Genomic DNA, 110712 nt, shown 5'->3' on the forward strand with positions numbered 1-110712 from the left:
CCCGGCGGCTTCGACCAGCTCGCCCCGGTGGAGCGCACGGACGACGACGGCCGCCCGGCGGCCCGTCTCGACTACGTGGCCGACAAGTTCAAGGGCGAACCGGACATCGGCACGTGGCACGTCATCGACCATCGCTTCGAGGCGGTGGACGGCGAGCTGTACGCCCTCGCGGTCTACGGCTCCGACGCGGACGGCAGGGACGACGAGGAGGAGTTCATGTCGACGGCCCTGTCGTGGTTCTGCCCGCCGGACGAGATCTGCCCCGAGCCCTGATCGCTGAGTCTGCCCCGAGCCTGGTCACCGCCCAACAGTCCTCTCTGTTGCCAACCTGCTGAGCAATGTAGTACTTCTTATACATGAGCGAGCAGGTGCACAACAGGCTGGCGATGGTGCGCGCGGAGCGAAAGGTGTCGCGCCAGAGCCTGGCCGAGGCAGTGGGGGTCCACTACCAGACCATCGGCTACATCGAGCGCGGGCAGTACAACCCGAGCCTCGACCTGGCGCTGAAGATCGCGGTGTTCTTCGGGCTGCCAGTGGAGGCGCTGTTCTCCCTGGAGCCGTTCAGCCCGCTCACGAACGAGGTCTACGGGAGGAGTCAGGGATGACGGGCCAGCAGGTGCAGGAGAGGTCGACGCAGCGGATGACCGGGTACGACCGGCGGATGTTCGCCCTCATGAACCGGCGCGAGGGGGCGCCGATGTACGCCACCGCCGTGCGCAGGCGGTTCGCGGTCGGCGCCCACATCACCCTGACCGTGGCGAGCGTCGCGGCCTGGCTCCTCACGGTCGTCGGCGATCAGCGCTGGGCGATGTGGACGATGCTCGGCCTCCTGCTGCCGTGGTGTGTCGCCACCGGCGTCATCAACGGCGCCACGCGCGGCCTGCTCGAACTGCGCGAACGCGCCCTCGACGAGCGGCAGCGCGCGGAGCGGGTCCGTGTCGCGGCGCGCGCCCGCCAGGTGATGCAGTGGCTGCTCCTCGCGGCCGCCGTCGGCGCGGGGATCGCTGCCTACCAGGGGTGGGGCGCCGAGGGGCTGCTCTTCCCCGTGCTCTTCACCGCGTTCGTCGTGCACTGGCTGATGCCGCTGTGGGTGGCCGGGCTCGCCGTGCAGGACGACCCCGCGGACCTCGACCCCGAGGGTCTGGACGAGATTCCGTAGGTGTCCGGCCTTCAGTAGGTGTTCGGCTTGTCCGTCACCTGGCCCTGCAGCTGGGACACGTCCACGGAGTCCTCCTCCGACGGAGTCTTCGACGGGACCGGCTTGTCGTAGTCGCCGAGCGTCAGCGTCGAGTCGGTCCCTCCGCCCTTCTCCGTGGCCCTGACCAGGTACGGAGTGCCTTCGGTCGCGACGTACAGCGTGGTGGTCTTGCCGTCCTCCCTGCCGGAGACGGGGATCGCGGGGGTGCCGTCGACCTTGGTCGGCTCGCCCTTCTTCAAGGCCGTGTTGTCGTCCGACTTGTCCTTGACCTCGTCCTGGATCGTGTTCAGGTCGCAGACCCCGGCCATGTCCTTGAGCAGGGCGTCGTCGGTCGTGCCGTAGAGATAGCGGTCCCCGACGACTTCGGCGGCGGCCTCGCCCTGGCCGCCGGGGAGCTGGGCCTTCCAGAAGGCGAGGTCGGGCTTCATCCACACCTTCTCGCCCTGTTTGATCAGCTCCAGGCTGCCGCCGTCGTCGGCCATGCGCAGCGAGCCGACGCAGTTGTCGTCCTGGTCCAGGGTGAGGTCCATGGAGACCGGCTCGGCGCTGTCGGTGTCCGAGCCCTTCTGCTCCAGCTTCAGGTGCACCGACTTGGCGTCCAGCAGTTCCTTCTCCGCCTTGTCGGAGATCTCCTGTGCGCTCAGATCCTCCGTGTCGGCGAGCGCGACAGACGGTGCGACCAGGAGCGCGGCCGCCGTACAGGCCGCCGTGCAGACCGCGGTGCCCCAGGCCTGCCTCTTGGATATTCCGCGCATAGCGCCACCTCCAGGGATAAACCCCTCTTCGAGCGTACGTTTCGTCCCAGGTGCCTGCACGCGCAGTGACACAGCGCACTTTCAGTTATGTAATGCGCATGGTTTCTTCACGTCAGGGCAGGTGGACCCGGCTACCGCGAGTGACAGGCGGGGCGTATGACAGGAACGGAAGGCAAACGGGACGTGTCCGCACAACAGACCATCCATGTGGGCGGAGAGTGGCGTAACGCCCTCTCCGGCGCCACGCGCGAGATCCTCGACCCGGCGGATGCCAAGCCGTTCGCACTGATCGCCGAGGGCGGCACCGAGGACACCGACGCGGCCATCGCCGCCGCACGCGAGGCCTTCGACCACGGACCGTGGCCGGCCACGCCCGTCGCCGAACGGGCCGCGCTGCTGCGCCGCGTCGCAGACCTCCTCGTACGCGACCGGGAGAAGATCGGGCTCCTGGAGAGCCGCGACGCGGGCAAGACCGTCGAGGAGGGCCGTGTCGACGTCGACTGCGTCGCCGACGCCTTCCGGTACTTCGCCGACCTGGTGATCGGCGAGGGCGCCGGGCGCGTGGTCGACGCGGGGTCCGACGACATCCACAGCGTCGTCGTGCACGAGCCGGTCGGCGTGTGCACGATGATCACGCCGTGGAACTACCCGCTCCTTCAGGCCAGCTGGAAGGTCGCCCCCGCGCTCGCCGCGGGCAACACCTTCGTCATCAAGCCGAGTGAGGTCACTCCGCTGACGACGGTCGCGCTGATCGAGCTGCTCGTCGAGGCGGGCCTCCCGGCCGGTGTCGCCAACATCGTGACCGGGCCCGGCCACACCGTCGGCGCGCGCCTGTCCGACCACCCCGACGTCGACCTGGTCTCCTTCACCGGCGGCCTCGTCTCCGGCACCAAGGTCGCCCAGGCCGCGGCGCTCGGCGTCAAGAAGGTCGCCCTCGAACTCGGCGGCAAGAACCCGAACGTCGTCTTCGCCGACGCCTGCGCCACCGAAGAGGGCTTCGACACCGCCGTCGACCAGGCGCTGAACGCCGCCTTCATCCACAGCGGTCAGGTCTGCTCCGCCGGTGGCCGCCTCATCATCGAGGAGTCGGTGCGCGAGCGCTTCGTCGCCGAACTCGCCCGCCGCGCAAGCCGCATCAGGCTCGGCCGCGGCACCGAGGACGGCGTCGAGTGCGGCCCGCTCGTCTCGCAGCAGCAGCGCGAGAAGACCGAGGCGTACGTCGCGTCCGCCCTGGAGGAGGGCGCGGTCCTGCGCACCGGCGGCAAGCGCCCCGAGCCGAGCGAGACGCGCCCCGCCACCGGCTACTTCTACGAGCCGACCGTCCTGGACCAGTGCCACCGCGAGATGCGCGTCGTGCGCGAAGAGGTCTTCGGCCCGGTCCTGACCGTCGAGACCTTCCGCACCGAGGACGAGGCCGTCGCGCTCGCCAACGACACCGAGTACGGTCTCGCGGGCGCCGTCTGGACCAACGACGCGGGCCTCGGCCGCCGCATGGCCCGGCGCCTGCGCCACGGCACGGTCTGGATCAACGATTTCCACCCCTACCTGCCGCAGGCGGAGTGGGGCGGCTTCGGCAAGAGCGGCGTCGGGCGCGAGCTCGGACCCGCCGGACTCGCCGAGTACCGCGAGTCGAAGCACATCTACCAGAACCTCGCACCGCAGCCGGTCCGCTGGTTCGCGGGCTGAGGCCCGACACGTAGAGGCGTGCGCGGGGGCGGCAGTCCCGCCCCCGCGCACGTATGTCCGAAGTTCCGAGCACCCCCCGCTCATTACGCGCGAGCACCTTGGCACCACACCTCGCAGGAAGAGGAGCAGCACGCATGGCTGAGACCACCGAGTACGACTACGTCATCGTCGGCGGCGGCACCGCAGGTTCGGTGATCGCATCCCGCCTCACCGAGGACCCGGACGTCACCGTCGCCGTCATCGAGGGCGGCCCCAGCGACATCGACCGCGACGACGTCCTCACGCTGCGCCGCTGGCTCGGCCTCCTGGGCGGCGACCTCGACTACGGCTACACGACCACCGAGCAGCCGCGCGGCAACTCGCACATCCTGCACAGCCGCGCCAAGGTCCTCGGCGGCTGCTCGTCGCACAACACGCTGATCTCGTTCAAGCCGCTGCCGTCCGACTGGGACGAGTGGGAAGAGGCGGGTGCCGCCGGCTGGGGCGCCGCGGCGATGGACCCCTTCTTCGGCAAGCTGCGCAACAACATCGTGCGCGTCGCCAAGAAGGACCAGAACCAGATCGCCACCGACTGGGTCGCCGCGGCGCAGGACGCGCTCGGCATCCCCGAGGTCATCGGCTTCAACGACAAGCCCTTCGACGAGGGCGTCGGCTTCTTCGACCTCTCGTACCACCCGGAGAACAACAAGCGTTCCTCCGCGTCCGTCGCCTACCTCCACCCCCACATGGAGGCCGGTGACCGCCCGAACCTCCACCTCTTCCTGGAGACCTGGGCCACCAAGCTTGAGCTGGACGGCAAGACCGCGCGCGGCGTCCACATCCGCACCAAGGAGGGTGTGGAGAAGCTGCTCACCGCCCGCAGCGAGGTGCTCGTCTGCGCCGGTGCCGTCGACACGCCGCGGCTGCTCATGCACTCCGGCATCGGCCCGAAGAAGGACCTCGAGGCCCTCGGCATCCCGGTCGTGCACGACCTGCCGGGCGTCGGCGAGAACCTCATCGACCACCCCGAGTCGGTCATCGTCTGGGAGACCAACGGGCCGATCCCCGGCAACTCCGCGATGGACTCCGACGCGGGCCTGTTCGTGAAGCGGGACCCGGACCACAAGGGCCCGGACCTGATGTTCCACTTCTACCAGATCCCGTTCACGGACAACCCGGAGCGACTGGGCTACGAACGCCCGGAGCACGGCGTCTCGATGACGCCGAACATCACCAAGTCCCGTGCGCGCGGCCGTATCTACCTCACGTCGGCCGACCCTGAGGTCAAGCCCGCCCTCGACTTCAAGTACTTCGAGGACGAAGAGGACTACGACGGGCAGACCCTGGTCGACGGCATCAAGCTGGCCCGCAAGGTCGCGCAGTCCGAGCCGTTCGCCAAGTGGCTCAAGCGCGAGGTCTTCCCCGGTCCCGAGGTGACCGAGGACGCCGAGATCAGCGAGCTCGTGCGCAAGGCCGCGCACACGGTGTACCACCCGGCGGGAACCTGCCGCATGGGTGCCATCACCGATGAACTCGCCGTGGTCGACCCGGAGTTGAAGATCCGGGGACTCGAAGGAATCCGTATCGCGGACGCATCCGTCTTCCCGACGATGCCCGCCGTGAACCCGATGATCGGAGTGCTCATGGTCGGGGAGAAATGTGCCGAGATGCTGGGTGGTGACGGCCGATGAGCGAGGCCTCAGTGAAGAACACGGAAGACACGACGCAGCAGCCGAAGGCGGACTCCGCCGACGGACCCGTCTTCGCCGTCGAGAACCTCTGGAAGGTCTTCGGCCCGAAGGCCGACCGAATACCGGGCGACACCTCGGTCCACGACCTCACCCCCGCCGAACTGCGTGAGCAGACCGGCTGCACCGCCGCCGTACGCGATGTGTCCTTCGAGGTGAAGAAGGGCGAGGTCTTCGTCGTCATGGGCCTCTCGGGCTCCGGCAAGTCGACGCTCGTACGCTGCCTCACCCGCCTCATCGAGCCGACCTCCGGGGCCGTCGCGATCGACGGCGAGGACGTCCTCGCCATGGACAAGGCGCGTCTGCGCGAACTGCGCAGGCACCGCGCCGCGATGGTCTTCCAGCACTTCGGCCTCCTCCCGCACCGCACCGTCCTCGACAACGTCGCGTACGGCCTGGAGATCCAGGGCGTCGGCAAGGCCGAGCGCCGCGCCAAGGCCCTCGAGGTCGTCGCCAAGGTCGGCCTCGAAGGACTCGAGCAGCGCAAGCCCGGACAGCTCTCCGGCGGTCAGCAGCAGCGCGTCGGCCTGGCCCGCGCCCTCGCCGTCGACCCCGAAGTCCTGCTCTTCGACGAGCCGTTCAGCGCGCTCGACCCGCTGATCCGCCGCGACATGCAGGAAGAAGTCATCCGCCTGCACCGTGAAGAGGGCCGCACCATGGTCTTCATCACCCACGACCTCAGCGAGGCCCTGCGCCTCGGCGACCGCATCGCGCTGATGCGCGACGGCCGCATCGTGCAGCTCGGCACGCCCGAGGAGATCGTCGGCTCCCCGGCCGACGACTACGTACGCGACTTCGTACGGGACGTGGCGCGCGCCGACGTGATGAGCGTGCGCACCGCCATGCGCCCCGCCGACGCCGACGAGCAAGGCCGTGGCCCCGCGCTCGCGCCGGACGCCAAGGTCGCCGACGCCATCGAGGCCGTCGCCAAGTCCGGCTTCCCGGTGCGTGTGATGGACGGACCGCGCTGTCTCGGCGTCGTCGACCATGAGGCGCTGCTCGGCGTCGTCGCGGGCGTGGCCCCGGCGCAGAAGCCCGACAAGGGGCGCTCCGACACCGGCGAGGTGGTCGCCTGATGGCCACTGCCACCGCATCGAGTCCCGTACGAGATACGGGCATCGGCGCGCTCCTGCGCCACCGCGCCGTCGGCAAGCTCCTGCTGCTCGCCGTCGCCGCGGCGATCCTCGTGCCGATCGTCAACGCCAAGTGGGCGTCGGGCGCCTGGCCCGACGCGCTCACCGTCGACCTGACCGAGCCGCTCGGCAAGACCACCGACTGGATCATCGACAACCGCGACAGCCACCCGCTGTTCGTCTATGTCCTCGGCAACATCTCCAACGGCATCGTGCTCTCCATCCGCAGTGTCTACCTCGTGCTTCTCGCGGCCGGCTGGGCCGGAGTGACCGTCGGCGCCGCGCTCATCGCGTGGCGCGTGGCGGGCGTGCGGCTCGCGGTCCTGGCCGGTGCCTCGTTCGGCCTGTGCGGGATGCTCGGCATGTGGGTGCCGACGATGCAGACGCTGGCCCTGATGATCGTGTCCGTGCTCGTCTCCGTCGTGCTCGGCATGCTGCTCGGGCTCGCCGGCGGTCTGAGCGACAGGATCCACCGCGTCCTGCGGCCGGTCCTCGACACCATGCAGGTGCTCCCCGCCTTCTCGTACCTGCTGCCCGTCGCCCTGGTCTTCGGCATCGGCGTGCCCGCCGCGGTCATCGCGACCGTCGTGTACGCGGCCCCGCCGATGGCCCGGCTCACCGCGCTCGGCTTGCGCGGCGCCGACGGCGGCGTGATGGAGGCGGTGACGTCGCTTGGCACCACCGCCCGCCAGCGCCTGCTCTCGGCGCGCCTCCCGCTGGCCCGCAAGGAACTGCTGCTCGGCCTCAACCAGACGATCATGATGGCGCTCGGCATGGCCGTCATCGCGTCGATGATCGGCGGCGCCGGTCTCGGTGACCGCGTCTACCAGGCCCTCGGCTCGGTGGACGTCGGCGCGGCGCTCGCGGCCGGAATCCCGATCGTGCTGCTCGCCGTGGTCCTTGACCGCGTGACGGGCGCGGCGGGGGAGCGGCTCGGCGACAACACCGAGGACAGCTCACCGCTGCGCGGCCGGCGCGGCTGGGCCGTGGCCGGAGCGGTCGCCGTCGTGGCGGCGCTCGCCGCGCGCTTCGCCGACCGCCTGGAGTGGCCGGAGAGCTGGATCGTCAACATCGTCGGGCCGGTCAACACCGCCAAGGACTGGATGGTCGACCACATCTACACCGACGTGCCCGTCGTCGGGGGCACCGCCGACTGGGCGGCGCACTTCACCACCTGGGTCCTCGACCCGATCCGCGACGGCCTGCAGGGGATGCCCTGGTGGTCGATCCTGCTCGTCATCGCCGCCCTCGCCTGGCTGATCGGCACCTGGCAGACCGCGCTCACCGCCGTCCTCGCGATGGCGGCGACCGGCGTGCTCGGCGTGTGGAAGCCGTCCCTTGACACGCTCGCGCAGGTCCTCGCGGCCGTCGTCGTCACGGTGATCCTCGGCTTCGCCATCGGCGTCGCGGCGGCGCGCAGCACGAGGCTGGAGCAAGTGCTGCGGCCCGTCCTCGACGTGTTCCAGACGATGCCGCAGTTCGTCTACCTGATCCCGGTCGTGGCCCTCTTCGGCATCGGCCGTGCCCCCGCGGTCGCCGCTGCCGTCGTGTACGCGCTGCCCGCCGTCATCCGCATCACCACGCAGGGCCTGCGCCAGGTCAACGGCGCCGCGATGGAGTCGTCCCAGTCTCTCGGCGCCACCAGCTGGCAGCAGTTGCGCCAGGTCCAGCTCCCGCTGGCCCGCCCGGCCCTGCTGCTCGCCGTGAACCAGGCGGTCGTCCTCATCCTCGCCGTCGTCGTCATCGGCGGTCTGGTGGGCGGTGGCGCGCTCGGCTACGAAGCGGTGTTCGGCCTCGCGCAGGGCGACCTCGCGACGGGTCTGGTGGCGGGTGTGGCGATCGTCTGCCTCGGCCTGATGCTCGACCGGGTCACGCAGCCGACGGAACGCCGCGCGAAGAAGGGTGCCTGACATGCGAGTACGTACGCGTGTGATGAGCGCTGTCACGGCGAGCTGCGCCCTGCTTGCGCTCTCCGGCTGTGCCTCGGACATGACCAAGCAGGCGTCTCCGTACGCCAATGCCGCGGGCGCCAAGACGGTGACGCTGTCCGTCCAGTCCTGGGTCGGCGCGCAGGCGGACGTGGCCGTCGCCGAGTACCTGCTCAAGAACGAGCTCGGCTACCGGGTCGACAGGGTCCAGATCGACGAGGTCCCCGCCTGGGACGCGCTCAGCCAGGGCCGTGTCGACGCGATCCTGGAGGACTGGGGCCACCCGGACCAGGAACAGCGCTACATCAAGGACAAGAAGACGATCGTCCCCGGCGGGGACGTCGGCGTGACGGGTCACATCGGGTGGTACGTCCCGACGTACTTCGCGAAGAAGCACCCGGACGTCACCAACTGGAAGAACCTCAACAAGTACGCGAAGGACTTCCGCACCTCCGAGAGCGGCAGCAAGGGCCAGCTCATGGACGGCTCCCCGTCGTACGTCACGAACGACAAGGCGCTGGTGAAGAACCTCGGCCTGGACTACGAGGTCGTCTTCGCGGGCTCCGAGGCGGCGCAGATCACGCAGATCGAGCAGTTCGCCAAGCACAAGAAGCCGTTCCTGACGTACTGGTACAAGCCGCAGTGGCTGTTCAAGAAGGTGCCGATGACGGAGGTGAAGCTGCCCGAGTACAAGGAGGGCTGCGACGCCGACCCCGTCAAGATCAAGTGCGCCTATCCGCACACGCCTCTGCAGAAGTACTTCAACGCCGACTTCGCCAAGAAGGGCGGCGACGCGGCGGAGTTCCTGAAGAACTTCAAGTGGTCGGAGGAGGACCAGAACGAGGTCTCGCTGATGATCGCCGACAAGAAGATGTCGCCGGAGGACGCGGCGAAGGCTTGGGTCGCCGACCATGAGCAGAAGTGGCGGGGCTGGCTTCCGAAGTAGCCCCGTGGCGGGGGCGGGTGCCCTTCTCCGCTTCGCAGCGGATCTTTCCCGCCCACCCACCCGATTGCCCCGCGGAGCGACGGGTGGGTGGGCGGGAGACTCCCGCCGCGAAGCGGCGGCCCAGGGCGTTGCCACGACGACGGCGCGCCCGGCACGGGGCGTTGCCACGACAGGCGTGCCCGGTCTGAGGGCGGCGCCGGGCAGCCGGCAGCGAGACGCAGCCGGCTACTCCAGCCCGGCGGCGATTTCCCGCAGCGCCTCCGTCGCACGGACCTGCAGCCCCGGGCCGAAAGTGATCCGCGTGGCTCCGAGCGAGCCAAGCTCCCGCAGGGAGGGGCCGGACCCCGGCCTGGCGCCCACGTTGATGGGAGCCTCGATGCCCGCCCGAAGCTCCGGAAGGACCTCCGGCGGCGCACCGATCGGGTAGACGCAGTCCGCGCCCGCCGCCACGTACAGCCGTGCCCGCTCGATCGCCTGCCCGGGATCCGCGACGCCCCGGATGAACGTGTCCACCCGCGCGTTGATGAGGATCCCCTCGCCCGTGACGGAACGCACCTCCGCCAGCCACTCCGCCTGCTCCCGCGGATCCTTGAGAGCCCCGTTCGCGTTCGAGGAGTCCTCCAGGTTGCAGCCCACCGCGCCCGTCTCCAGGAGCCGCTCCACCAGCTCCTTCGGCGGCAGGCCGTACCCGTCCTCGATGTCCGCACTCACCGGCACGGCCCCGGACACCGACCGCACGATGCGCGTCACCGCCGCGAACATCTCGTCCGGCGGCACCTCGCCGTCCGCGTACCCGAGCGACGCCGCGACCCCCGCGCTCGGCGTCGCGAGGGCCGGGAACCCGGCATCCACGAAGACGCGCGCGCTGGCCGCGTCCCAGGGGCCCGGCAGGACCAGCGGGTCACCCGGCGCGCGCCCACGGTGCAGCGCGCGGAAGTCGTCCACGAGGCTCATGGCGCGTACCCGCCCGGCTCCGTACGGCGGCTGACCATCACCCGGTTCCAGCTGTTGATGACGGTGATCACCCCGATGAGATGGGCGAGTTCGGACTCGCCGAAGTGCTTGGCCGCGGCCTCGTACGCCTCGTCCGGCACGAACCCGTCCGTCAGGACGGTGACCGCCTCCGTCAGCGCGAGCGCGGCCCGCTCCCGCTCGCTGAAGACCTCGCCCGCCTCCGCCCACGCGTTGAGCAGAGCGATCCGCTTCGCCGTCTCGCCGTTCTTCACGGCGATGTCCACATGCATGTCCAGGCAGAACGCGCACGCGTTGATCTGCGAGGCCCGCATCATCACGAGCTCGGCGAGCACGGGGTCGCCGAGCCCCTTCTTCGCCGCCGCGCTCAGCGCGGCCAGCGCGGTGCCGAAGCCCTTGTCGAGGTGGCTGGTCCGAGCGCTCACTTGTGGTCACCGGCCTTGTAGTGGCCCGGCACCTGACGCGTCGAGACGCCGAAGCGGTTCCACGCGTTGATCACCGTGATCGCGGCGATCAGCTGCGTCAGCTCCTGCTCCTCGAAGAGGGCCGCCGCCCGCTCGTACACCGCGTCCGGAACGAAGCCGTCCGTCAGGACGGTGATCGCCTCGGCCAGCTCGATGGCCGCGACCTCCTTCGCCGTGTAGAAGTGCTGCGACTCCTCCCACGCGCTGAGCTGGATGATCCGCTCGACGCTCTCGCCCGCGGCGAGGGCGTCCTTGCTGTGCATGTCGACGCAGAGCGCGCAGTGGTTGAGCTGCGAGGCGCGGATCTTGACGAGCTCCAGGATCACCGGGTCGACGCCCTTACGGGCCGCCGCGTCGAGCCGGACCATCGCCTTGAAGACCTCGGGGGCGTGCTGGTGCCAGTCGAGGCGGGGCGTGTGCTCGTGGACGTACTCCTTGGTCTGCGTCTGTACCGGGGCGGGTGTGCTGTCATTCGTCGTCATGCCATCGACCGTACGGCCGGAGTAGCCCACAGGTATGGTCCATTCCCATGGAAGATTCCTGGGCCACTTTGGGCGTCGACCTCCACCTGGAGACGGCCGGTGAGGCGGCGACGCACTCCGGCGTACGCAAGGGACTCACGGACGCCCTGCGCGAGGCGGTGCGCGGCGGCAGGCTCGCCCCCGGCATCCGGCTGCCCTCGTCCCGCTCCCTCGCCGTCGACCTGGGCATCGCCCGCAACACCGTCGCCGACGCGTACGCGGATCTCGTCGCCGAGGGCTGGCTCACCGCCCGCCAGGGCTCGGGCACCCGCGTGGCCGAACGCGCCGTGCCGCGCCCCGCGGCGCCCGCACCGCGCCGCAGGGCCGCCGGCGGTCCGACGTACGACCTGATGCCGGGCACCCCCGACCTCGGCTCCTTCCCGCGCGCCGCCTGGCTCAAGGCCGCGCGCCGGGCCATGGCCGCCGCCCCGAACGACGCGCTCGGCTACGGCGACCCGCGCGGCAGGATCGAGCTGCGCACCGCCCTCGCCGACTACCTCTCCCGTGCGCGCGGCGTGCACGCCGACCCGGACCGCATCGTCATCTGTGCCGGGTTCGCGCAGGGGCTCAGCGTGCTGGGCGGGGTGCTGCGGGCGCGTGGTCTGCGGGAGATGACGGTCGAGTCGTACGGCCTCGACGTGCACTGGAATCTCCTGAAGCGGGCGGGGCTGCGGACCAGACCCCTGCCCTTCGACGAACTGGGGACATCCACATCGGAGTTGGGATCCGGGTCGGCCGGGGCGGCGCTTCTGACGCCCGCGCATCAGTTCCCGATGGGGGATCCGCTGCACCCCGACCGGCGCGCGGCCGCCGTCGACTGGGCGCGGCGCGAGGGCGGGCTGATCCTGGAGGACGACTACGACGGGGAGTTCCGCTACGACCGCCAGCCGGTGGGCGCCCTCCAGGGCCTCGACCCCGACCGCGTGGTCTACCTCGGCACGGCGAGCAAGTCCCTCGCCCCCGGCCTGCGGCTCGGCTGGATGGTCCTTCCCGCGCCGATCGCCGCCGAGGTCGTCGAGGCGAAGAGTGGCGCGGAATGGGCCTGCGGAGCGCTCGACCAGCTGACGCTCGCGGAGTTCATCACCTCGGGCGCGTACGACCGCCATGTGCGGGGCGCGCGCCTGCGCTACCGGCGCCGCCGCGACCAGCTGGTCGCCGCACTGGCCGCGCGGGCGCCGGAGGTGCGGGCCACGGGGATCGCCGCGGGGCTGCACGCGGTGCTCGAACTGCCACCGGGCACCGAACGGTCGGTGGTCCAGGCGGCGAGCTGGCAGCGGCTCGCGGTCCAGGGCCTGTCCGCCTTCCGCCACCCGGCGGCGCGGGTCCCGGGCAGGGACGCGCTGGTGGTGGGGTACGGGACGCCGCCGGATCACGCGTGGGCGGGGGCGTTGGACGCGCTGTGCAGGGTCCTGCCGTGAGGCGCAGGGAATTCAGCCCCTCCGGCGTGTGAGGAGCGGGGCCCTGCCGTGAGGCTCGGCGGGCGGTGCGCACCGCGCGGTCCTGCCGTGAGGCTCGGCGGGCGGTGCGCACCGTCGATCACCGGCTCCGCCGAGTTCGTCCTCAAACGCCGGACGGGCTGGAATCCACCGCCTCCTCAAACGCCGGACGGGCTGGAATCCACCGCCTCCTCCGCAGGGGCCGGCGCCTCACCGAAGCGCGCCAACGCCAACGCCCCCACCACGGCAACCGCGAACCCGAGCACCGCGACCCACTCCATCCCGCCCCGGGTCCGGTCCCCCAGCCACACCACCCCCACCACCGCGGGCCCGATCGTCTCCCCGATCACCATCCCCGCGGTGGCTGTCGTCACCGACCCCCGCTGCAACGCGGACGTGAGCAGCAAAAACGCCGCGCCCCCACCCACCAGCAGGGCGTAAGAAGCCGGATTCGTCACCAGTGCCCCCGGCGAGACATCGTCGATCAGCCGTACGGCCACCTCCACCACCCCGAACCCGAACCCGGCCCCGAGCCCCAGGGCCAGCGCCCGCCCCCGGCCGGGCAACCGCCCCGCCACGGCCCCCAGGGCCAGCACCCCCACCGCCACGCCCAGCAGCACGTACCGCAGAGTCGTCGACCCGACGCCCTCCCCCTCGTCCCCCGAAGCGAGCCCCAGCATCGCGAGCCCCGCGCACACCACGCCCACGGCGGCCCACTCCACCCCGCTCAACCGCACCCGCAGCATCCGCGAGGCGACCACCGCCGTGACGGCGAGGCTCGCGGCGAGGGCCGCACCGACGGCGTAGATCGGGATGGAGCGCAACGCCACGATCTGCAGCAGGAACCCGAGCCCGTCGAGCCCGAGCCCCACGACGTACCGCCACTGCTTCACCGCGCGCAGCAGCAGCGCGGGGTCGACCCCGGACCCCGTACCCGGCGCCGTGGCGCGCGCGGCGATGGCCTGGAAGACGGAGGCCGTGCCGAAGCAGACCGCTGAACCGAGTGCGCAAATCATCCCAAGAGACACGAAGTGACTGTAGAGGAGAGGGATTCGGCTGAGCCGGTTGGCATGGCGCGCGGGCCCTTGCCTACGCTGACCGCCGATCAAGTTTTGACACATGTACGACAACGGGGAGCGGTAGACCTGATGGCAGCATCAGAGCAGGCGCAGAAGACGGAACAGGGGACGCGGCGTCGGAGGCTGCGGTCCAGCACGGTCGTACTCGGCGGCATGGGTGTCCTCGCGGCGGCCCTGACCTCGTGCGGCTCGGAGCCGGACAAGCGGTGCGTGGACCGCGACAGCTACGACTACCTCACCGGCTACAAAATCGTCGCCGACAAGAACTGCAAGAGCGGTACGTCCTCCTCCTCGTACGGTAAGGGCCGCCAGGCCGGCGGCAGTTCCTACGGAACGGGAACGGGCACGGGCACAGGCACCGGCAAGTCCGGCCGCATGGACGCCGACTGGTACTACGACGCCGACATCGACGGCCGCCGCGCCGACTACGGCACCTTCAGCCGCAGCGAGGCCGTCGACCGCGACGGCTTCGGCTGCTCGGGCAGCGGAAGCGGCGGCGGCTGAGCAAAACCGAGGACCAGGACCGAGAATTCAGGACCGAGGACATGGAACGCCGCACCCTCACCCCCCGCCCCGGCTGGCAGCAGACCGTCGAGGACCAGGGGCTCATCTACCCCCTCACCCGCTACCCCGACGACTCGCTGCGCCCCTACTGGGACGAGTCCGCCTGCTACGTCTTCTCCCTGCCCGAGGTGGAGGCCCTCGAAGAGGTCGTCGAGGAGCTGCACGCGATGTGCCTCGCGGCAGCCGAGCACATCGTCACGCACGACCGCCTCGCCGACCTCGGCATCACGGACCCCCGGGTGGCCGAAGCGGTCACCGAGGCCTGGCGCCGCCGCGCCGAACTGCCCTCCCTCTACGGGCGGTTCGACCTGCACTACGACGGCACGGGCAGCCCGGCCAAGATGCTGGAGTACAACGCCGACACCCCCACCTCGCTCGTAGAGGCCGCGAGCCCCCAGTGGTTCTGGATGGAGGAGCGCTTCCCGGGCGCCGACCAGTGGAACTCCCTCCACGAACGCCTCGTCGACGCCTGGAAGAAGCAGGCCGCGCTGCTCCCGCCCGGCGGCCCGCTGTACTTCGCGCACTCGGCGGGGGACGAGCTCGGCGAGGACCTGATGACGGTCGCGTATCTGCGCGAGACCGCGCAGCAGGCCGGTCTCGACACCGAGGCCATCTCCATGGAGGACATCGGCTGGGACCGGCTCTCGCGGCGCTTCGTCGACAAGAAGCTCGGCTTCATCCGCAGCTGCTTCAAGCTCTACCCCTGGGAGTGGCTGACCACCGACCGCTTCGCCCCGCACGTCCTGGAGACCCTCGACAACGGCGGCGGCACCGGATCCACCCTGTGGATCGAGCCCGCCTGGAAGATGCTCCTCTCCAACAAGGCGCTGCTGGCGGTCCTCTGGGAGCTGTACCCCGGCCACCCGAACCTCCTCCCCGCCTACCTGGACGGGCCCCGGGAGCTCGCGTCCGGGCGTGGCTACGTCACCAAGCCGCTCCTCGGCCGCGAGGGCGCCGGAGTCACGGTCCATCCACCGGGCGCCGAACCCCTCGCGAGCGACCGCGTGCGCGAAGAGGCCCGCTGCTACCAGGAGTTGGCGCCACTGCCCGACTTCGACGGCAACCGTGTGGTGCTCGGTGCGTGGGTCGTCGAGGACGAGGCGGCGGGGCTCGGCATCCGTGAGTCGGCCGGTCTGATCACGGACGAGTACGCGAGATTCCTGCCGCACGTGATTCTCTGAGGCCGGGATTCCCAAGGGGCTCGCTCGTGCCCGCTCGCGAAGTCCCTTGGGTACGCTGCCGGTTGATCGCGATGACGTACTCGGAGGCGAACCGGACATGGCCGACAGCAGGATCAACACCACGCAGCCTCACACGGCCCGGATCTGGAACTACTGGCTCGGCGGCAAGGACAACTACCCCGTCGACCAGGCCGCCGGGGACCAGATCCGCACGCTGCACCCCGGCATCGGCGCGTACGCGCTCGCCGACCGGCAGTTCCTCGGGCGCGCCGTGAGCCACCTCGTGACCGAGTGCGGCATCCGGCAGTTCCTCGACATCGGCACCGGACTGCCGACCGCCGACAACACCCACGAGGTCGCGCAGCGGATCGCCCCCGAGTCCCGTGTCGTCTACGTGGACAACGACCCGTTGGTCCTCACCCACGCCCGCGCCCTGCTCACCAGCGCCCCCGAGGGCAGGACCGACTACCTCGACGAGGATCTGCGCAACGTCGACGCGATCCTCGAACACGCGGCCAAGACGCTCGACTTCGACCGGCCGGTCGGGCTGATCCTGCTCGGAGTCGTCATCTTCATCGAGGACGACTCCGAGGCGTACGGCATCGTGCGCCGCCTGCTCGACGCGTTGCCGGCCGGCAGCCACCTGGTCCTCTCGCACACGATCACCAGCCCGGCGATGCCCGACGTGGACGATGCGGTGGCGTTCTGGAACGAGAACGGCACGCCCAGGCTCACGCAGCGCCCGCCCGAGCAAGTCGCCCGGTTCTTCGAGGGCTTGGAGCTCCTCGAACCCGGTGTGGTGTCGTGCAACCGCTGGCGCGCACAGACGGCGGCCGGGGTCGAGGACGTGGCCATGTTCGGGGGCGTGGGCCTCAAGCGCTGAGGTGGGGCTCAAGCGCAGAGGAGGGCCTCAACTGCTGAGGCCGGGGCTGCTCGGACGCGGTCGGCTGAGGTCCAGTCCGTCGAGCGCCGCGTCCGTCTCCTTGAACGCGGCCTCGCCCGCCTTCAAGGAGTCGTACACGAAGTGCACCGAGGTGTCGCCGGCCCCGATCCCGCAGAACTCCGAGACGCCGACCCGCAGCGTGCGCGTGACCGTCTCGTCCCAGCCGAGCTCGGCGAACTGCTCCCGCTCGTAGCTGACCAGGCTCAGCCACAGCATCCGCTTTCCGGCGAGGCGGGGGCGGGAGCGGCCGTAGGCGAACCCGTAGTTCCACACCCGGTCGATCCACCCCTTGACCAGGGCCGGTAGCCCGAACCACCACAGGGGGAAGACGACGATGACCGTGTCGGCGGCCTCCACCCGCCGCATGTGGGCGTGCACCTCGTCCGAGTACGTCTTGTCGCGGTCCGCCCAGTCCGGCTCGTCCGCCTCGGTCATCCGGGGGTCGAAACCCTCCGCGTGCAGGTCGAGGAGGTCGACGGTATGGCCTTCGCGCACGAGTCTGTCCCGGGCGTGGCGGGTGAGCTGACCGGTCAGGGAGTCGGTGCGGGGATGGCCGGTGACGAGAAGTACGTGCGACATCAGTTGGCCTCCAGAGCCGGTGCCGGGGCTGTGGCCGTGGCCGGTGCCAGGCGGACGAGCATCTTGCCGGTGTTGGCGCCGCGCAGCACACCGAGGAAGGCGTCGGGCGCCTGCTCGATGCCCTCGACGACGGTCTGTTCGGTGCGCAGGGTGCCGTCGGCGAGCAGGCCCGCGGCCTTGCCGATCCACTCGGGGAACAGGTCGAAGTGGCTGCTGACGAGCATGCCGCGCAGGGTCGCCTCGTGGGTCGCGGCGCGGAAGAGGTTGCTCGGTCCGGGCGCGGGTGTGGTGGTGTTGTACCCGCTGATGGCACCCACGAGGGCGATACGTCCGCCGGTGCGGATGGCTCCGATGGCGGCTTCGAGGTGATCGCCGCCGACCGAGTCGAGGTAGACGTCGATGCCGTCGGGGGCGGCCTGGGCGAGCTGTTCGGGGATACCGCCCTGGCGGTAGTCGATGGCCGCGTCGTAGCCGAACGTGTCGAGCAGCTTCTTGGTCTTCGCCGGTCCGCCCGCCGAGCCGATCACGCGGGAGGCGCCGAGCTCGCGGGCCAGCTGCCCCGCGACGCTGCCGACCGCGCCCGCCGCGGCGGAGATGAAGACGACGTCGCCCTCGCGGACGGGGGCGGTGCGGGTGAACACGGCGTACGCGGTCAGGCCCGTGGTGCCCAGAGGGCCGAGGTAGGCGGAGGCCGGGGCGAGCGTGGTGTCGATGACCGTGGCGGTGGCGGCGTCCAGGACGGCGTACTCGCGCCACCCGAGGAAGTGCGAGACGGTCGCGCCCACCGGCACGTGCTCGGCACGGGAGGCGACGACCTCGCCGACCGCGCCGCCTTCGAGGGCGGCGCCGATTGCGAAGGGCGGGATGTAGGAGGGGACGTCGTCCATGCGGCCCCTCATGTACGGGTCCACGGACATCCAGGTGTTGCGGACCAGGATCTGTCCCTCGGCGGGCTCCGGGATGTCGGTGGTGACCAGCTCGAAGTCGGCGGGGGTGGGTTCACCGGTGGGGCGGGCGGCGAGGCGGATCTCGCGGGAGGTGGTGGGGGTGGTGGTGAGGGCGGGGGAGCTGGACTGGGAGCTGGACATGGTGGTGGTCCTTCCGGGGCGTGGCTTGCGCTGCGTTCGGCTTCGGTCTGTGTGACCGGGCTGCTGTCCGGCCCTTCCTGGTCACGTGGACCACCGTGCCCGGGGCCGCGCACGAACCACTGACGGCTCGCGCACGGGCGCCGCGCTGCCACGCACGGGCGCCCGCGCACGGCCGCCGGTGCACGGCCGTGGGGGACCCCCGCTCCGACCCGCATTAACGTGGCGGCATGCGATTCGAGGTGCTCGGCCCGTTGACGGTGCGCACGGCGGACGGGGCGGTCGTCCCGGTTCCCGAGCCGAAGGTCCGTGCCCTGCTCGCGAATCTCCTGATCCACCAGGGGCGGCCGGTCCCCGCTGACGTCCTGATCGACGGTCTGTGGGGCGAACGGCTGCCGGGCAACCCCGCCAACAGCCTCCAGACCAAGATCTCCCAGCTGCGCAGAGCCCTGGAGAAGGCGGAACCGGGCGCGCGGGAGCTTGTGGCGTACGGCCCGGCCGGGTATCTGCTGCGGGCCCCGGAGGGAGTGGCGCCGGAGGAACTGACGGACGCGGCCAGGTTCGTGGCACTGACATCACGTGCGTACGACGCGAACGGCACGCACGACACCTTTGATGCGCGGACGAGGGTCTCGCTCCTCTCCGAGGCGCTGACGCTGTGGAGCGGACCGGCGTACGCGGATTTCCGCGACGCGGAGTTCGTGCGGGTGGCGGTGGCCCGCCTGGAGGAACAGCGGCTCACGGCTCAGGAGGTGCGGGCGGAGCTGCGCCTGGACCTGGCCGCCCCGGGTGAACACGCCGCGCTCGCGGACGAGTTGGCGGACCTCGTGGCCGAGCAGCCGCTGCGGGAGAGGCTGCGGGGCGCTTACATGAGGGCGCTGTACCTGGCGGGGCGCCCGACGGAGGCGCTGGACGCCTATCGGGACCTGCGCGAGCGCCTGGCGGACGACCTGGGCATGGACCCCGGCGCGGAACTCGCCGCACTCCAGGAGGCAATGCTCCGCCAGTCACCGGAGCTGGCCTCACCAGGGGCGGAAGGGCGACCGCCGCGCACCGAGCCCTCTGAGGTGGCGCAGAGTGGGCCCGAGACGGAGGAACCGCACCCCCGCACGAACCTGCCCGCCCCCGTCACCGCCCTCGTGGGCCGGGAGGACGCGGTGTCCCGGGTGCGGGACCTGGTAGGAGCGTCACGCCTCGTCACGCTGACGGGACCGGGCGGCGTCGGCAAGACCCGCCTGGCGGTGGAGGCGGCGGCGGGGCTCACGGACGACTTCGAGGAGGGCGTCTGGCTGGTGGAACTGGCCGGAACGAAGGGCGACGTCGCCGAAACGGTGGCGGCGACACTGGGCATCCGGGACGACCCGTCACTCATCCGCGAGGAGGCGAGTGAGGGGACGCGCGAGGGGACGCCTGAGCCAAACGGCAGCGCCGCCACAGCATCGGCCGAGCGGCGGCCGAGCACAACGAACTCGGCGTTCGGCGCAGGGCAGGCCCTCGGTTCCGGGCAGGCCCCCGGCCCCCGGTACGCCCCCGGCGCCGGGCCCGCCCCCGACCCCCGCCATACCCCCACCCTGGTGCGCCTCCTCGCCCGAGCCCTAGCCCCCCGCCGTCTCCTCCTCGTCCTCGACAACTGCGAGCACGTCCTGGAGCAGGTGGCCGCCCTGCTCTCCGAACTCCTCCGACACGCCCCTGAGTTGCGCGTCCTCGCCACCAGCCAGGAGCCCCTAGCCCTCGCGGGCGAGACCCTGGAGGCGGTCGCGCCGCTCGCGGAGGGCGAGGCCTTGGCGTTGTTCGCCGAGCGGGCCGCTGCCGCCGCCCCCGGCTTCGTGCTGGATGCGGAGAGCACCCCCGCCGCCGCCCTCATCTGCCGCCGCCTCGACGGCATTCCGCTGGCCATAGAACTGGCCGCCACCCGCGTACGCGCCCTCGGCGTGCACGCCCTCGCCGATCGGCTGCACGACCGGTTCCGGCTGCTCAACCAGGTACGCAGGGATGCCCCCGCCCGACAGCGCACCCTCCGCGCGATGATCGACTGGAGCTGGGAGCTGCTGACGGTGGAGGAACAGGGCGCCCTGCGCCAACTCGCCGTGTTCGGCGGCGGTTTCACCCTGGACTCCGCCGAAGCGGTGTACGGCATCGCTCCCGGCAGCTTCACTCCCGGCAGCTTCACCCCCTGTGGCACCGCTCCCGGCGGCTTCGCTCCCGCTGGCTCCGCTCCTGGCGGCTCCGCTCCCGGCAGCTTCACTCACGGCAGCTTCACCCCCTGTGGCACCGCTCCCGGCGGCTTCGCTCCCGCTGGCAGCGCTCCTGGCGGCTCCGCTCCCGGCAGCTCCGCTCACGGCGACGCAGCGGACGTGCTCGACCTCGTCACCCGCCTCGTCGACCGCTCCCTCCTCACCGCCACGACCCCCAAAGCAGCCGACCGCACCCACGGCATCCGCTACCGCATGCTCGAATCCGTCACCGCCTACAGCCTCGAACGGCTCGACGAGGCGGGGGAGACGAAGGACGTACGCCGCCGCCACGCCCACCACTACGCCGACCTCGCCGAACGCGCCGCCCCCCAACTCCTCGGCCCCGGCCAGCAACAGTGGCTGCACCGCCTCGACTCCGAAGCCGTCAACCTGCGCACCGCGCTGGAGTGGGCGCAGGCCGAAGGCGACGCCGCCCTCGCCCTGCGCCTGGCCAACTCCCTGACCTGGTACTGGTTCCTGCGCGGTCGCCTGGGCGAAGCGGAACGCTCCCTGACCCTCGCCCTGAGCCTGCCCCCGTCCGGGGAAACAGCCACCGTCACCGCCACGGCCCGGCCCCGCGCCTCCGCCCGCACGGCCCGCGCCGCCCTCGCCCTGCTCACCGGCGACGACGCCCCCTACACCGACATCGCCACCGATGCCGACGTGGAAGGCGCCGACCTCCGCTCCCGCTGGCTCCTCGCCTACGCCCGCTGCGGATTCGACCGTACGAGGAGCGAGGAGACCCAGGTCGACGCGCTCCTGGAGGAGTTCCGCGCGGCGGACGACCGCTGGGGCGTGGCCGCCGCGCTCAGTACCCGTGCCACCCGCGCCCTCTACCGCGGCGACCTCGCGACCCTGCGGCGCGACGCCGAGGCCAGCGCCGCCCTGTTCGCCGGACTCGGCGACCGCTGGGGCCAGTTGCAGGCCTCCGAGCAGCTGGGCGTGCTCGCCGAGATCGCCGCCGACTACGAGGGCGCCGCCCGGCTCCACCGCGACGGCATGCGCGGCGCGGAGGAGCTCCAGCTGTGGACCGACGTGTCCTTCCGTCTCGCCCGCCTCGGCCGCATCGCCCTGCTCACCGGTGACGACGCCGCGGCCACCGACTTCCACGAGCGCGCCGCCCGCCTCGCTGCGCAGCACTCGCACGGGCCCGCGCAGCAGTTCGCCGAGACGGGCCTGGCCATCGGCGCCCGCCGCCTCGGCGAGCTCGACGCCGCCGAGAAGTACCTCCAGCCCTGGCTCGCCTGGAACCGCCGCCTCGGTGTCCACTCCGGCACCGCCTTGATCCTGGCCCAGCTCGGCTACGTCGCCGAGCAGCGCGGTGACGCGGCGCGCGCGGAGGAACTCCACCGGGAGGGCCTCACCGTGGCCCGCGGCACGGGCGACGAGCGCGCGGTCGCCCAGGCCCTCGAAGGCCTGGCCGGAGCCCGCTCCCTCGCGCACGACCACACCCGCGCCGCCGAACTCCTCGGATCCGCTGCCGCCCTGCGCGAGGCGACCGGCAGCCCCCTGCCGCAGGCCGAACGCTTCGACGTCGACCGCGCCGCACGACGCTCCCGCACAGCCCTCGGCGAGGACGGCTACGCGGCCGCGTACACCCGCGGCCACGACGCCCCCGCCCCGGACCCGGCGGACGGCCCACTGACGAGCGGCCCGGCCACCGGCGACTGACCGGGCCCCCGACAAGCGGTACTAGGCCAGCACAGCCCGCAGTTGATCAAGCCCCCAGTCCAGGTCCTCCTTGCTGATCACCAGCGGCGGCGCGATCCGGATCGTCGACCCGTGGGTGTCCTTGACCAGCACACCCCGGTCCATCAGCTTCTCGGAGATCTCGCGGCCCGTGCCGTGCGACGGCTCGATGTCGACGCCCGCCCACAGCCCGCGGCCCCGCACCTGCGTCACCGCGCCCGTGCCCGCGAGCAGCCCCAGCTCAGCGTGCAGATGCTCGCCCAGCTCGGTGGCCCGCTGCTGGAACTCGCCCGAGCTCAGCATGGCGACGACCTCAAGCGCCACCGCGCACGCCAGCGGATTGCCGCCGAACGTCGACCCGTGCTCCCCGGGCTTGAACACCCCAAGGACATCCGCGTCCGCGACCACCGCGGACACCGGCACGACGCCCCCGCCGAGCGCCTTGCCCAGGATGTACACGTCCGGCACCACGCCCTCGTGCTCGCACGCGAACGTCCTGCCCGTCCTGCCGAGCCCCGACTGGATCTCGTCCGCCATGAAGAGGACGTTCCGCTCCTTGGTCAACTCCCTTACGCCCTGGAGATATCCGGCCGGCGGCACCAGAACCCCGGCCTCGCCCTGGATCGGCTCGAGGAGCACGGCCACGGTGTTCTCCGTGACCGCGGCCCGCAGCGCGGTCAGATCGCCGTACGGCACGATCTCGAAACCCGGCGTGTACGGGCCGTAGTCCGCACGCGCCTCGGGGTCCGTCGAGAAGCTGATGATGGTCGTGGTCCGCCCGTGGAAGTTGTCGCGCGCGACGACGATCTTCGCCCGCCCGTCGGGCACGCCCTTGACCTGATACCCCCACTTCCTGGCCGTCTTCACGGCCGTCTCCACCGCCTCCGCGCCGGTGTTCATCGGCAGCACCATCTCCTTGCCGCACAGCTCCGCGAGCCGCGTACAGAAGTCGGCGAACCGGTCGTGGTGGAACGCCCGCGAGGTGAGAGTCACCCGCTCCAGCTGCGCCTTGGCCGCGTCGATCAGGCGGCGGTTGCCGTGCCCGAAATTCAGCGCCGAGTACCCGGCGAGCATGTCGAGGTAGCGGCGCCCCTCGATGTCCGTCATCCAGGCACCCTCGGCCGACGCGACCACGATGGGCAGCGGGTGGTAGTTGTGCGCGCTGTGCGCTTCGGCCGACGTGATGAACTCTTCGGTAGTCGACACGGGGTCTCCGTTCGTCCTGCGGCATGGGGCGGGTGTGGCGCCCAAGTTCTATCGTCGCTCGGATCCCGGACGAGGAAACCTGCCGACCCGGCGTGCCCGATAGGCTGGTCTCTACAGCACGGCGACTGGCGCACGGGGAACGGACCCCGAGGAAGCCGTGCGAGGCAGAACCTTCGAGGTGCCGACCGCCTGGGCACCCCGGGACCACGACCGGACACGCACCGCTCGCCCCGGAGGACGCCATGACTCACTCCCCTTCGCCCAGTTCCTCGCATTCCGCGGTCTCCGCGGATGCCCCGAACACCCTCAGCCACCCCGCGCTCGCCGCACAGGACCCCGAGCTGTCCGCGCTCGTCGGCGCCGAGGAGCAGCTCCAGGCCGACACCCTGCGCCTGATCCCCAGCGAGAACTACGTCTCCACCGCCGTCCTCGAAGCCTCCGGCACGGTCCTGCAGAACAAGTACAGCGAGGGCTACCCGGGCCGCCGCTACTACGAGGGCCAGCAGAACATCGACCCCGTCGAACGCCTCGCCGTCGCCCGCGCCAAGTCCGTCTTCGGCGTCGAGCACGCCAACGTCCAGCCCTACTCCGGCTCCCCGGCCAACCTCGCCGTCTACCTCGCCTTCGCCGAACCCGGTGACACCGTGATGGGCATGGCCCTCCCGATGGGCGGCCACCTCACCCACGGCTGGGGTGTATCCGCCACGGGCAAGTGGTTCCGCGGAGTCCAGTACGGCGTCCGCCACGACACCGGCCGCATCGACTTCGACGAGGTGCGCGACCTCGCTCTCAAGGAACGCCCCAAGCTGATCTTCTGTGGTGGCACCGCCCTCCCTCGCACCATCGACTTCGCCGCCTTCGCCGAGATCGCCCACGAGGCGGGGGCCGTCCTCGTCGCCGACATCGCGCACATCGCCGGCCTGATCGCGGGCGGCGCGCACCCCTCACCGGTGCCGCACGCCGACGTGATCTCCACGACCACCCACAAGACCCTGCGCGGCCCGCGCGGCGCGATGCTGATGTCCCGCGAGGAGCACGCCAAGGCCATCGACAAGGCGGTCTTCCCCGGCCTGCAGGGCGGCCCGCACAACCAGACCACCGCCGCCATCGCCGTTGCCCTGCACGAGGCGTCGCAGCCCTCCTTCCGCGACTACGCCCACGCGGTCGTCGCCAACGCCCAGGCCCTCGCCGAAGCACTGCTCGCCCGAGGCTTCGACCTGGTCTCCGGCGGCACCGACAACCACCTGATCCTGATGGACCTCACCCCCAAGGACGTCCCGGGCAAGGTCGCCGCCAAGGCCCTCGACCGGGCCGGGATCGTCGTCAACTACAACACCGTGCCGTACGACCCGAGGAAGCCCTTCGACCCCTCCGGCGTCCGCATCGGCACCCCCTCGCTCACCTCCCGAGGCCTGGGAACGCAGCACATGCCGACCGTCGCCGACTGGATCGACCGAGGCGTCGCCGCGGCCCGTGCCGGTGACGAGGACGCCCTGACGAAGATCCGGTCCGAGGTCGCCGACCTGATGGCCGCCCATCCGGCCCCGGGCCTGCCGGCCCACTGACCGCCGGGCCGAACAGCCGCTCCGGCCGGCCAACTCACCGGCCGGGGGCGGCCGCAGCCCTCACACGTCCCTCAACTCCTGCCGCGGGCCGTCCTCATGAGGCCGCCGCCCACGCAGCGAGGCGAGGAAGGACCGCCGCCCGGTGAGCGGCCCCCGCAGCAGCAGCGCTCCCGCGGCCCCCGCCGCGACGCCCCCAGCCGCCCACCACCAGTCCGTGCCACCGTCTCCCGACGCGGCGTCGGCCCGTGCGGTGGCCGCCCGCTCCGGCCCGGCGGCTTCCGGGGCGGTCGCCGGCGGTGGGTCCGCATCCGCCCTCGGCGGTATCGCCTGGTTGCCCCCGTCCGCCGACGCGCCCATGACCCCGAGCTTCTTGAACAGTGCCGTCAACCGAGCCGGATCCTTCGCCTTGTGCCAGGTGCCGGTCATGGACTCGACGTCCGTCGTCGTGTGGATCCACACGGCCTTGGCGCCCTTGCCGTCCTTGGAGCCGCCCGCCACCGGATAGGCCCGGTCCACCCGCCACGGCTGCACGTCGTGGACCATCCACGTCACGTTGATCTGACGGCTGCCGTCGCCCATGTCGAGGCCCGGCGGCTGCTCGCGCCTGCCCTTGCCGATGTCGCCGATGTCGCCGATGGTGCCGAGACAGCGCTCCAGCTCGCCGTACTCCTTGTTGCTCACATAGAGCGCCGTGCTCTGTCCGCTCTCGGGCGAGACCACGAGGACGCTCGTCGGTCCGCCCGCCACCGCCTGCGGCGCTCCCATCACCACCAGCGCGGCCGCGAGCCCCGCCACCGACCCGCACATTCCCCTTGCCGTCCGCATCCGCATGTCCGATCCCCCAGCCGCTCTCCGGCACGACCCGTCCGCACCGCGTCACTTCTGGTACACCGCCCGAGCCGTTCAGGTTCCCGATTCGCCCGACCGCGCCGGAACGGATTTCCCGATCTCCAGCGCCCGCTCCTTCGACGCCACGCCTTCGAGCCGCAGGGTGAGCTCCGGCCCGTGCGTCCACAGGAGCGTCGGCCCCGCCGTGCGCTCGGAGCGCGTCCACCGGTCGCCGTCGCCCTCCACCATCCAGAACGTGAGCCGATGCGGGTGCGGGAACCACAGCCCCGTCTCCCGGCCGACCTGGACCCAGTCGGGACGCTCCGTCACCGTCTTGCTGAAGCCGAGGTCGAGGCGTGCCCCGAACTCGTCGAGCCGTATCGTCCGGCCGTCGTCGCGCCAGCACAGGGTGACCAGGGCGCGCGCGCCCGGCTCCCGGGCCACCGCCACGGCGTCCGGCGTGCCGAGCGCCTGGGGCACCGCGGGCACGAACCCGGCCCGCCGTTCGGCCTCGGACAGACTCACCCCGCCGTCGCACCCCGGCACGCCGGCCTTGGCCGGCGGGGTCGCCGACGGGTCGTACCGAACCTCGACCCCGCCGAAGTCGAACCACTCGAAGACGGCGGCCCGCACCGGCGGTGTGAGCACCGCCGCTGTCAGGAGTCCGCACAGCGCGGCCGTCAGGACACGCCACCGCGCCCGCAGCCATGACCGCAGCCGGGAGAGGCGACTGGGCGGCTCGGCCACCGGGACCGGCACCGACTCCGCGATGATCTGCGCCAGGACCCGCTCGGCCATCGACGCGCCGGAGGCCCCCGGCGGGTCCAGGGACCGGCCGAGCGCCCGCAGCTCCTCGGGAAGCCGACGGGCGCCGCTGCTTCCGGCCTGCCCTGTGCCGCCCTCGTCCTGACCGTCGCCCCGCTCACTCATGCCCGTCACCTCCTCGCGGCCCTTCCCGTCCTTCCGGCCCTTGTGGCCCGTCCGGACCCTGCGGCAGCAGCCGCCCCAGCTTCCGCAGCGCGCGGTTCAGCCGGGACTTCACCGTGCCCCGCGGCCAGCCCAGGGCCTGGGCCGTCTCCGTCTCGTCCATCTCCAGGAGATAGCGGTACGTGACGACCAGGCGGTGCTCCTCGCTCAGCCGGTCGAGCGCGGCGAGCAGGGCCGTCCGGCGCTCGCCCTCCAGCGCCGCCACGGCCGGGTCGGCCGATTCCGGTATCAGCGGCTCCGCCTCCGCGAGCGCTGCCTCGCGTCCGACGAGCGACCGCTGCCGCACCGCCGAACGCACTGTGTTCCTCGTCTCATTGGCGACGATCGACAGCAGCCACGGCTTGAACGCCGAGCCGTCCCTGAACCGCCCCAAGGAGCAGTACGCCTTGAAGAAGGCCTGCTGCACCACGTCTTCCGCGTCCGATCCCGCCCCGAGTGCCGCGGCCGCCCTGAGTGCGATCCCGGTGAAAGCGCGCACCAATTCCGCGTACGCCTCCGCCTCCCCGGCGCGCACACGCGCGATCACCGCACCCTCGTCGACGACGCGGACCCCCTCCAGGACCTCCCCCTGTGCCCTCACACTCTTGATACACCGGCCGGACGAGATCGGTTCCGCCTTCGTGTGACCCGATCGAGGCAGCGCTCCGAGCGGCGCTCGCAGTGACAGATCCAAGCCACGCATCACAAGATCGCGGCACACCCGTCACACGTCTGTTTCCGAGCAATGAGAGACACCTGAGAGAATGAGCCTCATGGCCTCTGATCGTCCTCGCGTGCTCTCCGGAATCCAGCCCACCGCGGGCTCGTTCCACCTCGGCAACTACCTCGGCGCGGTCCGCCAGTGGGTGGCGCTGCAGGAGTCCCACGACGCCTTCTACATGGTGGTGGACCTGCACGCGATCACGATCCCGCAGGACCCGGCCGAGCTGCGTGCCAACACCCGACTCGCCGCCGCCCAGCTCCTCGCCGCGGGACTCGACCCCGAGCGCTGCACGCTCTTCGTCCAGAGCCACGTCCCCGAGCACGCCCAGCTCGGCTGGGTCATGAACTGCCTCACAGGCTTCGGCGAGGCGTCGCGCATGACGCAGTTCAAGGACAAGGCGGCCAAGCAGGGCGCGGACCGCGCCTCCGTCGGCCTCTTCACGTACCCCGTCCTGCAGGTCGCGGACATCCTGCTCTACCAGGCCAACCAGGTCCCGGTCGGCGAGGACCAGCGCCAGCACATCGAGCTGACCCGCGACCTCGCGGAGCGCTTCAACGGCCGCTTCGGCGAGACGTTCACCGTCCCGGCGGCGTACATCCTCAAGGAGACGGCGAAGATCTTCGATCTTCAGGACCCGTCGATCAAGATGAGCAAGTCGGCGTCCACGCCGAAGGGCCTGATCAACCTCCTCGACGAGCCCAAGGCCACCGCCAAGAAGGTCAAGAGCGCGGTCACCGACACCGACACGGTCGTGCGCTACGACACCGCGGACAAGCCCGGTGTCAGCAACCTCCTCAGCATCTACTCGACGCTCACCGGCACGGGTATCCCGGAACTGGAGCAGAAGTACTCCGGCAAGGGCTACGGTGCGCTGAAGACTGACCTCGCCGAGGTCATGGTCGACTTCGTGACTCCCTTCCGGGACCGCACCCAGGCCTACCTGGACGACCCGGAGACGCTCGACTCGATCCTGGCCAAGGGCGCGGAGAAGGCGCGCGCCGTCGCCGCGGAGACCCTCGCCCAGGCGTACGACAAGGTGGGCCTGCTGCCCGCCAAGCACTGAGCCACACAGCCCCCTGCGCCAAGCCAGATACAACAGCGCCCTCTGCCCGCCATCCGACCGACAGGAGTACGACGTGGGGACCGTAACGATCGGTGTGTCGATCGCGGTCCCGGAGCCTCACGGCAGCCTGCTCCAGGAGCGGCGCGCGGGCTTCGGGGACCCCGCGGCGCACGGCATCCCCACCCACGTCACGCTGCTGCCGCCGACCGAGGTGGACTCCACGGCGCTGCCCGCGGTCGAGGCGCACCTGGGGGCCGTCGCGGCCGCCGGGCGCCCCTTCCCGATGCGGCTCTACGGAACGGGTACGTTCCGTCCGCTGTCGCCCGTGGTCTTCGTCCAGGTGATGGCGGGCGGCGCGGCCTGCGGCTGGCTGCAGGAGCGGGTGCGGGACGCGTCCGGGCCCATGGCGCGCGAGCTGCAGTTCCCGTACCACCCGCACGTCACGGTGGCGCACGGCATCTCCGAAGAGGCCATGGACCGGGCCTACGCGGAGCTGTCGGAGTACGAGGCCGAGTGGCCCTGCACCGGCTTCGCGCTCTATGAGCAGGGTGCCGACGGAGTGTGGCGCAAGCTGCGCGAGTTCGGCTTCGGCGGTGGCGGCCCGGTCGTGCCTCCGCAGGCGGCGGCCCCGGCCGCGCACGGCACGCTGCCGGCCCGCTGACCGCAGGCCCCGAAGGGCTGCCTCACACCGGGAGCCGCCGGAACACCGTCCGCGGCACGTGACGCAGTGCCGACATGACCACCCGCAGCGCGCCGGGCACCCACACCGTCTCCGAGCGGCGCCGAAGGCCCGTCTCGATGGCCAGCGCGACCGCCTCCGGAGTGGTCGCCATCGGGGCCTCCTCCAGGCCCGCCGTCATCTTGGAGCGCACGAAGCCGGGGCGTACGACCATCACGTGCACCCCCGTGCCGTGCAGCGCGTCGCCCAGGCCCTGGGCGAAGGCGTCGAGGCCCGCCTTGCTGGACCCGTAGATGAAGTTCGAGCGGCGGGCGCGCTCGCCCGCGACCGACGAGAGCACCACCAGGGAGCCGTGTCCCTGGGCCTGCAGCGAGCGGGCGCACACCAGGCCCGCGGAGACCGCGCCGGTGTAGTTCGTCTGTGCGACCCGCACCGCCGACAGCGGCTCGTCCTCGTCGCGTGCCTGGTCGCCGAGGATGCCGAAGGCCAGCAGGACCATGTCGATGTCGCCCTCGGCGAAGATCTTGCCGAGCGTGGCCTCGTGCGACTCGGAGTCGAGCGCGTCGAAGGCGACGGTGCGGACGTCCGCACCCATGTCGCGCAGGCCCGCGGCGGCCTTCTCCAGGCCCGGGGACGGCCGCCCTGCGAGCCACACCGTGCGGGTGCGCCGCGCGACCAGACGGCGGGCCGTGGCGAGGCCGATCTCGGAGGTGCCGCCGAGTACGAGCAGGGACTGGGGGGTGCCGAAGGCGTCCTTCATGGGACCAACTCCTGGAGGTGTTAGAGGGCGAGGCGGCGCGAGAGGTCCGAGCGGAACAGGCCGCGCGGGTCGAGGTCCGCCCGCAGCGCGCGGAAATCGTCGAGCCGCGGATACATCGCGGCGAGCATCTCGGGCCGCAGGCGGGAGTCCTTGGCCAGGTAGACGCGGCCGTCGGACGCGGCGACCTCCTCGTCGAGCTCGTCGAGGAAGGCGCCGAGGCCCGGCAGGTTCGCCGGAATGTCCAGGGCGAGGGTCCAGCCGGGCATCGGGAAGGAGAGCCAGCCCGGATCGCCCTCTCCGAAGCGCTTCAGTACGGCGAGGAAGGACGGGCAGCCGCGCTCCGAGATGCGCCGCACGATGCGCCGCAGGGACTCTTCCTGGCCGTACCCGACGACGAATTGGTACTGCACGAAACCGCCGCGGCCGTACACGCGGTTCCAGTGCGGGACGCCGTCCAGGGGGTGGAAGAACGTCGACATCTTCTGGAGCTCGCCCACCCGCAGGCGCGGCGCCTTGCGGTACCAGAGCTCATTGAAGAGGCCCACGGACTTCGGGCCGAGGAGCCCTTCGGGCAGGAAGCGCGGGGCGGGCGGCAGCTGGCCGGGGCGGAACGTCAACGGGGCTCTACGCGCGCGTGCCGGAAGGGCGTCCAGGGGAGCGTGGTCGCCGCGCGTGAGCACCGAGCGCCCCATCGACGCACCGCGCGCCAGGAGGTCGATCCAGGCGACCGAGTAGCGGTAGCGGTGGTCCGTGGCCGTGAGACGCGCCATCAGGTCGTCCAGGTCGGTGGCGCGCTCGGTGTCCACCGTCATCAACGACGTCTCGACCGGCTGCAGTTGCAGCGTCGCGGCGAGGATCACGCCGGTCAGGCCCATGCCGCCGGCCGTCGCGTCGAACAGGGGAGTGCCGCGCTCGACCGCGCGCACCTCGCCGTCGGCGGTGAGCAGTTCCACCGCCATCACATGGCGCGCGAACGACCCGGACCCGTGGTGGTTCTTGCCGTGGATGTCCGCGCCGATCGCGCCGCCGACAGTCACATAGCGGGTCCCCGGCGTGACCGGCACGAACCAGCCGAGCGGGAGCAGGACTTCCATCAAGCGGTGCAGGGAGACCCCGGCGTCGCACAGGACGGTGCCCGCGTCCGCGTCGATGGCGTGCACGCGGTCCATGCCGGTCATGTCGAGGACCGCGCCGCCCGCGTTCTGCGCCGCGTCCCCGTAGGCCCGTCCAAGGCCCCTGGCGATGCCGCCACGCTCCCCGCAGGCCTGGAGGGCGGCCACGGCCTCCTCGGGCGAACGGGGGCGGATCAGGCGGGCGGTGGAGGGTGCGGTGCGCCCCCAGCCCGACACGGACACGGACTCGGGCGTCGTCGCGGTCGCGGAGTCGGCGGGCGGAGCGGAGTCGGCAGGCATAGGCGTGACCGTATCGTCCGAGCAAGGGCAGTTTGTTCCTATTCGTCCTAGCCCTCACCGAAATGGGTGATTGATGGAGTGTCGTCCTATATTGCCGTAAATATTGAGAGGTTGCCTAGAAGAGTCGGGAGGTCAGGTCCTGAAGTCCCCGGAGAAGGAGGCCACATGCACGACATGGACCACCGGCTGCTTTCGGCCCTGCGCGACTGCGGCTCCGACGCGCGCGTGGCCGCCGCCGCACGGGCCCTGTCCCAGGCGGGCGAGCACGGCGCCCTCTGGCTCGTCGCGGGACTCGCGGGCGCCGCGGTCGACCGCGAGCGGCGCGGCGCGTGGCTGCGCGGCACGGCGCTGACCGCCGCGGCCCACCTGGCCAGCATGGGCGTCAAACGGGTCGTACGGCGCCCACGGCCCGGCGGCGACACGGGTGTGGAGCCCCTCGTCAGGACCGCGGGACGGCACTCCTTCCCCAGTTCGCACGCCACTTCGGCCGCCGCGGCCACCGTCGCGTACGGCGCGCTGAGCCCCGTCGGAGCGCGCGTCGTCCCGCCGCTCGCCGCCGCCATGTGTGTCTCGCGGATGGTCGTCGGCGTCCACTACCCGAGTGACGTGGCGGCCGGCGCGGCCCTCGGCGCCCTCACCGCGCGCGTGGGCTCCGCCTGGATGAACGGGGGCCGCAGGCATGGCTGACCGCACCGCCCTGCTCGAACGCCCCCAGCCGCCCGGACCGTCGGGCCCGAGCGCCCTCGCGCTGCCGCTCGGCCTCCTGAAGACCGCGCGCCCCCGCCAGTGGGTGAAGAACGTCCTGGTCGTCGCGGCCCCCGCCGCCGCGGGCGAGCTCTTCTCGCGGCACTCGCTGATCCAACTCGCCTTGGTGTTCGCCCTGTTCACGGCCGCCGCGTCCGCCGTCTACCTCATCAACGACGCGCGCGACGCCGATGCCGACCGCGCCCACCCCACCAAGTGCCGCAGACCGGTCGCCGCGGGCCAGGTGCCGGTGGCCGTCGCGTACGTGGTCGGCGGGCTGCTCGCCGTGCTCGCGCCCGTCGCCGCCGCCGCGCTCTGCACGCCCCTGACGGCAGCGCTGCTCGCCGCCTACGTAGTGATGCAACTGGCCTACTGCGTGAGCCTCAAGCACGTACTCGTCGTCGATCTGGCCGTCGTCACCACGGGTTTCCTGATGCGGGCGATGATCGGGGGAGTGGCCCTCGGCATTCCGCTCTCGCGCTGGTTCCTGATCACCACAGGCTTCGGCGCGCTCTTCATGGTCTCCGCCAAGCGCTACTCCGAAGCCGTCCAGATGTCCGGGAGCTCCGAGAAACTGGGCGCCACGCGCGCGTTGCTCACCGAATACACCACCGGCTACCTCCGTTTCGTCTGGCAGCTCGCCGCCGGGGTCGCCGTCCTCGCGTACTGCCTGTGGGCCATGGAGAGCGGCGGCACCGCCAACGGCAGCCTGCTGCCCTGGCGGCAGCTGTCGATGGCCGCCTTCGTCCTCGCGGTCCTGCGGTACGCCGTCTTCGCCGACCGCGGCACCGCGGGCGAGCCCGAGGACGTCGTCCTGCGCGACCGGGCGCTCGCCGTCATCGGCCTGGTGTGGATCGCGATGTACGGCCTCGCGGTGGCCGACTTGTGAGCCCCTTCAGGGAGCGGCTGCGGGCCATGGGCCCCGAACTGCTCGGTTTCGCCGCCGCCGGGATCTGTGCGTACGCCGTCGACCTCGGCCTCTTCATCTGGCTGCGCGGCCCCGTCGGTCTCGACCCGCTGACCGCCAAGGCACTGTCCTTCGTGGCCGGTTGCACGGTCGCGTACGCGGGCAACGCGCTCGGCACCTACCGGCGAAACGCGGCCGCCGAGGTCTCGCGCCTTCGTCAGTACGGGATCTTCTTCGCCGTCAACATCGCGGGAGCCCTGGTGCAGTTGCTCTGCATCGCGGTGTCCCACTACGGCCTCGGTCTCACCTCACAGCGCGCGGACACCGTCTCCGGTGCGGGAGTCGGTATGGCACTCGCCACTGTTCTGCGTTTCTGGGGTACTCGGACCTTGGTCTTCCGTACAGCGGGCAGGGAGGCATCATGGACTGGCTGAAAAAGCTCCCCGGCATCGGGCCCCTGGTGGAGCGTCTGATGCGCACGCACGCGTGGAGCGCGTACGAGCGGCTCGACAGTGTGAGCTGGAGCCGCCTCGCGGCGGCGATGACCTTCATCAGCTTCCTGGCGCTCTTCCCACTGATCACCGTCGCCGCCGCGGTCGCCGCCGCGACGCTCTCCAAGAGCCAGCAGGACAAGCTCGAGGACACCATCTCGAAGCAGGTCCCCGGCATCTCCGACCAGCTGAACCTGGACGCCCTGGTCGCCAACGCGGGCACCGTCGGCCTCATCGCGGGCGCCCTGCTGCTCTTCACCGGCATCGGCTGGGTCGGCTCGATGAGGGAGTGCCTGCGGGTCGTCTGGGAGCTGGAGGACACCGACGAGAACCCCGTCATGCGCAAGATCAAGGACGCCGGGGTGCTCGTCGGGCTCGGCGGCGCAGGCCTCGCGTCCGTCGTCGCGTCGACCCTCGCGTCGACCGCCGTCGGCTGGAGCGCCGACCTCCTCGGGGTCTCCAGGGACGGCTGGGGCGGGCTGCTGCTTCAGGCGATCGCGTTCGCCATCGCCGTCCTCGCGGACTTCCTGCTGCTGCTCTACGTCCTGACGCTGCTGCCCGGCGTGCAGCCGCCCCGCCGCCACCTGATCACCGCGGGCCTGATCGGCGCGGCCGGGTTCGAGCTCCTCAAGCTGCTGCTCGGCGGCTACATGAAGGGCGTCGCGGCGAAGAGCATGTACGGCGCCTTCGGAGTGCCCGTCGCGCTGCTCCTGTGGATCAACTTCACCGCGAAGCTGCTGCTGTTCTGCGCCGCCTGGACGGCGACGCGGAAGCGGACACGTACGGAACAGGAACAAGAAGAGCAACAAGAAGAGCGGCAGAAACAGCAGCAGGCGGAGCCCGACGACGTCAGCGGCGGGTCTTCCGCCGCACCAGGTCCGGCAGCGGCATCCGGCGGCTGATCACGAACCACCCGGCGGCGATGAGCGCCAGGACGCCGCCCGCGACCCCGAGCGCGACACCGACGCCGCTGCCCGAGTCCTTGTCGGAGGCGTGCGCCACGTTCTTGGCCGAGTCGGACTCGCTGCCCTTGCCTGCGCCGGGAGCGCCCTTGCCGCTGCCCGTACCGGCACCCTTCGGAGCGACGAGTTCGCCCACAGGCTCGACCTTGCCCGAGGCCTTGAAGCCCCAGTCGAGGAGCCGCTCGGTCTCCTTGTAGACCGCGTGCTGCTCCCCGGAGTCGGGGTTCATGACGGTGACGAGCAGCACCTTGCCGTTGCGCTCGGCCACACCGGTGAAGGTGTTGCCCGCGTTCGTGGTGCTGCCGTTCTTGACGCCCGCGATGCCCTTGTAGGCGTCGAGACCGACGTCCCCCGTAAGGAGCCGGTTGGTGTTCTGGATCTCGAAGGACTCGCGCTTCTTCTTGCCCTTGTCCTTGCCCTTCTTGACCTTCTTGGTCTCGCCGGGGAACTTGGCGGTGGCCGTCGAGCAGTACTCGCGGAAGTCCTTCTTCTGCAGTCCGGACCGGGCGAACAGCGTCAGGTCGTACGCGGAGGAGACCTGCCCCTTCTCGTCGTAGCCGTCCGGGCTGACCACGTGCGTGTCGAGGGCCTGCAGCTCCTCGGCGTGCGACTGCATGTTCTTGACGGTCTCGGGGACGCCGCCGTTCATCGCCGACAGGACGTGCACCGCGTCGTTGCCCGACCGCAGGAAGACGCCGAGCCACAGGTCGTGGACCGTGTACGTCTCGTTCTCCTTGACGCCGACCATGCTGCTGCCCGCGCCGATGCCGGCCAGGTCGGAGAGCTCGACCTTGTGCTTCTGCGTCTTGGGGAACTTCGGCAGGACCGTGTCCGCGAAGAGCATCTTCAGGGTGCTCGCCGGGGGCAGCCGCCAGTGCGAGTTGTGCGAGGCGAGCACCTCGCCCGTCTCGGCGTCGGAGACCATCCAGGAGCGCGCCGAAAGATCCTTGGGCAGCACGGGCGCGCCCGCCTTCAGGCTCACCTGGGTGCCCGGCTCGCCGAGCTTGGCGCCGCCGACGGTCGACATCTTCGACGGCGGCTTGGGCTTGTTCTCGCCCCCCGGCTTGCCGTCGGCCCATGCGGGAGCCGTGGTCGACATGGTCAGCAATGCGGCGGAAGTGACCAACAAGGCGGTCTTTTTTACGGCAGGCACGGACGAGAACGTACAGGGCGCCGCTGTGGAAGTCGCCGCCGAGGTGGCCTGAGTGTCGGGCTCCCCACCCCGGCGGCGGGACGGAAGGGAGGCTCGCGATACTGAACGCATGAAGCTCAGCCGCCCGGTCTCCTGGTTCCTGCTCGCCTTCGGTGTGTGGAGCTGGTTCATCTGGATCACTTTCGTCAAGAACCTGTGGAAGGACGGCAGTGGGCTCGCCTTCGATGACGCAGGCGACCCGACCGCGTACTTCTGGGTCCACCTGACGCTCGCCGTCGCCTCCTTTGTCTTGGGGACGGTCGTGGGGACCATCGGGTTGCGCGGAGTCCGTGCTCTGCGCCGTACGTCATAGCTGATCGGTCACTCCTGAGGGGCGCGCTCCGTGGTCATCCTGTTCGTGCTGGCCGGTCTCGCCGCGCTCGCGGCCCTCGCCGGGATGCAGTGGTACGCCTGGCGGCGCCTGGTGCGGGACACCACGGCCGGGCCCGGGTTCGCCCGGCGCGCGGGCGCCGTGGTCTTCGTGGCGGGGCCGCTGCTGATGTTCGCGGCGGTCGCGAGTGAGCGGGCCGGGGCGCCGTTCTGGCTCCAGCAGGTGCTGGCCTGGCCCGGCTTCATGTGGATGGCCCTGTCGATCTATCTCGTGCTCGCGCTTCTCGTGGGGGAGCTCGTACGGCCCTTCTTCTTGAGGCGCCGCACGAAACCCACCCCTACGGAGGAGCCCTCTACGGAGGAGCCGCCCAGGGAGGTCCTCGCCACCGAGGCCCCCGCACGAGTGCCGGCGGAACCGGCCACCCCCTCGCGCCGCCTCTTCGTCTCCCGGATCGTCGGCGGGACCGCGGCCGCCGTCGCCGTAGGGACGGTCGGCCAGGGAACGTACGGCGTCCTGCGCGGCCCCCGGGTGAAGCGCGTCACCGTGCCGCTGGCCAAGCTGCCGCGCGGGGCGCACGGGTTCCGGATCGCCGTGGTCAGCGACATCCACCTCGGGCCGATTCTCGGTCGCGGCTTCACCCAGCGCGTGGTCGACACGATCAACGGCACGCAGCCCGACCTCATCGCGGTCGTCGGCGACCTGGTCGACGGCAGCGTCGAGGACCTGGGGCCGGCCGCCGCCCCGCTCGCCCAGCTCCGCGCGCGGCACGGCACGTACTTCGTGACCGGCAACCACGAGTACTTCTCGGGAGCCGAGCAGTGGGTCGATCACGTACGCGAACTCGGCCTGCGCCCCCTGGAGAACGCCCGCACCGAGCTGCCCGGCTTCGACCTCGCGGGCGTGGACGACGTGGCGGGCGAGAGCGAGGGGCACGGTCCTGACTTCGCCAAGGCGCTGGGTGACCGGGACCGCTCGCGGGCGTCCGTGCTCCTGGCCCATCAGCCGGTCGTCATCCACGACGCCGTCAAGCACGGCGTCGACCTCCAGCTCTCCGGCCACACCCACGGCGGACAGCTGTGGCCAGGCAACTTCATCGCCGACCTGGCCAATCCGACGCTCGCGGGACTCGAGCGGTACGGCGACACCCAGCTGTATGTGACACGGGGCGCGGGTGCCTGGGGACCGCCGGTGCGGGTCGGGGCGCCGTCCGACATCACGGTCGTCGAACTGGCCTCCCGCCAGGCGTAATCGCTAGTTGGTTCGATGCGGTACAAACCTGGCTGGATACTGCCGCGCCGCAAGGTGACGGTGTGACACCGGGCGCTACCTCTGCGCAGCATTAAGTGTCGGAAGTGTGTGCGGTTCTTGGTGCTTTGGTGTGCCATAGGGGGAACGTTGTTGCGACGTCATGCTTTCCGGCTGCCACCGCACCCGGCATCCGTCTCGCTCGCCAGACTCCGTGTACATGACCATCTGGCCGCCTGGGGGCACAAGGAGGGGAGCGCGACGCTGCAGGACGCCGTACTGCTCGTGTCGGAGCTGGCGACGAACGCCGTCTGCCACGGGCACTTCCTGGAGCGGGAGTTCGAGTTCGAGGTCGCGGTCACCGTGCTCGCCGACGGCGACTGCTTCATAGAGGTGTCCGACGAGAGTCCGACCAGCCCGGAGCTGCGGGAACTGGGCCCCTGGGAGGAGAACGGCCGCGGCCTGCGGCTGCTGGACGCGCTCTCCGAGGCGTGGGGCGTCTGGCAGCGGGGGCGGTACGGGAAGACGGTGTGGGCGCTGGTTCGGGCCTAGGGCCTTGCGGTCTCGGTCCCCCCCCCGCATCCGACTCCGGACGAACAGACCTCTCCCGCGCACCCGCCCGTTCACCCCGCATCCGACTCTGGACGAACAGACCTCTCCCGCCCGCCCGTTCACCCCGCAGCGCCCGCAGGCAACGTCACCGTCACCGTGAGCCCCGCCCCCTGCGTCGTCTCCACGGCCACCTCGCCGCCGTGCGCCACCACAACCCCCTGCACGATCGCCATGCCGAGCCCGCTGCCCGCGCCCCCGCCCGCCCGGAAGAACCGGTCGAATACGCGTGCCGCGTCCTCCTCCGCGAGGCCGGGCCCCTGATCGGCCACGCGCAGCCGCACCACCCCGTCCTGCCGCTCCACGCCCAGCGTGACCGGAGCGTCGACGGGCGTGTGGACGCGTACGTTGCCCAGCAGGTTGCCGAGCACCTGGCGCAGCCCCGACTCGTCCGCGCGGATCAGCACCGCCCCGTCGGCGCGGACCGTCAGCGGGCGCTCCGGCTCCTGCACCCGCAGGTCGTCGGCGGCGTCCCGTACCAGGCGGCTCAAGTCGACGTTCCGGAAGCGCAGTTCCGGCTGCTGGTCGAGGCGGGCCAGCGTGAGCAGCTCGTCGACGAGGTGCCCCATCCGGTCGGTCTCGGCGATGACGCGGCTCCACGCGCGCGTGCGCTCCGCCGGATCGCGGAGCATCCCCTTGTCGTACAGCTGGAGATAGCCGCGGATCGCCGACAAGGGCGTACGCAGCTCGTGCGAGGCATCGGCGACGAAGCGGCGCAACTGTGCCGAGCTGCGCTCGCGGGTCTCGAAGGCGGACTCGACCTGGTGGAGCATGGAGTTGAGGGCGAGGCGCAGCTGCTCGGTCTCCAGCGCCGGGGCACGGCTCGAGGGCACGCGCCGGGTCAGATCGCCCTCGGCGATGGCGGACGCCGTCTCGACCATGTCCTCCAGGGGGCGCAGCCGGTGGTGCGCGGAGATCATCGTCAGGACGGCGAGCAGCCCCAACAGGACCACTCCGAAGGCGGCGTCGAGCTTGAGCGCCTTCTTGATGCCCGATTCCACGTTCTGTGTCGCCGCGGCCATCAGGACCGTCGTGCCGTCGGCGAGCCGCGCGCCCACCATGCGGTGGGCGTCACCGTCCAGGGTGATGTCCTGCGGCTCGGACTCGTCGGCGACCGCGTCGGGGTCGTCGACGGCGGCGGCCAGGGCGCGCTGGCGCGGGGTCGGTGTGAGCGCGCCGATGGCGACGGGCTCGCCGCGCTCGTCCACCGCCACGAACACCGTGTCCCCGCGCGGCAGGGAGGTCGCGCGCTCCTTGCCGTCGGGCGAGAGCTTGTCGAGCACGACGCCCAGCTCGCTGAGCCTCTCGATGTCCTTCATGGTGAGCCCGGTGCTCAGCAGTGAGGTGCGCGACTGCGTCAGCTCGGCGTCCACGCTGTCGAGCAGGTAGTGGCGCATGCCCATGACGCTCACGCCGGTCGCCACGACGACGCCGAGGGCCAGCAGGGCCACGTTCACCCAGGTGAGCTTGGCGCGCAGCGAGCTCATGCCGCGGCGGTGCGCACGCCTCATGCGAGGCCGTATCCGACGCCCCGCCGGGTCGTGATCACCGGCGGGCCCAGGGCGTCCAGTTTGCGCCGCAGATAGCTGATGTAGGTCTCCACGACGGTCGACTCGGGCGTGTGCTCGTACTGCCAGACGTGGCGCAGGAGTTGCTCCTTGGGCACCACACGGCCGCCGTTGCGGACCAGGAAGCGCAGCAGGGCGTACTCGGTGGGCGTGAGCTGCGCCGTGCGGCCCGCCCTGCGCACCACATACGTCGTCTCGTCGAGCTCCAGGTCTCCGTAGCGCAGCGGCGGGCGCTGGGGGAGCACGTCAGCGTCCCTGGTGCGGCGCAGGACCGCGCCGATGCGGGCGACGACCTCGTCGATGTTGAACGGCTTGGTGATGTAGTCGTCGCCGAAGCCGAGCGCGCCCACGACCTCCGCGGGCGCGTCCCGTGCCGTCAGGAAGAGCAGGGCCATCTCGGGGCGCCTGGCGCGCAGTTCCCTGGCCAGGGCGCGGCCGTCGCCGTCCGGCAGCATCACGTCCAGGAGCGCCACGTCGGGCCGGGTGCGCTCGGCGAGCGCCAGGGCGTCGCGCACGGTGCCCGCCACCATCACGTCGAAGCGGTGGTAGCGCAGGGCGATGGCGAGCACGTCGGCGATGCTCGGCTCGTCCTCGACGACGAGGACGGTGGCCCCGGCGCCAGGACCGGTCGGCACTCCGACATCTGTTCCCTGCTGGCCTTCGGCGTGGCTCATGCCTCCAGTATCGGCACGGGCGTTGTACGAAGACCCGGTCCGTGCCTTGGAGTTGCTTGAGAATCATGGCCGCGCGGCGCCGTTCGGGCGCGGTGCCGCCGATGCTGAGGCTCCTGAAAGCACGGACCCGGGGGACCTGGCGACGCGGAGGAGGAGTGGATCGTGACGGCATTGGCGCGATGGTGCTATCGGCACCGTCTGGTGGTCCTTGTGCTGTGGGTGGGAGCCCTGTTCGGCCTGGGGGCGGCCGGGACATCGGCGGGCACCAACTACTCGAATGTGTTCTCCCTGCCGGACACGGACTCCACGCGCGCGTACGACTTGATGACCAAGGCCTTCCCGGAGCGCTCCGGGGACACCGACACGGTCGTCTGGCGCGTCGACGAGGGTGCTTCGGCCCGTGACGAGGACGTACGGGCGCGGATCGAGCCAGCGCTCAAGGAGATCGCCGGTATGAAGGGCGTCGGCGGGGTCGAGAGCCCGTACGCGTCCAAGGAGGCGGGCGCCGCCCAGACGAGCGAGAACGGCCGCATCGCCTATGCCCAGGTGACCTTCACCGATCAGGCGAACGAGGTTCCCAAGAACCTGGTCCAGGACGTCGTGGACACGGCCCAGAACGCCGAGAGGTCCGGTCTTCAGGTCGAACTGGGCGGCCAGGCGATCACTCGCATCCAGGAGCCGCCCACGGGCACCTCCGAACTGGTCGGCATCGCGGCCGCGGCCGTCGTCCTCTTCCTGGCCTTCGGCTCGCTCTTCGCGATGGCCCTGCCGATCGTCATCGCCGTCTTCGGAGTGGGCATGGGGATGCTCTCCACGATGCTGCTCAGCCACGTCACGGACATCCCCGAAGTGGCCCCGCTGCTCGGCTCGCTGATCGGCCTGGGCGTCGGCATCGACTACGCGCTCTTCATCGTCACCCGGCACCGGCGCGGCATCCTGCGCGGCATGGAGCCCGAGGAGTCCGCGGTGCAGGCCCTGAACACCTCGGGCCGCGCGGTGCTCTTCGCGGGCGGCACGGTGTGCATCGCGCTCGCCGGGATGCTCGTGATGAACATGCGCTTCCTGGACGGCGTGGTCATCGCCGCCTCCCTGACCGTGGTCCTGAGCGTCCTCGCGGCCGTCACCCTGCTGCCCTCGCTCCTCGGGCTGCTCGGCCCCCGGGTGCTCAGCCGCAGGCAGCGGCGCCGCCTGGCGGCCGATGGACCGGAGCCGGCCGAGGCGAGCGGCCTCGCGGCGCGCTGGTCCTTCTACGTCCAGAAGCGTCCGCGCTCGATCGCGGCACTCGCCTTCGTGGTGATGGCCTTCCTGGCCCTGCCGCTGCTCTCCTTGCGGCTCGGCGCGACCGACCAGGGCAACCACCAGGAGTCGACGACGACCCGGCAGGCGTACGACATGCTGGCCGAGGGATTCGGTCCGGGATTCAACGGCCCGCTCCAAGTAGTGGCCGAAGGGGCCGACACGGGGAACCTGGTGGCGGCCATCCGCGAGACGGAGGGCGTGGCGAGGGTGGCGGCGGCTCCGCCCGCGGACGGCATCTCGGTCATCAACGTGGTCCCGACGACCTCTCCCCAGTCGGTGGAGACGGACCAGCTCATCGACCGACTACGGGGGGACGTGATTCCGGAGGCCGGGGTCGAGGCCCACGTGGGCGGCGTCACGGCCGTCTTCAAGGACTTCGCCGCGGTGACGGGCGACCGGCTGCCCTACTTCGTGGGAGCGATCATCGCGCTCGGCTTCCTCCTGCTGCTTGTCGCGTTCCGCTCGCTGGTGGTGCCGCTGACGGCGGCCCTGATGAACCTGATCGCGGCGGCGGCCTCCTTCGGCGTGCTGGTGGGGGTCTTCCAGTGGGGCTGGGGCACGGAGATCCTCGGCATCGGCAAGGAGGGACCGATCACCGCCTTCCTGCCCGTCATCATGCTGTCGCTGCTCTTCGGGCTCTCGATGGACTACCAGGTGTTCCTGGTGAGCCGCATGCACGAGGAATGGGTGCACACGAAGGACAACGCCCGCGCGGTGAGGGTGGGCCTCGCCGAGACGAGCAGGGTCATCAACTGCGCGGCCCTGATCATGATCTGCGTCTTCTCCGCGTTCGTCCTGAGCGGCGACATGGAGGGCGCGATGGCGGGCATCGGCCTCGCGGCGGCGGTCGCCCTGGACGCGTTCATCCTGCGCACGGCGCTGGTCCCGGCCGCCATGCACCTGCTCGGCCGCTCCAACTGGTGGCTCCCCGCGGGCCTGGAGAAGCGCCTGCCGCACCTGGCGGTGGAGCCGCGGGAGGAGCCGGAGGCGCCGGAAGAGTCGGCAACCGTGCCGCACGCGCGCGTGCCGGAGCCCGACGGTGAAGGCGGCGCCTCCGTGGTGCACGGTTTCATCCGCACCGCGGAGGGCGAACCGGTGGAGGGCGCGATCCTGACCCTCCTGTCCAAGGCGGGCCGCCAACTGGACCGCGTCACCTCCCTCGCCGACGGCTCCTACATCGTCGCGGCCCCGTCGGCGGGCGCCTGCCTGCTGGCCGTCACGGCCCCGGGATACGCGGCCCGCGCGCGGCACATCCAGGTCGCGGGCGAACCGCTGGTGTACGACGTGGAGCTGGCGGTGGGCGAGATGGACACGGTGAACTAGCAGGCCCGGACCCTCGGCAGCCCCGTCACGGACATCACCAGCGAGTAGAGCGAGGTCGTCGCCGCGATGAAGAGCCGGTTGTTCCTCGGCCCGCCGAAGGCGATGTTGGCGACGGCCTCGGGGACGGTGATCCGCCCGATGAGGGTGCCGTCGGGGTCGTAGCAGTGGACGCCGTCCGAGAGGGCGGCGGCCCACAGCCGGCCTCCGTCGTCGAAGCGGATGTTGTCGAAGCCGGAGTCCTTGGACTCGGCGAAGACGACGCCGTCCGAGAGGGTTGTGTCGTCACGGACGTCGAAGGCGCGGATCTGGGCCGCGCGGGAGTCGGACACGTACAACTGCCGCTCGTCGGGCGAGAAGACGAGGCCGTTCGGCCCGTCGAAGCCGTCGGCGACGATGCGCACGTCACCGGTCACCGGGTCGATCCGGTAGACGTGGCAGCCACCGATCTCGGCGGCGGCGCGATGCCCTTCGTAGTCGCTGGTGATCCCGAAGTCGGGGTCGGAGAACCAGATTGACCCGTCGGAGCGGACCACGGCGTCGTTCGGGCTGTTGAAACGCTTGCCCTCGAAGCGGTCGGCGAGGACGGTGACGCGGCCGTCGTGCTCGGTGCGGGTGACGCGCCGGTTGCCCTGCTCGCAGCAGATCAACCGCCCTTCCCGGTCGAGGGTGTTGCCGTTCACGTACCCGGCAGGCGTACGGAAGACGCCGACGGTGCCGGTCGCCTCGTCCCAGCGCAGCAGCCGGTCGTTGGGTATGTCGCTCCAGATGAGCTGCCGCCAGGCGGGCAGGTAGAGCGGCCCTTCGGCCCACCGGCAGTCGTCGTGGAGGACTTCCAGCTTGGCGTCCCCGTTGGCGCACCGGCCGGTGCGGAAGCGGTCGTCCAGAACCTCGTACGACGTGGGCACCTTCTGGGAAGACATGACGACCCCTGTCTGACGTATGAGCGAATCATATTCGGTGACAAGAGGATATTGCAGTACGAGATATGGTGTACGTCAAGGAAGAGTGAACGGACGGCAGGGAGTGCGGCTGATGGACGACACCGACCGAGAGCTCCTGGCACTGCTGCAACAGGACGCCGGGCAGTCGTACGCGAACCTGGGCAAGGCGGTGGGCCTTTCGGCGGGCGCGGCCCACGAGCGGGTGCGCAAACTGCGCGAGCGCGGGGTGATCCGCCGCACGACGGTCGACGTGGACCCGGCGGCCGTCGGCCAGGGCGTGCTGGCGTTCGTCATGGTCGACTCGACGGCGTGGATGGGGGACCGGGCGGCGGACTTCGCCGCGATCCCCGAGATCCAGGAGGCGCATGTCATCGCGGGCGCGGCGAGCGTCCTGGTCAAGGTCCGCACGGGGACGACGGAGCAACTCCAGGACGTGCTGCGGCGGCTGTACGCGATCGACGGGGTGAGCGGGACTCAGGCGACGGTGTCGCTGGAGACGTTCTTCGAGAGGCCGGTGTCGCCCGGGGCCGGCTGACGCCCCCGTTCGCCCGGGACGGGCTGACGCCCGTCGTCGCTCACTCCGAAGCGGCGCACTCCCGGCACCGCCGCCGTCCCCGCGCACGCGACTCCCACCACCGCTGCCGCGATCCACAGCGGTGCCGCCGTGCCCCACGCGTCCGCCGCGAGCGGCCCGAGAACGTACGCCAGGGGCATCGCGGCCAAGGACAACAGCCAGTCGTACGAGGTGACGCGGGCCAGTGCGCCGGAGGGGATCGCCGCCTGGACCGACGTCTGCCAGACGGGGCTGAGGAAGCCGAGTCCCGCCTGCGCGAGGCCGTACGCGGCGATCACGGCCGGGGTCGGGGCCTCGGCCGCGAGCAGGGCGAGGGGCAGGGCGTACGTCGCGAGGCCGAGGTTGGCCACCAGGACCGGACGCTTGGGTCGCGCGCGCCCGGCGAGCAGCGAGCCGGCCAGCAGGCCGAAGGCGCCCGCCTGGAGGATCGCGATCCAGGTGCCCTCGCCGCCCAGCTCCTCGACGGCGATGACGGGTCCGAGTGTCATGAGGACGGCGGCGGCGCCGTTCCAGGCGGAGTGCGCGACGAGGCTGGTCCAGTACCAGTCACGGCTGCGCACCTCGTGCCAGCCCTCGACGAGATCCTTGCGCAGCGAACGGCGCGCGGCGGGTTCCTCGACGCGGTGGAGGCGGACGGCCATGAGGAGGCACGCGCTGACCGCGAAGGACGCGGCGTCGAGGACGAAGGCCCAGCCGGGCCCCGCGACCAGGATCAGCAGCCCGGCGAGCGCGGGGCCGCCGACGCGGGAGCCGCTGCTGACCACGCCGATGAGGGCATTGGCCGCGTGCCGGTCCTTCGCCGCGACCGTGCCGGTGATGAGCGGTGAGAGGGTCGGCATGGCGAAGGCGGAAGCGGCGCCGCCGATGGCTTCGGCGAGGGCGATGTGCCACAACTGGGGATCCCCGCCGAGCAGTTGAACGCCGACGAACAGCTGGGTCACGCACCGCACCAGGTCGGATGCGAGGGCCACGGTACGGGGGTTGAACCGGTCGCCCACGACACCGCCGAGCGGCAGCAACAGCAGCTTCGTCCCCATCGCGCAGCCGAGTACGAGCGCGAGCGCGGAGGTGGAGCCGGTGGCGCGGAGTACGGCGAGGGCAAGGGCGGCGGGGATGACCGCGTCGCCGATGAGGGAGAGCGAACGGCCGAGGAAGAACAGCCGGAAGGAGCGGTTGCGCAGCAGGGGGTGCGACAGCATGGAGAGGACTGTATTTCGGATCCGAATTATTCGTCAACGAAATATCAGGAAGCGAAAGGCACCGAAGTAGGCTGCTGCGCATGGCGAAGAAGCACGAGACCGAGAACGAGAACGCGGGGCAGGCCCCGGGCAAGGCCTCGGGGGCGAAGGCGGACGGGCCGCGGCGCGACTCGACCGACGGTCACCGCGACTGGACCGACAGCCACGTGGAAAGCTGGCTCCCCGTGCTCCCCGCTCTCGACCCGGACATCGAGGGCGCGGTGACCCGCATGAAGAAGCTCACGGTCCATCTGCGTCGCGTCCGCGAGCAGTCCTTGGTCGACTTCGACCTGGAACGCCCGGAGTTCGACACCCTCCACAAGCTGGCGGGCCGCGGCGGCCGGGCGACCCCGTCACAGTTGGCCGACGACCTGGACCTGGCCCCCGCCTCCGTGACCGGCCGCCTGGACGGCCTGGAGCGGCGCGGCCTGATCCGCCGCACACCGTCGAAGGCGGACCGCCGCCGGGTGGACGTGGAGCTGACGAAGTCGGGCCGGTCGATCTGGCTGGGCGCGATGGACGTACTGGGCCACGAGGAGTACCGCCTGCTGGCCGCGCTCTCGGGGCCGGAGCGCGCGCAGCTCTCGGACATGCTGCGCCGCATCATGGTGGTGGCGGAGGAGGGTGGCGGGGCGCAGTGGAAGTAACCCGTGCCCCTGGGGCTCACGCCCGCCCCGGCCGGACCGGCTAACTCCGGGCCAGCTCAGGCCGCTTGCGATAGTCGGTGAACCCGATGACGTTCCCCCACGGGTCGGCGAACTCCACGGTGTACCCGGTGGCGACCGAGAAGGGCGGGGCCAGGAGCTTGACCCCGGCGTCCTCGAGAACCCGCCCGGCACCCCGCGCGTCGGGCACCTCCAGCCACACCCGGGGTGTGGACCACGCGGAAGGCCGATGCTCGACCCCGTCCTCCACCCGCAACAGAATCCCGGGCGTCTCTTTCCCCACCTTCAGGATCGCGAGCCCGATCTCGTCGATCCGGTGCGCCACGGGAAACCCGGCACGCTCGTAGAAGTCGACGGCCTCGCCGAGGTCACCGACGGGGAAGAGGACGTTGTCGAAGCCGAGCAGTTCGGTCGACTGCTCACCGGATTGACGAACGGACTGGTCAACGGACAGGCCGACCGACTGGTTGTCTGACATTCCGTCAGGGTAGGTCGGCCGGCCCGAATTCAGCCGTACTGTCGCTGTTTGACGGCCACATGGACGTCGGTGTCACCCGGCTGGAGTGCTCCGTGGCTTCCACTGTTCAGCGGTTGATCGACTGGACTTCCTGGACGTTGATGTCCTGCGTCCCGTCGAAGGTGCCGTTCGGGAGGTCGCCGCCGGTGCCGCCGGAGCCTTCCCAGGTGATCTCCCAGGTGATGGACGCCTTCAGCTGGAACGGCTTGCCGCCGGTGGAGCGGAGGTATGCGATGCCGCACGGCGGGTCCTCCTTGGCGGAGCCCTTCGTGTACGGGGTGCCGATGCTGCCGTCTTCGTTGACCTTGCACTCGCCTGACGCGGGGAAGGTCTGCGCGTCCGCCGTGCCGGGCTCCAGGTGCAGGCTGACCGGCTTCGCCGTGGTCTCCGCCCAGAGGCCCGTACCCGGCAGCTCGGCGCGGACCTTGACGTCCTCGAAGGTGCCCTTGTCCAGCCAGACCCAGGTGGGCAGGTTCACCGTCGACTTGGCTTCGGGCTTCAGCTCGACCTTGGTGTCCGGGACCTTGACCTTGTCGTACGCGTAGGAGGCGAGAACCTCGGGCGTGGGGGCGTTGTCGATCTTCGGGAGGGTGCCTGCGTCCTGCCAGAAAAGGATCTCTTCGCAGTCGTACGCCGCCGGATCGTCCTCCATGTCCGGGTTGACGACGCCGCGCCAGAACTTGCCGTCCTTGTCGAGGTTGAAGTTCTTGTAGCTCTTGATGCCGTCGCTCGGCGACTTGCCCTTCTCGAAGGTGTCCACCATCAACTGCTCGCCCCAGCTGAGCGAGGGAGTGACCGGGACCAGGTTCTCGTTGGGCGTCTTCTTGAGCTGGTCCGTCGCGGCCTTCACCTGCTCGGACGTCGCCACGGGCTCGTACCAGCAGGCCGGAGGCTTCCAGTTCGGGTCCACCGGGGCGAGCCCCTTGGCGGAGGAGCCGCCCTTGCCGCCGCTGACCTGGTTGACCGTGATGTTCGTGGTACCGACCCCGGCGTTCAGCGTGTTCTTGTTCGCGCCGCCCGAAGGCCCCGGCGGATTCTGGTTGTTCTTGTCCCCGATGGCATATGCCGCCGTGGAGGAGAAGCCCAGGGCGAGACTCGTGGCGAGCAGAAAGGCACCTGCCTTCGTGCTGGTCCGCATTACTTGCACCCGCCGGGGACGGTCTCCAGGGAGACCGTCTGCCACACGCCCTGCTTGGTCTTGGTGAGCCTGGCCCGGTACTGCAGCACGGAGTCGGGAGTGTCCGGGGTGGCCGTGACCTTCTTGGTCTTGCGGTTCTTCGTGGAAGCCTTGCGCTCGTCGACGCAGTAGAAAAACACGGCCGCGTCCTTGCTGCTGACGTTCACCTTCGGGTTGTAGGCCTTGACCTCACCGATCAGGCTGTCGTCGGTCTCGGTGAAGCCCTTGATCCACTTTTGGGCCGTGGTGAGAGAGGCGCCCGAGTCATAGAAGGCCACCGCGTCCGAATCCGGGTTCCCCTCGATGATCGCCGCGTACTTCGCCCGCAGCTCCTCCTTGCCGTCGTCCAGGACTGCCTGGGCCTTCGGGTCGCTGTTCGTCCAGCCCGCGAAGTTCGCCTGGAACTCGGCCGGGAGCTTGATCTCAGGACGCTTCGCACCGCCCGGCTTCGCCGAAGGGCTCGCGGAAGCCTTCGTGCCGCCACCCCCCGCCCCCTCGATCTTGTCCGAGGCCCCGTCGTCCCCGCCTTCCGAACCGCAGGCGGTCAACAGCAGGGCCGCGGATGCGGTGAGCGTGGCCGTCATGAGACGGATGGGGCGGTTCACTCGGGACTCCCGTGAGGTGGGGGGTAACTGAAGCGAACCAACGCTATCTCTGGGGCGAGTGAGGACACCAGGCGGATTCGGTCAACGGCCTGGGCTTTTATGCTGATTCAGGACCATTGGCGACTATTGGTCGCTAGATCTGGGGTCAGTGACATTTGCCGTAGCAGGCTTCGCTCGCTTCCCCCGCCCCGCCCGCTGACCGGCAACCGGAACAGCAGCGCTCAACTGCCGCTCTGCACAGGCTTTCCCGCCTCCAGGACCTCCGTCACGTCCAGCGTGACCTTCGCGCCGATCGACTCGGGGAGGGTGACCAGCTGACCGGGAGCGTGGACCTGGTGGATCGTGTACTCGTCGTTGGACGGGTTCATGAGGGTGTGGAGGCGGCCGTGCTTGCGGTCGACGATGACGTAGACCGGGATCTCGGCCGCGGCGTACGAGGAGACCTTCGCCCGGAGGTCGTTCTGGTAGTTGCTGGAGGTGACTTCGAGGACGAGGCGGAAGGAGAGGGGGTCGTAACAGTTGTTCTCGATGAGGTGCTCGTCGATGTCGGCGTCGACCACGACGAGGTCGGGGATCGCGTAATCCTCGGCGCCCGCGGGGAGCCAGAGACCGACGCCTTCGAGGACCTCGGTTTCTCCGCCGTCGAGCCCGGCCACGGCGAACGGGCGCCTCAGCCGGGAGAGGGCGCGGGCATGTGCCACGTCCGGGGGCGGGGTCACGGTGATCTGGCCTCCGATGATCTCGACGCGGTGGCCCGGGTTGCGTTCCATGAGCAGGTTCGCCTCGGCGAGCAGGGACCGCTCGCCGGAGAGGTCGTCATGGGGCCGCTCGGCAGCTGCTGCGGACATCGCGTGCCTCCTGAGGGCTGGTGTCGAGAGCATCATCGTAGGACGGGGAAGGGGCCGGAGTCCGGTCCCGACGCGTTCACCGGTACGGGTGAGCGAGGCCCTGGCGGCCGCCGGGAACAGCGAGAGGGCCCCGCCCCGGCGCAAGACCGGAACGGGGCCCTCAGCAGCTGCGTAGAGCAGGCCGGGAAGAGATCAGAAGCGACGCGTGATCAGCGCCCGCTTCACTTCCTGGATCGCCTTCGTGACCTCGATGCCACGCGGGCACGCGTCCGTGCAGTTGAACGTCGTGCGGCAACGCCACACGCCGTCCTTGTCGTTCAGGATCTCCAGGCGCTGCTCGCCCGCCTCGTCACGCGAGTCGAAGATGAAGCGGTGGGCGTTCACGATCGCCGCGGGGCCGAAGTACTGGCCGTCGTTCCAGAAGACCGGGCACGACGACGTGCACGCCGCGCACAGGATGCACTTCGTCGTGTCGTCGAACCGCTCGCGGTCCTCCGGCGACTGCAGGCGCTCGCGCGTCGGCTCGTTGCCGGTGGTCACCAGGAACGGCATGACGTCGCGGTACGCCTGGAAGAACGGGTCCATGTCGACGACCAGGTCCTTCAGGACCGTCAGACCCTTGATCGGCTCGACCGAGATCGGCTTGGACGGGTTGATGTCCTTGATCAGGGTCTTGCAGGCCAGGCGGTTGCGGCCGTTGATGCGCATGGCATCCGAGCCACAGATGCCGTGGGCGCAGGAGCGACGGAAGGTCAGCGACCCGTCGAGCTCCCACTTGATCTTGTGGAGGGCGTCGAGGACACGCTCCTTGGGGTCGATCTCCACCTGGAAGTCTTCCCAGGTCGCGTCCGCCGAGATCTCCGGGTTGAAGCGGCGGATGCGGAAGGTGACCGTGATGTACGGGGAGTCGGCGAAGCCGGCCTCGGGCTTGGCGTCTTCCTTGTCGAGGGTCGGGGTTGCCATCAGTACTTACGCTCCATCGGCTGGTAGCGGGTCTGGACGACAGGCTTGTAGTCGAGGCGGATCGACTCGGCGCCGTCGTCGCCGACCTCGCGGTACGCCATGGTGTGGCGCATGAAGTTGACGTCGTCGCGGTTCGGGAAGTCCTCGCGGTAGTGACCGCCGCGGGACTCCTTGCGGGCCAGGGCCGACTGCGCCATGACCTCGGCCAGGTCGAGCAGGTTGCCCAGCTCGACGGCCTCCAGGAGGTCGGTGTTGAAGCGCCGGCCCTTGTCCTGGATCGAGACGTTGAGGTAGCGCTCGCGGAGCTCCGCGATCTTCTCCACCGCCGTCTTGATCGTCTGCTCCGTGCGGAACACCATGACGTTGGCGTCCATGGTCTCCTGCAGCTCCTTGCGGAGCTCGGCGACCCGCTCGTTGCCCGTGGCGTCGCGCAGGCGCTCGACCTGGGCGACGACGAGCTCCTCGGCGTTCTCGGGGAGCTCGACGAAGTCGTTCTTCGCCGAGTACTCCGCGGCGGCGACACCCGCGCGCTTGCCGAAGACGTTGATGTCCAGGAGCGAGTTGGTGCCGAGGCGGTTGGCGCCGTGCACCGAGACGCAGGCCACCTCGCCCGCCGCGTAGAGGCCGGGGACGACCGTCGTGTTGTCGGCCAGAACCTCACCCTCGACGTTCGTCGGGATGCCGCCCATGGCGTAGTGCGCGGTCGGCTGGATCGGGATCGGGTCCGTGTAGGGCTCGATGCCGAGGTACGTACGCGCGAACTCCGTGATGTCCGGGAGCTTCGCGTCCAGCTGCTCCGGCGGGAGGTGCGTCAGGTCCAGGTACACGTGGTCGCCCTCGGGACCGCAGCCGCGGCCCTCCCGGATCTCCGTGTAGATGGAGCGCGAGACCACGTCTCGCGACGCGAGGTCCTTCATCACCGGCGCGTACTTCTCCATGAAGCGCTCGCCGTCCTTGTTACGGAGGATGCCGCCCTCACCGCGGGCGCCTTCCGTGAGGAGGATGCCCATGCGCCAGATGCCGGTCGGGTGGAACTGGAAGAACTCCATGTCCTCCAGCGGCAGGCCGCGGCGGTAGCAGGCCGCCTGGCCGTCACCCGTCAGCGTGTGCGCGTTCGAGGTCACCTTGAAGAACTTGCCGGTGCCGCCCGACGCGTAGACCACGGCCTTCGCCTGGAAGATGTGGATCTCACCGGTGGCCAGCTCGTAGGCGACCACGCCCGCGCTCTTCTTGACGCCGTCGACCTCGACGAGGAGCTGGTCGAGGACGTAGAACTCGTTGAAGAACTCCACGCCCTCCTTGATGCAGTTCTGGTACAGCGTCTGGAGGATCATGTGGCCGGTGCGGTCGCCCGAGTAGCAGGCACGGCGGACAGGAGCCTCGCCGTGGTTGCGGGAGTGACCGCCGAAACGGCGCTGGTCGATCTCACCCTTGGGCGTACGGCCGAAGGGCAGACCCATCTTCTCCAGGTCGAGAACGGCGTCGATGGCTTCCTTCGCCAGGATCTCGGCGGCGTCCTGGTCGACCAGGTAGTCGCCGCCCTTGATCGTGTCGAAGGTGTGCCACTCCCAGTTGTCCTCCTCCACGTTGGCGAGCGCGGCGGCCATGCCGCCCTGCGCCGCGCCCGTGTGGGATCGGGTCGGGTAGAGCTTCGTCAGGACCGCGGTCCGGCTGCGCTTCGTCGCCTCGATGGCCGCGCGCATGCCCGCGCCGCCGGCGCCGACGATGACGGTGTCGTACTTGTGAATCTTCACGTGGGTCGCCTCGGCTTTAGCGGATGTTCGGGTCGAAGGTGAAGATCACCAGCGTGCCCAGAAGGATGGTGAACACCGTGGCGGTGTACAGCAGGCCCTTGAGCCACAGACGCGTGTTCGGGCGTTCCGCGTAGTCGTTGATGACCGTGCGCAGACCGTTGGCGCCGTGCAGCATCGCGAGCCACAGCATCAGCAGGTCCCAGACCTGCCAGAACGGCGAGGCCCAGCGACCCGCGACGAACGCGAAGCCGATCTTCGAGACACCGCCGTCGAGCACCAGCTGGATCAGCAGGTGGCCGAGGACCAGGACGACCAGGACGACGCCGGACAGGCGCATGAAGAGCCATGCGGCCATCTCGAAGTTGCCGCGGGTCGAGCGCGGGGTCTTGGAGGTGCGCTTGCGCGGCGCCTCGATGAGGGGAGCCGGGTTGTCTACGTCGTACAGCGAGGCGCCTTCGACGGGACCCACTCCGGCTTTGTCGAGCGTGGTGTCGGACATGTCTGGCGTCAGCTCCCGAAGACTTCGCGGACGGCGTGGCCGAGGACCGGGTAGAGCGCCCCCACCATCAGGACGACCCAGATGCCCACGACGGTCCAGAGCATCTGCTTCTGGAAGCGCGGGCCCTTGGACCAGAAGTCGACGGCGATGACACGCAGGCCGTTCAGGGCGTGGAAGAGGATGGCGGCGACCAGGCCGTACTCAAGGAGTGCGACGAGGGGCGTCTTGTAGGTGCTGACGACATCGTCGTACGCCTCCGGGGAGACGCGGACGAGAGCGGTGTCCAGCACATGCACGAACAGGAAGAAGAAGATGAGGACGCCGGTGACTCGGTGAGCCACCCAGGACCACATTCCTTCCCGGCCGCGGTACAGCGTTCCAGCCGGCACGGCAGAACCCTCCGGGAGCGGGGATTGGGGCCAGCCGGCTTGGGTGGTCGGACGGGCCCGGCCGGGTACGGTCCACCGGCCGCTCGTCATCGTATCGACGAGTTGTCGGTTCGTTCGCGCGGGGTAGCCAGGTGTGATCAAACAGGCAATCAAACAGGCACGTACGGGCTATTCAGGTCGTGCACGAGCCGGGTGAGTCGCCCGCGGGCGAGCTTGCGCAATTCCTCGGCGGCGAGGACCCGCTCCTCCTCCGGGTCGTTGGCGAGACGGGCGCGGATTCCGGCGAGCAGATGGTCCAGGGCCTGGGTCGGCGGGACGTCGTCCAGGCAGATCACGAAGACGTGGCCGAACCGGCTCTCGTACGCGGCGTGCGCGGCCCGCAGGGCGGTGTCGGCGGCGCTGTAGGTCCCCTGCCGGGGGACGACCGGACGCAGGGGTTCGCAGGCCAGGGCCTCGGCGAGGTCCGCGAGCGGGAGGTCGTACGCCGCTTCGTCGGACGCCGCGAGCAGGGCGTCCAGGTCGGGATACGGCCGGTGGGCGACGAGCCTGCGGGCCCAGAGGTGGCTGCCGCAGCAGGTGAGGAGTGCGGCTTCGGCTGCGCCGGGCTCTGCGGTGTTCAGTTGCTCCGGGGTGTTGTTCGGCTCCGCCGGAGGGCTGGGTGAACTGTGCGGGGGCAGCGGGGGCTCCTGGGCAGGGGGCATCGATGAGGGAGGCGTGAGGATTTGTCGTAACGCTAGCGAGACGTGGTGAGGACTGTCTGACGTATGCGTGAATTTCACCCGGATGGGAGAGTTTCGCTTCGCGTGGTGGACGGTAGGGCCGCGGGCCCCGTTTTACCGTGTGCGGATGCTGGCTCTCACTGCTGATGTCCGTGGCGCCCGTGCCGTCCGGTGGGGGGTTCCTTGTGCCGCCGCTTCGCGGCGGATCTCTCCCACCCACCCACCTGTTCACCCCGCAGCGCACTGCCCGACGAAGAGCGGTGACCGGTGATCTCCCGCCCCCTCGCCATCGCCGCCGGCGCAGTGGCCGCCGGAGCCGTTGCCCTGACCGTTGCCGTCTGGCCCGACGGCGGGGACGGCGGCGCGCCCGCGAATCCGCCGTCCGACAGCAAGTCCGCCGTCTCCCCGACCCCCTCGCCCACGAAGTCGTACCCCCTCTCCAAGGCCCCCGCCACCATCCCCGCCGTACGCGAGCACACCGCGGCGCGCGGGCCGGGATGGAAACCGCAGGACGGCGGGCGTGTGGTCATCGGTGACGGTGACCTGGCGGACGAGGGGAAGCTGCTCGCCGGGGAGCTGAAGCTCAAGTACGCCGGTGACGCCGACCCCCGCGAGGGCGACGTGGAGCTGGCGCTCACCCCGGAGAAGGCCGACGCGTCCGACGGCAGGGACGAGTCGTACACCCTCTCCGTGAAGGGGCAGCGGGTGAAGATCACCGCCCCCGAGGAAGTGGGCGTGTTCTACGGGACCCGCACCCTGAAGCAGGAGGTGCGCGGCGAAGGGACCGCACCCGAAGGCGTCGTGCGCGACCGGCCCGCCAAGCCCCAGCGCGGCTTCATGATCGACATCGCGCGCAAGCACTTCGACGCGGCGTGGATCGAGGACCGCATCCGGGAGCTCGGCGACCTCAAGTACAACCAGCTCGGCCTGCACTTCTCCGACGACCAGGCCTTCCGCATCGAGTCGGACTCGCACCCCGAGATCGTCTCGCGCGACCACCTCAGCAAGGCGCAGGTCCGCCGCATCCTCAAGCTCGCGGCCAGCCGTCACATCACCGTCGTGCCCGAGATCGACTCGCCGGGCCACCTCGGCGCGGTCATCGCCGCGCACCCCTCGCTCCAGCTCCGCGACACCCGTGGCGTCGCCGCGCGCGGCGCGGTCGACATCTCCAAGCCGCAGGCCGCGGAGATCGTCGACGATCTGCTTGAGGAGTACGCGGACCTGTTCCCCGGGCGCTACTGGCACCTCGGCGCCGACGAGTACCGCGCCCTGACGGTCGAGAATCCGGAGGCCAGCTATCCGCAGCTGGCCGCCGCCGCCCGCGAGAAGTACGGGTCCGACGCCCGCGTCCAGGACCTCGCGACCGGCTGGCTCAACGACCGGGCCGAGACCATGCGCCCCTACGAGCGCGGGCTCAGGGCCTGGAACGACGGGTTCTTCCGCGGCGGGGTCGTGCAGGCCGACGACGATCTCGACGTCGCGTACTGGACCGGCAAGGAGATCGGGGCGAGGGAGCCGGTCGAGTACCTGAAGGCGGGCCGGAAGGTCATCAACTACAACGACGAGTACCTCTACTACGTCCTCGGCCAGCCCAACACCTTCCGCTATCCCACCGGGCAGCGGATCTACGAGGAGTGGACCCCGCTGGTGATCCGCGGGACGAAGCCGGTGAGCGCGGAGTACGACGACCAGATCCTCGGCGGCTCCTTCGCTGTCTGGTGCGACCTGGCCGACTCGCAGACGCAGGCACAGGTGGCGCAGGGAGTCCGGATGCCGCTGCGGGCGACGGTCCAGAAGCTGTGGGATGCGCGCGAACCGGGCCTGTCCTGGGGAGAATTCGTGAAGTTGGCCGACCGGGTGGGGTAGGTTCCGGAGGCCGTCGGCGCCCTGGGGAGGGACGTCGGCGGCCTCTTCCGTCCCGGAGTCCTGGAGTTCTGGAGTCCTGGGCGGATCCGTCGTCCTGTCTGAACCCGTGGGGGGTTGCTCAGCCATGCTGTGCACGGAATGTCAGTTCAATGCGGCGACGACGTCGGACGGCCTCTGCGGCGTCTGTGTCATCGCGGCCGCGCAGTCGCAGCCGGCGCCTCGCCCCGGGTACTCGTTCAACGGGCATCCCGCTCAGCTGCGTTCGCCGGTCGGACTCGCCCGGGCGACCATCGCGCTGCTCGGCGTCGTCATCGCCGCCGACCTGTACTCGCTGTGGGCGGGCACGGTCGTCCAGGACGTGATGGACGATCTGCTCGGCTCGGGCTACACGGTGGGCTACAGGCCGGACCTGGTGCGGGAGGCCGAACGGGCCGACACGCTGTACTCCGTCTCCGGCTACCTGCAGACGGCCGCGCTCGTGGCCACCTGCGTCGTCTTCCTCTGCTGGTTCCACCGGGTCCGCGTGAACGCCGAGGTGTTCGAGCCGTACATCCACAGCAAGACGCGCGGCTGGACGGTGGGCAGCTGGTTCGTGCCGGTCGTGAACCTGTGGTTCCCGCGGCGGATCGCGCTGGACATCTGGGACGCGAGCGGCGACCGCTCCGTGGCCCTGGACCGGACGATGACCCTCGGCGACTCCTCGGCGCGCGCCACGCACCCGCTGATCAACGGCTGGTGGACGCTGTGGGTGGCGAGCCTGCTCGTCGGGCGGTGGGCGTCCTCGGGGTACTGGGCCGCGGAGGAGCCCGACGAGGTCGACGCGGCGGTCTCCGGACTGATGCTCGCGGACGTCGTGGACATCGCGGCCGCCGTGATGGCGATCCTCTTCGTGCGCCGTCTGACGCGGATGCAGGACGCGAAGGCGAAGGCGGACCCGCCGACGATCGGGCACGTTTCTTGAGTGGTCCCTGAGAGGTCCGTGAGATCCGTTTTCTGCTTTTTGGTGGCGAACTTGCTTACGTCTGTGGTGTATTCGCCCAAAGCCGATCGCAGCCGCCAAGAGCAGTTGAGCAGCGTGAGTCGAGTACACGGGGAGAGACGCAGGCATGGGCTACTGGGGTTATTACGTCGTGGGCAGGAGCGAGCGGCCGCTCGTGGAGCTCTCGGCGGTGGCGGGAGTGCGGGACGAGCTCAGCCTCCTCGTGCAGCGTGACGACGGCTGGCAGGTGTGGGAGGTGCCGGGCGGTGACGGCACGCGAGACGTCGGCAACATGAACACCCTGGCCCTGGAGACGGGTTCGCCCGCGCTCTTCGGCTACGTCATGGACAGCGACTGCGTGGTCGTCGAGGCGGCGGCCCCGGAGAGCGGCGTATGGACGACGTGTCTGGCCCGCGAGGCGATGGCCGGGTACCTCGGCGACGACGGTCTGAGCCTGGACGACTACTTCCTCGAGCCGCGTGACGCGGCGACCCGAGCGGTGACCTGGGCGGCGGAGTCGGGCAGGACGGTGGGGGCGGCACCCCTGCTCGACGTGCTGAACGCCGCCGCGGAGCCGTCGGCGGAGGAGCTCTTCTTCCGCTTCCTGGACCGGCTCGGCGTGGTGCCGCAGTGACGTTCCTGGGGGCCCGCACGCAGTAGGGGACGTGCAGTGTCCGCAACGGGAGGCGTACGACATGGGCGGCCCGAGTCTGGTCGAGCTGATTGCCGAGGCCGACGAGAGGGGTCTGGCGGCGAGCGGGCTCGCCTGCCTCGACCGGTGTGTGCCGCTTCTCGGCGGCGGTGACGACGTGCTGCGCCCGCTGTGGGGGAGCCTCGCGGAAGGCGGCGCCTGGGACATGGCGCTGGCGGAGGCGCGGGTGAAGCTGGGTGGCGCGGATGTCCTGGAGGACCCGTCCGCCGACGAGGCCATCACCCTCGCCCACCGCATGCTCGGCGCCGTCCCCTCCGCGCGGTCCGCCGCCGAGCTGCGGGAGTGGGCCGACGCCTGCTCCGTCGCCGCGCTGCAGATCCACCGTCTGCTGGACACCGCTCCGGATGGAGGCGCCCGCCCGTCGTCCCTGAGCGCGAGGCGTGAGGGCCGTACGGACGGGATGTCGCCACTGGTCGCCGCCGAGTTGCGGCGACAGGTGCGGATCCTGGAGCTGCTGGCGAACCAGGGGGCGGGCGCCGGGGCGCTGCGGCAGGCGCTGGAGGTGTCGATCGAGGGACGGCGCGTCCTGCGGGCCGTCGTCTCGCGGCGGGAGCGCGGCAGCAGGGTGTAGCCGCCGCCTACTTCGCCCCGAACACCGCCGCGAGCGGCTGCTTCTTCTTGAAGACGGTGGACGGTTCCGTGACGTGCTCGCCGCCGATGTACAGGCGGTCGCCGGCGAAGAGCATGCGGCGCTCCGTCGTGAACCTCGCCTCCATCTCGTACGTCGAGGACGGGTTCTGCTGGAGCTTCGTCTTCTTGTACGTCGTCGGGTCGAGGGCCCAGACCGCGCCGCCCGCCTCGTCGACCACGTCGGCCTCTTGGTACGCGATGACCTTGCCGTCGTCCGCGACGCCGACCGGGGTCAGCGGGCCGCCGTCGGTCCCTTCCGATCTGCCGGACTGCTTGCCGGTCCTCAGATCGAGGGCGACCAGGTCGTTCTCGGCGCCGGACGAGGGGCTGCCGGGCTCCGAAGTGCCGAGGAAGAGCCTGTCCTTGGTGACGGCGATCTGCTGGCAGCCGGTGACCTCGGTGGCGGGGCAGTCGAGCTTGTACTTCCCGTACTTGCCGCCCACCGTGCTGATCGAGCTGATCAGCTTGCCCCGCGCCGAGCTGTCGTCGACCGTCAGGAACTCCGATGCGCCGGACGAGCCCTTCTTGGCGTCACCGCCGTCCGCCGCGACGACCAGCGGGTCGGTCGAGACGACGTGGGCGTACTCGGTGCCCGCGGGGAGTTCGTACGCCGACTTCACCGCGCGTGTCGCCGGATCGATGGTCTGCAGGGTGAGTTGAGGTCTCTCGGCCTCTCCGCAGTCGCGGAGGGCGATGAGCTTGTCGTCGCTGCCCGCGTAGCCCTCGACGGGGCAGGTGTCGTCCGAGGGTTTCCACCGGGGCTCGCCCGCGACCGACCAGCCGGCGTCCGCGCTGGTGCCCGCGGCGGCGACCGTGCCGCCGCCGATGGTCACCTCGTCGAACATCTGCGGGGAGCCGTACTCGTCGACGGCCTGCTTCTGCCAGAGCAACTTGCCCTTGTTCAGGTCGACGAGCCCGACTTCCGTGCAGACGGATGGATCCTTCTCGCCGTCCTGGAAAAGGACGGCAACGAGCCCTTCCTCGGTGGGCTCCGGCGAAGACCAGCAGATCTCACCGGCCAGCGGTATCTGCCACTCGGCTTTTGCGCCGTCGAGCGAGTACCCCGCTATCTTTTTCAGTCCGGCCTTCACGAAGTTCTTGTCGGTCGTCCACATTCCCATGGCCCCCGACATCTCACTGACCTTCGCCATGGGTATCTGTCCGAGCAACTCGGCCTCGACGGCGGCCGATTCACTCCCGCTTCCACTGCCGTTCCCGCTCCCGCCTGATCCGTCGTCGCTCTCGCCGCAGCCGCTGAGCAGGAGCGCGGCCGCGAGTAATGAGCCGAGAGCTGCCGCTTTGCGTGACATGGGAAACTCCTTGTGCGTGTGGGGAATCTTCTGGTTGGTGATCCTTCCTTTTGGGTAGGGGAATTACAACTCTGAATTCCTTATCTCTACTTCAGTTGAAATGTTCCCGGGGACATTACGAGAGGGCTTGCGTATTCTCGCTTGCTTTCCTCTCCGGCTGCCGGAGTGCGTCGCTCTTGGGTCCGGGGCGCGCCCGTGGTTCAACGGTCTGGGGATGGGGCTGGTGTGCACGGTGATGTGCGGCGGCCAGGCGTGGCGGAACCATGCGCGGGTGCGGGCCCTGCTTGATGACGGTGAGGAGCTGGTGACGGCCTTCCCGGTCGGGTCGGTCCGGACCTCCTTGTACAGGCGGCTTGTTGGGGTCGGCGGCTTTCTCGTGGTCACCAACCGGCGGGTTCTGGTGTTCGCCCACAACCGGGTCATGGATGTCCCGACGGCGCTTGTCTGGCATGCGCAGCGGCGTGATTGCTCGGCGAAACTCGGGCCGGGGCGGCGTGAGTTCACGCTTGTCCGCGGTGAGGAGGAGGCCCGGGGGTGGCGTTTCGGGTTCGGCGCGCGGCGCAGGGCGGCCGTGGAGCGGTTCGTCGTTGCCGTCAGCCGGGGGTGGTGGTGAGTCCTCGCGTGCCCGTGCGGGCGCGCCGTCCTGTCGTCCGGAACGGGAACGCCGAGCGCCGTGCTGCTCCCTCAACTTCAGGGAACAGCACGGCGCATGGGTATTCGCCTGCGGATGCGTCTACGGCGTCAGTGTCTCGCCCAAGTGCGCGCCCGCCGGCGTGCCCAGCTGTGTGCGCCCGTAGTAGACCCCGCTCGACGTCGAGACGCCGGACGCCCCGCTGTCCAGTTGGAGGATCGTGCCGTTGCCCTCGTCCTCGCCGTCCACGCCGATCGCCAGATCCGCGCGGCCGTAGCCCGACAGGTCCGCCAGGAGCACCGACGAGCCCAGGCGGTCCGCCGACTCCGTGGAGCCGGTGATGCCCTCCGTGTCCTGCGTGAACGCCTGCGCGCCCGTCCCCGTCAGGCCGGATGACGTGCCCTTCAGGAGAAGGCTCGTGCCCGCGTCCTTCTTTGCCGAACCGGCTCGCGTGATGTCCTCGTTCGGCGCGCCTGTCAGGACGTCCGCGTAACCGTCCAGGTTGAAGTCGCCCGCCGCGACCGACCAGCCCATCGCGTCGCCCGACTCGGCGGCGCCCGGGACCCCGGACGTGTCCTGGTGGATCGTCTTCATGCCTGTGGTCGTGAAGCCTGTCGACGTGCCCGGGATCACCGTCACCTGGCCGCCCGCGTGCGCGCCCGACTCGGCCGTGTACGGCTGGCCTATGACCAGGTCGTCGTAGCCGTTGCCGTTCACGTCGCCCACCGCCAGTGACCTGCCGCCCTTCACCGTCAGCGAACCGACCCTGCTCAGGCCCGACCTCGTGCCCTTGAACCACTGCACGCGGCCGATCCCCGACTGGTCGCGGTAGTTCAGCGCCACGTCCGCGTAGCCGTCACGGTTGAAGTCGCCGGACGCGGCATCCGCGTACGAGATGGCCGTGTCGCCCGACGTCAGGGTGCCGCCCACCTCGTTGCCCGCCTTGAAGCGTGCCGCCCAGGTGCCGCCGGTGCCGGTGGACGCCGAGAAGACGTCCGCCTTGCCGTCCGCGTTGAAGTCGCCGACCGCCACCGCGGAGCCGAACCTGGCGCCCGGGTAGTGGAAGTCGTCCGCCAGCTGCATGTCCGTGCCGGTGGTGAAGTCCGGGCCGTAGAGCATCGTGACCGCGCCGCGGTCCTTGTTCGTGGCGTCGTCCTCGCCGGGGGCGCCGATCGCCAGGTCCGCGTATCCGTCGCCGTTGATGTCCCCCCAAGCCGTGGCCGCCGCCCAGTTGTCGCCCGCCTCCGAGGCGCCGGGGACTCCGGGGCTCGACTGGGTGAGGGTCTTCTTCAGCCCGCTCACCGGGCCCTCCAGGCCGCCCGGCACGACCGTCAGGCTGCCCACGCCGCCCGATGCCTTGGGGGTGCCCGCCACCAGGTCCGTGATGCCGTCCCGGTTGAAGTCCGATGTGGGGATCGCGGAGTTGCGGGCCGGGCTTGCCGCGTAGCGGCGGATCTCGCCGAGCTTCGCGTAGAGGGTCTTGCCGGGGCATGCCGTCGCGAAGCCGTCCCGGTGGCCCGAGATCGTGTTGAGCGACGGGGTGTCGCCCTTCTTCCACACGCCCGTGTTGTCGGCCGCCGTCAGCGTGACCTTGCCGGTGGGGTCGCCCTCGTACTGGCCCAGCTTCCAGGCCGCGACGCGCGACACCGACTCCAGGGCCGCGCGGGTCGGCTTGCCTGCCGGTTTGTCCGTGGCCGGGTCGCCCTCGAAGTCGCCGAGCACCGCGATGCCCGCGGACTCGCCGTTGAAGCCGTACGTGTGCGCGCCGCGCACCGGCAGATCGGTGCCGCCGCCGCGGCCCTCGAAGACCTGGCCGCACTTGTCCACGAGGAAGTTGTAGCCGAGGTCGTTCCAGCCCTCGGTCTCCACGTGGTACGTCATGATGCCGCGGACCAGGGACGCCGACTGGGCGCAGCTGTAGTCGTTCGTGCCGACCGTGTGGTGGACGAAGACCGCCTTGACCTTGTCTATGTACTCCGGCGGATCCTTGACCTGCGACTCGTCCGCGCCCCACGCCGCCCTGCCGATCATGGGCGGCTTGGTGACCGTGGACGGCGGAGCGGGCGGAAGCGTGGGCTCAGGCTCCGGGTCGGGGGAGGTGGAGTCCGAGGGGGTGGGGGGCGGTGTGGTGGGGGCCTCCGTCGGGGCTTCCGACGGCGTGGGCGACACCGGGTCGCTCGGCTCCGGGTCGCTCGGTTCTGGGGTGCTCGGTTCCGGGGTCTCGTCCGCCGCGAACGCCGCCGGCGCCATCGCCGAACCGTCGAGCGCCGGGTTGTTCGCCTCCTTGGACGTCACACCCGGGTCCACGAGGTTGACCTCAAGTCCCTTGGGGAGAGCCTCACTTGACGTGCCGTCCGCCGCCACCACGCGGACCTCGACGCCGTCCGACGGGCCGACCCACAGCGGCTCGGAGGCCGCACGCATGCCTGCCTCGGCCTTCTCGGGCAGGTGCAGGTCCAGGTCCAGGTTCTGCCAGCCGGTCCACTCGGCGCTCTCGATGGAGCGGGTACGGACCTGGGCCGTTCCCTCAAGTTCCTTCGTCACGCCGGTCCATGAGACGCCGAGCAGCGAGAACTGCTCCGTCGACGTGCGCGGCAGCTCCCTCTCCTTGGCGCCGTCGGCCTTGAGCGCGATGTCGTGCACGCTCACCGGGCGCTTGTCGCGGGAGACCTCGCCCGGCAGCTCCCCGGTCGGGGAATCCGCCATCGCGTACGTGACGGCCCCCGCGCCCCCCAGCACAACGGCTCCGATCGTCAGCCACGCCCTGCGCTTGAGACTCAGCGGTCTGTACGCATGCGTGGTTCGCGCCGATTCGCGCGGTTTACGCGGGCTCAAATGCCCCACCCCTTAGCGGAATTGCCGGTTGACCAACAGCGAGTGCGTACGACTGCCCGAAGGTCCAAACGGTTGTACGGGGGTGGGTGAAATGTGACGTGACGTATCCCGCACCTCTGAGGTGTGACGTTTGGGTAATGCGTTGCGCTGGGTCACCTGACAGCTGTGAAGGAGTGGGGGAGAGAAGTGCGGGTGGGGAGCGTGGTTTCTGTGGTGGGGAAGAGACGCCGGTGGGTGCGGGGAGTCGCCTGCTGTCTCGTGATGGGCGCGCTCGCGTCCTGCGGTGGTGGTGGCGGGGGGAAGGTGTACGAGGGGCTGGTCAAGCGGACGCCGTCGGAGCCGCCGAAGCCCGCCGACGAGGTGCGGGGCGAGCGGCTTTCCGGGGAGGCCATGGAGTTGCTCAAGAATGCCGACACCTTGCGCATCAGCGCCGAGATCACCGGCCCCGGCAAGCATCAGAAGATCTCCGTGCACATGGACCGCCACAACCGATGCACCGGGACGTTCGACGACGGGCCCACCAAGAGCGGCGACATCGTCATGATCAGTGCCAAAGAGGCCTACTTCCGTTTCTCGGGCGAGGCGCTCGACGCGATCCGTGCCGCCGGTGAGGCGAGCGGCAGCCCGGAGGCCGCGGCCAGGGCCAGGGAGCGGACGGCGCTCGCGCGCGGCAAGTACATGAGGATCCCGACGGAGCGCCGGGCGCCGAGCGGGGCCTCTCCGACGCAGATGTGCGACCTGGGCACGGCGCTCGGCGACCTTGACGGCGGCTCACTCACCGATCTGAGCGGGACGCGGGCGCTGCCGGAGAGGCAGTGGCATGGGCGGCGGGTGACGCCGCTCGAAGCGGAGGACGGCCGCAACGACATGACCGTCTACCTGGCGGCGGGCGACAAGCCATACCTCGTCGGCATGACACAGACAAGGGACGACGTGCGCATGGAGATGGAAATGTCCGACTACGACAAGCCGGTCGTCGCGCGGGCCCCCGACCCGTCCCTGGTCCTCGACCTGGCGGACGTCGGCCTCGGCGGTGGCGGTGGCTCGCTCTTCGAGGTCTGAACCGCCCGGACCTGTGACATTTCTGTGGGCCTTGGCGCAGCTCACCGTGGGGGCACGGACACGGTGAGCAGTGTCGCAGCGGTACGGATGGGAAAGCGTGGGTCGAGGAGGGGAACCCCGTCGTGCACGTGCGCGGGACGAGGGTCTGGGCGACGCGGTCGCGCGGGCGCAGGAGGGCGACGAGGCGGCTTTCGCCGTCGCCTACCGCCTGGTGCAGCCGGGGCTCGTCGGCTATCTGCGGGGTCTGGTCGGCCACGACGGGGAGACCGCCGAGGACATCGCGGCCGAGGCCTGGCTGGAGATCGCCCGCGACCTGGGGCGGTTCCGGGGCGACGGCGCGGGGTTCCGGGGCTGGACGGCGACCATCGCGCGGCACCGGGCGCTCGACCATCTGCGGCGCCAGAAGGTCAGGCCGCGTCCGTCCGCCCTCGAACAGGACATGCTGGACCTTCCCGGCCCGCACAGCACGTCGGAGCAGGCGCTCGAATCGATCTCCACGGAGAAGGCCCTCGCGCTGATCGCCGGGCTGCCGCGCGAGCAGGCGGAGGCGGTGCTGCTGCGGGTCGTCGTCGGCCTGGACGCCCCGGCGGCGGCGCGGGTGCTTGGCAAGCGCCCCGGGGCGGTGCGGACCGCCGCCTATCGGGGGCTTCGGCGTCTCGCCCAGCAGTTGGGCGGTGCGGGATGACGGGGCACGCGAGGGTGGGCGCCGATGAGGCCCTGCCTCTTGCCAGGCTGCTGGCGGAGGCGATTCGCGTCGATCGGGTCGACGCGGAGGCTCAGCTCCGGGCTGTCGCGGCGTTCCGCTCGGCTCGCGAGGAGACGAGGCTTCCCCCGCCCACCCGCCCCGACGACGACTGGAGCGCCTGAGGGGTGCCCCGGCCGCGGGTTGTCGGCGGCTGGCCACGCAGTTCCCCGCGCCCGCGCCCCTACCGGGGCGGGTGGGTTCCGTAGCGTCTCGACTCCACGTGCGTGGGGGCTGTTCGCGCAGTTCCCCGCGCCCCTTACGGGGCGGATGGGTTTCCGTAGGTTCTCGGCTCCACGTGCGTGGTGGCTGGTCGCGCAGTTCCCCGCGCCCCTTACGGGGCTGCCTCGTCGTCTTCGGCCGCGGGTTCGTCTGGGTTGCTCGCGCAGTTCCCCGCGCCCCTGAAGGGGCGCCCCGGCAGTCCGCCCCTGAAAGGGGCGCGAGGAACTGCGCGAGCAACCACAAAGAATCCCGCGCCCGAAAATTCACGGTGGCGCCCCATAGGGGCGCGAGGAACTGCGCGACCAGCCACCGCCAACCCGCAGAAGAACAAAGGGAGAGGGAGCGGCGCCCGAAGCCAAGAGGGGAGGGGCGAAGCCACAGGGGGAGATCCGCCCGAGGCCCCCGCCAAGGTGAGCGGCCGGGGTCGCCACCCCCCACAGGAGAGACCCCGGCCGTCACGCGGACGGACCGCACGCGGCCCGTACTCCCTTCAGCGCCGTGGGTGCGTTTTCTGTCACACCGCGTACTGTCACGCGCTAGTTGCACGTTGTACCAAACATGGACGTGAGCCCACTTCAGCCCGTAGCGTGCTGCTTCGCGCCAGGCTGCGGGGGCAGGACCGCAACCGGTGTAGGCGCATAGGGAGAAGTTGTGCTGGGGGACGACGCGGAACTGACCGCCGCGGTGCTTGCGGCGCAGGACGGGGACGAGACCGCGTTCCGGACTGTGTACCGCGCCGTGCACCCGCGGCTGCTCGGCTACGTAAGGACGCTGGTCGGCGACCCGGACGCGGAGGATGTCGCGTCCGAGGCCTGGCTGCAGATAGCCCGGGACCTCGACCGGTTCAGCGGCGACGCGGACCGGTTCCGCGGCTGGGCCGCGCGCATAGCGCGCAACCGCGCGCTCGATCACATACGTATGCGGGGCCGCCGCCCGGCGATAGGCGGCGACGAGACCGAGCTGACCGGGAAGCCGGGCGAAGCGGACACCGCCGACGAGGCGATGGAGTCCCTCGCGACCGGAGACGCCCTCGCCCTGATAGCCCAGCTCCCGCAGGACCAGGCGGAAGCGGTCGTGCTCCGGGTGGTCGTCGGCCTCGATGCCAAGAGCGCGGCCCTGACCCTCGGCAAACGCCCCGGAGCCGTCCGCACCGCCGCACACCGCGGCCTGAAGCGGCTCGCGGAACTGCTCGGCGCCGACGGCCCGCCGAGCGAGGGCGCGCTGGACGCGGTACCGCCCCAGAGGGAGCGCCGCGGGCCTGCGGTGACGTCCGCCGGTGTGACGCATTCGCGTATCCGGGCGCAGAAGGACATGTGATGGCCGACGAGGATTACAGGTGGCTGGACCGCGAAGCGGCGGAGCGTTTGCTGAGCGGTGAGCCCATCGACGGCACCGACGGCACCGATGGCATCGACAGCACCGACCCTCAGGCGCGGGAACAGGCCGCGCAACTGGCCAAGGCCTTGGCCGCACTGGCCGCCGACGACCGCGCGGGCTCCGTCGTACCCGCCGACATTTCCTCCGAACTCCCTGGTGAAGCCGCCGCGCTCGCGGCGTTCCGGGAGGCTCGTGGCCCTCATGCACGGACAGCTTCTACGCGCGTGGGAGCGGGCGAAACGGTGCATATCGGCCGCTCGGCCGGGCCTCCGCGCCCCGCACGCTGGGCCCGCCCCTTGCGGTACGGACTCGCCGCGGTGCTCGCCGGCTGCATGATCGGCGGAGTCGCCGTGGCGGCCGGCACGGGCGTGCTCCCCTCGCCGTTCGGTCAGCGGGACAAGCCGGGCCCCGCGGCCTCCGCCTCGTCCGTCGCCTCGCCCGAACCGCTCTCGTCCCCGTCCGACGACGCGAGCAGCAGCACGCCGGACGTCGAGCCCGACGACGTGACCACCACCCCGGAAGACTCCTCGCACGAACCCGGCAGCAGCGCGCCGCCGCAGGAAGCCGAGGACCCGGAGAGCACGTCCAAGGGCGGCAATGGCGGCAAGGGCACCACGCAGCCCGGCTCCGGCGACCCGCAGCGCGAGGACGAGGCGAGCGACTGGTACCGCAAGGTGGTCTCCGCATGCCGCGACTACCGCAGCGGAGAGCTCCAGGGCGACAAGAGGCGCCGCCTGGAGGAAGCGGCCAAGGGACCCCGGCGGGTGACCGAGTTCTGCGGCCGCGTCCTGGACGGATCGGGCAACGACCGCGAGCACAACGGCGGCGGCAGCGGCGATGGCGGCGGCGGTGACGACGACGGCGACAACGGCGGCGACGGCGACCAGGACAACGGCGACGGATCGTCCGGCGGCGGCAACGACCACTGGGGCAACGGCGGCAGCAGCCCCGTCCCACCGATCGTGGCCCCCTCGGTGCCGCATCCGGCGCCCACGGTGACCGCCTCGTACAGCGCGCAGCCCGTACTGCCCGGTAACGGGTCCTAGCCGAGTCCTGCCCGCGTCCCGATGGGCCTCTGACCTGCTCGGAAACATCGCGCGCCGCAGGTGTGACGTTTTTTGGAGCAGCGACGCAGTAAGAAGTGAGCCGACTGGTCATCGGCCCGCGCACGAGCCAGGGGTTCCCCCCGTACCTTTGGCTCAGTGCCACCAGCGTGGGCGGGAGACGTTCCCCCGATCCCGCCCACGCTGATTAATCCGGCGGCCCCGGGCCGTTCTCCGGTTCTCCCGCCTCACTTGTAGACGACGACCTTGTCGCCGTTCTTGACCTGCGAGAACAGACTCGCGATCTTCTTCTCGTCCCGTACGTTCACGCAGCCGTGCGAAGCGCCGTTGTAACCCGTCGCCGCGAAGTCCGACGAGTAGTGCACGGCCTGGCCGCCGCTGAAGAACATCGCGTACGGCATGGCGGTGTCGTACAGCGTCGAGACGTGGTGGCGTGACTTCCAGTAGACGGTGAACGTGCCGTCACGAGTGGGGGTGTACTGCGAGCCGAAGCGCACGTCCATCGTCGAGACGGCCTTGCCGTCGATCATCCAGGTCAGCGTGCGGCTCTCCTTGCTGATGCACAGGACGCGGCCGGTCATGCAGCGCTTGTCGGGCTTCGACGCCGGGATGCCGCCTCCCGAGTACAGCTCGTACTTCGTGGGCTTGCGCGTCATGCCGACCAGCTTCTGCCAGGTCACCGTGTCCGTCGTGCCCGTGCGGGGCAGCCCGCGCTTGCCCTGGAACCCCTTGACCGCGGAGGTCGTGGACGAGCCGTACGTCCCCGAGGGGTTGTCGAAGAACCAGGCGATCTGCCGGAGCCTGGCCTGCAGCTCACGCACCTCGTCGCCGCGCTGCCCCGGCGCGAGCAGGGTCTTCGGCGCCGGCTCGGGGGTCTGTGTCTCCTCGGACGGACCCTCGGACGGTCCCTCGGCCGTCCCCTTCGACGGCCCGGACGGCTCATCGGGGCCGCTCCCGTCCGATTTCGTCTTCGTGGGGGAGATCTTGACCGGCTGCGCCTTCCCGTCCGAGTCGACGGCCTGCGCCTTGCACCCGCCGACCAGGGCGACCGCGACCACGGCCCCCACGGCTATCGCACCTTTGCCCACAACGACCCCCGTCATCGCTCCACTGCTCCACAGCCTCGCTGAGAGTGTTCCCCGCGAGTGACCACCCCTGAACGTTGCCGCATGCTGGGGGAGGACCGCTATACCGGAGAAGTAACGGAGAAGGATCTCTCGCAGGAGGCGCAGAGCGATGGCGCGTGATTCGGAGTCCGGACTGCCCGTCGAGCCCGTGTACGGCCCCGAGGCCCTCGACGGCTGGGATCCCGCGACGAAGCTGGGCGCACCGGGCGCCTATCCCTTCACGCGCGGCGTGTATCCCTCGATGTACACCGGCCGCCCCTGGACGATGCGCCAGTACGCGGGCTTCGGCACGGCCGTCGAGTCCAACGCCCGCTACCAGCAGCTGATCGCCAACGGCACGACGGGCCTCTCCGTCGCCTTCGACCTGCCCACGCAGATGGGCCACGACTCGGACGCCCCGATCGCGTCCGGCGAGGTCGGCAAGGTGGGCGTCGCGATCGACTCGGTCGACGACATGCGCGTCCTGTTCGGCGGCATTCCGCTGGACAAGGTGTCGACGTCGATGACGATCAACGCCCCCGCCGCCCTGCTGCTCCTCATGTACCAACTGGTCGCCGAGGAACAGGGCGTCGACGCCTCCGAGCTCACGGGCACGATCCAGAACGACATCCTGAAGGAGTACATCGCGCGCGGCACGTACATCTTCCCGCCCAAGCCGTCACTGCGCCTGGTCGCGGACATCTTCAAGTACTGCCGGGCCGAGATCCCGAAGTGGAACACCATCTCCATCTCCGGCTATCACATGGCCGAGGCGGGCGCGACGCCCGCGCAGGAGATCGCCTTCACCCTCGCCGACGGCATCGAGTACGTCCGCACGGCGGTCGCGGCGGGCATGGACGTGGACGACTTCGCGCCCCGCCTGTCCTTCTTCTTCGTGGCGCGCACGACGCTCCTGGAGGAGGTCGCCAAGTTCCGTGCCGCGCGCCGCATCTGGGCCCGCGTGATGCGCGACGAGTTCGGCGCGAAGAACCCCAAGTCGCTGATGCTGCGCTTCCACACGCAGACGGCCGGGGTCCAGCTCACCGCCCAGCAGCCCGAGGTGAACCTCGTCCGCGTCGCGGTCCAGGGCCTGGGCGCGGTGCTCGGCGGCACCCAGTCCCTGCACACGAACTCCTTCGACGAGGCGATCGCGCTGCCGACCGACAAGAGCGCGCGCCTGGCCCTGCGCACGCAGCAGGTCCTCGCGTACGAGACGGACGTGACCGCCACGGTCGACCCGTTCGCCGGGTCGTACGTCGTGGAGAAGATGACGGACGACATCGAGGACGCGGCCCTCGGACTCATGGAGCGCGTCGAGGACATGGGCGGCGCGGTGGCCGCCATCGAGAACGGCTTCCAGAAGAACGAGATCGAGCGCAGCGCCTACCGCATCGCCCAGGAGACCGACTCCGGTGAACGCGTGGTGGTCGGCGTCAACCGCTTCCAGCTGGAGGAGGAGGACCCCTACGAACCCCTCCGCGTCGACCCCGCCATCGAGGCCCAGCAGGCGGCCCGCCTCGCGAAGCTGCGGGCGGAGCGCGACCAGGCGGCGGTGGACGCGGCGCTCTCCTCGCTCCAGGAGGCGGCCAAGGGGGAGGCCAACGTCCTCTACCCGATGAAGGACGCGCTGCGGGCGCGGGCGACGGTGGGCGAGGTGTGCGACGCGCTGCGGGAGGTGTGGGGGGCGTACGTGCCGACGGACGCGTTCTGACGACGCGCGTGGTCCTGATGTCCGCTGGGCGGACACCACGTCCGCTAGCCGTACACGCGTGCGACACTCCGCCCCATGCTGGGTGTCACCGATCTTCCGACCTATCTCGCGGGCCTCGCCCTGATCATTCTGCTGCCGGGGCCGAACTCGCTGTACGTGCTCTCCGTGGCCGCACGCCGTGGCGTACGCACCGGCTATACGGCCGCGGCCGGCGTCTGGTGCGGTGACACCGTCCTGATGACGCTGTCGGCCGCCGGTGTCGCCTCGCTCCTCCAGGCCAACGCCGTGCTCTTCGGGATCGTGAAGTACGCCGGTGCCGGCTATCTGACCTGGCTCGCGTTCGGGATGCTGCGGGCGGCCGTGGGCATGTGGCGCGCGCGGCGCGAGCCGGTCGTGGAGCAGGAGGGCGGGGAGTCCGGGGGCGCCGTGGAGCGGCCGTTCCGCAGGGCCTTGGTGATCAGCCTGCTCAACCCGAAGGCGATCCTCTTCTTCATCGCCTTCTTCGTGCAGTTCGTCGATCCCGGATACGCCTACCCCGCACTCTCCTTCCTCGTGCTGGGTGCCTTCGCCCAGGTGGCGAGCTTCCTCTACCTCACGGCCCTGATATTCAGCGGCACCAAGCTGTCGGCCGCGTTCCGCCGCCGCAGGCGGCTCTCGGCGGGAGCCACTTCGGCGGCGGGCGCGCTGTTCCTCGGGTTCGCGGCGAAGCTGTCGCTCGCCAGCGGGTGAGTTCAGTGGTGCCAGGCTGATCCGCCCACGTTGTGGATCATGCGCTGGAGCACCTTGAGGGTGCGGATGTACTCCTCGTCCGGGATGCCCTCGTGGATCTCCGCGCGGGTCTTCTGCTGGCGCAGGGCGGTGTTGTCCCGCAGGGCGCGGCCCTCGTCGGTGATGCGGAGGCGGCCGTCGGCGTCCTCGGTGAGCAGGCCGCGCTCGTGCAGGGCGCGGATGTCGTGCTGCAGGGAGCCGTCGCCCACGTTCAGGTAGCCGCGCAGAGTGGCAAGCACGGCCGCCTTGTCGCGGCCGTCGTCGGCGACGATCTGGTTCAGGATCCACCACTCGGGCTGGGTGAGCCCGGACTCGGCGAGCATGGTGCGGATGTGGTGGACGACGGCCTCACCCGCGGCCGATGCCCAGTAGCCGATGGGCTGGTCGATGAGGTCTTCGTCGCTGTGGGAGTACGTGAAAGTGTCCATGCCCAGAAGGTAGAACCTCAAGCTTGATTGAGGTCAACTGTCTTCGCGGATGAGTTGTCCTGGCGGATCAGCCTGACGTAGTCGGTCAGGCCCCTCGCGTCCTCGCCCGCCCACCCGACGTACCCGTCCGGGCGCACCAGGAAGAGGCCCTTGCCGTAGGGCGCGTAGGCCTCGACGCGGTGTACGTGCACCAACTCCTCGTCCAGTGGCGGCAGTTCGGCATCCGTGCCGACCGCGAGCAGTGTGCAGTGCGGGCCCCTGAACGCGTCGAAGAGCCGTCCCGCGCCGCACGGCCCGTCCGGTGCGCGGTCGCCCGCCCGCAGCGCCCCGCCCGGGAGGCCCGTGCGGGTCTCCACCGACAGGGAGCTGTCCCGGTAGCCGAGGCCCAGCTGGCGGGTGGCCTCCCCGCGCCGCTCCTCGCCCCGGTGGATGCGGGTGGAAAGGCCCAGCATCTGCGCGGCGTTGGGCAGCCGCTCGGCCTCGTAGGTGTCGAGGAGTGCCTCGGGCGCGCCGCCCCGCAGGACCGCGCCCAGCTTCCAGCCCAGGTTGTACGCGTCCTGCACGCTGGTGTTCAGGCCCTGGCCGCCCGCAGGTGAGTGCACGTGCGCCGCGTCGCCGGCCAGGAACACGCGGCCCTCGCGGAACCGGTCCGCCATCGCCGCGCGCGGCCGGAAGTCGGAGGCCCAGCGCACCTCGGTCACCGCGTCGGCGGCCAGGTGCGTACGGGCGGCGACGACCTTGCGCACGCCTTCGAGCGAGGTGTCGGGGGCGGTCCCGTCCGTGAACTGGGCCGTCAGCTGGAAGTCCGGGGTGCCCGACAGCGGGCAGATCGCCAGGAAGCCCCCGCCGTCGGCGGCGGGCGGGAACATGTGCCAGTTGTCGCGGTCCAGGGCGGGGATGCGGACGTCGGCCACCAGGATCGGGTTCGGGTCCACGGTCTCGCCCGCCATGCCGATGCCGAGCGCCGCGCGCACGGTCGAACGGCCGCCGTCGGCCGCCACGGCGTAGGCGGCGCGGACCGTCCGGCCGTCCGCGAGCCGGGCGGTGACGCCCTCCTCGTCCTGCGCGAGGCCGGTCAGCGCGGCACCGAACTCGATCTCCGCGCCGCCGAGTTCGCGCAGGCGGGCGTGGAGGATCTCCTGCGTGCGCCACTGGGGGAGCATCAGCGGCCGGTCGTACGGGGCGTCCCGGGTCGGCTCCCTCTCCTCGAACATCCGGTGCTCGCCCTGCCGCTCGCCGCCCTGCCAGACCATGCCGACCGGGTAGGGACCGCCCGCCGCCTCGGCCGCCTCGATGACCCCGAGGTCGTCGAAGACCTCCTGGGTGCGGGGCTGGATGCCCTTGCCGCGGGAGCCGGGGAAGAGGGCGTCGGCCCGCTCGACGACCAGGGCGTCTGCGCCGCGTCGTGCGAGGTCGCAGGCGAGGGTCAGGCCCGTGGGTCCGGCTCCCACGATGAGTACGTCGGTCGTGACAGTCATGACGGCTCCGTCCTTAACGCTGTTAAGTGCCATGGCCCAGAGCCTGCGCTTAACGGTGTTAAATTGTCAAGGTGGCTACGACACCCCTGGACCGCACCCGCGTGGCGCGCACCGCCCTGAAGCTCCTGAACGAGACGGGCCTCGACGGGCTCTCCCTGCGCGCCATCGCCAAGGAGCTGGACGTCAAGGCGCCCGCTCTGTACTGGCATTTCAAGGACAAGCAGGCACTGCTCGACGAGATGGCGACGGAGATGCTGCGGCGCATGAACGACGAGCTCGCGGCGGAGGCGGTACCGGACGCCGACTGGCCGACGGCCTTCGCCGCCGCGATGCGGGGCCTGCGGCGGCACCTGCTGATGTACCGCGACGGCGCGAAGGTCTACAGCGGTACGCGCTTCACGGACATGTCGTACGCCGCCCCCATGGAGGCGCACCTGCGCATGCTCACGGCGGGGGGCTTCACGCCGGGCGGTGCGGCCCGCGCCTGGCTCACCGGGTACAGCTACACCATCGGCTACGTGATCGAGGAGCAGTCGATGGGCCCCGACCCCGCGAAGGAGGAGGGCGGCTACGACCTGGAGGCCCGCGCGCAGCGGCTCGCCGCCTATCCGCTTGCCTCGGCGGCCGGCGACGAGATGTTCCGCGACTACGACGCGGGGTTCGAGAAGGGCCTCGCCGCGGTGGTCGCCGGGATCGGGGCGACGATGCTGGACACCCGGCACGCATAGTCTTGGCCCATGGATGAGGGCGAGACGCTGGAGCGGTTGGTCCAGGAGCTGGTGGACGCGATAGGCGAGGCCGAGGTCGTCATGGGCGAGGCCATGGACGTGGCCCGCGCGGTGGCGGCGGACGAGGACGCCGACACCGCCACGGACGGGGTCACTTCCGAACCATGAGCCCGTTCCGGATCAGCGGCGTCAGCCGCTCCTCCACGAAACGGTTCAGGAGCCAGGCGAGCAGCAGCATGGCCGCGATCGTCAGACCGAAGGTCGCGTACGACGGAAGCCCGAGCCCCCGGTGCAGCGCGGCCACCGTCACCCAGCCCAGGTGCTCGTGCACCAGGTAGAACGGGTAGGTCAGGGCCCCCGCCACCGTCAGCCACTTCCAGTCGACCCGGTGCAGGGCGCCGAGTGCGATCAGGAGCACCGCGGCGAAGCCCGCCGTCACGACCGCGATGATCCCGAAGGACGTGCGGTAGGAGAAGAAGTCCGGGTTCGGGGCGTGCCACAGGCGCGAGACCGCGTAGTGCTGGCCGATCAGCCAGCTCACCCCCACGATGCCCCAGGCCGTGAGGTCCCTGCGGTCGCGGTGGACGAGGTAGATGCCGATGCCGCCGATGAAGAAGGGGGCGTACTCGGGCATGAGGACGAGGTCGAGCAGCGGCTCGTTCGCGCCCTCCGCGACGACCGCGGCCAGGGTCCACACCGCACAGAAGAGGATCACGCGGGCCCGGTTCGCGCCCGGCAGGACGACGAAGAGCGCGAACAGCGCGTAGAACCGCAGCTCGGCCCAGAGCGTCCAGCAGACACCCAACACCCGGTCCACGCCCAGCGGTTGCTGGAGCATGGTCAGATTCACCAGGGCGTCGCTGGGCGAGACCGCCTGGTACGTCACGACGGGCAGCGCGAAGACCGCCGTCACCAGGATGATCGCCGCCCAGTAGGAGGGCAGGAGCCGCGAGGCGCGTGACGCGAAGAACGCGCGCAGCGGACGGCCCCAGCCGCTCATGCAGATCACGAAGCCGCTGATGACGAAGAAGATCTGCACGCCCAGGCAGCCGTAGGCGAACCAGCTGTGCGCCGTGGGGAACTGAAGCTGCGGCGAGCTGCCCCAGGCCTCGCTGATCTCGCCGTCGCGGCCGCCGTAGTGGTAGGCCGCGACCATCAGGGCCGCGATGAGCCGCAGCCCGTCCAGGGCTCTGAGGCGGGGCCGCGCACGCTTGGCGGCCGCGGGGGCCGGAATCGTGCGCGCGAGGGCGTCTGCCGTGTCCGTCCCCGGGGAGTGCTTCGGGAGCGTGGTTCCGGGAGAGGTCATCCGAGTGCGGTCCGCTTGATGGTGCGCTGGACCGAACGGGCCCGGCGCGCGACCCGGCGTACGGCCGCGTTGCGCGGGATGAACGAGAGCTGCGAGGGCAGCGCTCCGGGCAGGGCGAGGGCCGTGAGGCGGCGCCGCTTGAAGTAGCGCCAGGTGTGCGGGGTGAGGTGCGTCGAGAGATACCGCTCGGCGGCTCCGCGCAGGCGGGGATAGATCTGCGGCTGCATGGCGAAGCCGACGGCGACGAGCAGCTCGCCCAGGTCGCCGACCGGCATGCCCGGCTGCCGCCCGGTGACCGCGCCCTTGTCGGCGAGGTCGGGGATCAGCGCGTCCACGATGGTGACGGGGACGCGGTTGCTGTTCTGGTAGGGCGCGAGCCGCTCCAGGAGCGTCTCGGTGCCGGTGCGGGCGACCGGCAGGCCGTACAGCGCGGACGCGGTGAGCAGCGCCGTCGAGAAGCAGCCGATGACAAGCGCGGGGCGCATCCGCTGGTAGAGGACCTCGGCGAGGACCGGTGAGTCGAGGACGGTCAGCTCCACGCCGATCGCCTCCGCCTCCTTCTCCAGCATGCGCGACCAGCGGGCCGGAGCCGTCGGATGCGGTTTGAACACCACGCGCGTGTGGCCGAGTCCGGCTGCGCCGCGCACCATGCGCACGTGCAGCTCCTCCTCTTCCTCGGCGGTCAGGATGCCGAGCGCGGAGAGGTACTGGCCAAGGAGCAGGGCGGGTTCGGCGATGTCGGGGATGTCCGCGGCATCGGCCTCGGCGAGGCGGTCGAGGACCTTCACGAACGCCTCGGTCGGCACGATCTCCGGCTCCACGCCGAACTCGGTCAACAGGAGCGGGGTCAGGCCCGGCACCAGGTCAAGGTGCAGCAGGCGGCGCACCCGCGTGCCGACCAGCGGGTCGATCTTGTTGCGGGTGGGGCCGTAGCTCATCAGGCCGTCCGCGTAGACGTCCACGGGCGCGCCCGTGAAGATCTGCGCGAGGGCCAGGGCCGGGTTGACCTGGATCGACTCGACGGCCAGCTCGATGTCGTCGTCACCGAGGTCCCACAGGAGCCGGATGTACCGCTCCCACATCGGGATGTCGTCCGCCCGGGGAGCCCAGCCGCCCGGATGAAAAGGGGAGATGGCCTCGTTCCAGGAACGTACGTCGTCGAAGCGGTCCCGCAGGCGCTCGAAGCCCGGCATCTCGTCCACGGCGACCGTCGTCTCCGGCGTCGCCGCGTTGTTGCTGACGAGCAGCAGCCGCCGGTCGGCCGGGCCGAAGCGGTCGGCGTCGATCGCCGCGGCCAGCGTCGCCGTGCCGTACAGCGTGGACGCGAGGAAGATCTGCGTCGTCGCCATTACGCGGCCACCTCCGCCGACACCGGGCGCCGGCGCAGCCGGCGAAGGCGCGTCGCCCGCTGTATGTCCATGGAGTCGAGTGCGTCGTCGAGAACGCCCTGCGGCATCCGCTTCAGGGCTGCCGCACTCAGCGACTTCAATTTCCGCGCCACTTGTGGCTCGAACCTTTCGATGGATCCCAGATGGTGGGAAATGATCGCGCAGTAAGTACGGACGGCCTTCGGCAGGAGTTTGTCCGCATCGCGGTCCTCAGCCGTTTCCCGGATCACCTGGTCGAATGCACGGATGAAATCGAGCTGTCGTACGTCACCGATCTGCGTCAGCGACGACGCGACCCCGCGCCGGTAGAAAACGCCGAGCAGGCCCACCGCGGCGAAGGATTCCGCCTCGCGGTGAAGGCGCCAGATCCACGGCCGGTCCTCCGCGGTGCGCAGGCCGTCCGTGAAGTGGAGCAGGCCCTGGTCGGCCAGGCGCCGGTGGTAGATGCCCGCCCAGGCGTAGGCGTAGTCGACGGACGTCGACCGGTCGGCGGGCAGGATGACGTCCCGCGGCGGCATGACGACGCCGCGCCTGCCGTGCGGGACACGGTGGATGCTGCGGGCCCGAGCGGTGCACTGCACATGGTCGGTACGCACGAAGTCGCAGCCCAACTGCTCGATGGACGCCACGAGTTGCGCGTAATAACCGGGGGCGAGCCAGTCGTCACCGTCCAGGAAGGTGAGGTACTCGCCGCGCGCCGCGTCAAGGCCCGTGTTGCGGGCGGTCGCCAGACCGCCGTTCGTCTCATGTCTGAGATGGACGGCGCCGGGCAGTTCGCGCGCGGCACGCTCCAGGATCTCTGGAGTCTCGTCCTTCGAACAGTCGTCGACGAGAATGAATTCGAAGTCTTCGCGTGCGTTCGCTCGCAGACTCTTCAAGGTGTCGGGCGCGTATTGCTGCACGTTGTAGAACGGCACGATGACGGAGAGCTTAACCACGTGGGTGACGTTAGGTGTCGGCCCGGCATTCGTCTTGACCGAAGGTGAGATGTCAGGTGAACGACGCATGGCGGAACGGTTAACCCGCCTGCCCATCGGCGGTTTCCCGGGCTGATTCGCCATTCGTCGGCGTGCTGTTAACCGTTTGTTGCACCTGAGTTGGGCCGCCAATCCCAATGCCTTCCTAGCGTCCTTCCTGTGCCAGTAAGCAACAGCGGGACGACACGGATCACCGTGCTCGCCGACTCCGACACCCGGTGGAAATGGGGCGCGCTCACCGCGAGCCGCCTCGCGGGTGAGGGAGCGGACATACGCCTCGACGGACGCCTCCTCAGGGGCCGGGCCACGCCCACCGTCCGCCAGCTCGAAGAGGTCGGGGTGCGCGCGGATTCGCTCCGTGAGGTCACCGCGGTCGAGTTCCTGCGCGAGGTCGAGCGCGAAGCACCCGACGTGATCGTGCTCGCCCTCGTGGGCGGCGCGGTCCAGGCGGTGCTGCACGGTCTGGCCCGGATGGCCGCGGCCTCGAAGCGGCGTCCCGTGATCGTCACCGGCTATGTCGGCGTCGTCTACGAGAAGCTCGCCGACGGCCTGCTCCTGCGGCACGGCGCGGACGTCGTCCTCGCCAACTCCCGCCAGGACGCGGAGCGTTTCCGAGCCGTGTACGAGGGAGTGGGCGCCGACGCGTCGGGCGTCGTGGAGAGCGCGCTGCCGTTCCTCGGCGGCGCTGCCTATCTCGAGAAGGACCAGAAGCACGACCCCTACACGGTCGTCTTCGCCGCGCAGCCCTCCGTGCCCGACAGCCGCGCACACCGCACGTACCTGCTGAGCCGCATGGTCAAGCACGCACGCCTGCACCCGGACCGCGAGGTCCTGATCAAGCTGCGCAGCAAGCCCGGCGAACACACCACGCACATCGAGGAACTGCCCTACCAGAAGCTCGCCAAGGGCGAGGGCCTGCCGCCCAACTGCCGCCTCGTGTACGGAAACATGGGCGAGGTCCTCGACCGCACCGACCTGCTCGTCACGGTCAGCTCCACCGCCGCGCTCGAATCCCTGCACCGCCGCATCCCCACCGCGGTCCTCACCGACCTCGGGGTGCGCGAGGCGCTCGGCAACCACCACTTCATCGGCTCCGGATGCCTGGCGTCCTGGGACGAGATCGACGCGGGGTACAGCCCCGAGGCCGCTCCGGAGTGGGTCGCACGGCAGGGCGTCGCGCCCGACGGGTCGTACGAGAAGGCCTTCGACGCGGCACGTGAGCGCGTCGCGAGCCTCCTCGCACAGCCTCAACTGCCGCCCGTCGCCCCGTACTACAGCCTCGTCACCGCCCCCGGCTACCTCCCCGGCATCCTGGCCCGCCACCACCTCGGCCCGGACGGCACCCCGCTGCCCGGCGCGCCCGCCGCGGACCGCGAGCCGGGCCCGGTGCGCCAGGCCGTCCGCAGCGCGGCGCGCGGCGCCTACCGGCACGGGGTGCAGCGCGTGGCCCCCGTCATCCGGCGGATGGGCGAGCTGTGAACCGCGGGCGAGCTGTGATCCCCCACCCCACTCAAGGAGCCCCCATGTCCCACCCCGCCCCAGGAAGCGCGCCCGCACACCGCGTCCTCGCCGTCATCCCGGCCCGCGGCGGCTCCAAGGGCGTGCCCGCCAAGAACCTCGCCCCCGTCGGCGGTGTGCCCCTGGTGGCGCGCGCCGTCCGCGAGTGCCTGGCCGCGCGGCTCGTCACGGACGTCGTCGTCTCCACGGACGACCACGTGATCGCCGAGGCCGCCCGCTCGGCCGGCGCCGAAGTGGTCCTGCGGCCCGCGGCGATCGCGGGGGACACCGCGACCAGCGAGGCGGCCGTCCTGCACGCGATGGACGCGCACGAGTCGCTGCACGGCACGGCCGTGGACGTCGTCCTGCTCGTGCAGTGCACCAGCCCCTTCATCGTCCGCGAGGACGTCGACGGCGTGGTCGGCTCGATCATCGACGGCGGCGCGGACACGGCGCTGACCGTGGCGCCCTTCCACGGCTTCGTGTGGCGCGACGCCGACGACGAGCCCGCGGCCCTCGACGCGCGGCGCACCGGCGAGATGGGCGGCACCACGAAGGTCGCCAACTCGACCGCCACCGACGGCGGTTACGGCGTCAACCACGACAAGTCCTTCCGCCCGCGCCGCCAGGACCGCCCCCAGGACCTCCTGGAGACCGGCGCGGTCTACGCCATGGACGTGACCGGCTTCCGCGAGCACAAGCACCGCTTCTTCGGCCGCACCGAACTCGTCCGCACGGACCCGGCGCGCGTCCTGGAGATCGACGACCCGCACGACCTCGCCCGTGCCCGCGCGCTCGCCCCGCTGTTCGACGGCGGCCGGGCCGACGCCCTTCCGACCCGCGACGACATCGACGCGGTCGTACTCGACTTCGACGGCACCCAGACGGACGACAGGGTGCTGATCGACTCCGAAGGACGGGAGCTCGTCTCCGTGCACCGCGGGGACGGCCTCGGCATCGCGGCCCTGCGTGACGCGGGGATTCCGCTGCTGATCCTGTCCACGGAACAGAACCCGGTCGTCGCCGCGCGGGCCCGGAAGCTGAAGCTTCCCGTCCTGCACGGCATCGACCGCAAGGACCTCGCACTCAAGCAGTGGTGCGAGGAGCAGGGCATCGCTCCCGAGCGCGTGCTCTACGTCGGAAACGACGTCAACGACCTCCCCTGCTTCGGCCTTGTCGGCTGGCCGGTGGCGGTCGCGAGCGCCCACGACGTCGTACGCGGCGCCGCACGCGCGGTCACCGCTCTCCCCGGTGGTGACGGCGCGATCCGAGAGATCGCCGCATGGATCCTCGGCCCCTCCCTCAACAAGTAAGGAAAGTTCCTGCCATGAGCTCTACGATCTCCAACTCCCGTCTGCGCACCTTCGGTTCGAAGACCGCAGGTCCCGGTCAGCCCGTCTACATCACCGGTGAGATCGGCATCAACCACAACGGCGAGCTCGACAACGCCCTCGCCCTGATCGACGTGGCCGCCGACGCCGGCTGCGACGCGGTCAAGTTCCAGAAGCGCACCCCGGAGATCTGCACCCCGCGCGACCAGTGGGACATCGAGCGCGACACCCCCTGGGGCCGGATGACGTACATCGACTACCGCCACCGCGTGGAGTTCGGCGAGTCCGAGTACCAGGCCATCACCGAGCACTGCAAGAAGCGCGGCATCGACTGGTTCGCTTCCCCGTGGGACACCGAGGCCGTCGCCTTCCTGGAGAAGTTCGACCTCCCGGCCCACAAGGTCGCCTCGGCCTCGCTCACCGACGACGAGCTGCTCCGCGCCCTGCGCGCCACGGGCCGCACGGTCATCCTCTCGACCGGCATGTCCACCCCGAAGCAGATCCGTCACGCGGTCGAGGTCCTCGGCTCGGACAACATCCTGATGTGCCACGCCACGTCGACGTACCCGGCGCAGGCCGAGGAGCTCAACCTCCGCGTCATCAACACCCTCCAGCAGGAGTACCCGAACGTCCCGATCGGCTACTCAGGCCACGAGACGGGCCTGCAGACCACGCTCGCCGCGGTCGCGCTCGGCGCCACGTTCGTCGAGCGTCACATCACCCTCGACCGCGCCATGTGGGGTTCGGACCAGGCCGCGTCGGTCGAGCCGCAGGGCCTGACCCGGCTCGTCCGCGACATCCGCACCATCGAGGCCTCCCTCGGTGACGGCGTCAAGAAGGTCTACGAGTCGGAGCTCGGCCCGATGAAGAAGCTGCGCCGCGTCGCGGGCGTCGTCGCCGAGGCCGACGCGGCCGACCGCGAGCCGGTAGCGGTCTGAGCGCGCTGACGCTCTTACCGGGACCTTTCACCGGGAGTCCCGGGACCCCTCACAAGGACAGGACACGGTCATACGACGATGAGCCCCCGACCCGGGCCGACGGCCCCCACTGCTGCGGCGCCCGCCACCCTGGCGTTCGTAGAGAGCCCTGTGCAGCTCCTCAACGTCCTTGAGTGGGCGCATTCGGCGGGGGCGACCGGCCCGGCCGGGGGGCTCACCGTCGTCGTCCTCTCCCCGAACGACCCGATGACCCGGGGCCAGCTGCGCCGCATGGCCCAGCTGGCGCGTGACGAGGGCCTGAGCGTCCGCTGGGAGGAGGCGCGCGGCGGTGCGGCCGCTCCCTTCCACACGATCGGCGGCCTGACGGGCGCGCTGCGGGCGGCGGACCGGATCGTCATCGGCGACCCGTTCTCGCGCTACGTACAGCTGCTCCTGACGATCACCAGGGCCCGCTCGCTGGTGGTCGTGGACGACGGCACGGCCACGATGGAGTTCGTGGCCCAACTGGCCGCGGGGGAGCGCCTGGTGCGCTGGCACCGCCGCGGCGGCCGCCCCGGCGTGCGCGACATCGCCTTCGCCCCGATCTCGGCCTCCGCCCGCCGCCGCCTGACACCCGGCGGCAAGCGCACGGTGGAGGTCTTCTCCTCCATGCCGATCGACTCGGCGCCGGACGGCGTGCGGGTGACGGTGAACAGCTTCGCGTGGACGCGGGAGCGCTTCGGCCCGCCGCGCGTCTCCAAGGGCGCGGACCTGGTCGGCACCTCGCTCGTCGAGACGGGCGTGGTCGACCCGGACCGCTACGTGGAGGCGGTCCGCACCCTGTCCCGCGCACACGGAGCGACCCGCTATTTCGCCCACCGCCGCGAGAGCTCGGAGAAGCTCCACCGCCTGGCGGTGGAGACGGGCCTGCAAGTGGTCCGCCCCGACCTCCCGCTGGAACTGATCGCCCGCCGAGGCCCGATCGGCAGCACGATCCTGAGCTTCCCCTCGACGGTGGTCCACACCCTGCCCCTGGCCCTCGCGGGCACGGAGGTCCGCGTCGCGGTCTGCGACATCGACCCGGCCTGGCTGACGGAGAACGCCTCACCCCGGGCCCAGGGGTTCCTGTCGGGCGTCACGGGCACGGCACGTGACGTACACCGCCTGGCGTCGGTGGCCTCCGCGCATTCCCCGGCGCAGGGGGTCGCGGCCACGGCGTGACCAGCGCCTTTCCCTCTGGAGGGCGAGAGAGTTTACCCACCTCAACTAGCGCCCATGCGCCACGCGGCCACTTTTTCTTACCCTATCGGGCTGAACTTTTGTTGATCGTGGGTCAGTTGGCCCGTGCCTCGCCCTACCCTTCAGAGGGTGAACCAACTGATGTCACGAGAGTCCGAGCGAGGGTCCGAGGCCGATCTGCCCGGGGAAGCAGCGGGGGACGCCCCCGGGGAAGCAGTACTCCCCGGTGCGCTCCCGGACGCCCTGCGCACCGAACTCATCGCCTTCCGCCGCGACTTGCACATGCACCCCGAGCTCGGCAACCAGGAGTTCCGTACGACCGCGGCCCTCAAGGCCCGGCTCGAGCGCGCGGGCCTCAAGCCCCGCGTACTCGACATCGGCACCGGACTGGTCTGTGACATCGGCACCGAACAGTGGGACGGCGTGCGCCCCATGCTCGCGCTGCGCGCCGACATCGACGGGCTCCCCATCCCGGACACCAAGCTCGGCGTCCCGTACCGCTCCACCGTGCCCGACCGCGCCCACGCCTGCGGGCACGACGTGCACACCACCGTGGTGCTCGGCGCGGGCCTCGTCCTCGCCGAGCTCGCGGAACAGGGGCAACTGCCCTTTCCCGTACGGCTGATCTTCCAGCCCGCGGAGGAGGTCCTGCCCGGCGGTGCGCCCGATGCCATCGAGTCCGGTGTGCTCGACGGCGTCGGCCGCATCATCGGCGTGCACTGTGATCCCCGCGTCGACGCCGGGAAGATCGGCCTTCGGCACGGCGCGATCACCTCCGCCTGTGACCGGCTCGAAGTCTCGCTGGACGGCGCGGGGGGACACACCGCGCGCCCCCACCTGACCACCGACCTCGTCACCGCCGCCGCCAAGGTCGTCACCGAGGTCCCCGCCCTGGTCGCCCGGCGCATCGACGCCCGCTCGGGGCTCGCGGTGACGTGGGGCCGCATCGAGTCGGGCCACGCCTGCAACGTCATCCCGCAGCACGCCGAACTCTCCGGCACCGTCCGCTGCCTGGACCTGACCGCCTGGCGCAAGGCGCCCGACCTGGTGCACGGCGCCATCCAGGAGATCGCCGATCTGTACCGCGCCAAGTCCGAGGTGAACTACATCCGGGGCGTCCCGCCCGTCGTGAACGACCCGGACGTGACCGACCTGTTGAGCGAGGCCATGCGGACGCGCCTCGGCCCGCACTCCGTCGAGGACACCGAACAGAGCCTGGGCGGCGAGGACTTCTCCTGGTACCTGGAGCACGTGCCCGGCGCCATGGCCCGCCTCGGCGTCCGTACGCCCGGCGAGCGCACCGTCCGGGACCTGCACCAGGGCGACTTCGACGCGGACGAGTCGGCGATCACGGTGGGCGTCGAACTCTTCACCGCGGCGGCGCTGATCGACGGCGTCGGTAGGTGAGCAGGTAGGTAAGCACCGCTATCGGCCGGTTACGGCGGACCCGTTCACCCGGACGTAACCGGCCCTCGGCACGAATAGGTAACGCAGTGCGAAACCCCGTTCCCCTCCCTTTCTACGCGCGTTACTGTGCGCCGAAATCAGGCCCTTCAAGGGTGCTTTGGGGAACGTAAGGGGTGCGTCCTATGCGTCTTCGTCGAGGATCTCGTGGAACCCGAGGATCGAAGCTCTCCCAAGTGGCCGTCGTGGTGGCGTCCCTCGCCCTCGCGGCCTCCGCGTGCGGCAAGACCAGCAGCGAGGCATCACAGGAGGACGACAAGGACGACAAGTCCGGCGGGTCGTCCTCGGAGTACAAGGGCAAGGGCGTCGGCCTCGCGTACGACATCGGCGGCCAGGGCGACCAGTCGTTCAACGACGCCGCGTACGCCGGGTACGAGAAGGCGCGCAAGGACTTCAAGATCGGCGGCGTCGACATGGAGCCCGGCGACGGCGAGTCGAGCGCCGACAAGGTGCAGCGCATCGAGCAGCTGGCCAAGCAGGGCTACAACCCGGTGATCGGCGTCGGCTACATCTACGCCCCCGCCATCAAGGAAGCCGCGGCGAAGTTCCCGAAGACCACCTTCGGGATCATCGACGACAACACCGTCAAGGCGGACAACGTCGCCGACCTCGTGTTCCACGAGGAGCAGGGGTCCTATCTGGCGGGCGTCGCCGCAGCGAAGGCGACCAAGGCCGACCACGTCGGCTTCATCGGCGGCGTCGACATCAACCTCATCCACAAGTTCGAGGCCGGCTTCGTGCAGGGCGTCAAGTCCGTCGACCCCAAGATCAAGATAGAGAAGCGGTATCTGACCGAGAAGCCCGAGGACGGCGGCTTCTCCAGCCCCGACAAGGGGCAGAACGCGGCGAGCGGTCAGATCGAGTCGGGGGCCGACGTGATCTACCACGCGGCGGGCCTCTCCGGGCAGGGCGTGATCCAGGAGGCCGGCTCCCAGAAGGTGTGGGCGATCGGCGTCGACTCCGACCAGTACAAGCAGAAGGCCCTGGCCAAGTACAAGGACTACATCCTCGGCTCGGCCCTCAAGGACGTCGGCGGCGCCGTCTACGACCTGACGAAGTCGGTCGTCGAGGGCAAGCCGATCACGGGCGAGCAGCGCTACGACCTGAAGTCGGGACGCGTCGGGTTCGCCGACTCGAACCCGAAGTACACGGCGATGAAGGACGTGGTCGCCGCCGTGGAGGAGGCCGAGAAGGACATCGTCGACGGAAAGGTCACGGTCGAGACCGTGCCGTAACCGGACCCGCACAGCAGGACCGTGACAGGTGGGGCGCCCCGTGACGTGCGGGGCGCCCCACCGTGCGTCCACGCTCCCGCAACCTCGCGGCCACAGCTCGATAACGGACGGGACAGAAGGGTTCTTATGTCAGGTCTACGCGCGTTACGCTGCGGCGAAATCAGCGCCAGGTGAGGCGCTCGTACGTGCTTGTGCTTGCTTGTACATAAGGAGTTCCTCTCTATGCGCCGGGTTTCCCGAATTGCCGCAGCGGGTGTAGCCACCGCCGCACTCGCCGTCTCCGCCACCGCCTGCGGCGGCACCTCCAGCGACGCCGCCGGTTCCAAGAGCGACGGCAAGAACAAGGGCGTCGCCATCGCGTACGACGTCGGCGGCAAGGGCGACCAGTCCTTCAACGACGCCGCGACGGCGGGCATGGACAAGGCCGCCAAGGACCTGAAGGTCGGCAAGAAGGCCGTCGAGCCGACGGACGGCGAGTCCGACGCCGACAAGGCCCAGCGCCTCACCGAGCTCGCCAAGCAGGGCTACAACCCGGTGATCGGCATCGGCTACGCCTACGCCCCCGCCGTGAAGGAAGTCGCCGCGAAGTTCCCGAAGGTCACCTTCGGCATCGTCGACGACGCCACCATCAAGGCGGACAACGTCTCCGACCTGGTCTTCAACGAGGAGCAGTCCTCGTACCTCGCGGGCGTCGCCGCGGCCAAGGCCAGCAAGAAGAAGAGCGTCGGCTTCATCGGCGGCGTGAACAACAACCTGATCCGCAAGTTCGAGGCGGGCTTCGTCCAGGGCGTCAAGGACACCGACAAGTCGGTGAAGATCAAGCGCCAGATGCTCACCGAGAAGGCCGAGGACGGCGGCTTCTCCAGCCCCGACAAGGGCAAGGAAGCGGCCAGCGGACAGATCGAGGGCGGCGCCGACGTGGTCTACCACGCCGCCGGTCTCTCGGGCCAGGGTGTCATCGAGGCCGCCGCCGCCGAGAAGGTGTGGGCGATCGGTGTCGACTCCGACCAGTACAAGCAGAAGGCCCTGGCCAAGTACAAGAAGTACATCCTGACCTCGGCGACCAAGGACGTCGCCGGAGCGGTGTACAACCTGACGAAGTCGGTCCAGGATGACAACGCCAAGGGCGGCGTGGTCCGTGCGGACCTGGCGTCCGGCGGCGTCGCGCTCGCCGACTCGAACCCCGAGTTCAAGAAGATGAAGGACCTGCAGGCCGCCGTGAAGAAGGCCGAGCAGGACATCAAGAGCGGCAAGATCAAGGTCAAGACCACGCTGTAACCGGACTGCGCTGTAACAGCGAAGTCACGGCCGCGGAACGGGGTGTGGGGGACGATGGTTCCCCGCGCCCCGTTCGCGCGGCCGACTGCTCAACTCCCGTCGAACCAGGGGCGCTACGCGCGTAGGTGGCCCCTTTCCTGAGGATTCCCGAGGAGAGTGCGCCATCGACGCGTCCACCAGCCCTCCGCCCGTCGCCAAGGTCTCGACCGGCTCGGGTGGCACCGCCGTTGAACTCACCGGCATCACCAAGCGCTTCCCGGGCGTCGTGGCCAACCACGACATCCGCCTGACCGTCCGCAAGGGCACCGTGCACGCCCTCGTCGGCGAGAACGGCGCGGGCAAGTCGACCCTGATGAAGATCCTCTACGGCATGCAGAAGCCGGACGAGGGCACCATCTCGGTCGACGGTGCCGAGGTGACCTTCGCCAGCCCCGCCGACGCCATCGCGCGCGGCATCGGCATGGTCCATCAGCACTTCATGCTCGCCGACCAGCTCACGGTCCTGGAGAACATCGTTCTCGGCAGCGAGAAGCTGCACGGCATCGGCGGCGCGGCCCGCCGCAAGATCGCGGAGATATCCGACCGGTACGGCCTCGGGGTGCGCCCCGACGCCATGGTCGAGGACCTCGGCGTCGCCGACCGGCAGCGCGTGGAGATCCTCAAGGTCCTCTACCGCGGCGCCACCACGCTGATCCTGGACGAGCCGACCGCGGTCCTCGTGCCGCAGGAGGTCGACGCGCTCTTCGACAACCTGCGCGAGCTGAAGTCCGAGGGCCTCTCCGTCATCTTCATCTCCCACAAGCTGGGCGAAGTCCTTTCCGTGGCCGACGACATCACCGTCATCCGGCGCGGCACGACCGTCGGCACGGCGATCCCGTCCGAGACGACGCCCCGCCAGCTCGCCGAGCTGATGGTCGGCAGCGAGCTGCCCACCCCGGAGACCGCGGAGTCGACGGTCACCGACCGGGCGATGATCGAGGTCAAGGAGCTCAAGCTCCTTGCCGACGGCGATTCGGGCCGCGCCCTCCTCGACGACATCTCCTTCACCATCCACGAGGGCGAGGTCCTCGGCCTCGCGGGCGTCGAGGGCAACGGCCAGACCGAACTGATCGACGCGCTCATCGGCCTCAAGCACGCCGACTCCGGCGTGATCCGCATGGCGGGCGAGGACATCACCGCCCTGGCCACGCGCCACCGCCGCGAGCAGGGCATCGGCTACATCCCCGAGGACCGCCACCGCCACGGCCTCCTCCTGGAGTCGCCGCTCTGGGAGAACCGCATCCTCGGTCACGTCACCGAGAAGCCCAACTCCCGCGGCAAGGGCGGCTTCTGGCTCGACATCAAGGGCGCGCAGGCCGACACCCGGCGCATCGTCGAGCAGTACGACGTCCGGACGCCCGGCATCGACGTCACGGCCGCCTCCCTCTCCGGCGGCAACCAGCAGAAGCTGATCGTCGGCCGCGAGATGAGCCACAAGCCCCGCTTCCTGATCGCCGCCCACCCCACCCGCGGTGTGGACGTCGGCGCACAGGCCCAGATCTGGGACCAGATCCGCGAGGCGCGTCGCGAAGGACTCGCGGTCCTCCTCATCTCGGCGGACCTGGACGAGCTGATCGGCCTCTCCGACACCCTCCGCGTGATCTACCGCGGACGGCTCGTCGCCGACGCCGACCCGGCCACCATCACGCCGGAGGAGCTGGGTTCGGCGATGACGGGCGCGGCGTCCGGCCACCTCGAACACGTAGAAGAAGACCCCGAAGAGGGCTCTGCCGGCACTTCGGAGGACGAGGCCCGATGAAGAAGTTCGACAAGGAGCGTGTGCTCCTCGCGGTGGCCGGACCGGTCATCGCCCTCGTCGTGGCCGTGGCGCTGACCTCGGTCGTGCTGCTCGCCTCGGGCAAGAACCCGATCGAGCCGTACACCCTGATGCTGGAGCAGATCAGCTACTCCGACGTCCAGGTCCTGACCATCAACCAGGCCGGGATGTACTACCTGGCCGCGCTCGCGGTGGCCGTCGGCTTCCGCATGAACCTGTTCAACATCGGCGTGGACGGGCAGTACCGCCTCGCCGCGATGACCACCGCCGTCGTCGGCGCGCACATCGCGCTCCCCGCCCCGCTCCAGATCCCGCTCCTGATGCTGGTCGCCATGCTCACCGGCGCCTTCTGGGCGGGCATCGCGGGCATCCTCAAGACCACCCGCGGGGTCAGCGAGGTCGTCGCGACGATCATGCTCAACGCCATCGCGACGAGCGTCATCGGCTACATGACCCTCACCGAGAACTTCGGTGTCCCGGTCGGCAACAACCAGACCACCGGCGAGATGCACAAGTCCGGCTGGTTCCCCGGCATCAGCATGGGCGAGTCCGGCGAGATCTACGGCTTCGTGATCATCGCCGCGCTCGCGGGCGTCCTGTACTGGCTGGTCCTGAACCGCACCCGCTTCGGCTTCGACCTGCGCGCCACCGGCGCCTCCCAGTCGGCCGCCGCGGCCTCCGGCGTGAACGCCAAGCGCATGGTGCTCAGCGCGATGCTGATCTCCGGCGCGGTCGCGGGCCTCGCCGGCATGCCGATCCTGCTCGGCGACACCCACACCTACAGCCTCAGCTTCCCCGCGGGACTCGGCTTCACCGGCATCGGCATCGCGCTGCTCGGCCGCAACAACCCGGTCGGCATCGCGTTCGCCTCGCTCCTGTGGGCCTTCCTCGACAAGGCGTCGCCCGCCCTCGACTACGCCCAGCCGGTGGCGTACGACAAGGAGATCGCGGTGATCATGCAGGGCCTCATCGTGATCGCGGTCGTCGTCTCCTACGAGGCCGTACGCCGTTGGGGGCTCAGCCGTCAGCAGCGCCGCGTCGGCGAGGAACTGGCCGCCGCCGCCCGTAAGGACAACGGCAACGACGGCAACAACGACACCGTGAAGGAGGTGGCTGCCCGATGAGCTCGACAACCGTGGCCAAGCCCCCGGCCAAGCAGCCCGCGCCGGGCCGCCGCCGCATCTCGCTCCCCGTCCTCCTGCTGATCATCGCGGGCGTCCTCGTCCTGACGTCCGTGGTCCGGCTGATCACCGACGCGAACGGCATCACCTCCACCGGCCAGATGTCCACCGCTCTGCGGCTCGCCGTGCCGATCGGCCTCGCGGGCCTCGGCGGTCTGTGGGCCGAGCGCGCGGGCGTGGTCAACATCGGCCTTGAGGGCATGCTCATCCTCGGCACCTGGTTCGGCGCGTTCGCCGGTTACCAGTGGGGCCCGTGGGTCGGCATCCTGTTCGGCATACTCGGCGGCGCGCTCGGTGGCCTCCTGCACGCGATCGTCACGGTCACCTTCAACGTCAACCACATCGTCTCCGGTGTGGCCCTGAACATCCTCGCCCTGGGCGTCACCCGCTACCTCTCGACCTTCGCCTTCGAGGGCAAGGAGGGCGGTACGTCCAAGCAGTCGCCCCCGGTCGACTCGCTCGGCAGCTTCTCCGTCCCAGGCCTCTCCGACTGGCTCCAGGACCTGAACGAGAAGCACTGGTTCCTGATCTCGGACATCGCGGGCCTGCTCGGCGGCCTCTTCACGAACCTCTCGCCGCTCACCGTCATCGCGGTCGCGATGGTGCCGCTGAGCTGGTGGGTCCTGTGGCGCACGTCGTTCGGCCTGCGGCTGCGCTCCTGCGGCGAGAACCCGGTCGCGGCCGAGTCGCTCGGCGTGAACGTCTACAAGTACAAGTACCTGGCAGTGATCATCTCGGGTGGTCTGGCGGGTCTGGGCGGCGCGTTCCTGTCGCTCGTCGCCTCCAACATCTACCTGGAGGGCCAGACCGGCGGACGCGGTTACATCGGCCTCGCCGCCATGATCTTCGGCAACTGGATGCCGGGCGGACTCGCGCTCGGTGCCGGCCTGTTCGGTTACACCGACAGCCTGAAGCTCCGGGGCGGCGGCACGAACGTGCACGCACTGCTTCTGCTGCTCGCGATCCTGCTGGTCATCGGCGCGGCCTACCTCGTATGGCGCAAGCGTTACGTGCCCGCGGCGATCACCGCAGCCGTCTCGGCGCTGACGTTCGCGTGGTACGGCTTGACCGACGAGGTGCCCAACCAGGTCGTCACCGCGACGCCGTACGTCGTCACGCTGCTGGTGCTCTCGCTCTCCGCCCAGCGCCTTCGGATGCCGAAGGCGGACGGCCAGCCCTACCGAAAGGGACAAGGAACGTGACCGAGACCGACTGGGACGCGCTGCGGGACGCTGCGCGCGAGGCCATGTCCCGTGCGTACGCCCCCTACTCAGGCTTCCCGGTCGGTGCCGCGGCCCTCGTGGACGACGGCCGCACGGTGTCGGGCTGCAACGTGGAGAACGCGTCGTACGGCCTGGGCCTGTGCGCCGAGTGCGGCCTGGTCTCGCAGCTCCAGCTCACCGGGGGCGGCCGCCTGACGCACTTCACGTGCGTCGACGGCAAGGGCGAGATCCTGATGCCGTGCGGCCGCTGCCGCCAACTGCTCTACGAGTTCGGGGGCGCGGCGCTCCTCCTGGAGACGGCCGCGGGCGTTCGGACACTGGGGGACATGCTGCCGGACCCGTTCGGCCCGGAGCACCTCAACTGAGAGCCGGCCCCTGCCTGTTGTGGATCTTCGGGCGGGGGCCGTCTTCATCTCGTGGCTCTATGCGCGTAGAGTCGCGCTCACCGTTTTAGGCGCAAAGAGGGGTTATGCCATGGACGTCATCTCCGTCATCCGCACGAAGCGGGACCGAGGCGAGCTCAGCGACGAGCAGATCGACTGGGTCATCGACGCGTACACGCGCGGCGCGGTCGCCGACGAGCAGATGTCGGCGCTCGCCATGGCGATCCTGCTGAACGGCATGAACCGCGGCGAGATCGCCCGCTGGACGGCCGCGATGATCGCGAGCGGCGAGCGCATGGACTTCTCCTCCCTCTCCCGCCCCACGTCCGACAAGCACTCCACGGGCGGCGTCGGCGACAAGATCACGCTGCCGCTCGCCCCGCTGGTGGCGGCCTGCGGCGCGGCGGTCCCGCAGCTGTCGGGCCGGGGCCTCGGCCACACCGGCGGCACCCTGGACAAGCTGGAGTCGATCCCGGGCTGGAAGGCCCTCCTGTCGAACGAGGAGATGCTCTCGGTCCTGGACGGCGTCGGCTCGGTGATCTGTGCGGCGGGCGACGGCCTGGCTCCCGCGGACAAGAAGCTCTACGCGCTGCGGGACGTGACCGGCACGGTGGAGGCGATCCCGCTGATCGCCTCGTCCATCATGTCGAAGAAGATCGCCGAGGGCACGGGCTCGCTGGTCCTGGACGTGAAGGTCGGCACCGGCGCCTTCATGAAGAACCTGGAGGACGCCCGCGAACTGGCCTCCACGATGGTCGGATTGGGCACGGACCACGGCGTACGCACGGTGGCCCTGCTCACGGACATGGCCACGCCGCTCGGCCTGACGGCGGGCAACGCCCTTGAGGTCCGCGAGTCGGTGGAGGTGCTTGCGGGCGGTGGCCCGGCTGATGTGGTCGAGCTGACCCTGGCCCTGGCGCGGGAGATGCTGGACGCGGCGGGCCTGCGTGACGTCGACCCGGCGAAGGCGCTGGCCGACGGCTCGGCGATGGACGTGTGGCGCCGGATGATCTCCGCCCAGGGCGGCGACCCGGACGCGACCCTCCCGGTGGCCCGGGAGACGCACGTCGTGACGGCGCCGTCGTCCGGGGTCCTGACCCGCCTCGACGCGTACGACGTCGGGGTCGCCGCGTGGCGCCTCGGCGCGGGGCGTGCGCGCAAGGAGGACGTGGTCCAGGCGGGTGCGGGCGTCGAGCTGCACGCGAAGCCGGGCGCTCAGGTCCGCGCGGGGGAGCCGCTGATGACCCTGCACACGGACACTCCCGAGCGCTTCGAGTACGCCTTGCAGGCGGTGACGGGGTCGTTCGACATCGCACCCGAGGGCACGGAGTTCGCGGCGACGCCGATCGTCCTGGACCGCATCGCGTAGGCAGTGGGGGGAGGGGTGGTCCCTGCGGGGCTCTCCCCACTGCGCCTATTAGCGCGCTCCGCCCCCTGGAGCCCCGACAAGATGTCCTCAAACGCCGGACGGGCTGAGATTCTCAGCCCGTCCGGCGTTTGAGGACGAACTCGGCGAAGCCGGTGATGACGGCACGCAAGGCGTTGTCGCCCACCGATGAGTTCCGGCCCTCCGGCCAGTCATCCCAACGTGAACCCCAAACCGCAGCCAGCCCTGACCCTGACCGGCACCCTCGACCGAGAGGCCACGCACCGCCTCTGCGAGGAGGCCCGCGCCACGCTGCAGGCGACCGGCGCGGACGTCCTCGTATGCGATGTCGCGGACCTGGGCCCACCCGTCCTGGCAGCGATAGACGCGCTGGCCCGCCTCCAGCTCACCGCCCGCCGCGCGGGCGGCCGGATCCGCCTGCGGAACCCGGCCCCGCACCTGCGCGAGCTACTGGACCTCGTCGGGATCCCCATGGAGATCGAGATGGAGCGGCAGGCCGAACAGCGGGAACCACCGGGGCGTGTCCAGGAAGCAGTGGAAGCCCGCGATCCGCCCCTCTGAGATCTCGATGACCTGAACCGCCCACGGCGCGAACCCGCCCTTCTCGGGGTCGGGCTTGTAGTGGGCGAAGCCCGGCGTGCCGTTGACATCGACCGGGAACAGTTTGCTGTCGGCGCAGGACGCGCCGATGGTCGACATGAAGCCGGTGATGTCGGACGTGCCGCGCAGCCACAGGTCGAACGGGGGCATCGTCATGATGGCGTCTTCGTGTAGCAGCGCCGTCAGCGCCGCCATGTCATAGCCCTCGAAGGCCGCGACATAGCGCTCAAGGAGCTTCTGCTGCTCGTCGTCCAGCGGATCGGACACCGCGGTGTCGTCCGCATGGCCCTCGGCCAGCGTCGCCCGCGCCCGCTGCAACGCGCTGTTGACGGAGGCCACCGACGTGTCGAGGAGCTCGGCCGCCTCGCTGGCCTTCCACGCGAGGACCTCGCGCAGGATGAGCACCGCCCGCTGCTTGGGCGGCAGTTGCTGCAGGGCGGCGACGAACGCGAGCCGCACCGACTCCTTCGCCACGGCCGCCTCCGCGGGGTCACTGACGGACGGCAGCACGCGCGCGTCCGGCATCGGCTCCAGCCATACATTGTCCGGGCGCGGCGTGAGAGCGGCCTGGGCCAGCGGCGCCGCCGCGGTCAGGTCCATGGGACGGGCGCGGCGGTTGCCCGCGTTCAGCATGTCCAGACAGACGTTCGTCGCGATGCGGTACAGCCACGACCTGAGGCTGGAGCGGCCCTCGAACTTCTCGTAGCTCCGCCAGGCGCGGACCATCGTGTCCTGCACCGCGTCCTCGGCCTCGAAGGCCGAGCCCAGCATGCGATAGCAGTACCCGGTCAGCTCGACCCGGTGTTTCTCCAGCGTGACGTCCAGTTCCGACGTCGTCCCTGCGATGTCCGTCATACCGACCCACCCACCCCTGCGGCTGCCACGAAAGTCCCAGCACTTTGGAAGCTACCGCAGCCCACTGACAACGGCCCCCGGAGTGGGAAAACCCGCAGGCGGGAGGGGGTCGCCCGAGACAGCTAGTGCGCGGCCACGAGCCCTCGCCGGTCGTGCCGCTCCTGAACCCGGGCCGCGTGCGACCCCCAGACGGTGATGGACACGACGCCGAGCACCGCGAGCAGACCCAGGCCCACCGTCCCGGCCCAGCCCCCCGAGTGGAAGGCGACCGCGCCGAGCGTGCCGCCCGCGCTGGAGCCCAGGTAGTACGCGGACTGGTAGAGCGCCGAAGCCTGCGCACGCCCCGCGGTGGCCGTACGGCTCACGGACGAGGAGGCGACCGCGTGACCGGCGAAGAAGCCCGCGGTGATCAGGACGAGCCCGAGCAGCACCATGGCCAGGGAGTCGGACAGGGAGAGCAGCAGACCGCCGGCCGTCGTGCTCACCGCCAGGTACAGCGCCCCGCGCCGCCCGAGCCGCGCCACCAGCTTCCCCGCGGCGGCCGACGAGACCGTACCGACGAGATAGACCAGGAAGATCGAGCCGATGATGCCCTGTGGGAGCGAGAAGGGCGCCTCGGTGAGGCGGTAGCCGATCACGGTGTAGACCGCGCCGAAGACCGTCATGAACAGCGCGCCGATCGCGTACAGCCTGCACAGCAGCGGGTTGGCGAGGTGCGAACGGATCGTACGGCCGAGCGCCTTGGGGTTGAGCGAGCCCGCGGTGAAGTGGCGCGGCGCGGGAAGCAGCGCGCGGAAGGCGAGCGCGCACAGGACGGCCACGACACCGACCACACCCACGGCCACGCGCCAGCCCCAGGCCTGTGCGACCCAGCCCGTGATGACACGCCCGCTCATGCCGCCGATCGAATTCCCCGCCACGAACATGCCGATCGCGGCGACCAGCGCCTTGGGCCTGACCTCCTCCGCGAGGAAGGCCATCGCGGACGCCGGGAGCCCGGCGAGCGCCGCGCCCTGCACGGCGCGCAGCGCGACGAGTGCGCCGATGGAGGGCGCGAAGGGGACGAGAAGCCCCACGACCACCGCGACCGTCAGCGAGACCGTCATCAGCGTCCGCCGCCCGAAGCGCTCGCTGAGCGCGCTCAGGGGCAGTACGAAGAGGGCGAGCGCGCCCGTGGCGGCGGACACCGTCCAGCTCGCCGTGCTCGCGCTGACGCCGAAGTCGGCGGAGACGAGGGGGAGCAGCGCCTGCGTGGAGTAGAGGAGGGCGAAGGTGGCGACACCCGCGAGGAAGAGGGCGAAGCTCATCCGGCGGTAGCCGGGGCCGCCGGGGGTGAGCCGGGAGTCGGCTTCGGGAGAGGCATCGGTGGACGACGGGGCGGGGGCGGCCGCGTGGGTGGCGGACGCCCCGCTACTGGCAGGAGGCATGTGTCGAACGTAGGCACACGTGACTCATCCGTCCAATGCATGGATTGGCCATAATCGTTCCCATGGTGCATGAGCGCAGTTCAGAGCGGCGTCTGTCGCAGAGCAGTTACGTAGGAGACATCGGCGCGGGCGGTTCGTCGCCGGCCGAGCTGACCCCCGGGTCCTGGTCGGCGCTGCTCTCGCCGCGTCTCGCGTACTTCGCGGGGGTCGCGCGGACGGAGCACGTGACGCGGGCCGCGCAGGAGATGCAGGTGCCGCAGTCGACGCTGTCGCGTGCGCTGGTGCGGCTCGAACAGGATCTGGGGGTCGACCTGTTCGCGCGGCACGGCAGGACGGTGTCCCTGACCCCGGCGGGCCGTACGTTCCTCGCCTCCGTCGAGCGGGCGCTCGGCGAGGTGGAGCGGGCCGCGGAGTCCGTGCGGGCGGACGCGGACCCGGCGTCGGGCAAGGTCGCCTTCGGCTTCCTCCACACGATGGGCTCGGAGACCGTACCCGGCCTGATCCGCGCCTTCCGCGCGGACCATCCGAGGGTCCGCTTCAGCCTCGTACAGAACTACGGGGAGGCGATGATCGAGCGGCTGCGGGCGGGGGAGCTCGACCTCTGCCTGACCTCGCCCGTGCCGGACGCCCCCGACCTGGTGGCCCGCCGCCTGGACGAGCAGCGCCTGCGCCTCGTCGTACCGGACGACCACCGCCTCGCCTCCCGTAAGCGGGTCCGCCTCGCGGAGGCGGCGGACGAGGCCTTCGTGACCCTCGAACCGGGCTACGGCCTGCGGCGCATCACGGACGACCTCTGCCAGGAGGCCGGCTTCAAGCCGCGGATCGCGTTCGAGGGGGAGGAGGCGGAGACGCTGCGGGGCCTGGTGGCGGCGGGCCTGGGGGTGGCCCTCCTGCCGCCACCGGCCGTCCCGCGTCCGGGAGTTGTGGAGCTGACGGTGACGGGGCAGCGGGCGGTGCGGGAGATCGGAGTGGCCTGGCTGGACGGCCACCCGGACACTCCGCCGGTGGCGGCGTTCAAGAAGTTCCTGCTGGGGCGCCGGGGGCGCTTGCTGCCGGAATAGTCGTGGCGCGGGGGCATTGGGCGCCGCCGTCCGGCGATTGAGGACATCTCGTACGGGGTCTGGGGCGGAGCCCCAGTTTCGGGAAGGGGCGGGATTGGGGAAGGCCCCGCAGGGACCGCCCGAGCTCGAGCCCAGGCCTCACCGCTGCCTCATCGACTCCCCGAAGCCGGAGGCGAGCGGCATCCGCAGCCCCAGCGGCGGCGGAGCCGCCAGCGCGTCCTCCAGGGGGCGTGCGTACGCGTGCCCGAATAGCGAGCCCATGACGAAGTCCGATGCCAGCGCGTGGACTTCGGAGTGATGCTGCTGCAACCGGTGCCCGTCGGAGTGGACTTCGAACCGGCACACCTCCCGGTTCGCCTTCTTCGCCCGCTCCGCGAGCCGGAACGACAGCTCGGGATCGGTCCGCTCGTCGTTCGTGCCGTGCACGATCAGGACCCGCCGCCCCGCGAGCTGCTTCACCGGTTCAGGGGAGGCGGCCACATCGTCCTCGGGCAGCCAAGGGGCCAGCGCGAGGACGGAGTTGACCGCGTCGTGCCCACTGGCCCGCAGCGCGGCCCGGCCGCCCATGTCCATGCCGACGAGGCAGACGGAGACGTCGCCGTAGAGGCGGACGATCTCGTCCGCCGCCCACTCCGCGTCGCGCGCGAGCTGCGCCTGCGCGCCGTTCCACCCGCGGCAGCGGTAATGGACGACGTGCGCGGCGAGCCCCTCGCCGCGGCCGTCCTGGGCGAGCCTGCGGCCGAGCGCGCGCATCGCGTTCGCGGCGAAGGGGGACGGCTTGCGGGAAGAGGTCTCGTGGCCGCCGGGGAGCAGCAGCACCGCGCCGCTGACCGCCGATGGACGGGTGCCGATCACGCGCCCGAGCCTGGCCGCGCGCACGGAATCGGGCGTCGCTTGCTGTGCCATGACAGAACAGTGTCAGAAGCGATGGTGTACGCCACCCGTCCGCGGGGTCACTGTTACGTATCGACCCGTGAGATCTACGCGCGTAGGCGCTAGAGTGCCGAAATGACGAGCCAGACCACCAAAGCCGGTCACACGGACCGCGAAACGCCCAGCGCCGAACAGATCCGCCGCGCCCCGAAGGTGCTCCTGCACGACCACCTCGACGGCGGTCTGCGCCCCGGCACGATCGTCGACCTCGCCCGTGAGTCAGGGTATGAGTCACTGCCCGAGACCGACCCCGACAAGCTGGGGATCTGGTTCAGGGAGGCCGCCGACTCCGGTTCGCTGCCGCGCTATCTGGAGACCTTCGCCCACACCTGCGCTGTCATGCAGACGAAGGACGCCCTCAAGCGTGTGGCGGCCGAGTGCGCCGAGGACCTCGCCGAGGACGGCGTCGTCTACGCCGAGATCCGGTACGCCCCCGAGCAGCACCTGGAGCAGGGCCTCACCCTCGAAGAGGTCGTCGAGGCCGTCAACGAAGGCTTCCGGGAAGGCGAGCGGCGCGCGAAGGGGAACGGCCACCGCATCCGCGTGGGCGCGCTGCTCACCGCCATGCGGCACGCCGCCCGCGCCCTGGAGATCGCCGAACTCGCCAACCGCTACCGCGATCTGGGCGTCGTCGGCTTCGACATCGCGGGCGCGGAGGCGGGCTTCCCGCCCACCCGGCACCTCGACGCGTTCGAGTACCTCAAGCGCGAGAACAACCACTTCACCATCCACGCGGGCGAGGCCTTCGGTCTGCCGTCCATCTGGCAGGCCCTCCAGTGGTGCGGCGCCGACCGGCTCGGCCACGGCGTGCGGATCATCGACGACATCCAGGTCGCCGACGACGGCACCGTCAAGCTCGGCCGCCTCGCCAGCTACGTACGCGACAAGCGCATCCCCCTGGAGATGTGCCCCAGCTCGAACCTGCAGACGGGCGCGGCGAGCTCGTACGCCGAGCACCCCATCGGCCTGCTCCGCAAGCTGCATTTCCGGGCGACGGTGAACACCGACAACCGTCTGATGTCCGGCACCAGCATGAGCCGCGAATTCGAGCACCTGGTCGGAACATTCGGCTACACGCTCGACGACATGCAGTGGTTCACAGTCAATGCGATGAAATCAGCGTTCATTCCTTTCGATGAACGCCTTGCCATGATCAATGACGTCATCAAGCCCGGATATGCCGAGCTGAAGTCCGAATGGCTGTTCCGTCAGACCGCCTCCACCAGCGCTTCTGTCGATGTGTAACAGAAATTGAGGCAATGCGGACGCGGCCGGGAACATTAATTCCCAGCCGCGTTTTGCTGTTTGCGGACTGCCCCTTCACATGTTTACGGTCATGGGCCGCTCAAAAGTCCCCGTCATCAAGGACGCATTGAAGATGAAGCAGTCTGCCGCCAAGACCCTCGGTGTCGCCGCTCTCGGCGCCGCCTTCGCCGCCGCCGGCGCGGGTGCCGCGAACGCCGCACCGGCCGTGCCCGACGCCACGGGCGCGCTGGGCGCCGCCACCTCGACGCTGCCCACGGCGCAGGTCGCCGACACCCTGCCCGCCGGTGGCCCCGAGGCGGTCGCCGCGGGCCAGAACGCGCTCGGCAGCACCCTGCAGGCCGCCGCGCCGACCGTCGACAAGCTCGGCGAGAGCACCAAGGACGCCGCCGACCGCAGCAAGCCCGCCGCCGACCCGCTCTCCGGTCTGCTCGGTGGTCTGCCGGTCGCCGGTGCCCTGCCGCTCCAGGGGGGCCTGCCCACCCAGGGTCTGCCCGTCGAGGGCCTGCCGCTCGGCTGACCCTCACCGGTCTCCGCGTACGCCGATGGGGCGCCCCCTTGCGAAAGGGGGCGCCCCATCGGCGTACATATGTGGCAGCGAGGGCCGCCGGATCACCAGGCGGCCTGCCGGGTCTTGCCCTCGGTGGGCAGCAGGACCCAGAGCGCGATGTAGAGCAGGAACTGCGGTCCGGGAAGAAGACACGAGAGCACGAAGATCACGCGCATCGTGGTGGCCGATGTGCCGAAGCGCCTGGCGAGGGCGGCACAGACTCCGCCGATCATCCGGCCGTTCGTGGGGCGGGCAAGGGCGGTCATGGTGGCTCCTTCGTGAACCGTCGGCATGAGGTCCGGGGGCGTTTCCCCGATGACTCAAAGTTACGTTCACGAAGCGGGCAAAGCGTCGCTCTAGGGTGCGATACCGACCCTGGGAATCGTCGGGGTCACACCCTGAGAAGCGTCCTCCCGCAGGAGGGCCGCGCGATCCTCCACGTCCGTCCGGCGGCGGAGCCTGGCCCTGACCGCTGGCACCACGGCGACGTGCGCGAGCGCCACGCCCACCGTGTTCAGGAACAGCGAGTCAATGTCGACGACCTGCCCCGGGACCCCGGTCTGCAGCAGTTCGATGCCGAGCGAGATCAGCGCGCCCGCCGCGACCGTGCGCACCAGCGAACCCAGCGGCGAGACGTGGACCCGCCCCCCGGCGAGCGGAAGCAGCAGGCCCAGCGGGGCGAGGAGCAGCAGGCTGCCGCCTATCTGCCGGGCCGCCTGGACAGGGCCCAGCGCCAGATCCGCCTTGATGCCGGCGAAGGGCTGAAGGTTCGCCGCGCTGACCCAGGGCACGTCCAGTGGACGCAGAGTGAACCAGCCGACGAGCAGAAGATGCGCGACGAGGAGGAATCCTCCCGCCGCGCGGAAGCGGATGGCGGCCCCGTGGCCGCCCGAGCCTTGACGCACGCCCCCCAAGACGCGCTCAGCGGCAGGATCGGTTCCGCGCATCTCATCCCGGTACGCGGCGCTGTCCCGATCGCACAGGGTGACTGCCCTGTGCGGCCGCTTCAGCCGGGTCCTGCTACTTCACCGTCTCCGTGGGCGGAGCGACCGTTCCGGGGCGCTGGCGGACCGCCTGGGTGCATTCGTAGCGGCGCAGCGGATCGTCGCCGGGGCCGCCCATGATGACCTCGCGGTCGTCGCCCGCCGCCGCGCTGTCCGCGAACGTGCACACGATCTGGGCCAGCGCGAACGCCGACAGGTCCTCCGGGGACGAACTGAACCGCAGCGCGTCCTCGGGGTCCCCCTCATCGGGGCCGCTGACGACCGTGCCGCCGCGTACGTCCGTCGCGAAGCCCGCCTGCTTCTCCGAGGCCGACGGGGTGTGCGCCAGCTCGTCGAGGAGTGCCTGAGCGATGCGGACCCGGTCGGACGTCGCCTTCTCGGCGGGGATCCGCACCGACCGGTCGACGGTGACCAGCTGCGCCGCGCACACCAGGAAGACCTGCACCGGCACGCCGCTGGTGGACTGCGACGCGATGCTCGACCCGGACATCACGCACGGCACCCGGGAGGGGCCGGGACCGAAGTCGGTGGGCACCTCCGTCGAGCGGATCCCGCATCCGGCGAGCGTCGCGGTCAGCGCGGCGGCGAGGAGAGCGGCCCGAAGCCGTCGGCGGTTCATCGTTCGTCTCCCTCGACGCCGGCGTCGGCGTCGCCGTCCGTGCAGTCGTCCCCCTCGTCGTCGGGCAGCAGCCCCGACGGATCGCGCGGCAGCCACAGCGTGAACACCGCACCGCCCTTGGGCGAGTTCGCGGCGGTGATCTCCCCGCCGTGGATGTGCGCGTTCTCCAGCGCGATGGAGAGCCCGAGACCGCTGCCCTCCGAACGCGGCCGGGACGCGCTCGCCTTGTAGAACCGGTCGAAGACGTGCGGCAGTACGTCCTCGGGGATGCCGGGGCCTCCGTCGCGCACCGCGATGACGAGCTTCTCGCCCGCGAGCCGCACCGACACCTCCACCGGCGAACCACCGTGCTTGAGGGCGTTGCCGATCAGGTTCGCCAGGATGACGTCCAGGCGCCGCGGGTCGAGCCGCACCGTGATGCCGCGCTCCGCGTCGAGCTCCACCGCGTCGAGCCAGGCACGGGCGTCGATGCAGGCCGTGATCTGGTCGGCGATGTCGACGGCGTCCAGGACGAGCCTGGCCGTGCCCGCGTCGAAGCGGGTGACCTCCATCAGGTTCTCCACCAGGTCGTTCAGCCGGCGGGTCTCGCTGACCACCAGACGCACGGCGGGCTCGATCATCGGGTCGACGGAACCGGTCTCCGCGTCGAGCTCCTCCTCCAGGACCTCCGTCACCGCGGTGATCGCGGTCAGCGGCGTACGCAGCTCGTGCGACATGTCGGCGACGAAGCGCCGTGACGCCTCCTCGCGGGCGCTCATGTCGTCGACCTTCTTCTCCAGGCTCTCCGCGGTGCGGTTGAACGTCCTTGACAGATCGGCCAGTTCATCCGTGCCCGACACCCTCAGACGCGTGTCCAGCTTGCCCTCGCCGAGCCGCCGCGCGGCGACACCGAGCCGGTGCACCGGTTTGAGCACGGTGGTCGCCGCGGCCTGCGCGAGCAGCGCGGAGCCGATGAGCGCGAGCCCGGTCGCGATCGCGAGCGACCAGCCGAGCGAACTCAGGTCCTTCGCCTCCGGCTCCAGGGACTTGAGCATGTAACCGGTCGGCCCGCCCCCGATGACCTTGGCACCGCCCACGAGATACGGGGTGCCGCCGTCGACGGTCCGCTGCCAGTACAGGTGGTAGGGACTCTTGTTGCTCGACGTGAGCGGCTGCTCCTTGTTCACCGTCTTGCGCAGCGACTTGGGCACGTCGGCCAGCGTGAAGGCGTCCAGGTCGGAGTAGCCGACGATCGTGTCGCCGTCGGAGTTCTCACCGATCAGGAGCACGCTGTAGCGCTGGCTGCTGTTGGCCATCGTCCCGGCGGCCTGCTGCAGTTCGTCCTGGGTCGGATTGGGCGGCAGCGCGCCGGCGCGGGTCTGCATCTCCTGCTGGAAGTCCTTCAGGGCCGCGTCCTGCGCACGGGTCAGGACCGCCTCGCGGTTCAGCCAGTACGCGATTCCGGACGCCGTCACGGCGGCGGTGAGCGCCACCAGGCCGAAGACCACGACCAGCCTGAGCCGCAGGCTCGTGAAACGGAGTCCCGCCATGATCGCCTTGCGCGCCGCGGCCCAACCGCGGAGCTTGTCCTGCGGTTTGGTCACTGAGGAGTGTCCAGCCGGTAGCCGACCCCACGGACCGTACGGATCAGAGTCGGCGAGGACGGCACGTCCTCGACCTTCGCGCGCAGGCGCTGCACACACGCGTCGACGAGCCGGGAGTCGCCGAGGTAGTCGTGCTCCCACACCAGACGCAGCAACTGCTGCCGCGACAGGGCCTGTCCGGGCCTGCGGCTCAGCTCCAGGAGCAGCCGCAGCTCGGTCGGCGTGAGCTGGAGATCCTCGCCGTTCTTCGTCACGGTCATGGCGGCGCGGTCGATGACGAGCGAACCGAACGTCGCCGCGTCATTGGCCTCGCGTTCACCGCGCCGGAGCACCGCACGGATACGGGCGTCGAGCACCCGTCCCTGCACGGGTTTCACCACATAGTCGTCGGCACCGGACTCGAGCCCGACGACCACGTCGATGTCATCGCTGCGCGCGGTCAGCAGGATGATCGGCAACTGGTCGGTGCGCCGGATGCGACGGCACACCTCGAATCCGTCGATGCCCGGCAGCATCACATCCAGCACGATCAGGTCCGGCCGCTGCTCACTGAGCAGCTTCAGGCCGTCCTCGCCGGTGGCAGCAGTAGCCACCCGATGCCCTTGGCGGGTGAGCGAAAGCTCAAGGGCCGTACGGATGGCGTCGTCGTCCTCGATCAGCAACAGGGAAGGCACGGACGTCATTCTGTCCCATGGTGTGGCCACAGTTCGACTGTTGGACCTTCCCCGGGCCCTTAAAGGGCCGGGAGGTGCCCCACCCTCACCACTCCCTCACACTCGGAAGCGCTGTTGCAGGCCTGTGACAGTCGGCGGACACCGTCATGAAGTGGGTCGGGCAGAGTTCTGGTCACACGGAAGAAGCCGGACTCCACCGACGGGGGGCGCGAGATGAACACACTGCACAGCACCAGCTCAAGCGCAGTAATCACGCGTCTCCACGACGTGATCCGGACCGCCGAGAGGCACGAGAAGTCCGGTGCCGTGAGCGGGCGGGGGTGCGCTCGCGGCACCGGGCGTCAGCACACCGCGTACATGACGGTGGTTGACGCGTTCCGGGGGGAGAACCACGGGGGAACCGATGGGGGGGCTCACGGGGGAGCCGCGTACAGGGAGGACACGGGGGAGCGCACATCAGTGTCGGAGGCGGAGTTCACCGCCTACGTCCAGGAGCGTCGTGCCTCCCTGTACGCAACCGCCTATCACCTGACCGGTGACCGTTTCGAGGCCGAGGACCTGCTCCAGAGCGCCCTCTTCTCGACGTACCGGGCCTGGGACAGGATCAGCGACAAGGCCGCGGTCGGCGGATATCTCCGCCGGACCATGACCAACCTGCACATCAGCGCCTGGCGGCGCCGCAAGCTCAACGAATACCCGACCGAGGAGCTGCCGGAGACGGCGGGCGACACGGACGCGATGCGTGGCACCGAACTCCGCGCGGTTCTCTGGCAGGCCCTGGCCCGCCTCCCCGAACTGCAGCGGACGATGCTGGTCCTGCGCTACTACGAGGGCCGCACGGACCCCGAGATCGCGGACATCCTCGACATCAGTGTGGGCACGGTGAAGTCCAGCATCTGGCGCTCGCTGCGCCGGCTGCGCGAGGACGAGGTTCTCAGCTTCGGCCGTGACCAGGAAGAGTCCTTCGGCGAGTTGGTCGCCTAGGGATCATGGGGGCCGCCGCTCCCGGGGGGAGGCGGCGGGCAGTACCGGGGGGATCCACGGGGGAAAACGGGGATCACGGGGGAAACAAGTGGCGGGACCGGAAGGCCGGGGGGTCTTTCCGGTCCTTCTGCTTTTGCTGCCCGGGTTGCCGCCCGGGTTGCCGCGCGGAGCTACGCGGCGTCGGCGCGCGCCTTGACGCACCGTCCCGCGGCAGCGGCGGCAACCCGCCCCAGGGCCTCGTCCTTCCCGCAGGGGTGAGCACCAAGCGCGGTCTGCCGGGCCACGATGGCGCGTTCGGCGCGCATCAGGCGCCAGCCGCGCCGCAGCAGGAACGCCACGGACTTGCGTCCCTCGCGCAGATCCCGCAGAAGCCGCCGCCGGTAGGTGGTGGACGGCCGGCCGCGCAGACAGATCGCGTCGGCGAGCACGCCGATCTCCCGGCACCGGTCCACGATGTCCGCCGCGAAGATCCCCTCCGCGATGAAGAGGGGTGTGCGCTCGATGTCCATCGCGGACTCGCCCGTACGCGAGCTGGTGGAGATGTCGTAGACGGGCACGCTCGTACGTCCCGTCCGGCACAGCCGCTCGATGGCGGCGACGGCGACGTCCGCGTCCCAGGAGGCGGGGGAGTCCCAGTCGATGTCCGTGCTGCCGGGGACCTGCGGCAGTGTCGGGTCGTCACCCTCCTTGTAGAAGTCGTCGAGGCACAGGACGGGCAGCCCGGAGCGGGCGGCGAACGACGACTTGCCTGACCCGGAGGGGCCGGCGAGCAGCACGACTCGGGTGGGTATCGGGGGATGGGAACTCACGAGAGACCAGTGTGCTGCATTGAGCCGCCCAGGCGACCCCACGGGTAGGGCTTTGGTGCCCACAACACACCTCAACTACGCTACGTGCGCATCTGATTACCCAAGAGGATTCGGGCGGTACCCATGGCACGGCACGCAACAGCCTCCACGCAACTCTCCCGCGCCCTCCTGCGCGCGGGCCTGACGGTCACCGTCGCGGGCGCGGCCCTCGGCATCGGCGGTGCGGCGACGGCGAGCGCCGCGCCGGCCCCCGCGCCCCCGGCGTCCGACAATCTCTCGGCGGGCGCCGCGGGGATGCTCGGTGCGGTGCAGGAGGCCGCCGGGGGTGGGCTCGGGCCCGTCAAGGAGCTGAAGCTCGACCCGCTCGCGGGCACGGGGGTCGACCCGCTGGACAACGCGGTGGGCACCCGGATCGCGGACTTCAAGCCGGTCACGACGGCGCCGCTGACCGCCCCGCTGACGCAGGGCGGATCGCTCAACGACCTGCCGCTGGTGGGCCCGGCCACGGGGCTGCTGCCCGGCTGACCTGCGGCGGCGTCAGCTCTTTCGCAGCGGCACCTCCCGCACCAGCCAGGCCACCGCGAACGCCGCGGCCCCAAGGAGCGCGGCCCCGAGGACCACGCCGTGCAGCCCGCTGGTGACCGACGTCCGCACCATGTCCCGCACCCCCTCCGGCATCTCCCGCACCGCTTCGGGCGTCCACGCCATGCCGTCCTCCGGCATCCCGGCCGACGTGACCCGGCTGGAGTAGACCGCGCCGAGCACGGCGATCCCGAGCGAACCGCCGATGGTCCGGAGGAGGGTGGCGGTGCCGGTGGCCGCGCCCATGTCGCGCGGCTCCGCGCTGTTGATGGTGATCAGCAGCGTGCTCTGCATCAAGAAGCCCATTCCGGCGCCGAGTACGAGGGTCAGCGCGGAGGTCACCGCCGTCGGGGTGTCCGCGCCGACCGCGAGGAGCGCGAGCCCGCCCGCGGCCGTCAGGGCCCCGCCGATGATGGGGTAGGCGCGGTAGCCGCCGCCGTTGGAGGTGACCTTTCCCAGCAGGAGTTGTGCGCCGAACATCCCCGCCATCAGCGGAAGCAGCAGCATGCCGCTGGCCGTCGAGGACGCGCCGCGCACGAACTGCATGTACTGCGGCAGATAGGAGGACGCCCCGAGCATGGCCGCGCCCACCAGGAAGGCGAGGATCTGGGCGAGCGTGAAGTTGCGGTCGGCGAAGAGGCGGGGCGGGATGATCGGTTCGGGCGCCCGCCGCTCGACCCGGGCGAACCAGACGAGGGCGCCGGTGCCGAGCGCGCCGAGTCCGAGGATCTGCGGTGACGTCCAGGCGTACGTCGTGCCGCCCCAACTGCCCAGCAGCGTCAGGGACAGGATGCCCGCGGAGAGCAGCGCGGCCCCCGCGCAGTCGATCCGTGCGGTGATGCGCTCGCCGGGCAGGTGCAGGCCGAGGCCGACGACCAGCAGCGCGATCGCGCCGACGGGCACGTTGACGTAGAAGACCCAGCGCCAGTCGAGCTGGTCGGTGAGGAAGCCGCCGAGCAGGGGCCCGCCGACCAGCGCGACCGGCATCATCGCGCCGATCATCGACTGCGAGCGGCCCGCCTGCGACGGCGGCAGCATGACGCCGATGATCGAGATGGCGCCGACCATGAGGCCGCCCGCGCCCAGTCCCTGCACGGCGCGGAAGGCGATGAGCTGTCCCATGTCCTGGGCGAGCCCGGAGAGCACGGAGCCCGCGAGGAACACCGTGATCGACCAGATGAAGCTGCCCTTGCGCCCGTACAGGTCGCCGAGCTTGCCCCAGATGGGAGTGGAGACGGACGCGGTGAGCAGATAGGCGGTCACCACCCAGGAGAGGTGGTCCAGGCCGCCCAGGTCGCCGACGATCGTGGGCAGGGCGGTCCCGACGATCGTGCCGTCGAGCAGCCCCAGCATCAGGCCGAGCAGGAGTCCGAAGAGGACGAGCTTGGACGGGCCGCCCGGCGCGGCGGGCGGCTGCGCCGCGCCCGGTCCGTCCGGGGCGCTCGTCTCTTCCGTACGTTGACTCATCGTTCCCCCCAGAGGACGTGATGTCACGTCAGGCGGTGTACGGGCGGATGGACTTGGCGTCCCGCAGGGCGTGCGCCCACCAGGTCAGCTGGTCGAGCAGTGCCTTGGCGGCCGTGTCGACCTGGGGGTCCTCGACGGTGCCGTCCTCGCCGAACTGGCCCCACGCGTTGTGGAAGCTGACCGTGTTGCGGATGGTCGTGGCATTCAACTCGGCCATGACGACGCGGAGTTGTTCCACCGCCCGCAGGCCGCCCGACAGGCCGCCGTAGGAGACGAAGCCGATCGGCTTCGCGTGCCACTGCTCGTTGTGCCAGTCGACGGCGTTCTTCAGGGACGCCGGGAAGCTGTGGTTGTACTCCGGCGTGACGAAGATGAACGCGTCGGCCGCCGCGAGGCGCGGGGAGACCTGGGCGAGCAACTCCTCGGTGCCGGGCGCGGGCGGCTGGCCGAAGGCGGGGAAGACGGTCGGCAGCGGGGTCTCTGCCAGGTCGACGACGTCGGCGGTCAGGTCGTCGCGCTGGGCGAGATGCCCCGTCAGCCACCGCGTGACGACGGGCGCGAACCGGCCCTCGCGGTTGCTGCCGACGAGGACGGCGACGCGGAGGGGCTGGGTGGTGGTGCTGGTCATGGGGATCCCCCGGGAGTTCGTGGGTCTGTACGGCGTGAATGTGTACGGCGTATCGAGATGCGTACAACGTACACGCTGATGTGTACAGCGTCTACTGATGGATACGTTGTACGCTCACGTCCTGATGAGAGGAGCCCTGCTGTGGCTGGCCAGAAGAAGGACGGCAAGACGGCGGCGCCGGACAAGTCGCTCTGGGAACGCCTGGAGCAGCCGGCGGCGCCCCGCGCCTCGCTGTCCCTGGAGCGCATCGGGGCCGTCGCGGTGGAGGTCGCCGACGCGGAGGGCTTCGCCGCCGTCACCATGCGGCGGCTCGCCACGGAGCTGGGGGTCGCGCCCATGGCGGCGTACCGGCACGTCTCGGGCAAGGACGACCTGTGGGCGCTGATGGCCGAGCGGGTGGCGGCCGAGTACCGGATTCCCGAGGAGGTGACCGAGTGGCGCGAGGTGCTGCGGGCCTACGCCCTGCTGACCCGGGACATGATGATGCGCCACCCGTGGGTGGGTCAGCTGCCCACGGCGCTCTTCGTGCTCACCCCGGGCCGGATGGCCATCGCCGAGCGGCAGTTGGCGGCGCTCGACGGGATCGGACTCGACGAGGACGCCATGATGATGGCCTTCCGCACGGTCAGCTCCTACGCGCACGGCGCGGCCTCGTCCGAAGTGGCCGTGCGGGACTGGACGGAGTCGGAGGGCTGGTCGTCCGGCGCCGAGTCCCGGATGGGCCTCGCGCCGCAGATGATGTACCTCATGGACACGGGCCGCTACCCCACCTACCGGCGCTACGGCCTGCGTTCGCGCCGCAAGGACGACGCCACCTGGATGTACGAGACGGGCCTCGAATGCGTCCTGGACGGGATCGCGGCACGGCTCGGCATCTGACCGAGTCGTTGAACGGACGAAGCCCCGGCCCTCCTGGACGGAGGAGGACCGGGGCTTCGTGGTGCGGAGAGCGGTTCGGGGCAGACCTCAGTACGAGGAGCCGGACGCGCCCAGCGAACCCGTGGGGTGCCAGACCGTCTTGGTCTCCAGGAAGGCCGTCAGGCGGTGCGTGCCCGGATCGGCCGACCAGTCCACAGGCTGTGGACGGACGACGCGCTTGAGGTTGTCCGCCGCGGCGACCTCCAGCTCCTTGGCCAGTACGTCGTCCTCGACGCCCGCGAGGTCGATCGCGTTCACGTCCTGGTGCGCCGCGAGGGACGGAGTGATCTCCGCCGTACGGCCCGAGAGGATGTTGACGACGCCGCCGGGCAGGTCCGATGTGGCGAGCACCTCGCCGAGGGAGAGCGCCGGGAGCGGGGAGTCCTCGCTGGCGATCACCACGGCCGTGTTGCCCGTCGCGATCACCGGGGCGATCACGGACACCAGGCCCAGGAACGACGACTTCTGCGGGGCGACGACCGTCACCACGCCCGTCGGCTCCGGCGAGGAGAGGTTGAAGAAGGGGCCCGCGACCGGGTTCCCGCCGCCCACGATCTGGGCGATCTTGTCCGTCCACCCCGCGTACCAGACCCAGCGGTCGATCGCCGCGTCCACGACCGCGGCGGCCTTGGACTTCGACAGGCCCTCGGCCTCGGCGACCTCGCGGACGAACTGGTCCTTGCGGCCCTCCAGCATCTCCGCGACGCGGTAGAGGATCTGGCCGCGCAGGTAGGCCGTCTTGCCCGCCCAGCCGCCCTGCGCCTTGCGCGCGGCCACGACCGCGTCACGCGCGTCCTTGCGGGACGACAGCGGGGCGTTGGCCAGCCACTTGTTCTTCGAGTCGGTCACCTCGTACACCCGGCCGCTCTCGCTGCGGGGGAACTTGCCCCCGACGTACAGCTTGTAGGTCTTGAAGACGCTCAAACGCTGCTCAGACATCGAGGTAAGCCTCCAGGCCGTGGCGGCCGCCCTCGCGGCCGTAACCCGATTCCTTGTAGCCGCCGAAGGGCGAGGTCGGGTCGAACTTGTTGAACGTGTTGGCCCAGATGACGCCCGCGCGCAGGCGATCGGCGACCGCGAGGATGCGGGAGCCCTTCTCCGTCCAGATGCCGGCGGAGAGGCCGTACTGGGTGTTGTTGGCCTTGGCGACGGCCTCTTCCGGCGTACGGAACGTGAGCACTGAGAGCACCGGGCCGAAGATCTCGTCGCGCGCGACGGTGTGCGCCTGCGTGACGTTCGTGAAGAGCGTCGGCGCGAACCAGTAGCCGGACGAGGGCAGTTCGCACGGGGCGGACCAGCGCTCGGCGCCCTCCGCCTCGCCCGTCTCGGTGAGCGCGGTGATGCGGGCGAGCTGCTCGGCGGAGTTGATCGCGCCGATGTCCGTGTTCTTGTCCAGCGGGTCGCCCAGGCGCAGGGTCGACAGGCGCCGCTTGAGCGCGTCGAGCACCTCGTCCTGGACCGACTCCTGCACGAGGAGGCGCGAGCCCGCGCAGCAGACCTGGCCCTGGTTGAAGAAGATGCCGGTGACGATGCCCTCGACGGCCTGGTCGATGGGGGCGTCGTCGAAGACGATGTTCGCGCCCTTGCCGCCCAGTTCGAGCGTGACCTTCTTGTCCGTGCCCGCGACCTGGCGTGCGATGGCCTTGCCGACGGCGGTCGAGCCGGTGAAGGCGACCTTGTTCACGTCCGGGTGGGCGGTGAGGGCGGCGCCCGCGTCGCCGTACCCGGGAAGGATGTTGACGACGCCCTTGGGCAGGCCCGCCTGGCGGCAGATGTCCGCGAAGAAGAGCGCGGACAGCGGGGTCGTCTCGGCGGGCTTCAGGACGACCGTGTTGCCCGTCGCGAGCGCCGGGGCGATCTTCCAGGCCAGCATCAGGAGCGGGAAGTTCCAGGGGATGACCTGGCCCGCGACGCCCAGCGGCCGGGGATCCGCGCCGTACCCCGCGTGGTCGAGCTTGTCGGCCCAGCCCGCGTAGTAGAAGAAGTGCGCGGCGACCAGGGGGAGGTCGGCGTCGCGCGTCTCCTTGATGGGCTTTCCGTTGTCGAGGGTCTCCAGGACGGCCAGTTCGCGGCTGCGCTCCTGGATGATCCGCGCGATGCGGAAGAGGTACTTGGCGCGCTCGGCGCCCGGAAGTGCCGACCACTTCTCGAAGGCCTTGCGGGCGGCCTTCACCGCGCGGTCGACGTCCTCGGAGGAGGCCTGTGCGACTTCGGAGAGGACCTCTTCGGTGGAGGGCGAGACGGTCTTGAAGACCTTGCCGTCCGCCGCCTCCACGAACTCGCCGTCGATGAACAGGCCGTACGACGGCGCGATGTCGACGACGGAGCGGGACTCCGGTGCGGGGGCGTACTCGAAAGCCGTGGAGGCCGAAGGTGTGGAAGTCATGGGTCAGTCCACCGTCACGTAGTCGGGGCCGGAGTAGCGGCCCGTGGCCAGCTTCTGGCGCTGCATCAGCAGGTCGTTGAGGAGCGATGAGGCGCCGAAGCGGAACCAGTGGTTGTCCAGCCAGTCCTGGCCCGCGGTCTCGTTCACCAGGACGAGGAACTTGATCGCGTCCTTGGAGGTACGGATGCCGCCCGCGGGCTTCACCCCGACCTGTACCCCGGTCTGCTCGCGGAAGTCGCGTACGGCCTCCAGCATCAGGAGGGTGTTCGCGGGGGTGGCGTTGACGCCGACCTTGCCGGTCGAGGTCTTGATGAAGTCCGCGCCCGCGAGCATGCCGATCCAGCTCGCACGCCGGATGTTGTCGTACGTCGAGAGCTCGCCGGTCTCGAAGATGACCTTGAGCCGGGCCGCGCCGGAGGCTTCCTTCACGGCGCAGATCTGCTCGAACACCGTCATGTAGTCGCCCGCGAGGAAGGCGCCGCGGTCGATGACCATGTCGATCTCGTCGGCACCCGCCGCGACGGCCTCGCGGACGTCGCCG

General features: G+C 70.6%; 107 protein-coding genes and 1 riboswitch (2 of these 108 cut by a window edge). Of the genes, 58 read left to right on the plus strand and 49 right to left on the minus strand.

Annotation, left to right across the window (positions count from 1 at the left end; all coding sequences use genetic code 11):
- The 3 genes from ABZ833_RS31955 to ABZ833_RS31965 form a co-directional block, all read left to right on the plus strand.
- Positions 1-273: the final stretch of a hypothetical protein gene (locus ABZ833_RS31955; RefSeq protein ID WP_361053808.1), read on the plus strand. 507 nt of this gene lie to the left of the window's left edge; only the last 273 of its 780 coding nucleotides appear in the window; its start codon lies off the left edge, out of view; its stop codon occupies positions 271-273.
- 83 nt (positions 274-356) lie between these two features.
- Entirely contained in the window at positions 357-605 is a 249-nt protein-coding gene (locus ABZ833_RS31960; RefSeq protein ID WP_361053810.1) for a helix-turn-helix transcriptional regulator, read from the plus strand.
- Positions 602-1159, plus strand: coding sequence for a hypothetical protein (locus ABZ833_RS31965; RefSeq protein WP_361053813.1), 558 nt, complete (start codon positions 602-604; stop codon positions 1157-1159). Before ABZ833_RS31960 ends, ABZ833_RS31965 begins: the two co-directional genes overlap by 4 nt.
- An 11-nt stretch (positions 1160-1170) precedes the next feature.
- On the opposite strand, the gene ABZ833_RS31970 is transcribed toward ABZ833_RS31965, so the two are convergent.
- Positions 1171-1953 (minus strand): hypothetical protein, encoded by a 783-nt coding sequence (locus tag ABZ833_RS31970; protein ID WP_361053816.1) that lies wholly within the window; start codon positions 1951-1953, stop codon positions 1171-1173.
- Positions 1954-2109: 156 nt separating this feature from the next.
- Here ABZ833_RS31970 and ABZ833_RS31975 point away from each other — a divergent pair, with 156 nt between their 5' ends.
- The 5 genes from ABZ833_RS31975 to ABZ833_RS31995 all read left to right on the plus strand — a co-directional run bounded on the left by ABZ833_RS31975 (position 2110) and on the right by ABZ833_RS31995 (position 9373).
- Positions 2110-3639 (plus strand): aldehyde dehydrogenase family protein, encoded by a 1530-nt coding sequence (locus ABZ833_RS31975; protein WP_249588237.1) that lies wholly within the window; start codon positions 2110-2112, stop codon positions 3637-3639.
- A gap of 134 nt (positions 3640-3773) precedes the next feature.
- Entirely contained in the window at positions 3774-5309 is a 1536-nt protein-coding gene (locus ABZ833_RS31980; RefSeq protein ID WP_361053819.1) for a GMC oxidoreductase, read from the plus strand.
- Positions 5306-6442: a glycine betaine/L-proline ABC transporter ATP-binding protein gene (locus tag ABZ833_RS31985; RefSeq protein ID WP_361053822.1), complete on the plus strand. Its 1137-nt coding sequence runs from the start codon at positions 5306-5308 to the stop codon at positions 6440-6442. Before ABZ833_RS31980 ends, ABZ833_RS31985 begins: the two co-directional genes overlap by 4 nt.
- On the plus strand, positions 6442-8409 hold the full coding sequence (locus ABZ833_RS31990) for an ABC transporter permease subunit (RefSeq protein WP_361053825.1): 1968 nt from the start codon (positions 6442-6444) through the stop codon (positions 8407-8409). Before ABZ833_RS31985 ends, ABZ833_RS31990 begins: the two co-directional genes overlap by 1 nt.
- Before the next feature lies 1 nt (position 8410).
- Positions 8411-9373, plus strand: a complete 963-nt coding sequence (locus tag ABZ833_RS31995; protein ID WP_361053828.1) for a glycine betaine ABC transporter substrate-binding protein — start codon at positions 8411-8413, stop codon at positions 9371-9373.
- Between the two features lie 225 nt (positions 9374-9598).
- Here the strand turns inward: ABZ833_RS31995 and ABZ833_RS32000 are convergent, their stop codons facing one another.
- From ABZ833_RS32000 to ABZ833_RS32010, 3 genes are read right to left on the minus strand one after another with little or no spacing between them, the layout of a single operon-like run.
- Complete coding sequence (locus ABZ833_RS32000; RefSeq protein WP_361053831.1) at positions 9599-10327, minus strand: isocitrate lyase/phosphoenolpyruvate mutase family protein; 729 nt, start codon at positions 10325-10327, stop codon at positions 9599-9601.
- The gene (locus tag ABZ833_RS32005) at positions 10324-10770 is read right to left on the minus strand and encodes a carboxymuconolactone decarboxylase family protein (protein ID WP_361053834.1); all 447 of its coding nucleotides are present in this window, start codon (positions 10768-10770) and stop codon (positions 10324-10326) included. The genes ABZ833_RS32000 and ABZ833_RS32005 overlap by 4 nt, the downstream gene beginning before the upstream one ends.
- Positions 10767-11291 carry a carboxymuconolactone decarboxylase family protein gene (locus tag ABZ833_RS32010; protein ID WP_361053837.1) on the minus strand — a complete coding sequence of 175 codons (525 nt, stop codon included), beginning with the start codon at positions 11289-11291 and terminating at the stop codon, positions 10767-10769. The genes ABZ833_RS32005 and ABZ833_RS32010 overlap by 4 nt, the downstream gene beginning before the upstream one ends.
- Before the next feature lie 47 nt (positions 11292-11338).
- Between ABZ833_RS32010 and ABZ833_RS32015 the strand changes: the two genes are divergently transcribed.
- Positions 11339-12748, plus strand: a complete 1410-nt coding sequence (locus tag ABZ833_RS32015) for a PLP-dependent aminotransferase family protein (RefSeq protein ID WP_361053840.1) — start codon at positions 11339-11341, stop codon at positions 12746-12748.
- Between the two features lie 176 nt (positions 12749-12924).
- Here ABZ833_RS32015 and ABZ833_RS32020 read toward each other — a convergent pair whose 3' ends face one another.
- Positions 12925-13782, minus strand: a complete 858-nt coding sequence (locus ABZ833_RS32020; protein WP_361054126.1) for a hypothetical protein — start codon at positions 13780-13782, stop codon at positions 12925-12927.
- Between the two features lie 132 nt (positions 13783-13914).
- On the opposite strand from ABZ833_RS32020, the gene ABZ833_RS32025 reads away from it, so the two are divergent.
- The 3 genes from ABZ833_RS32025 to ABZ833_RS32035 all read left to right on the plus strand — a co-directional run bounded on the left by ABZ833_RS32025 (position 13915) and on the right by ABZ833_RS32035 (position 16473).
- Positions 13915-14349 (plus strand): hypothetical protein, encoded by a 435-nt coding sequence (locus tag ABZ833_RS32025; protein ID WP_361053843.1) that lies wholly within the window; start codon positions 13915-13917, stop codon positions 14347-14349.
- A gap of 41 nt (positions 14350-14390) precedes the next feature.
- A complete protein-coding gene (locus tag ABZ833_RS32030; RefSeq protein ID WP_361053846.1) occupies positions 14391-15590 on the plus strand; it encodes a glutathionylspermidine synthase family protein in 1200 nt (399 codons plus the stop codon).
- Between the two features lie 97 nt (positions 15591-15687).
- Positions 15688-16473, plus strand: coding sequence for an SAM-dependent methyltransferase (locus ABZ833_RS32035; RefSeq protein WP_361053849.1), 786 nt, complete (start codon positions 15688-15690; stop codon positions 16471-16473).
- 27 nt (positions 16474-16500) lie between these two features.
- On the opposite strand, the gene ABZ833_RS32040 is transcribed toward ABZ833_RS32035, so the two are convergent.
- Positions 16501-17112 (minus strand): NAD(P)H oxidoreductase, encoded by a 612-nt coding sequence (locus tag ABZ833_RS32040; RefSeq protein WP_361053852.1) that lies wholly within the window; start codon positions 17110-17112, stop codon positions 16501-16503.
- A complete protein-coding gene (locus tag ABZ833_RS32045; protein WP_361053855.1) occupies positions 17112-18200 on the minus strand; it encodes an NADP-dependent oxidoreductase in 1089 nt (362 codons plus the stop codon). Before ABZ833_RS32045 ends, ABZ833_RS32040 begins: the two co-directional genes overlap by 1 nt.
- Positions 18201-18427: 227 nt before the next feature.
- Between ABZ833_RS32045 and ABZ833_RS32050 the strand changes: the two genes are divergently transcribed.
- On the plus strand, positions 18428-22102 hold the full coding sequence (locus tag ABZ833_RS32050; protein WP_361053858.1) for a BTAD domain-containing putative transcriptional regulator: 3675 nt from the start codon (positions 18428-18430) through the stop codon (positions 22100-22102).
- Positions 22103-22123: 21 nt separating this feature from the next.
- Here the strand turns inward: ABZ833_RS32050 and rocD are convergent, their stop codons facing one another.
- The gene (rocD, locus tag ABZ833_RS32055; protein ID WP_361053862.1) at positions 22124-23326 is read right to left on the minus strand and encodes an ornithine--oxo-acid transaminase; all 1203 of its coding nucleotides are present in this window, start codon (positions 23324-23326) and stop codon (positions 22124-22126) included.
- A 111-nt stretch (positions 23327-23437) separates the two neighbouring features.
- Positions 23438-23528: riboswitch (ZMP/ZTP riboswitch) on the plus strand.
- 40 nt (positions 23529-23568) lie between these two features.
- Here rocD and glyA point away from each other — a divergent pair.
- Positions 23569-24891, plus strand: coding sequence for a serine hydroxymethyltransferase (gene glyA / locus ABZ833_RS32060; RefSeq protein WP_361053865.1), 1323 nt, complete (start codon positions 23569-23571; stop codon positions 24889-24891).
- 60 nt (positions 24892-24951) lie between these two features.
- Here the strand turns inward: glyA and ABZ833_RS32065 are convergent, their stop codons facing one another.
- From ABZ833_RS32065 to ABZ833_RS32075, 3 genes are all read right to left on the minus strand, one after another.
- On the minus strand, positions 24952-25722 hold the full coding sequence (locus ABZ833_RS32065) for a hypothetical protein (RefSeq protein ID WP_361053867.1): 771 nt from the start codon (positions 25720-25722) through the stop codon (positions 24952-24954).
- 72 nt (positions 25723-25794) lie between these two features.
- Positions 25795-26649, minus strand: coding sequence for a hypothetical protein (locus ABZ833_RS32070; RefSeq protein WP_361053870.1), 855 nt, complete (start codon positions 26647-26649; stop codon positions 25795-25797).
- Positions 26642-27232, minus strand: coding sequence for an RNA polymerase sigma factor (locus ABZ833_RS32075; protein WP_361054128.1), 591 nt, complete (start codon positions 27230-27232; stop codon positions 26642-26644). Before ABZ833_RS32075 ends, ABZ833_RS32070 begins: the two co-directional genes overlap by 8 nt.
- A gap of 226 nt (positions 27233-27458) precedes the next feature.
- Between ABZ833_RS32075 and trpS the strand changes: the two genes are divergently transcribed.
- Positions 27459-28472 carry a tryptophan--tRNA ligase gene (gene trpS / locus ABZ833_RS32080; RefSeq protein WP_361053873.1) on the plus strand — a complete coding sequence of 338 codons (1014 nt, stop codon included), beginning with the start codon at positions 27459-27461 and terminating at the stop codon, positions 28470-28472.
- A gap of 73 nt (positions 28473-28545) precedes the next feature.
- Positions 28546-29133, plus strand: coding sequence for a 2'-5' RNA ligase family protein (locus ABZ833_RS32085; RefSeq protein WP_361053876.1), 588 nt, complete (start codon positions 28546-28548; stop codon positions 29131-29133).
- A 22-nt stretch (positions 29134-29155) separates the two neighbouring features.
- Here the strand turns inward: ABZ833_RS32085 and ABZ833_RS32090 are convergent, their stop codons facing one another.
- Together ABZ833_RS32090 and ABZ833_RS32095 are read right to left on the minus strand one after the other, a co-directional pair.
- On the minus strand, positions 29156-29911 hold the full coding sequence (locus ABZ833_RS32090; protein ID WP_249588219.1) for a decaprenylphospho-beta-D-erythro-pentofuranosid-2-ulose 2-reductase: 756 nt from the start codon (positions 29909-29911) through the stop codon (positions 29156-29158).
- A 20-nt stretch (positions 29912-29931) separates the two neighbouring features.
- Positions 29932-31323, minus strand: a complete 1392-nt coding sequence (locus ABZ833_RS32095) for an FAD-binding oxidoreductase (protein WP_361053880.1) — start codon at positions 31321-31323, stop codon at positions 29932-29934.
- A 165-nt stretch (positions 31324-31488) separates the two neighbouring features.
- Between ABZ833_RS32095 and ABZ833_RS32100 the strand changes: the two genes are divergently transcribed.
- The 4 genes from ABZ833_RS32100 to ABZ833_RS32115 are packed head-to-tail and all read left to right on the plus strand — an operon-like array spanning position 31489 to position 34367.
- The gene (locus ABZ833_RS32100) at positions 31489-32010 is read left to right on the plus strand and encodes a phosphatase PAP2 family protein (RefSeq protein WP_361053883.1); all 522 of its coding nucleotides are present in this window, start codon (positions 31489-31491) and stop codon (positions 32008-32010) included.
- A complete protein-coding gene (locus tag ABZ833_RS32105) occupies positions 32003-32956 on the plus strand; it encodes a decaprenyl-phosphate phosphoribosyltransferase (protein ID WP_361053886.1) in 954 nt (317 codons plus the stop codon). The genes ABZ833_RS32100 and ABZ833_RS32105 overlap by 8 nt, the downstream gene beginning before the upstream one ends.
- Before the next feature lie 26 nt (positions 32957-32982).
- A complete protein-coding gene (locus ABZ833_RS32110) occupies positions 32983-33408 on the plus strand; it encodes a GtrA family protein (protein ID WP_361054131.1) in 426 nt (141 codons plus the stop codon).
- A complete protein-coding gene (locus ABZ833_RS32115) occupies positions 33396-34367 on the plus strand; it encodes a YihY/virulence factor BrkB family protein (RefSeq protein WP_361053889.1) in 972 nt (323 codons plus the stop codon). Before ABZ833_RS32110 ends, ABZ833_RS32115 begins: the two co-directional genes overlap by 13 nt.
- Here ABZ833_RS32115 and ABZ833_RS32120 read toward each other — a convergent pair.
- Positions 34315-35526 (minus strand): D-alanyl-D-alanine carboxypeptidase, encoded by a 1212-nt coding sequence (locus ABZ833_RS32120; RefSeq protein ID WP_361053892.1) that lies wholly within the window; start codon positions 35524-35526, stop codon positions 34315-34317. The genes ABZ833_RS32115 and ABZ833_RS32120 overlap by 53 nt on opposite strands.
- A gap of 163 nt (positions 35527-35689) precedes the next feature.
- Between ABZ833_RS32120 and ABZ833_RS32125 the strand changes: the two genes are divergently transcribed.
- The 3 genes from ABZ833_RS32125 to ABZ833_RS32135 all read left to right on the plus strand — a co-directional run bounded on the left by ABZ833_RS32125 (position 35690) and on the right by ABZ833_RS32135 (position 37747).
- The gene (locus ABZ833_RS32125) at positions 35690-35932 is read left to right on the plus strand and encodes an SCO4848 family membrane protein (RefSeq protein ID WP_249588213.1); all 243 of its coding nucleotides are present in this window, start codon (positions 35690-35692) and stop codon (positions 35930-35932) included.
- 30 nt (positions 35933-35962) lie between these two features.
- Positions 35963-37198 (plus strand): metallophosphoesterase, encoded by a 1236-nt coding sequence (locus tag ABZ833_RS32130; protein WP_361053896.1) that lies wholly within the window; start codon positions 35963-35965, stop codon positions 37196-37198.
- A 147-nt stretch (positions 37199-37345) separates the two neighbouring features.
- A complete protein-coding gene (locus ABZ833_RS32135) occupies positions 37346-37747 on the plus strand; it encodes an ATP-binding protein (RefSeq protein WP_361053899.1) in 402 nt (133 codons plus the stop codon).
- A 119-nt stretch (positions 37748-37866) separates the two neighbouring features.
- Here ABZ833_RS32135 and ABZ833_RS32140 read toward each other — a convergent pair whose 3' ends face one another.
- Together ABZ833_RS32140 and ABZ833_RS32145 are read right to left on the minus strand one after the other, a co-directional pair.
- Positions 37867-39291 carry a HAMP domain-containing sensor histidine kinase gene (locus ABZ833_RS32140; protein WP_361053902.1) on the minus strand — a complete coding sequence of 475 codons (1425 nt, stop codon included), beginning with the start codon at positions 39289-39291 and terminating at the stop codon, positions 37867-37869.
- A gap of 20 nt (positions 39292-39311) precedes the next feature.
- A complete protein-coding gene (locus ABZ833_RS32145) occupies positions 39312-40046 on the minus strand; it encodes a response regulator transcription factor (RefSeq protein ID WP_361053905.1) in 735 nt (244 codons plus the stop codon).
- A gap of 171 nt (positions 40047-40217) precedes the next feature.
- Here ABZ833_RS32145 and ABZ833_RS32150 point away from each other — a divergent pair, with 171 nt between their 5' ends.
- Positions 40218-42668, plus strand: a complete 2451-nt coding sequence (locus ABZ833_RS32150; protein WP_361054134.1) for an MMPL family transporter — start codon at positions 40218-40220, stop codon at positions 42666-42668.
- Here ABZ833_RS32150 and ABZ833_RS32155 read toward each other — a convergent pair.
- Positions 42665-43588 carry an SMP-30/gluconolactonase/LRE family protein gene (locus ABZ833_RS32155; protein ID WP_361053908.1) on the minus strand — a complete coding sequence of 308 codons (924 nt, stop codon included), beginning with the start codon at positions 43586-43588 and terminating at the stop codon, positions 42665-42667. The two genes, ABZ833_RS32150 and ABZ833_RS32155, sit on opposite strands and share 4 nt — an antisense overlap.
- Positions 43589-43700: 112 nt before the next feature.
- On the opposite strand from ABZ833_RS32155, the gene ABZ833_RS32160 reads away from it, so the two are divergent.
- The gene (locus ABZ833_RS32160) at positions 43701-44144 is read left to right on the plus strand and encodes an Lrp/AsnC family transcriptional regulator (protein WP_361053912.1); all 444 of its coding nucleotides are present in this window, start codon (positions 43701-43703) and stop codon (positions 44142-44144) included.
- Here ABZ833_RS32160 and ABZ833_RS32165 read toward each other — a convergent pair.
- Positions 44084-45382 (minus strand): MFS transporter, encoded by a 1299-nt coding sequence (locus ABZ833_RS32165; protein ID WP_361053915.1) that lies wholly within the window; start codon positions 45380-45382, stop codon positions 44084-44086. The two genes, ABZ833_RS32160 and ABZ833_RS32165, sit on opposite strands and share 61 nt — an antisense overlap.
- Before the next feature lie 80 nt (positions 45383-45462).
- Between ABZ833_RS32165 and ABZ833_RS32170 the strand changes: the two genes are divergently transcribed.
- The gene (locus tag ABZ833_RS32170; RefSeq protein WP_361053918.1) at positions 45463-46068 is read left to right on the plus strand and encodes a MarR family transcriptional regulator; all 606 of its coding nucleotides are present in this window, start codon (positions 45463-45465) and stop codon (positions 46066-46068) included.
- A 40-nt stretch (positions 46069-46108) separates the two neighbouring features.
- Here the strand turns inward: ABZ833_RS32170 and ABZ833_RS32175 are convergent, their stop codons facing one another.
- From ABZ833_RS32175 to ABZ833_RS32215, 9 genes are all read right to left on the minus strand, one after another.
- On the minus strand, positions 46109-46564 hold the full coding sequence (locus tag ABZ833_RS32175) for a VOC family protein (RefSeq protein ID WP_361053921.1): 456 nt from the start codon (positions 46562-46564) through the stop codon (positions 46109-46111).
- A gap of 106 nt (positions 46565-46670) precedes the next feature.
- Positions 46671-47741: a hypothetical protein gene (locus ABZ833_RS32180; protein ID WP_361053924.1), complete on the minus strand. Its 1071-nt coding sequence runs from the start codon at positions 47739-47741 to the stop codon at positions 46671-46673.
- On the minus strand, positions 47741-48385 hold the full coding sequence (locus ABZ833_RS32185) for a hypothetical protein (protein ID WP_361053927.1): 645 nt from the start codon (positions 48383-48385) through the stop codon (positions 47741-47743). Before ABZ833_RS32185 ends, ABZ833_RS32180 begins: the two co-directional genes overlap by 1 nt.
- Positions 48386-48606: 221 nt before the next feature.
- Complete coding sequence (locus tag ABZ833_RS32190) at positions 48607-49233, minus strand: Uma2 family endonuclease (protein WP_361053930.1); 627 nt, start codon at positions 49231-49233, stop codon at positions 48607-48609.
- A gap of 192 nt (positions 49234-49425) precedes the next feature.
- Positions 49426-50196, minus strand: coding sequence for a succinate dehydrogenase iron-sulfur subunit (locus ABZ833_RS32195; RefSeq protein WP_266870220.1), 771 nt, complete (start codon positions 50194-50196; stop codon positions 49426-49428).
- A complete protein-coding gene (gene sdhA, locus ABZ833_RS32200) occupies positions 50196-51950 on the minus strand; it encodes a succinate dehydrogenase flavoprotein subunit (RefSeq protein WP_361053933.1) in 1755 nt (584 codons plus the stop codon). The genes ABZ833_RS32195 and sdhA overlap by 1 nt, the downstream gene beginning before the upstream one ends.
- 16 nt (positions 51951-51966) lie before the next feature.
- Positions 51967-52449, minus strand: coding sequence for a succinate dehydrogenase hydrophobic membrane anchor subunit (locus ABZ833_RS32205; protein ID WP_249588196.1), 483 nt, complete (start codon positions 52447-52449; stop codon positions 51967-51969).
- 8 nt (positions 52450-52457) lie between these two features.
- Complete coding sequence (sdhC, locus tag ABZ833_RS32210) at positions 52458-52838, minus strand: succinate dehydrogenase, cytochrome b556 subunit (RefSeq protein WP_283779093.1); 381 nt, start codon at positions 52836-52838, stop codon at positions 52458-52460.
- Between the two features lie 149 nt (positions 52839-52987).
- Positions 52988-53539: a 2-oxo-4-hydroxy-4-carboxy-5-ureidoimidazoline decarboxylase gene (locus ABZ833_RS32215; protein ID WP_361053938.1), complete on the minus strand. Its 552-nt coding sequence runs from the start codon at positions 53537-53539 to the stop codon at positions 52988-52990.
- A gap of 288 nt (positions 53540-53827) precedes the next feature.
- On the opposite strand from ABZ833_RS32215, the gene ABZ833_RS32220 reads away from it, so the two are divergent.
- The 4 genes from ABZ833_RS32220 (at position 53828) to ABZ833_RS32235 (ending at position 57685) form a co-directional block, all read left to right on the plus strand.
- The gene (locus tag ABZ833_RS32220; RefSeq protein WP_361054137.1) at positions 53828-55423 is read left to right on the plus strand and encodes a glycoside hydrolase family 20 protein; all 1596 of its coding nucleotides are present in this window, start codon (positions 53828-53830) and stop codon (positions 55421-55423) included.
- 124 nt (positions 55424-55547) lie between these two features.
- A complete protein-coding gene (locus ABZ833_RS32225) occupies positions 55548-56384 on the plus strand; it encodes a DUF4328 domain-containing protein (protein WP_361053942.1) in 837 nt (278 codons plus the stop codon).
- Positions 56385-56529: 145 nt separating this feature from the next.
- A complete protein-coding gene (locus ABZ833_RS32230) occupies positions 56530-57036 on the plus strand; it encodes a hypothetical protein (protein WP_361053945.1) in 507 nt (168 codons plus the stop codon).
- Between the two features lie 61 nt (positions 57037-57097).
- Complete coding sequence (locus ABZ833_RS32235) at positions 57098-57685, plus strand: hypothetical protein (RefSeq protein ID WP_361053948.1); 588 nt, start codon at positions 57098-57100, stop codon at positions 57683-57685.
- Positions 57686-57692: 7 nt separating this feature from the next.
- Here the strand turns inward: ABZ833_RS32235 and ABZ833_RS32240 are convergent, their stop codons facing one another.
- Positions 57693-59054 (minus strand): hypothetical protein, encoded by a 1362-nt coding sequence (locus ABZ833_RS32240; protein ID WP_361053951.1) that lies wholly within the window; start codon positions 59052-59054, stop codon positions 57693-57695.
- 214 nt (positions 59055-59268) lie between these two features.
- On the opposite strand from ABZ833_RS32240, the gene ABZ833_RS32245 reads away from it, so the two are divergent.
- Entirely contained in the window at positions 59269-59667 is a 399-nt protein-coding gene (locus tag ABZ833_RS32245; protein WP_361053955.1) for a hypothetical protein, read from the plus strand.
- 120 nt (positions 59668-59787) lie between these two features.
- Here ABZ833_RS32245 and ABZ833_RS32250 read toward each other — a convergent pair whose 3' ends face one another.
- Positions 59788-62424: an FG-GAP-like repeat-containing protein gene (locus ABZ833_RS32250; RefSeq protein WP_361053958.1), complete on the minus strand. Its 2637-nt coding sequence runs from the start codon at positions 62422-62424 to the stop codon at positions 59788-59790.
- 309 nt (positions 62425-62733) lie between these two features.
- Here ABZ833_RS32250 and ABZ833_RS32255 point away from each other — a divergent pair, with 309 nt between their 5' ends.
- From ABZ833_RS32255 to ABZ833_RS32270, 4 genes are all read left to right on the plus strand, one after another.
- Complete coding sequence (locus ABZ833_RS32255; protein WP_361053961.1) at positions 62734-63582, plus strand: hypothetical protein; 849 nt, start codon at positions 62734-62736, stop codon at positions 63580-63582.
- A 97-nt stretch (positions 63583-63679) separates the two neighbouring features.
- Positions 63680-64267, plus strand: coding sequence for an RNA polymerase sigma factor (locus tag ABZ833_RS32260; protein ID WP_361053964.1), 588 nt, complete (start codon positions 63680-63682; stop codon positions 64265-64267).
- A 930-nt stretch (positions 64268-65197) separates the two neighbouring features.
- On the plus strand, positions 65198-65863 hold the full coding sequence (locus ABZ833_RS32265; RefSeq protein ID WP_361053967.1) for an RNA polymerase sigma factor: 666 nt from the start codon (positions 65198-65200) through the stop codon (positions 65861-65863).
- Complete coding sequence (locus ABZ833_RS32270; RefSeq protein ID WP_361053970.1) at positions 65863-66969, plus strand: hypothetical protein; 1107 nt, start codon at positions 65863-65865, stop codon at positions 66967-66969. The genes ABZ833_RS32265 and ABZ833_RS32270 overlap by 1 nt, the downstream gene beginning before the upstream one ends.
- Positions 66970-67214: 245 nt before the next feature.
- Here the strand turns inward: ABZ833_RS32270 and ABZ833_RS32275 are convergent, their stop codons facing one another.
- Positions 67215-68090: a L,D-transpeptidase family protein gene (locus ABZ833_RS32275; protein WP_361053972.1), complete on the minus strand. Its 876-nt coding sequence runs from the start codon at positions 68088-68090 to the stop codon at positions 67215-67217.
- 133 nt (positions 68091-68223) lie between these two features.
- On the opposite strand from ABZ833_RS32275, the gene ABZ833_RS32280 reads away from it, so the two are divergent.
- Both ABZ833_RS32280 and leuE read left to right on the plus strand, forming a co-directional pair.
- Complete coding sequence (locus tag ABZ833_RS32280) at positions 68224-69804, plus strand: methylmalonyl-CoA mutase family protein (RefSeq protein ID WP_361053975.1); 1581 nt, start codon at positions 68224-68226, stop codon at positions 69802-69804.
- A gap of 75 nt (positions 69805-69879) precedes the next feature.
- Positions 69880-70533, plus strand: coding sequence for a leucine efflux protein LeuE (leuE, locus tag ABZ833_RS32285; protein ID WP_361053977.1), 654 nt, complete (start codon positions 69880-69882; stop codon positions 70531-70533).
- A gap of 2 nt (positions 70534-70535) precedes the next feature.
- Here the strand turns inward: leuE and ABZ833_RS32290 are convergent, their stop codons facing one another.
- Positions 70536-71000, minus strand: a complete 465-nt coding sequence (locus ABZ833_RS32290) for a MarR family winged helix-turn-helix transcriptional regulator (RefSeq protein WP_361053980.1) — start codon at positions 70998-71000, stop codon at positions 70536-70538.
- Positions 71001-71017: 17 nt separating this feature from the next.
- Positions 71018-72478 (minus strand): FAD-dependent oxidoreductase, encoded by a 1461-nt coding sequence (locus ABZ833_RS32295; protein WP_361053983.1) that lies wholly within the window; start codon positions 72476-72478, stop codon positions 71018-71020.
- A 71-nt stretch (positions 72479-72549) separates the two neighbouring features.
- Here ABZ833_RS32295 and ABZ833_RS32300 point away from each other — a divergent pair, with 71 nt between their 5' ends.
- Both ABZ833_RS32300 and ABZ833_RS32305 read left to right on the plus strand, forming a co-directional pair.
- Entirely contained in the window at positions 72550-73206 is a 657-nt protein-coding gene (locus tag ABZ833_RS32300) for a TetR/AcrR family transcriptional regulator C-terminal domain-containing protein (protein ID WP_361053986.1), read from the plus strand.
- A gap of 9 nt (positions 73207-73215) precedes the next feature.
- Positions 73216-73374 (plus strand): hypothetical protein, encoded by a 159-nt coding sequence (locus tag ABZ833_RS32305; protein ID WP_361053989.1) that lies wholly within the window; start codon positions 73216-73218, stop codon positions 73372-73374.
- Here ABZ833_RS32305 and ABZ833_RS32310 read toward each other — a convergent pair.
- Genes ABZ833_RS32310 through ABZ833_RS32320 form a run of 3 tightly spaced genes read right to left on the minus strand, consistent with a single transcriptional unit; the run spans position 73358 to position 76838 of the window.
- Positions 73358-74512, minus strand: coding sequence for an acyltransferase (locus tag ABZ833_RS32310; RefSeq protein WP_361053992.1), 1155 nt, complete (start codon positions 74510-74512; stop codon positions 73358-73360). The genes ABZ833_RS32305 and ABZ833_RS32310 overlap by 17 nt on opposite strands.
- The gene (locus tag ABZ833_RS32315) at positions 74509-75861 is read right to left on the minus strand and encodes an alpha-2,8-polysialyltransferase family protein (RefSeq protein ID WP_361053995.1); all 1353 of its coding nucleotides are present in this window, start codon (positions 75859-75861) and stop codon (positions 74509-74511) included. The genes ABZ833_RS32310 and ABZ833_RS32315 overlap by 4 nt, the downstream gene beginning before the upstream one ends.
- Positions 75861-76838: a glycosyltransferase family 2 protein gene (locus ABZ833_RS32320; protein WP_361053998.1), complete on the minus strand. Its 978-nt coding sequence runs from the start codon at positions 76836-76838 to the stop codon at positions 75861-75863. Before ABZ833_RS32320 ends, ABZ833_RS32315 begins: the two co-directional genes overlap by 1 nt.
- Before the next feature lie 198 nt (positions 76839-77036).
- Here ABZ833_RS32320 and ABZ833_RS32325 point away from each other — a divergent pair, with 198 nt between their 5' ends.
- The 13 genes from ABZ833_RS32325 (at position 77037) to ABZ833_RS32385 (ending at position 92389) form a co-directional block, all read left to right on the plus strand.
- Positions 77037-78356 carry a DUF6716 putative glycosyltransferase gene (locus ABZ833_RS32325; protein WP_361054001.1) on the plus strand — a complete coding sequence of 440 codons (1320 nt, stop codon included), beginning with the start codon at positions 77037-77039 and terminating at the stop codon, positions 78354-78356.
- A gap of 44 nt (positions 78357-78400) precedes the next feature.
- The gene (locus ABZ833_RS32330) at positions 78401-79687 is read left to right on the plus strand and encodes an acylneuraminate cytidylyltransferase (RefSeq protein WP_361054004.1); all 1287 of its coding nucleotides are present in this window, start codon (positions 78401-78403) and stop codon (positions 79685-79687) included.
- 14 nt (positions 79688-79701) lie between these two features.
- Positions 79702-80643: an N-acetylneuraminate synthase family protein gene (locus ABZ833_RS32335; RefSeq protein ID WP_361054007.1), complete on the plus strand. Its 942-nt coding sequence runs from the start codon at positions 79702-79704 to the stop codon at positions 80641-80643.
- 78 nt (positions 80644-80721) lie between these two features.
- Complete coding sequence (locus ABZ833_RS32340) at positions 80722-81843, plus strand: hypothetical protein (protein ID WP_361054010.1); 1122 nt, start codon at positions 80722-80724, stop codon at positions 81841-81843.
- Positions 81844-82002: 159 nt separating this feature from the next.
- Positions 82003-83268 carry a M20 family metallopeptidase gene (locus tag ABZ833_RS32345; RefSeq protein WP_361054013.1) on the plus strand — a complete coding sequence of 422 codons (1266 nt, stop codon included), beginning with the start codon at positions 82003-82005 and terminating at the stop codon, positions 83266-83268.
- A 182-nt stretch (positions 83269-83450) separates the two neighbouring features.
- A complete protein-coding gene (locus ABZ833_RS32350; protein WP_361054016.1) occupies positions 83451-84560 on the plus strand; it encodes a BMP family ABC transporter substrate-binding protein in 1110 nt (369 codons plus the stop codon).
- A 222-nt stretch (positions 84561-84782) separates the two neighbouring features.
- Entirely contained in the window at positions 84783-85838 is a 1056-nt protein-coding gene (locus tag ABZ833_RS32355) for a BMP family ABC transporter substrate-binding protein (protein ID WP_361054019.1), read from the plus strand.
- Between the two features lie 163 nt (positions 85839-86001).
- Positions 86002-87636 (plus strand): ABC transporter ATP-binding protein, encoded by a 1635-nt coding sequence (locus tag ABZ833_RS32360; RefSeq protein WP_361054140.1) that lies wholly within the window; start codon positions 86002-86004, stop codon positions 87634-87636.
- Positions 87633-88778, plus strand: a complete 1146-nt coding sequence (locus ABZ833_RS32365) for an ABC transporter permease (protein WP_361054022.1) — start codon at positions 87633-87635, stop codon at positions 88776-88778. Before ABZ833_RS32360 ends, ABZ833_RS32365 begins: the two co-directional genes overlap by 4 nt.
- Complete coding sequence (locus ABZ833_RS32370; RefSeq protein WP_361054025.1) at positions 88775-90037, plus strand: ABC transporter permease; 1263 nt, start codon at positions 88775-88777, stop codon at positions 90035-90037. The genes ABZ833_RS32365 and ABZ833_RS32370 overlap by 4 nt, the downstream gene beginning before the upstream one ends.
- Complete coding sequence (locus ABZ833_RS32375; protein ID WP_249588166.1) at positions 90034-90423, plus strand: cytidine deaminase; 390 nt, start codon at positions 90034-90036, stop codon at positions 90421-90423. The genes ABZ833_RS32370 and ABZ833_RS32375 overlap by 4 nt, the downstream gene beginning before the upstream one ends.
- Positions 90424-90532: 109 nt before the next feature.
- Complete coding sequence (locus ABZ833_RS32380; RefSeq protein WP_361054030.1) at positions 90533-91810, plus strand: thymidine phosphorylase; 1278 nt, start codon at positions 90533-90535, stop codon at positions 91808-91810.
- A 219-nt stretch (positions 91811-92029) separates the two neighbouring features.
- Complete coding sequence (locus tag ABZ833_RS32385; protein WP_361054034.1) at positions 92030-92389, plus strand: STAS domain-containing protein; 360 nt, start codon at positions 92030-92032, stop codon at positions 92387-92389.
- Here the strand turns inward: ABZ833_RS32385 and ABZ833_RS32390 are convergent.
- Positions 92276-93283: a sigma-70 family RNA polymerase sigma factor gene (locus ABZ833_RS32390; protein ID WP_361054037.1), complete on the minus strand. Its 1008-nt coding sequence runs from the start codon at positions 93281-93283 to the stop codon at positions 92276-92278. The two genes, ABZ833_RS32385 and ABZ833_RS32390, sit on opposite strands and share 114 nt — an antisense overlap.
- A gap of 122 nt (positions 93284-93405) precedes the next feature.
- Entirely contained in the window at positions 93406-94710 is a 1305-nt protein-coding gene (locus ABZ833_RS32395) for an MFS transporter (RefSeq protein ID WP_361054040.1), read from the minus strand.
- Between the two features lie 62 nt (positions 94711-94772).
- Between ABZ833_RS32395 and ABZ833_RS32400 the strand changes: the two genes are divergently transcribed.
- The gene (locus tag ABZ833_RS32400; RefSeq protein ID WP_361054043.1) at positions 94773-95771 is read left to right on the plus strand and encodes a LysR family transcriptional regulator; all 999 of its coding nucleotides are present in this window, start codon (positions 94773-94775) and stop codon (positions 95769-95771) included.
- A gap of 138 nt (positions 95772-95909) precedes the next feature.
- Here the strand turns inward: ABZ833_RS32400 and ABZ833_RS32405 are convergent, their stop codons facing one another.
- Positions 95910-96677: an alpha/beta hydrolase gene (locus tag ABZ833_RS32405; RefSeq protein WP_361054046.1), complete on the minus strand. Its 768-nt coding sequence runs from the start codon at positions 96675-96677 to the stop codon at positions 95910-95912.
- 102 nt (positions 96678-96779) lie between these two features.
- Here ABZ833_RS32405 and ABZ833_RS32410 point away from each other — a divergent pair, with 102 nt between their 5' ends.
- Together ABZ833_RS32410 and ABZ833_RS32415 are read left to right on the plus strand one after the other, a co-directional pair.
- Positions 96780-97949 carry an adenosine deaminase gene (locus ABZ833_RS32410; protein WP_361054049.1) on the plus strand — a complete coding sequence of 390 codons (1170 nt, stop codon included), beginning with the start codon at positions 96780-96782 and terminating at the stop codon, positions 97947-97949.
- A 133-nt stretch (positions 97950-98082) separates the two neighbouring features.
- Entirely contained in the window at positions 98083-98487 is a 405-nt protein-coding gene (locus ABZ833_RS32415; protein WP_361054052.1) for an ATP-binding protein, read from the plus strand.
- Between the two features lie 92 nt (positions 98488-98579).
- Here the strand turns inward: ABZ833_RS32415 and ABZ833_RS32420 are convergent, their stop codons facing one another.
- The 5 genes from ABZ833_RS32420 to afsQ1 form a co-directional block, all read right to left on the minus strand.
- Positions 98580-98783 carry a PspC domain-containing protein gene (locus ABZ833_RS32420; protein ID WP_361054055.1) on the minus strand — a complete coding sequence of 68 codons (204 nt, stop codon included), beginning with the start codon at positions 98781-98783 and terminating at the stop codon, positions 98580-98582.
- Positions 98784-98873: 90 nt separating this feature from the next.
- Positions 98874-99464: a VanZ family protein gene (locus ABZ833_RS32425; protein ID WP_361054058.1), complete on the minus strand. Its 591-nt coding sequence runs from the start codon at positions 99462-99464 to the stop codon at positions 98874-98876.
- Positions 99465-99537: 73 nt separating this feature from the next.
- A complete protein-coding gene (locus ABZ833_RS32430) occupies positions 99538-100140 on the minus strand; it encodes a hypothetical protein (protein WP_361054061.1) in 603 nt (200 codons plus the stop codon).
- Positions 100137-101723, minus strand: coding sequence for a HAMP domain-containing sensor histidine kinase (locus ABZ833_RS32435; RefSeq protein WP_361054064.1), 1587 nt, complete (start codon positions 101721-101723; stop codon positions 100137-100139). The genes ABZ833_RS32430 and ABZ833_RS32435 overlap by 4 nt, the downstream gene beginning before the upstream one ends.
- Entirely contained in the window at positions 101720-102397 is a 678-nt protein-coding gene (gene afsQ1, locus ABZ833_RS32440) for a two-component system response regulator AfsQ1 (RefSeq protein ID WP_030562528.1), read from the minus strand. Before afsQ1 ends, ABZ833_RS32435 begins: the two co-directional genes overlap by 4 nt.
- Positions 102398-102610: 213 nt before the next feature.
- Here afsQ1 and ABZ833_RS32445 point away from each other — a divergent pair, with 213 nt between their 5' ends.
- Positions 102611-103381 (plus strand): SigE family RNA polymerase sigma factor, encoded by a 771-nt coding sequence (locus ABZ833_RS32445; RefSeq protein ID WP_361054068.1) that lies wholly within the window; start codon positions 102611-102613, stop codon positions 103379-103381.
- Positions 103382-103551: 170 nt separating this feature from the next.
- Here the strand turns inward: ABZ833_RS32445 and ABZ833_RS32450 are convergent, their stop codons facing one another.
- Entirely contained in the window at positions 103552-104190 is a 639-nt protein-coding gene (locus ABZ833_RS32450; protein ID WP_361054071.1) for an ATP-binding protein, read from the minus strand.
- Between the two features lie 123 nt (positions 104191-104313).
- On the opposite strand from ABZ833_RS32450, the gene ABZ833_RS32455 reads away from it, so the two are divergent.
- Positions 104314-104715 (plus strand): hypothetical protein, encoded by a 402-nt coding sequence (locus ABZ833_RS32455; protein WP_361054074.1) that lies wholly within the window; start codon positions 104314-104316, stop codon positions 104713-104715.
- Positions 104716-104727: 12 nt separating this feature from the next.
- On the opposite strand, the gene ABZ833_RS32460 is transcribed toward ABZ833_RS32455, so the two are convergent.
- The gene (locus ABZ833_RS32460; RefSeq protein WP_361054077.1) at positions 104728-106239 is read right to left on the minus strand and encodes an MDR family MFS transporter; all 1512 of its coding nucleotides are present in this window, start codon (positions 106237-106239) and stop codon (positions 104728-104730) included.
- A 28-nt stretch (positions 106240-106267) separates the two neighbouring features.
- Positions 106268-106867: an NAD(P)H-dependent oxidoreductase gene (locus ABZ833_RS32465; RefSeq protein ID WP_361054080.1), complete on the minus strand. Its 600-nt coding sequence runs from the start codon at positions 106865-106867 to the stop codon at positions 106268-106270.
- Positions 106868-107008: 141 nt separating this feature from the next.
- On the opposite strand from ABZ833_RS32465, the gene ABZ833_RS32470 reads away from it, so the two are divergent.
- The gene (locus ABZ833_RS32470) at positions 107009-107746 is read left to right on the plus strand and encodes a TetR/AcrR family transcriptional regulator (RefSeq protein ID WP_361054083.1); all 738 of its coding nucleotides are present in this window, start codon (positions 107009-107011) and stop codon (positions 107744-107746) included.
- 87 nt (positions 107747-107833) lie between these two features.
- On the opposite strand, the gene ABZ833_RS32475 is transcribed toward ABZ833_RS32470, so the two are convergent.
- The 3 genes in view from ABZ833_RS32475 to deoC are tightly spaced (at most 3 nt apart) and all read right to left on the minus strand, a layout consistent with a single transcriptional unit that may run on beyond the window.
- Positions 107834-108724 (minus strand): aldehyde dehydrogenase family protein, encoded by an 891-nt coding sequence (locus tag ABZ833_RS32475; protein ID WP_361054086.1) that lies wholly within the window; start codon positions 108722-108724, stop codon positions 107834-107836.
- Positions 108717-110171, minus strand: a complete 1455-nt coding sequence (locus ABZ833_RS32480; protein ID WP_361054089.1) for an aldehyde dehydrogenase family protein — start codon at positions 110169-110171, stop codon at positions 108717-108719. The genes ABZ833_RS32475 and ABZ833_RS32480 overlap by 8 nt, the downstream gene beginning before the upstream one ends.
- Positions 110172-110174: 3 nt before the next feature.
- Positions 110175-110712: the 3' portion of a deoxyribose-phosphate aldolase gene (gene deoC / locus ABZ833_RS32485; protein ID WP_361054092.1), read on the minus strand. 425 nt of this gene lie beyond the right edge of the window; only the last 538 of its 963 coding nucleotides appear in the window; its start codon lies off the right edge, out of view; the stop codon is at positions 110175-110177.

The organism is Streptomyces sp. NPDC047525, assembly GCF_040643025.1.
Lineage (GTDB): Bacteria > Actinomycetota > Actinomycetes > Streptomycetales > Streptomycetaceae > Streptomyces > Streptomyces durmitorensis.

Coding starts and splice junctions, on each gene's coding strand:
- ABZ833_RS31960 (WP_361053810.1), top strand. CDS start 357: ATGAGCGAGCAGGTGCACAACAGGCTGGCGATGGTGCGCGCGGAGCGA.
- ABZ833_RS32240 (WP_361053951.1), bottom strand. CDS start 59,054: ATGTCACGCAAAGCGGCAGCTCTCGGCTCATTACTCGCGGCCGCGCTC.
- ABZ833_RS32180 (WP_361053924.1), bottom strand. CDS start 47,741: ATGCGGACCAGCACGAAGGCAGGTGCCTTTCTGCTCGCCACGAGTCTC.
- ABZ833_RS32070 (WP_361053870.1), bottom strand. CDS start 26,649: ATGAGTGAGCGGGGCGACGGTCAGGACGAGGGCGGCACAGGGCAGGCC.
- ABZ833_RS32090 (WP_249588219.1), bottom strand. CDS start 29,911: ATGAAGGACGCCTTCGGCACCCCCCAGTCCCTGCTCGTACTCGGCGGC.
- ABZ833_RS32245 (WP_361053955.1), top strand. CDS start 59,269: ATGGGGCTGGTGTGCACGGTGATGTGCGGCGGCCAGGCGTGGCGGAAC.
- ABZ833_RS32445 (WP_361054068.1), top strand. CDS start 102,611: ATGAACACACTGCACAGCACCAGCTCAAGCGCAGTAATCACGCGTCTC.
- ABZ833_RS32155 (WP_361053908.1), bottom strand. CDS start 43,588: ATGTCTTCCCAGAAGGTGCCCACGTCGTACGAGGTTCTGGACGACCGC.
- ABZ833_RS32115 (WP_361053889.1), top strand. CDS start 33,396: ATGGACTGGCTGAAAAAGCTCCCCGGCATCGGGCCCCTGGTGGAGCGT.
- leuE (WP_361053977.1), top strand. CDS start 69,880: ATGCTGGGTGTCACCGATCTTCCGACCTATCTCGCGGGCCTCGCCCTG.
- ABZ833_RS32065 (WP_361053867.1), bottom strand. CDS start 25,722: ATGCGGATGCGGACGGCAAGGGGAATGTGCGGGTCGGTGGCGGGGCTC.
- ABZ833_RS32330 (WP_361054004.1), top strand. CDS start 78,401: ATGTCCCACCCCGCCCCAGGAAGCGCGCCCGCACACCGCGTCCTCGCC.
- ABZ833_RS32310 (WP_361053992.1), bottom strand. CDS start 74,512: ATGACCTCTCCCGGAACCACGCTCCCGAAGCACTCCCCGGGGACGGAC.
- ABZ833_RS32305 (WP_361053989.1), top strand. CDS start 73,216: ATGGATGAGGGCGAGACGCTGGAGCGGTTGGTCCAGGAGCTGGTGGAC.
- ABZ833_RS32380 (WP_361054030.1), top strand. CDS start 90,533: ATGGACGTCATCTCCGTCATCCGCACGAAGCGGGACCGAGGCGAGCTC.
- ABZ833_RS32430 (WP_361054061.1), bottom strand. CDS start 100,140: ATGAACCGCCGACGGCTTCGGGCCGCTCTCCTCGCCGCCGCGCTGACC.
- ABZ833_RS32010 (WP_361053837.1), bottom strand. CDS start 11,291: ATGACGACGAATGACAGCACACCCGCCCCGGTACAGACGCAGACCAAG.
- ABZ833_RS31980 (WP_361053819.1), top strand. CDS start 3,774: ATGGCTGAGACCACCGAGTACGACTACGTCATCGTCGGCGGCGGCACC.
- ABZ833_RS31985 (WP_361053822.1), top strand. CDS start 5,306: ATGAGCGAGGCCTCAGTGAAGAACACGGAAGACACGACGCAGCAGCCG.
- ABZ833_RS32405 (WP_361054046.1), bottom strand. CDS start 96,677: ATGGCACAGCAAGCGACGCCCGATTCCGTGCGCGCGGCCAGGCTCGGG.
- ABZ833_RS32050 (WP_361053858.1), top strand. CDS start 18,428: ATGCGATTCGAGGTGCTCGGCCCGTTGACGGTGCGCACGGCGGACGGG.
- ABZ833_RS32100 (WP_361053883.1), top strand. CDS start 31,489: ATGCACGACATGGACCACCGGCTGCTTTCGGCCCTGCGCGACTGCGGC.
- ABZ833_RS32160 (WP_361053912.1), top strand. CDS start 43,701: ATGGACGACACCGACCGAGAGCTCCTGGCACTGCTGCAACAGGACGCC.
- ABZ833_RS32290 (WP_361053980.1), bottom strand. CDS start 71,000: ATGGACACTTTCACGTACTCCCACAGCGACGAAGACCTCATCGACCAG.
- ABZ833_RS32175 (WP_361053921.1), bottom strand. CDS start 46,564: ATGTCAGACAACCAGTCGGTCGGCCTGTCCGTTGACCAGTCCGTTCGT.
- ABZ833_RS32020 (WP_361054126.1), bottom strand. CDS start 13,782: ATGATTTGCGCACTCGGTTCAGCGGTCTGCTTCGGCACGGCCTCCGTC.
- ABZ833_RS32280 (WP_361053975.1), top strand. CDS start 68,224: ATGGCGCGTGATTCGGAGTCCGGACTGCCCGTCGAGCCCGTGTACGGC.
- ABZ833_RS32170 (WP_361053918.1), top strand. CDS start 45,463: ATGGCGAAGAAGCACGAGACCGAGAACGAGAACGCGGGGCAGGCCCCG.
- ABZ833_RS32410 (WP_361054049.1), top strand. CDS start 96,780: ATGACGAGCCAGACCACCAAAGCCGGTCACACGGACCGCGAAACGCCC.
- ABZ833_RS31990 (WP_361053825.1), top strand. CDS start 6,442: ATGGCCACTGCCACCGCATCGAGTCCCGTACGAGATACGGGCATCGGC.
- ABZ833_RS31965 (WP_361053813.1), top strand. CDS start 602: ATGACGGGCCAGCAGGTGCAGGAGAGGTCGACGCAGCGGATGACCGGG.
- ABZ833_RS32370 (WP_361054025.1), top strand. CDS start 88,775: ATGAGCTCGACAACCGTGGCCAAGCCCCCGGCCAAGCAGCCCGCGCCG.
- ABZ833_RS32025 (WP_361053843.1), top strand. CDS start 13,915: ATGGCAGCATCAGAGCAGGCGCAGAAGACGGAACAGGGGACGCGGCGT.
- ABZ833_RS32140 (WP_361053902.1), bottom strand. CDS start 39,291: ATGAGCTCGCTGCGCGCCAAGCTCACCTGGGTGAACGTGGCCCTGCTG.
- ABZ833_RS32110 (WP_361054131.1), top strand. CDS start 32,983: ATGGGCCCCGAACTGCTCGGTTTCGCCGCCGCCGGGATCTGTGCGTAC.
- ABZ833_RS32035 (WP_361053849.1), top strand. CDS start 15,688: ATGGCCGACAGCAGGATCAACACCACGCAGCCTCACACGGCCCGGATC.
- ABZ833_RS32030 (WP_361053846.1), top strand. CDS start 14,391: ATGGAACGCCGCACCCTCACCCCCCGCCCCGGCTGGCAGCAGACCGTC.
- ABZ833_RS32295 (WP_361053983.1), bottom strand. CDS start 72,478: ATGACTGTCACGACCGACGTACTCATCGTGGGAGCCGGACCCACGGGC.
- ABZ833_RS32315 (WP_361053995.1), bottom strand. CDS start 75,861: ATGGCGACGACGCAGATCTTCCTCGCGTCCACGCTGTACGGCACGGCG.
- ABZ833_RS32340 (WP_361054010.1), top strand. CDS start 80,722: ATGAGCCCCCGACCCGGGCCGACGGCCCCCACTGCTGCGGCGCCCGCC.
- ABZ833_RS32040 (WP_361053852.1), bottom strand. CDS start 17,112: ATGTCGCACGTACTTCTCGTCACCGGCCATCCCCGCACCGACTCCCTG.
- ABZ833_RS32165 (WP_361053915.1), bottom strand. CDS start 45,382: ATGCTGTCGCACCCCCTGCTGCGCAACCGCTCCTTCCGGCTGTTCTTC.
- ABZ833_RS32215 (WP_361053938.1), bottom strand. CDS start 53,539: ATGCCCCCTGCCCAGGAGCCCCCGCTGCCCCCGCACAGTTCACCCAGC.
- ABZ833_RS32460 (WP_361054077.1), bottom strand. CDS start 106,239: ATGAGTCAACGTACGGAAGAGACGAGCGCCCCGGACGGACCGGGCGCG.
- ABZ833_RS32045 (WP_361053855.1), bottom strand. CDS start 18,200: ATGTCCAGCTCCCAGTCCAGCTCCCCCGCCCTCACCACCACCCCCACC.
- ABZ833_RS32225 (WP_361053942.1), top strand. CDS start 55,548: ATGCTGTGCACGGAATGTCAGTTCAATGCGGCGACGACGTCGGACGGC.
- ABZ833_RS32095 (WP_361053880.1), bottom strand. CDS start 31,323: ATGCCTGCCGACTCCGCTCCGCCCGCCGACTCCGCGACCGCGACGACG.
- ABZ833_RS32145 (WP_361053905.1), bottom strand. CDS start 40,046: ATGAGCCACGCCGAAGGCCAGCAGGGAACAGATGTCGGAGTGCCGACC.
- trpS (WP_361053873.1), top strand. CDS start 27,459: ATGGCCTCTGATCGTCCTCGCGTGCTCTCCGGAATCCAGCCCACCGCG.
- ABZ833_RS32015 (WP_361053840.1), top strand. CDS start 11,339: ATGGAAGATTCCTGGGCCACTTTGGGCGTCGACCTCCACCTGGAGACG.
- ABZ833_RS32195 (WP_266870220.1), bottom strand. CDS start 50,196: ATGGCAACCCCGACCCTCGACAAGGAAGACGCCAAGCCCGAGGCCGGC.
- ABZ833_RS31995 (WP_361053828.1), top strand. CDS start 8,411: ATGCGAGTACGTACGCGTGTGATGAGCGCTGTCACGGCGAGCTGCGCC.
- ABZ833_RS32455 (WP_361054074.1), top strand. CDS start 104,314: ATGGCACGGCACGCAACAGCCTCCACGCAACTCTCCCGCGCCCTCCTG.
- ABZ833_RS32190 (WP_361053930.1), bottom strand. CDS start 49,233: ATGTCCGCAGCAGCTGCCGAGCGGCCCCATGACGACCTCTCCGGCGAG.
- ABZ833_RS32390 (WP_361054037.1), bottom strand. CDS start 93,283: ATGACGGACATCGCAGGGACGACGTCGGAACTGGACGTCACGCTGGAG.
- ABZ833_RS31970 (WP_361053816.1), bottom strand. CDS start 1,953: ATGCGCGGAATATCCAAGAGGCAGGCCTGGGGCACCGCGGTCTGCACG.
- ABZ833_RS32420 (WP_361054055.1), bottom strand. CDS start 98,783: ATGACCGCCCTTGCCCGCCCCACGAACGGCCGGATGATCGGCGGAGTC.
- ABZ833_RS32235 (WP_361053948.1), top strand. CDS start 57,098: ATGGGCGGCCCGAGTCTGGTCGAGCTGATTGCCGAGGCCGACGAGAGG.
- ABZ833_RS32125 (WP_249588213.1), top strand. CDS start 35,690: ATGAAGCTCAGCCGCCCGGTCTCCTGGTTCCTGCTCGCCTTCGGTGTG.
- glyA (WP_361053865.1), top strand. CDS start 23,569: ATGACTCACTCCCCTTCGCCCAGTTCCTCGCATTCCGCGGTCTCCGCG.
- ABZ833_RS32205 (WP_249588196.1), bottom strand. CDS start 52,449: ATGTCCGACACCACGCTCGACAAAGCCGGAGTGGGTCCCGTCGAAGGC.
- ABZ833_RS32120 (WP_361053892.1), bottom strand. CDS start 35,526: ATGTCGACCACGGCTCCCGCATGGGCCGACGGCAAGCCGGGGGGCGAG.
- ABZ833_RS31975 (WP_249588237.1), top strand. CDS start 2,110: ATGACAGGAACGGAAGGCAAACGGGACGTGTCCGCACAACAGACCATC.
- ABZ833_RS32000 (WP_361053831.1), bottom strand. CDS start 10,327: ATGAGCCTCGTGGACGACTTCCGCGCGCTGCACCGTGGGCGCGCGCCG.
- ABZ833_RS32480 (WP_361054089.1), bottom strand. CDS start 110,171: ATGACTTCCACACCTTCGGCCTCCACGGCTTTCGAGTACGCCCCCGCA.
- ABZ833_RS32395 (WP_361054040.1), bottom strand. CDS start 94,710: ATGCCTCCTGCCAGTAGCGGGGCGTCCGCCACCCACGCGGCCGCCCCC.
- ABZ833_RS32365 (WP_361054022.1), top strand. CDS start 87,633: ATGAAGAAGTTCGACAAGGAGCGTGTGCTCCTCGCGGTGGCCGGACCG.
- ABZ833_RS32105 (WP_361053886.1), top strand. CDS start 32,003: ATGGCTGACCGCACCGCCCTGCTCGAACGCCCCCAGCCGCCCGGACCG.
- ABZ833_RS32335 (WP_361054007.1), top strand. CDS start 79,702: ATGAGCTCTACGATCTCCAACTCCCGTCTGCGCACCTTCGGTTCGAAG.
- ABZ833_RS32270 (WP_361053970.1), top strand. CDS start 65,863: ATGGCCGACGAGGATTACAGGTGGCTGGACCGCGAAGCGGCGGAGCGT.
- ABZ833_RS32415 (WP_361054052.1), top strand. CDS start 98,083: ATGAAGCAGTCTGCCGCCAAGACCCTCGGTGTCGCCGCTCTCGGCGCC.
- ABZ833_RS32425 (WP_361054058.1), bottom strand. CDS start 99,464: ATGCGCGGAACCGATCCTGCCGCTGAGCGCGTCTTGGGGGGCGTGCGT.
- ABZ833_RS32350 (WP_361054016.1), top strand. CDS start 83,451: ATGCGTCTTCGTCGAGGATCTCGTGGAACCCGAGGATCGAAGCTCTCC.
- ABZ833_RS32475 (WP_361054086.1), bottom strand. CDS start 108,724: ATGTCTGAGCAGCGTTTGAGCGTCTTCAAGACCTACAAGCTGTACGTC.
- ABZ833_RS32275 (WP_361053972.1), bottom strand. CDS start 68,090: ATGACGGGGGTCGTTGTGGGCAAAGGTGCGATAGCCGTGGGGGCCGTG.
- ABZ833_RS32355 (WP_361054019.1), top strand. CDS start 84,783: ATGCGCCGGGTTTCCCGAATTGCCGCAGCGGGTGTAGCCACCGCCGCA.
- ABZ833_RS32400 (WP_361054043.1), top strand. CDS start 94,773: ATGGTGCATGAGCGCAGTTCAGAGCGGCGTCTGTCGCAGAGCAGTTAC.
- ABZ833_RS32345 (WP_361054013.1), top strand. CDS start 82,003: ATGTCACGAGAGTCCGAGCGAGGGTCCGAGGCCGATCTGCCCGGGGAA.
- ABZ833_RS32230 (WP_361053945.1), top strand. CDS start 56,530: ATGGGCTACTGGGGTTATTACGTCGTGGGCAGGAGCGAGCGGCCGCTC.
- ABZ833_RS32465 (WP_361054080.1), bottom strand. CDS start 106,867: ATGACCAGCACCACCACCCAGCCCCTCCGCGTCGCCGTCCTCGTCGGC.